At 35.1% G+C, this 115,343-nt stretch carries 116 protein-coding genes, 6 tRNA genes, 1 other RNA gene, 1 pseudogene and 2 other annotated features (1 of these 126 running past the window's edge); of the genes and pseudogenes, 24 read left to right on the top strand and 100 right to left on the bottom strand.

The genetic code is table 11. From position 1 onward, the window contains the following. Window positions 1-159: 159 nt before the first annotated feature. On the bottom strand, window positions 160-1,617 hold the full coding sequence (locus LD272_RS12255; protein ID WP_226036901.1) for a spore germination protein: 1,458 nt from the start codon (window positions 1,615-1,617) through the stop codon (window positions 160-162). 194 nt (window positions 1,618-1,811) lie between these two features. On the opposite strand from LD272_RS12255, the gene LD272_RS12260 reads away from it, so the two are divergent. Next, window positions 1,812-2,684: a hypothetical protein gene (locus tag LD272_RS12260; RefSeq protein ID WP_226036902.1), complete on the top strand. Its 873-nt coding sequence runs from the start codon at window positions 1,812-1,814 to the stop codon at window positions 2,682-2,684. Between the two features lie 62 nt (window positions 2,685-2,746). Here the strand turns inward: LD272_RS12260 and LD272_RS12265 are convergent, their stop codons facing one another. The 5 genes and pseudogenes from LD272_RS12265 to rpmG all read right to left on the bottom strand — a co-directional run bounded on the left by LD272_RS12265 (window position 2,747) and on the right by rpmG (window position 5,556). Continuing rightward, window positions 2,747-2,899, bottom strand: coding sequence for a hypothetical protein (locus tag LD272_RS12265; RefSeq protein WP_226036903.1), 153 nt, complete (start codon window positions 2,897-2,899; stop codon window positions 2,747-2,749). Window positions 2,900-2,967: 68 nt separating this feature from the next. Further along, window positions 2,968-4,211: pseudogene (locus LD272_RS21465) on the bottom strand (rhomboid family intramembrane serine protease). Between the two features lie 178 nt (window positions 4,212-4,389). Continuing rightward, window positions 4,390-4,578: a protein YqgO gene (yqgO, locus tag LD272_RS21780; RefSeq protein WP_500784466.1), complete on the bottom strand. Its 189-nt coding sequence runs from the start codon at window positions 4,576-4,578 to the stop codon at window positions 4,390-4,392. A gap of 136 nt (window positions 4,579-4,714) precedes the next feature. Continuing rightward, entirely contained in the window at window positions 4,715-5,272 is a 558-nt protein-coding gene (locus tag LD272_RS12275) for a 5-formyltetrahydrofolate cyclo-ligase (protein WP_226036904.1), read from the bottom strand. 134 nt (window positions 5,273-5,406) lie between these two features. Next, entirely contained in the window at window positions 5,407-5,556 is a 150-nt protein-coding gene (gene rpmG / locus LD272_RS12280) for a 50S ribosomal protein L33 (RefSeq protein WP_153736744.1), read from the bottom strand. A 315-nt stretch (window positions 5,557-5,871) separates the two neighbouring features. On the opposite strand from rpmG, the gene LD272_RS12285 reads away from it, so the two are divergent. Both LD272_RS12285 and LD272_RS12290 read left to right on the top strand, forming a co-directional pair. Next, window positions 5,872-6,225, top strand: coding sequence for a glycosyltransferase family protein (locus tag LD272_RS12285; RefSeq protein ID WP_226036905.1), 354 nt, complete (start codon window positions 5,872-5,874; stop codon window positions 6,223-6,225). Window positions 6,226-6,235: 10 nt separating this feature from the next. Next, window positions 6,236-6,715, top strand: coding sequence for a hypothetical protein (locus tag LD272_RS12290; protein WP_226036906.1), 480 nt, complete (start codon window positions 6,236-6,238; stop codon window positions 6,713-6,715). A gap of 50 nt (window positions 6,716-6,765) precedes the next feature. Here the strand turns inward: LD272_RS12290 and phoU are convergent, their stop codons facing one another. From phoU to LD272_RS12370, 16 genes are all read right to left on the bottom strand, one after another. Then, window positions 6,766-7,422: a phosphate signaling complex protein PhoU gene (gene phoU, locus LD272_RS12295; RefSeq protein WP_226036907.1), complete on the bottom strand. Its 657-nt coding sequence runs from the start codon at window positions 7,420-7,422 to the stop codon at window positions 6,766-6,768. 21 nt (window positions 7,423-7,443) lie between these two features. Next, the gene (gene pstB, locus LD272_RS12300; RefSeq protein WP_439647399.1) at window positions 7,444-8,256 is read right to left on the bottom strand and encodes a phosphate ABC transporter ATP-binding protein PstB; all 813 of its coding nucleotides are present in this window, start codon (window positions 8,254-8,256) and stop codon (window positions 7,444-7,446) included. Between the two features lie 12 nt (window positions 8,257-8,268). Next, window positions 8,269-9,120, bottom strand: coding sequence for a phosphate ABC transporter permease PstA (gene pstA / locus LD272_RS12305; RefSeq protein WP_226036909.1), 852 nt, complete (start codon window positions 9,118-9,120; stop codon window positions 8,269-8,271). Next, a complete protein-coding gene (gene pstC, locus LD272_RS12310) occupies window positions 9,120-10,019 on the bottom strand; it encodes a phosphate ABC transporter permease subunit PstC (RefSeq protein WP_226037034.1) in 900 nt (299 codons plus the stop codon). The genes pstA and pstC overlap by 1 nt, the downstream gene beginning before the upstream one ends. 120 nt (window positions 10,020-10,139) lie before the next feature. Beyond that, window positions 10,140-11,144 (bottom strand): PstS family phosphate ABC transporter substrate-binding protein, encoded by a 1,005-nt coding sequence (locus tag LD272_RS12315; RefSeq protein ID WP_226036910.1) that lies wholly within the window; start codon window positions 11,142-11,144, stop codon window positions 10,140-10,142. Between the two features lie 256 nt (window positions 11,145-11,400). Further along, window positions 11,401-13,536 carry a peptidoglycan D,D-transpeptidase FtsI family protein gene (locus LD272_RS12320; RefSeq protein WP_226036911.1) on the bottom strand — a complete coding sequence of 712 codons (2,136 nt, stop codon included), beginning with the start codon at window positions 13,534-13,536 and terminating at the stop codon, window positions 11,401-11,403. A 203-nt stretch (window positions 13,537-13,739) separates the two neighbouring features. Then, window positions 13,740-15,011 (bottom strand): MFS transporter, encoded by a 1,272-nt coding sequence (locus tag LD272_RS12325; RefSeq protein WP_226036912.1) that lies wholly within the window; start codon window positions 15,009-15,011, stop codon window positions 13,740-13,742. 137 nt (window positions 15,012-15,148) lie between these two features. Continuing rightward, complete coding sequence (locus tag LD272_RS12330; RefSeq protein WP_226036913.1) at window positions 15,149-15,760, bottom strand: superoxide dismutase; 612 nt, start codon at window positions 15,758-15,760, stop codon at window positions 15,149-15,151. 230 nt (window positions 15,761-15,990) lie between these two features. Next, window positions 15,991-16,063 (bottom strand) — tRNA-Phe (locus LD272_RS12335). Window positions 16,064-16,117: 54 nt separating this feature from the next. Beyond that, window positions 16,118-16,210 (bottom strand) — tRNA-Ser (locus LD272_RS12340). 18 nt (window positions 16,211-16,228) lie between these two features. Then, window positions 16,229-16,305: transfer RNA gene (locus LD272_RS12345), tRNA-Ile, on the bottom strand. Window positions 16,306-16,314: 9 nt separating this feature from the next. After that, window positions 16,315-16,390, bottom strand: a tRNA-His gene (locus tag LD272_RS12350). A 20-nt stretch (window positions 16,391-16,410) separates the two neighbouring features. After that, window positions 16,411-16,487, bottom strand: a tRNA-Met gene (locus tag LD272_RS12355). A gap of 4 nt (window positions 16,488-16,491) precedes the next feature. Then, window positions 16,492-16,566 (bottom strand) — tRNA-Asn (locus LD272_RS12360). Between the two features lie 259 nt (window positions 16,567-16,825). Further along, the gene (locus LD272_RS12365; RefSeq protein ID WP_226036914.1) at window positions 16,826-18,466 is read right to left on the bottom strand and encodes a Na/Pi cotransporter family protein; all 1,641 of its coding nucleotides are present in this window, start codon (window positions 18,464-18,466) and stop codon (window positions 16,826-16,828) included. 235 nt (window positions 18,467-18,701) lie between these two features. Next, entirely contained in the window at window positions 18,702-19,343 is a 642-nt protein-coding gene (locus tag LD272_RS12370) for an NfeD family protein (protein WP_226036915.1), read from the bottom strand. A gap of 131 nt (window positions 19,344-19,474) precedes the next feature. Between LD272_RS12370 and yqfZ the strand changes: the two genes are divergently transcribed. Both yqfZ and ispG read left to right on the top strand, forming a co-directional pair. After that, entirely contained in the window at window positions 19,475-19,864 is a 390-nt protein-coding gene (yqfZ, locus tag LD272_RS12375) for a protein YqfZ (RefSeq protein ID WP_226036916.1), read from the top strand. A 112-nt stretch (window positions 19,865-19,976) separates the two neighbouring features. Beyond that, complete coding sequence (ispG, locus tag LD272_RS12380; protein WP_226036917.1) at window positions 19,977-21,083, top strand: flavodoxin-dependent (E)-4-hydroxy-3-methylbut-2-enyl-diphosphate synthase; 1,107 nt, start codon at window positions 19,977-19,979, stop codon at window positions 21,081-21,083. Between the two features lie 34 nt (window positions 21,084-21,117). Here the strand turns inward: ispG and LD272_RS12385 are convergent, their stop codons facing one another. Next, the gene (locus LD272_RS12385) at window positions 21,118-21,567 is read right to left on the bottom strand and encodes a DUF4190 domain-containing protein (protein WP_226036918.1); all 450 of its coding nucleotides are present in this window, start codon (window positions 21,565-21,567) and stop codon (window positions 21,118-21,120) included. A 101-nt stretch (window positions 21,568-21,668) separates the two neighbouring features. Then, on the bottom strand, window positions 21,669-22,382 hold the full coding sequence (locus LD272_RS12390) for a transglycosylase SLT domain-containing protein (protein WP_226036919.1): 714 nt from the start codon (window positions 22,380-22,382) through the stop codon (window positions 21,669-21,671). A 228-nt stretch (window positions 22,383-22,610) separates the two neighbouring features. On the opposite strand from LD272_RS12390, the gene LD272_RS12395 reads away from it, so the two are divergent. Then, complete coding sequence (locus LD272_RS12395; RefSeq protein WP_226036920.1) at window positions 22,611-22,895, top strand: DUF2624 family protein; 285 nt, start codon at window positions 22,611-22,613, stop codon at window positions 22,893-22,895. Window positions 22,896-22,948: 53 nt separating this feature from the next. On the opposite strand, the gene LD272_RS12400 is transcribed toward LD272_RS12395, so the two are convergent. Together LD272_RS12400 and LD272_RS12405 are read right to left on the bottom strand one after the other, a co-directional pair. Then, the gene (locus tag LD272_RS12400) at window positions 22,949-23,845 is read right to left on the bottom strand and encodes a deoxyribonuclease IV (RefSeq protein ID WP_226036921.1); all 897 of its coding nucleotides are present in this window, start codon (window positions 23,843-23,845) and stop codon (window positions 22,949-22,951) included. Between the two features lie 112 nt (window positions 23,846-23,957). Continuing rightward, the gene (locus LD272_RS12405) at window positions 23,958-25,265 is read right to left on the bottom strand and encodes a DEAD/DEAH box helicase (protein WP_226036922.1); all 1,308 of its coding nucleotides are present in this window, start codon (window positions 25,263-25,265) and stop codon (window positions 23,958-23,960) included. Window positions 25,266-25,571: 306 nt separating this feature from the next. Between LD272_RS12405 and LD272_RS12410 the strand changes: the two genes are divergently transcribed. Continuing rightward, window positions 25,572-26,516, top strand: coding sequence for a 4-hydroxy-3-methylbut-2-enyl diphosphate reductase (locus LD272_RS12410; RefSeq protein WP_226036923.1), 945 nt, complete (start codon window positions 25,572-25,574; stop codon window positions 26,514-26,516). Between the two features lie 52 nt (window positions 26,517-26,568). Here the strand turns inward: LD272_RS12410 and LD272_RS12415 are convergent, their stop codons facing one another. From LD272_RS12415 to rpsU, 23 genes are all read right to left on the bottom strand, one after another. Further along, window positions 26,569-27,681, bottom strand: a complete 1,113-nt coding sequence (locus LD272_RS12415; protein ID WP_226036924.1) for a Nif3-like dinuclear metal center hexameric protein — start codon at window positions 27,679-27,681, stop codon at window positions 26,569-26,571. Beyond that, entirely contained in the window at window positions 27,674-28,384 is a 711-nt protein-coding gene (locus LD272_RS12420) for a tRNA (adenine(22)-N(1))-methyltransferase (protein ID WP_226036925.1), read from the bottom strand. The genes LD272_RS12415 and LD272_RS12420 overlap by 8 nt, the downstream gene beginning before the upstream one ends. A 245-nt stretch (window positions 28,385-28,629) precedes the next feature. Continuing rightward, window positions 28,630-29,001, bottom strand: coding sequence for a cytochrome c550 (gene cccA / locus LD272_RS12425; protein ID WP_226036926.1), 372 nt, complete (start codon window positions 28,999-29,001; stop codon window positions 28,630-28,632). 107 nt (window positions 29,002-29,108) lie between these two features. Continuing rightward, window positions 29,109-29,627 carry a hypothetical protein gene (locus tag LD272_RS12430; RefSeq protein ID WP_226036927.1) on the bottom strand — a complete coding sequence of 173 codons (519 nt, stop codon included), beginning with the start codon at window positions 29,625-29,627 and terminating at the stop codon, window positions 29,109-29,111. Between the two features lie 83 nt (window positions 29,628-29,710). After that, window positions 29,711-30,832 (bottom strand): RNA polymerase sigma factor RpoD, encoded by a 1,122-nt coding sequence (rpoD, locus tag LD272_RS12435; RefSeq protein ID WP_226036928.1) that lies wholly within the window; start codon window positions 30,830-30,832, stop codon window positions 29,711-29,713. Window positions 30,833-30,864: 32 nt separating this feature from the next. Next, on the bottom strand, window positions 30,865-32,691 hold the full coding sequence (gene dnaG / locus LD272_RS12440; RefSeq protein WP_226036929.1) for a DNA primase: 1,827 nt from the start codon (window positions 32,689-32,691) through the stop codon (window positions 30,865-30,867). A gap of 571 nt (window positions 32,692-33,262) precedes the next feature. Continuing rightward, window positions 33,263-34,072, bottom strand: a complete 810-nt coding sequence (locus tag LD272_RS12445; protein ID WP_226036930.1) for a pyruvate, water dikinase regulatory protein — start codon at window positions 34,070-34,072, stop codon at window positions 33,263-33,265. Between the two features lie 31 nt (window positions 34,073-34,103). Then, on the bottom strand, window positions 34,104-36,188 hold the full coding sequence (glyS, locus tag LD272_RS12450) for a glycine--tRNA ligase subunit beta (protein WP_226036931.1): 2,085 nt from the start codon (window positions 36,186-36,188) through the stop codon (window positions 34,104-34,106). Then, complete coding sequence (glyQ, locus tag LD272_RS12455) at window positions 36,172-37,068, bottom strand: glycine--tRNA ligase subunit alpha (protein WP_226036932.1); 897 nt, start codon at window positions 37,066-37,068, stop codon at window positions 36,172-36,174. The genes glyS and glyQ overlap by 17 nt, the downstream gene beginning before the upstream one ends. A gap of 419 nt (window positions 37,069-37,487) precedes the next feature. Then, window positions 37,488-38,231 (bottom strand): DNA repair protein RecO, encoded by a 744-nt coding sequence (gene recO, locus LD272_RS12460; RefSeq protein ID WP_226036933.1) that lies wholly within the window; start codon window positions 38,229-38,231, stop codon window positions 37,488-37,490. Window positions 38,232-38,259: 28 nt separating this feature from the next. Beyond that, window positions 38,260-38,403, bottom strand: a complete 144-nt coding sequence (locus tag LD272_RS12465; protein ID WP_226036934.1) for a YqzL family protein — start codon at window positions 38,401-38,403, stop codon at window positions 38,260-38,262. Between the two features lie 96 nt (window positions 38,404-38,499). Next, window positions 38,500-39,405 carry a GTPase Era gene (gene era / locus LD272_RS12470; protein WP_226036935.1) on the bottom strand — a complete coding sequence of 302 codons (906 nt, stop codon included), beginning with the start codon at window positions 39,403-39,405 and terminating at the stop codon, window positions 38,500-38,502. Window positions 39,406-39,683: 278 nt separating this feature from the next. Next, window positions 39,684-40,061 carry a diacylglycerol kinase family protein gene (locus LD272_RS12475; protein ID WP_226036936.1) on the bottom strand — a complete coding sequence of 126 codons (378 nt, stop codon included), beginning with the start codon at window positions 40,059-40,061 and terminating at the stop codon, window positions 39,684-39,686. Continuing rightward, entirely contained in the window at window positions 40,036-40,503 is a 468-nt protein-coding gene (gene ybeY / locus LD272_RS12480; RefSeq protein ID WP_226036937.1) for an rRNA maturation RNase YbeY, read from the bottom strand. Before ybeY ends, LD272_RS12475 begins: the two co-directional genes overlap by 26 nt. Continuing rightward, window positions 40,503-42,683, bottom strand: coding sequence for an HD family phosphohydrolase (locus LD272_RS12485; RefSeq protein ID WP_226036938.1), 2,181 nt, complete (start codon window positions 42,681-42,683; stop codon window positions 40,503-40,505). The genes ybeY and LD272_RS12485 overlap by 1 nt, the downstream gene beginning before the upstream one ends. A gap of 72 nt (window positions 42,684-42,755) precedes the next feature. Next, complete coding sequence (locus LD272_RS12490) at window positions 42,756-43,712, bottom strand: PhoH family protein (RefSeq protein ID WP_226036939.1); 957 nt, start codon at window positions 43,710-43,712, stop codon at window positions 42,756-42,758. A 2-nt stretch (window positions 43,713-43,714) separates the two neighbouring features. Further along, window positions 43,715-44,941 (bottom strand): sporulation protein YqfD, encoded by a 1,227-nt coding sequence (yqfD, locus tag LD272_RS12495; protein WP_226036940.1) that lies wholly within the window; start codon window positions 44,939-44,941, stop codon window positions 43,715-43,717. A gap of 12 nt (window positions 44,942-44,953) precedes the next feature. Then, a complete protein-coding gene (gene yqfC / locus LD272_RS12500; protein WP_226036941.1) occupies window positions 44,954-45,250 on the bottom strand; it encodes a sporulation protein YqfC in 297 nt (98 codons plus the stop codon). 259 nt (window positions 45,251-45,509) lie between these two features. Continuing rightward, complete coding sequence (locus tag LD272_RS12505; protein ID WP_226036942.1) at window positions 45,510-46,013, bottom strand: YqfB family membrane protein; 504 nt, start codon at window positions 46,011-46,013, stop codon at window positions 45,510-45,512. A 38-nt stretch (window positions 46,014-46,051) separates the two neighbouring features. Continuing rightward, window positions 46,052-47,041, bottom strand: coding sequence for a flotillin-like protein FloA (gene floA, locus LD272_RS12510; RefSeq protein ID WP_226036943.1), 990 nt, complete (start codon window positions 47,039-47,041; stop codon window positions 46,052-46,054). 25 nt (window positions 47,042-47,066) lie between these two features. After that, the gene (locus LD272_RS12515) at window positions 47,067-48,395 is read right to left on the bottom strand and encodes an NfeD family protein (RefSeq protein WP_439647398.1); all 1,329 of its coding nucleotides are present in this window, start codon (window positions 48,393-48,395) and stop codon (window positions 47,067-47,069) included. Between the two features lie 341 nt (window positions 48,396-48,736). Beyond that, a complete protein-coding gene (locus tag LD272_RS12520; protein ID WP_226036944.1) occupies window positions 48,737-49,183 on the bottom strand; it encodes a GatB/YqeY domain-containing protein in 447 nt (148 codons plus the stop codon). 21 nt (window positions 49,184-49,204) lie between these two features. Continuing rightward, window positions 49,205-49,378: a 30S ribosomal protein S21 gene (rpsU, locus tag LD272_RS12525; protein ID WP_153736711.1), complete on the bottom strand. Its 174-nt coding sequence runs from the start codon at window positions 49,376-49,378 to the stop codon at window positions 49,205-49,207. 204 nt (window positions 49,379-49,582) lie between these two features. On the opposite strand from rpsU, the gene LD272_RS12530 reads away from it, so the two are divergent. Beyond that, window positions 49,583-50,518, top strand: coding sequence for a Na/Pi symporter (locus LD272_RS12530; protein WP_226036945.1), 936 nt, complete (start codon window positions 49,583-49,585; stop codon window positions 50,516-50,518). 111 nt (window positions 50,519-50,629) lie between these two features. On the opposite strand, the gene deoC is transcribed toward LD272_RS12530, so the two are convergent. The 13 genes from deoC to gpr all read right to left on the bottom strand — a co-directional run bounded on the left by deoC (window position 50,630) and on the right by gpr (window position 65,970). Beyond that, complete coding sequence (gene deoC, locus LD272_RS12535; RefSeq protein ID WP_226036946.1) at window positions 50,630-51,301, bottom strand: deoxyribose-phosphate aldolase; 672 nt, start codon at window positions 51,299-51,301, stop codon at window positions 50,630-50,632. Between the two features lie 116 nt (window positions 51,302-51,417). Further along, window positions 51,418-52,770 carry a tRNA (N(6)-L-threonylcarbamoyladenosine(37)-C(2))-methylthiotransferase MtaB gene (gene mtaB, locus LD272_RS12540; protein ID WP_226036947.1) on the bottom strand — a complete coding sequence of 451 codons (1,353 nt, stop codon included), beginning with the start codon at window positions 52,768-52,770 and terminating at the stop codon, window positions 51,418-51,420. A gap of 5 nt (window positions 52,771-52,775) precedes the next feature. Then, on the bottom strand, window positions 52,776-53,540 hold the full coding sequence (locus tag LD272_RS12545; RefSeq protein ID WP_369413975.1) for a 16S rRNA (uracil(1498)-N(3))-methyltransferase: 765 nt from the start codon (window positions 53,538-53,540) through the stop codon (window positions 52,776-52,778). Window positions 53,541-53,552: 12 nt separating this feature from the next. Beyond that, window positions 53,553-54,488, bottom strand: coding sequence for a 50S ribosomal protein L11 methyltransferase (gene prmA / locus LD272_RS12550; RefSeq protein ID WP_226036949.1), 936 nt, complete (start codon window positions 54,486-54,488; stop codon window positions 53,553-53,555). 103 nt (window positions 54,489-54,591) lie between these two features. Next, window positions 54,592-55,713 (bottom strand): molecular chaperone DnaJ, encoded by a 1,122-nt coding sequence (gene dnaJ, locus LD272_RS12555; RefSeq protein ID WP_226036950.1) that lies wholly within the window; start codon window positions 55,711-55,713, stop codon window positions 54,592-54,594. A gap of 288 nt (window positions 55,714-56,001) precedes the next feature. Beyond that, window positions 56,002-57,864: a molecular chaperone DnaK gene (dnaK, locus tag LD272_RS12560; protein WP_226036951.1), complete on the bottom strand. Its 1,863-nt coding sequence runs from the start codon at window positions 57,862-57,864 to the stop codon at window positions 56,002-56,004. Between the two features lie 32 nt (window positions 57,865-57,896). Then, entirely contained in the window at window positions 57,897-58,460 is a 564-nt protein-coding gene (gene grpE, locus LD272_RS12565; protein WP_255639738.1) for a nucleotide exchange factor GrpE, read from the bottom strand. Between the two features lie 195 nt (window positions 58,461-58,655). Further along, a complete protein-coding gene (hrcA, locus tag LD272_RS12570) occupies window positions 58,656-59,678 on the bottom strand; it encodes a heat-inducible transcriptional repressor HrcA (RefSeq protein WP_226036952.1) in 1,023 nt (340 codons plus the stop codon). A 77-nt stretch (window positions 59,679-59,755) separates the two neighbouring features. After that, window positions 59,756-60,913, bottom strand: coding sequence for a radical SAM family heme chaperone HemW (gene hemW / locus LD272_RS12575; RefSeq protein WP_226036953.1), 1,158 nt, complete (start codon window positions 60,911-60,913; stop codon window positions 59,756-59,758). A gap of 75 nt (window positions 60,914-60,988) precedes the next feature. Continuing rightward, entirely contained in the window at window positions 60,989-62,806 is a 1,818-nt protein-coding gene (gene lepA, locus LD272_RS12580) for a translation elongation factor 4 (protein ID WP_226036954.1), read from the bottom strand. A gap of 386 nt (window positions 62,807-63,192) precedes the next feature. After that, window positions 63,193-63,528, bottom strand: coding sequence for a DUF3679 domain-containing protein (locus LD272_RS12585; protein WP_226037037.1), 336 nt, complete (start codon window positions 63,526-63,528; stop codon window positions 63,193-63,195). Between the two features lie 23 nt (window positions 63,529-63,551). Beyond that, a complete protein-coding gene (gene spoIIP, locus LD272_RS12590) occupies window positions 63,552-64,730 on the bottom strand; it encodes a stage II sporulation protein P (RefSeq protein WP_226036955.1) in 1,179 nt (392 codons plus the stop codon). Window positions 64,731-64,872: 142 nt separating this feature from the next. Beyond that, the gene (gene gpr / locus LD272_RS12595; protein ID WP_226036956.1) at window positions 64,873-65,970 is read right to left on the bottom strand and encodes a GPR endopeptidase; all 1,098 of its coding nucleotides are present in this window, start codon (window positions 65,968-65,970) and stop codon (window positions 64,873-64,875) included. A gap of 275 nt (window positions 65,971-66,245) precedes the next feature. On the opposite strand from gpr, the gene rpsT reads away from it, so the two are divergent. Further along, window positions 66,246-66,512, top strand: a complete 267-nt coding sequence (rpsT, locus tag LD272_RS12600) for a 30S ribosomal protein S20 (RefSeq protein WP_226036957.1) — start codon at window positions 66,246-66,248, stop codon at window positions 66,510-66,512. A gap of 84 nt (window positions 66,513-66,596) precedes the next feature. Here the strand turns inward: rpsT and holA are convergent, their stop codons facing one another. Further along, entirely contained in the window at window positions 66,597-67,649 is a 1,053-nt protein-coding gene (gene holA, locus LD272_RS12605) for a DNA polymerase III subunit delta (protein ID WP_226036958.1), read from the bottom strand. 352 nt (window positions 67,650-68,001) lie between these two features. Between holA and LD272_RS12610 the strand changes: the two genes are divergently transcribed. Further along, window positions 68,002-68,136 carry a YqzM family protein gene (locus LD272_RS12610; RefSeq protein WP_226036959.1) on the top strand — a complete coding sequence of 45 codons (135 nt, stop codon included), beginning with the start codon at window positions 68,002-68,004 and terminating at the stop codon, window positions 68,134-68,136. Window positions 68,137-68,210: 74 nt separating this feature from the next. On the opposite strand, the gene LD272_RS12615 is transcribed toward LD272_RS12610, so the two are convergent. From LD272_RS12615 to LD272_RS12625, 3 genes are all read right to left on the bottom strand, one after another. Further along, the gene (locus LD272_RS12615; RefSeq protein ID WP_226036960.1) at window positions 68,211-70,487 is read right to left on the bottom strand and encodes a DNA internalization-related competence protein ComEC/Rec2; all 2,277 of its coding nucleotides are present in this window, start codon (window positions 70,485-70,487) and stop codon (window positions 68,211-68,213) included. A 319-nt stretch (window positions 70,488-70,806) separates the two neighbouring features. After that, window positions 70,807-71,367, bottom strand: a complete 561-nt coding sequence (locus LD272_RS12620) for a ComE operon protein 2 (RefSeq protein ID WP_226037038.1) — start codon at window positions 71,365-71,367, stop codon at window positions 70,807-70,809. A gap of 117 nt (window positions 71,368-71,484) precedes the next feature. Beyond that, window positions 71,485-72,087 (bottom strand): helix-hairpin-helix domain-containing protein, encoded by a 603-nt coding sequence (locus LD272_RS12625; protein WP_226036961.1) that lies wholly within the window; start codon window positions 72,085-72,087, stop codon window positions 71,485-71,487. Between the two features lie 80 nt (window positions 72,088-72,167). On the opposite strand from LD272_RS12625, the gene comER reads away from it, so the two are divergent. Further along, window positions 72,168-72,992, top strand: coding sequence for a late competence protein ComER (comER, locus tag LD272_RS12630; RefSeq protein ID WP_226036962.1), 825 nt, complete (start codon window positions 72,168-72,170; stop codon window positions 72,990-72,992). Window positions 72,993-73,082: 90 nt separating this feature from the next. Here the strand turns inward: comER and LD272_RS12635 are convergent, their stop codons facing one another. From LD272_RS12635 to LD272_RS12670, 8 genes are read right to left on the bottom strand one after another with little or no spacing between them, the layout of a single operon-like run. Continuing rightward, on the bottom strand, window positions 73,083-73,829 hold the full coding sequence (locus tag LD272_RS12635; protein ID WP_226036963.1) for a class I SAM-dependent DNA methyltransferase: 747 nt from the start codon (window positions 73,827-73,829) through the stop codon (window positions 73,083-73,085). A 4-nt stretch (window positions 73,830-73,833) separates the two neighbouring features. Further along, window positions 73,834-74,190 (bottom strand): ribosome silencing factor, encoded by a 357-nt coding sequence (gene rsfS / locus LD272_RS12640; protein WP_226036964.1) that lies wholly within the window; start codon window positions 74,188-74,190, stop codon window positions 73,834-73,836. Window positions 74,191-74,205: 15 nt separating this feature from the next. Beyond that, window positions 74,206-74,775, bottom strand: a complete 570-nt coding sequence (gene yqeK / locus LD272_RS12645; RefSeq protein WP_226036965.1) for a bis(5'-nucleosyl)-tetraphosphatase (symmetrical) YqeK — start codon at window positions 74,773-74,775, stop codon at window positions 74,206-74,208. Continuing rightward, window positions 74,762-75,352, bottom strand: a complete 591-nt coding sequence (locus LD272_RS12650; RefSeq protein WP_369413976.1) for a nicotinate-nucleotide adenylyltransferase — start codon at window positions 75,350-75,352, stop codon at window positions 74,762-74,764. The genes yqeK and LD272_RS12650 overlap by 14 nt, the downstream gene beginning before the upstream one ends. A gap of 53 nt (window positions 75,353-75,405) precedes the next feature. After that, a complete protein-coding gene (gene yhbY, locus LD272_RS12655) occupies window positions 75,406-75,696 on the bottom strand; it encodes a ribosome assembly RNA-binding protein YhbY (RefSeq protein ID WP_226036966.1) in 291 nt (96 codons plus the stop codon). Window positions 75,697-75,700: 4 nt separating this feature from the next. Next, complete coding sequence (gene aroE / locus LD272_RS12660) at window positions 75,701-76,540, bottom strand: shikimate dehydrogenase (RefSeq protein WP_226036967.1); 840 nt, start codon at window positions 76,538-76,540, stop codon at window positions 75,701-75,703. Window positions 76,541-76,552: 12 nt separating this feature from the next. After that, window positions 76,553-77,656: a ribosome biogenesis GTPase YqeH gene (yqeH, locus tag LD272_RS12665; protein WP_226036968.1), complete on the bottom strand. Its 1,104-nt coding sequence runs from the start codon at window positions 77,654-77,656 to the stop codon at window positions 76,553-76,555. A 2-nt stretch (window positions 77,657-77,658) separates the two neighbouring features. Further along, on the bottom strand, window positions 77,659-78,174 hold the full coding sequence (locus LD272_RS12670; RefSeq protein WP_226036969.1) for a YqeG family HAD IIIA-type phosphatase: 516 nt from the start codon (window positions 78,172-78,174) through the stop codon (window positions 77,659-77,661). Between the two features lie 379 nt (window positions 78,175-78,553). Here LD272_RS12670 and LD272_RS12675 point away from each other — a divergent pair, with 379 nt between their 5' ends. The 9 genes from LD272_RS12675 (at window position 78,554) to LD272_RS12715 (ending at window position 85,576) form a co-directional block, all read left to right on the top strand. Continuing rightward, complete coding sequence (locus LD272_RS12675) at window positions 78,554-78,685, top strand: sporulation histidine kinase inhibitor Sda (protein ID WP_226036970.1); 132 nt, start codon at window positions 78,554-78,556, stop codon at window positions 78,683-78,685. A 395-nt stretch (window positions 78,686-79,080) separates the two neighbouring features. Beyond that, window positions 79,081-81,414, top strand: coding sequence for a Na+/H+ antiporter subunit A (locus LD272_RS12680; RefSeq protein WP_226036971.1), 2,334 nt, complete (start codon window positions 79,081-79,083; stop codon window positions 81,412-81,414). 1 nt (window position 81,415) lies between these two features. Continuing rightward, the gene (locus tag LD272_RS12685) at window positions 81,416-81,754 is read left to right on the top strand and encodes a Na(+)/H(+) antiporter subunit C (protein ID WP_226036972.1); all 339 of its coding nucleotides are present in this window, start codon (window positions 81,416-81,418) and stop codon (window positions 81,752-81,754) included. Beyond that, window positions 81,747-83,228, top strand: a complete 1,482-nt coding sequence (locus LD272_RS12690; protein ID WP_226036973.1) for a Na+/H+ antiporter subunit D — start codon at window positions 81,747-81,749, stop codon at window positions 83,226-83,228. Before LD272_RS12685 ends, LD272_RS12690 begins: the two co-directional genes overlap by 8 nt. Before the next feature lie 4 nt (window positions 83,229-83,232). Next, window positions 83,233-83,709 carry a Na+/H+ antiporter subunit E gene (locus tag LD272_RS12695; protein ID WP_226036974.1) on the top strand — a complete coding sequence of 159 codons (477 nt, stop codon included), beginning with the start codon at window positions 83,233-83,235 and terminating at the stop codon, window positions 83,707-83,709. Continuing rightward, complete coding sequence (locus LD272_RS12700) at window positions 83,706-84,017, top strand: Na(+)/H(+) antiporter subunit F1 (protein WP_226036975.1); 312 nt, start codon at window positions 83,706-83,708, stop codon at window positions 84,015-84,017. The genes LD272_RS12695 and LD272_RS12700 overlap by 4 nt, the downstream gene beginning before the upstream one ends. Next, entirely contained in the window at window positions 83,998-84,375 is a 378-nt protein-coding gene (gene mnhG, locus LD272_RS12705; RefSeq protein ID WP_226036976.1) for a monovalent cation/H(+) antiporter subunit G, read from the top strand. Before LD272_RS12700 ends, mnhG begins: the two co-directional genes overlap by 20 nt. 163 nt (window positions 84,376-84,538) lie before the next feature. Next, entirely contained in the window at window positions 84,539-85,240 is a 702-nt protein-coding gene (gene sigK, locus LD272_RS12710) for an RNA polymerase sporulation sigma factor SigK (protein WP_226036977.1), read from the top strand. Window positions 85,241-85,321: 81 nt separating this feature from the next. Next, entirely contained in the window at window positions 85,322-85,576 is a 255-nt protein-coding gene (locus LD272_RS12715) for a hypothetical protein (RefSeq protein WP_226036978.1), read from the top strand. A gap of 53 nt (window positions 85,577-85,629) precedes the next feature. Here LD272_RS12715 and LD272_RS12720 read toward each other — a convergent pair whose 3' ends face one another. From LD272_RS12720 to LD272_RS12730, 3 genes are all read right to left on the bottom strand, one after another. Next, the gene (locus LD272_RS12720; RefSeq protein ID WP_226036979.1) at window positions 85,630-85,869 is read right to left on the bottom strand and encodes a YrhC family protein; all 240 of its coding nucleotides are present in this window, start codon (window positions 85,867-85,869) and stop codon (window positions 85,630-85,632) included. Window positions 85,870-85,944: 75 nt separating this feature from the next. Next, the gene (mtnN, locus tag LD272_RS12725; protein WP_226036980.1) at window positions 85,945-86,646 is read right to left on the bottom strand and encodes a 5'-methylthioadenosine/S-adenosylhomocysteine nucleosidase; all 702 of its coding nucleotides are present in this window, start codon (window positions 86,644-86,646) and stop codon (window positions 85,945-85,947) included. A gap of 63 nt (window positions 86,647-86,709) precedes the next feature. Further along, window positions 86,710-87,402, bottom strand: coding sequence for a YrrS family protein (locus LD272_RS12730; protein ID WP_226036981.1), 693 nt, complete (start codon window positions 87,400-87,402; stop codon window positions 86,710-86,712). 228 nt (window positions 87,403-87,630) lie between these two features. On the opposite strand from LD272_RS12730, the gene LD272_RS12735 reads away from it, so the two are divergent. Next, window positions 87,631-87,879: a hypothetical protein gene (locus LD272_RS12735; RefSeq protein WP_226036982.1), complete on the top strand. Its 249-nt coding sequence runs from the start codon at window positions 87,631-87,633 to the stop codon at window positions 87,877-87,879. Between the two features lie 42 nt (window positions 87,880-87,921). Here the strand turns inward: LD272_RS12735 and LD272_RS12740 are convergent, their stop codons facing one another. From LD272_RS12740 to LD272_RS12820, 17 genes are all read right to left on the bottom strand, one after another. After that, window positions 87,922-89,646 carry a peptidoglycan D,D-transpeptidase FtsI family protein gene (locus LD272_RS12740; protein WP_226036983.1) on the bottom strand — a complete coding sequence of 575 codons (1,725 nt, stop codon included), beginning with the start codon at window positions 89,644-89,646 and terminating at the stop codon, window positions 87,922-87,924. Between the two features lie 101 nt (window positions 89,647-89,747). Continuing rightward, window positions 89,748-90,224 (bottom strand): transcription elongation factor GreA, encoded by a 477-nt coding sequence (gene greA, locus LD272_RS12745; protein ID WP_226036984.1) that lies wholly within the window; start codon window positions 90,222-90,224, stop codon window positions 89,748-89,750. Between the two features lie 191 nt (window positions 90,225-90,415). Beyond that, the gene (udk, locus tag LD272_RS12750; protein WP_226037040.1) at window positions 90,416-91,048 is read right to left on the bottom strand and encodes a uridine kinase; all 633 of its coding nucleotides are present in this window, start codon (window positions 91,046-91,048) and stop codon (window positions 90,416-90,418) included. Between the two features lie 30 nt (window positions 91,049-91,078). Then, window positions 91,079-91,714 carry an O-methyltransferase gene (locus LD272_RS12755; protein WP_226036985.1) on the bottom strand — a complete coding sequence of 212 codons (636 nt, stop codon included), beginning with the start codon at window positions 91,712-91,714 and terminating at the stop codon, window positions 91,079-91,081. A 132-nt stretch (window positions 91,715-91,846) separates the two neighbouring features. After that, window positions 91,847-93,007, bottom strand: a complete 1,161-nt coding sequence (mltG, locus tag LD272_RS12760) for an endolytic transglycosylase MltG (protein WP_226036986.1) — start codon at window positions 93,005-93,007, stop codon at window positions 91,847-91,849. Window positions 93,008-93,284: 277 nt separating this feature from the next. Further along, window positions 93,285-93,566 (bottom strand): DUF1292 domain-containing protein, encoded by a 282-nt coding sequence (locus tag LD272_RS12765; RefSeq protein WP_226036987.1) that lies wholly within the window; start codon window positions 93,564-93,566, stop codon window positions 93,285-93,287. 16 nt (window positions 93,567-93,582) lie between these two features. Then, a complete protein-coding gene (gene ruvX, locus LD272_RS12770) occupies window positions 93,583-93,999 on the bottom strand; it encodes a Holliday junction resolvase RuvX (protein ID WP_226036988.1) in 417 nt (138 codons plus the stop codon). Window positions 94,000-94,001: 2 nt separating this feature from the next. Next, window positions 94,002-94,268 carry an IreB family regulatory phosphoprotein gene (locus tag LD272_RS12775; protein WP_226036989.1) on the bottom strand — a complete coding sequence of 89 codons (267 nt, stop codon included), beginning with the start codon at window positions 94,266-94,268 and terminating at the stop codon, window positions 94,002-94,004. 93 nt (window positions 94,269-94,361) lie between these two features. Further along, window positions 94,362-96,998: an alanine--tRNA ligase gene (alaS, locus tag LD272_RS12780; protein WP_226036990.1), complete on the bottom strand. Its 2,637-nt coding sequence runs from the start codon at window positions 96,996-96,998 to the stop codon at window positions 94,362-94,364. A gap of 93 nt (window positions 96,999-97,091) precedes the next feature. Beyond that, window positions 97,092-97,298 (bottom strand) — a binding site (T-box leader). A 48-nt stretch (window positions 97,299-97,346) separates the two neighbouring features. Beyond that, entirely contained in the window at window positions 97,347-98,414 is a 1,068-nt protein-coding gene (locus LD272_RS12785; RefSeq protein ID WP_226036991.1) for an AI-2E family transporter, read from the bottom strand. 243 nt (window positions 98,415-98,657) lie between these two features. Continuing rightward, window positions 98,658-98,846 carry a YrzR-like zinc ribbon domain gene (locus LD272_RS12790; protein WP_226036992.1) on the bottom strand — a complete coding sequence of 63 codons (189 nt, stop codon included), beginning with the start codon at window positions 98,844-98,846 and terminating at the stop codon, window positions 98,658-98,660. Between the two features lie 116 nt (window positions 98,847-98,962). Next, window positions 98,963-101,278 carry an SF1B family DNA helicase RecD2 gene (recD2, locus tag LD272_RS12795; protein ID WP_226036993.1) on the bottom strand — a complete coding sequence of 772 codons (2,316 nt, stop codon included), beginning with the start codon at window positions 101,276-101,278 and terminating at the stop codon, window positions 98,963-98,965. Window positions 101,279-101,409: 131 nt separating this feature from the next. Further along, the gene (locus LD272_RS12800; RefSeq protein ID WP_226036994.1) at window positions 101,410-102,087 is read right to left on the bottom strand and encodes a tetratricopeptide repeat protein; all 678 of its coding nucleotides are present in this window, start codon (window positions 102,085-102,087) and stop codon (window positions 101,410-101,412) included. Window positions 102,088-102,206: 119 nt separating this feature from the next. Then, a complete protein-coding gene (gene mnmA, locus LD272_RS12805) occupies window positions 102,207-103,319 on the bottom strand; it encodes a tRNA 2-thiouridine(34) synthase MnmA (protein WP_226036995.1) in 1,113 nt (370 codons plus the stop codon). A gap of 47 nt (window positions 103,320-103,366) precedes the next feature. Beyond that, a complete protein-coding gene (locus LD272_RS12810; RefSeq protein ID WP_226036996.1) occupies window positions 103,367-104,515 on the bottom strand; it encodes a cysteine desulfurase family protein in 1,149 nt (382 codons plus the stop codon). Between the two features lie 17 nt (window positions 104,516-104,532). Next, the gene (gene cymR, locus LD272_RS12815; protein ID WP_226036997.1) at window positions 104,533-104,952 is read right to left on the bottom strand and encodes a cysteine metabolism transcriptional regulator CymR; all 420 of its coding nucleotides are present in this window, start codon (window positions 104,950-104,952) and stop codon (window positions 104,533-104,535) included. Beyond that, window positions 104,897-105,589 carry a YczE/YyaS/YitT family protein gene (locus LD272_RS12820; RefSeq protein ID WP_226036998.1) on the bottom strand — a complete coding sequence of 231 codons (693 nt, stop codon included), beginning with the start codon at window positions 105,587-105,589 and terminating at the stop codon, window positions 104,897-104,899. The genes cymR and LD272_RS12820 overlap by 56 nt, the downstream gene beginning before the upstream one ends. Before the next feature lie 213 nt (window positions 105,590-105,802). Between LD272_RS12820 and LD272_RS12825 the strand changes: the two genes are divergently transcribed. Both LD272_RS12825 and LD272_RS12830 read left to right on the top strand, forming a co-directional pair. Further along, on the top strand, window positions 105,803-107,092 hold the full coding sequence (locus LD272_RS12825) for a replication-associated recombination protein A (RefSeq protein ID WP_226036999.1): 1,290 nt from the start codon (window positions 105,803-105,805) through the stop codon (window positions 107,090-107,092). Between the two features lie 407 nt (window positions 107,093-107,499). After that, a complete protein-coding gene (locus LD272_RS12830; protein ID WP_226037000.1) occupies window positions 107,500-108,195 on the top strand; it encodes an RsfA family transcriptional regulator in 696 nt (231 codons plus the stop codon). 69 nt (window positions 108,196-108,264) lie between these two features. Here the strand turns inward: LD272_RS12830 and ssrS are convergent. The 4 genes from ssrS to LD272_RS12850 all read right to left on the bottom strand — a co-directional run bounded on the left by ssrS (window position 108,265) and on the right by LD272_RS12850 (window position 112,424). Then, window positions 108,265-108,454: non-coding RNA, 6S RNA (gene ssrS / locus LD272_RS12835), on the bottom strand. Window positions 108,455-108,554: 100 nt separating this feature from the next. Beyond that, on the bottom strand, window positions 108,555-110,348 hold the full coding sequence (aspS, locus tag LD272_RS12840) for an aspartate--tRNA ligase (RefSeq protein ID WP_226037001.1): 1,794 nt from the start codon (window positions 110,346-110,348) through the stop codon (window positions 108,555-108,557). Between the two features lies 1 nt (window position 110,349). Further along, entirely contained in the window at window positions 110,350-111,630 is a 1,281-nt protein-coding gene (gene hisS / locus LD272_RS12845) for a histidine--tRNA ligase (protein WP_226037002.1), read from the bottom strand. A gap of 286 nt (window positions 111,631-111,916) precedes the next feature. Continuing rightward, window positions 111,917-112,140, bottom strand: a binding site (T-box leader). Window positions 112,141-112,250: 110 nt separating this feature from the next. Further along, on the bottom strand, window positions 112,251-112,424 hold the full coding sequence (locus LD272_RS12850; RefSeq protein WP_226037003.1) for a hypothetical protein: 174 nt from the start codon (window positions 112,422-112,424) through the stop codon (window positions 112,251-112,253). 203 nt (window positions 112,425-112,627) lie between these two features. Here LD272_RS12850 and LD272_RS12855 point away from each other — a divergent pair, with 203 nt between their 5' ends. Then, window positions 112,628-113,704: an N-acetylmuramoyl-L-alanine amidase family protein gene (locus LD272_RS12855; RefSeq protein WP_226037004.1), complete on the top strand. Its 1,077-nt coding sequence runs from the start codon at window positions 112,628-112,630 to the stop codon at window positions 113,702-113,704. 52 nt (window positions 113,705-113,756) lie between these two features. Here the strand turns inward: LD272_RS12855 and dtd are convergent, their stop codons facing one another. Beyond that, window positions 113,757-114,203, bottom strand: coding sequence for a D-aminoacyl-tRNA deacylase (gene dtd / locus LD272_RS12860; RefSeq protein WP_226037005.1), 447 nt, complete (start codon window positions 114,201-114,203; stop codon window positions 113,757-113,759). Window positions 114,204-114,216: 13 nt separating this feature from the next. Further along, window positions 114,217-115,343, bottom strand: the 3' portion of a protein-coding gene (locus LD272_RS12865) for a RelA/SpoT family protein (RefSeq protein WP_226037006.1). 1,081 nt of this gene lie beyond the right edge of the window; only the last 1,127 of its 2,208 coding nucleotides appear in the window; the start codon falls outside the window, past its right edge; it ends in the stop codon at window positions 114,217-114,219.

Below are 115,343 nucleotides of genomic sequence, written 5' to 3' on the forward strand. Positions count from 1 at the left end.
TTCTTAGACCCCATTGTTCTTTTTTCTATTTTTCTCTCAAAAGATAAAAACTGAATATTAAAATAATATTTAAATTGAATATAATAAACTCTTGACTTTAATAAATATTTTTAATGCAACACTAGTGTAATTTCCTAGACAACAAAAGATCCAGGTCGTTTAACGATCTGGATCTTGAGGATTTAAAAATGTTGGCCTTCTTCTTTTTAGCGGAATCGGCGTTCTAATTAATACATCTATAAAAGCTTTAGGTGAAAATGGTATAAATGGCCATAGGTAGCCTGTTTGAAATGTTTTCATTCTCATCAAATAAAGAATCCAAGCTGTAACCCCTACAACGTATCCTTCTACTCCAAAACTTGCTGTAGCAAGTAACAGTAACATTCTAATCATCCTATTCGCTAAACTCAGCTCATAGCTTGGGGTTGCAAATGTTCCAATTGCCGCAAGAGCTAAGTATAGAACAACTTCGTTAGAAAATAACCCAACTTCTACCGCAACCTGTCCAATGAGAATTGCAGCTACAAGACCAAGCGCTGTTGCTAAAGCGGTTGGAGTGTGAATCGTTGCCAACCGCAACATATCTATCCCTATTTCAGCAATTAAAAACTGTGCTAGTAATGGGATTACTCCAAATTCACTTGGTCCAATATAATCGAGTGCACTTGGTAGAAGCTCAGGATTAACAGAAAATAAATAGTAGAGAGGTAATATAAAGATTGAAGCTATAACGGCAATATAACGAACAAATCTTAAATAGGCTCCAACTAATGGTTTCTGTCTATATTCTTCCGCGTGCTGGAGATGGTGCCAAAATGTTGCAGGTGTAATCATAACACTCGGTGACCCATCAATAATAATTATAATATGACCTTCAAACAGATGTGCAGCAGCTGTATCTGGTCTTTCAGTATAGCGGATAGTTGGGTACGGATTCCAGTGCCGACCACCAAGAAACTCTTCGATAGTTTTTTCTGCCATTGGTAACCCATCTGTATCGATGCTCTTTAAATGTTTTTTAAGCAATTTCACCTTCTCCGGGTCAGCAATATCCTCCAGATAGCAGATACAAGTATCTGTTTTTGACCTTCTTCCAACACTTTGGTACTCCATTCGAAGCGATCGGTCTCTAACTCTTCGCCTAGTTAAGGCCGTATTAAATACGATAGTTTCAACAAAACCATCCCTTGAGCCACGGACAACTCGTTCCAAATCAGGCTCTTGTGGACTTCTAGCAGGATAGGTTCTAGCATCAATCATAATAATTTGATCGACACCCTCGATTACAAGTGCTGTTGGACCTGCTAATACAGTATCTGTTGCAACATCTAAGTCATCGACTTTATCAAGTTCTACATACGGTAAATATGTTTTAAGCATCTTTTCTAATGGATCTGGTTCTAATTCACCTGGCTCTATCTTCGCTAAAAATTTCATTAGTAGATGCAAAATATCGTCTTTCACGAAGCCATCAATTAAAAATAAAGCCATTTTTCGATCTGCATATTCTAGATCTAATTGAATGACATCAAAACTTTTATCTACACCTAAACGTTCCCGCATATAGTCAATATTCTGTTGATAATTCCTATATACAGGTTTTGATTTATTTTCCATGCTCTCACCCTATACTAAATACTTATAATAGTAGGGTGTGCTGAAATCCACATTTACATTCATATTACTTCCGTTGCCAAATTATATATCACTTTCATATATATGAGACAAGCAACATATATAATTTATTATAGACTTTTATTAAATAATTCTTCATATTGTTGTCGCAAATTTATAAAAGGGGTTAAAAATAAATGAAGAAAAAATCAGTTGTCATAACGTTATCTATTATAGTTTGCTCTTTACTAGTTGCGTTATCAATTTTAAATAATAAGGAAGTGCCTGTTATCAAACACTTTCCAATTGATGAAGATGTTGATTTCACTTCCTTTGGCACCGCCTTACGATTACTTTCTGAAACTGGAAAGGATAAATATGATGTGAAGTGGACAGCTTCTTCAGAGTTAGATAAACCGATATACCTGCGTCAAGATGTGTCTTTGTTATATTCTGATGGTCGATTGAAGGGGATATTAAGTAAATGGAAAGAGAATGAACAAAACATTCAATTAGAATCATTGATTCATGGAGAAGACAGTAGTCACTTCCAAGCAATATCATTTCATCATGGTGAAATTCATTACGCAGACGATGAAATAAAAAGTATTCACTCTATGTCTTATGATGAATTGTATGTGATTGATTCCCCGCACAGTGCTTTAGAATCATTTGATCATCCGCTAAACTCAAACCAAGAAGAATGGAAAAAGACTTTAGATCATGCAACAAACCAGCAACTCAGATATCACTGGAAACAGCTTATTAACTACTTTGACATTCCGCAGGCTAAATATAATTTTGAACCACTAACAAACTTACACGTATATCAATCCAAGCCGATACCAACCTTAACCCAAGAAAGAACACAAATAGTAATTGGCCAGCTATGGGAAGGTCTTTATAAAAACTATATTTTAAACATTTCTAGAAATGAACAACCAGTCAAAAGCTTTGTGCCATTAATTTTATTTTCAAAACAAGGAGACCATCTAATGGTATTGTATCAAGACCAAGATGGTGAAAAGCAGCAATTAATTCAGTATTATTCTTCTAGAGATAATCTTTGATATAAACAGGAGAAGTTTTTCGTTATCTGGATTGAACTCACAAGCCATTCTCGCATTACCCCTTACTTTTTCTGAGAGCCTTCTTTTCCAGTAATAGCGCCAATTGGAAATGCGCTTCTATGAAGACCATTTCCAATTGGCGCTATTTCAAGGCCTTCTTCTATTATTTTAACACTGTTATTTAAGTTAATTAAAGCTACTAATCCATAATACAATAATTTAGCCCTTATATCTTGAGAAGTGAAGTTTCCATCTCTTCTGCAGTAATTTTGATAACTTCTTTTTATTTTTCTTCTTGCAGCCTTTCATGACTAATTTGTAATTTGATTGCTTCATCAGAATGGTTAGATGTATTAAACAATCCAACATATACTAAGAGTATTAAAATAGTTATATAGACGATCACTGATGTAGCTTGTAATAGCTTTTTTTTCTTTCTAGGAAAAAAGACTATTGCAGATGCAATAAAACCCCCAACTAAGCCACCTAAATGGGCTCCGTTATCAATCTGTGGCACAGAAAGTCCAAAAGCAATATTTAATCCTATAACAACCAGTAAATTCCAACCCATCGTTTGAAAAAAAATCTTTTATAATTAACACCAAAAAATAACAAAGAGCCCAAAAGACCGAAGATAGCACCTGATGCTCCTGCTGCAATTTGAGTATTGAATGCAAAACTTGCTACTCCTCCGATGATGCCAGCAAAAAAATAAATGATGATAAAGCGACTATTTCCATAAATCCGTTCAACTGCCGATCCGACATAGTATAAAGCCAACATGTTCATAAATAAATGTAAAAATCCAATATGAAGAAACATGGAAGAGATTATCATCCACCACTCCCCATTGACAATACCTATATTATACTTCGCTCCAAATTTAATAAGTGTGGACACTGACGTACTAGAACCGTTCATTTCAATAAATATAAATGCTAAAACATTTATCATTAACAATAGATAAGTGAAGAAAGGCTTGCCATTATTGAATAATTGATCAGATTCTTGCTTTTTTGTCTGGTGAGTCTTAGATAATCTTTTTTCAAAGTAATCCGTGACTTGTTCCATTTCCATCACTGATTCTGGAAATGAAATATCGAAACTTGGCAAAAACAAATCCTGGTATAGCCGGTTTTTCTCCTGCTCGATTGACTGACTATCCAAATAATAAACAGTCAATTCTATCTTCTTTCTATCTTTTACTTGGATTGTATTTTTCAATGTTTCCCATTGATCGACAGGCGGAAAAGTAGCAATATACACATTATGTACATGTATCTTTCTACCAATTAAGAAATTCTTCATTTTTTTAACTCGATTATTAACATCAGCTACATCTTTTTTCAGTTGGTTTCCCCAGTCAAAACTTTGATGAACTAAACGTATAACATGACTTGTGTTTTTAATCTTCTTTTCTAACCAAATTTCCTTGCTTACCTTATCGATATGTAAAATTGTAAAACGATGGTTGTTCGTCAATTGATAGGCCAAACGAAAGAAGAAATATCTCTCTTTAATGAACATGTACTCCCCCTCCTTACCATTATCATATCACTCTAAACCAATCCCATGATCATTGTTTTTTGCATAGCTAATTTTCTATCAATAATACTTTCGTCAGTATAAGTAAAGCGTAAGTGTTGGAACTTTACATTTGAGATCAATAGTACATACATTATTTCCCAAAAAATAAACGTCCGGCTTATGAAGCCGAACGTCCTAAAATACTTGGCATTATTTTTTCCCTGATATACGGCATATTCATTGTCACGCTAACAATAAGTTTTCTTAACATTTTAATTGCCAACAATGTATTAATAATCTTATATCTCGATTTAAAAATCACATTTACACCTATAAATAAAACACTTAAAAAGAGAAAAAACCTCAAGTCTCTTCACCCTTTCTACCTTTCTTCTAAATCATACTTTTAGTTTGCTACACTTTCCTTAAAATATGCTCAAAAGATTGGGGGAATTGATCGAAGACAACTTCCAAAAAATAAGTATTATGAATTGACTAAACTACTAAAACAATATTCCTGTTTCAGTAACGATATGTTTTACAGGAATATCATAAGAATTCGTAGGGATTACTGATGTGATTTGTTGATTACTAACGAAAGAAGCAGTTATCCCATTATAATTTTCAAGATAACGATCATAATATCCTCCACCATACCCTAACCTAAATCCTTTAGCGTCAAATAAAAGTCCAGGGACAATAATCATATCTAACTCACATTTTTGAATTTTCACAGATTGTTCTGGTTTAGGTTCTAACAAATTGTAATAAACAGATTCTAACTGATCGTATGTATTTAGTTGATAAAACTCCAATTGAGAAATTTCAGGGTAACATTTGGGTACACACATTTTCTTCCCCTGTAACCAGCCTGCTTCAATAATTCCAGTTGTATCCCATTCATGGCTCTTTGACATAGTTATCCCTATAGACTTGGCATTTTTCCACCAGTTTGATTGTAGTATATGCTCCTTCATTTCAAGTTCGACATTCTGTTTATCGATACTAGAAGTTGACTTCAGCATTTCTAAAGTTTGTTTTCTTAATTCTGACTTATTCAAGTTTACACCTCATCAAATTTAAAAATTAACAAACAAACGAAAATATAACAAATATAATAAAAACTCTTACCATTTTCAGGTAAGAGTTTTTGTTTAGCAAAACTCTAGCAGATAGTTTAAAAAACTAAACTATCTTACTTAGTCTCGCGATGTAAAGTTTGCTTTTTCAAACGTGGGCTGTATTTCTTAAGCTCTAAACGCTCTGGATGTTTACGTTTATTTTTAGTTGTAATATAATTACGGTCACCTGTTTCAGTACAAGCTAATGTGATATTTACGCGCATTTGTTATCCCTCCAAACCTTTATCAATAATAACTACGTTTATTGTTATCATTTTTCAGACTCAATAATAATATCAAAAAAACTTATTAATTTCAAGCAGTCTTTTAATACTTAAATCAATTTCATGATTACCTTATGCCGCTATTGATCTTCACCAATAGTTTGGAACGCTTTATCCCAACGATATGCGGATGACAAAATCAGTATTATGAAATTGACTAACTTAACAAATAATTACAAGTTTTTCACTCAATTGTTTTCAGGTATCATTAACTATGATATAACTAATATTGTAAAACCAAATGGAGGGAAATATGTGATCTACGTTATTATAACTATAATTACTATTGCGATACTTTTATTTATCTTATCGTTCTTCCTGACTGATCGATTTAAACAAATAGAAAATCAGATTGAGCAATTTTCTATTTCGACAATGCAGGAAACGTATCAAATGAAGAAAAAGCTAAAAATCCTAGAAGAAGAATTATTAACAAACGACCTAGGAGATTTGGGTTCGTTTGAAAAAACTAGCAATCAAACACCGCTACTTAGAAAAATTCAACATTTACACAACCAAGGCTTGGATGTCCAGACAATCGCAAAAGAAACTAGCTTAAGTGAGTATGATGTTCAGTCTGTTATTAAACAATTCTCAATACAGAAATAGAGGAGTTACCATGAAACAAACAATACGAGCTTTTTCCATAGGTTTACTATTCGCTACTATTCTCCTGTCTTTAACCTATTATACATTAGATAACCAAACCGAAGTAGTAGAAATATCCACTGAAGAAATGATAACAGAACTTGAAGGTGCAGGGTACTATGTTGATTTAAAGCCACCCTCATCCGCCGGTAAACAAGTTGAACAAGACCAAACAACTACTGCTATAGACGAATCTGTTCAAGAGCAAGAAACAAAAGAAATAGAAAAACCATCGTCCGAGAATATTACTCATTTACTAGTAATTGAATCGGGTATGGGTCTAGACTCTATTATTGAGGAATTATCTTCCCTGCAACTAATTGAAGATGAGGGAGATTTTCGAACAATGCTCGTTGAGAACGACTACAGTACAAAGATCCAAATTGGAGAATTCGAACTAAATTATAGTATGAGCGAAAAGGAAATTGCAGATACCATTACAAAGCAGTAAAAATCTATAGAATTGGCCACAAAAGGAGTTTTATCTTTTGTGGCCAATTCTTAATTTAAATCGAATGATTCACCTTTAACGAGATACATGATATTCTCACCGATGTTAGTAGCGTGGTCACCGAAGCGTTCAATATATCTGCCACTAAAAGCCATTTGCATAATATGTTGAATTTTTTGCGGATTAGTAGCAGTTTCTTCCAACAACTCAGTTAATATTTTTGAGTACATTCCATCCACTAAGTCATCTAATTGAGCTAATTTTTTTGCTAAGGTAATGTCTTCATTTTCATAAGCTTTTATCGATAAATCAATCATTTTTAATGCGACATCCCTCATATCTTTTAGTTCATTATGAATCTTTATGCCATGGTCCTCACCTAAATGAATCGTAGACTTCGCAATGTTTTTAGCATTATCCGCCATCCGTTCTAAATCAGAAGAAATCCGAATTGCAACAATAAGTCTTCTTAAGTCTGAAGCAACGGGCTGTTGTTTGGCAATTAGTAAAACTGCAGTTTCATTAATCTCAAAATCCTTTTTATCTAATTGCTTATCATAAGCAATTACTTGTTTTGCCAATTCTATATCTGAATTATATAGGGCATTCACGGCTTCAGTTAATAATTTTTCAGCACCATGTGCCAATTCAATAACCATTTTCTTTATTTCATCCAATTCTATTTGAAATTGTTCTCTAGCAACCATCTACATACCCCTTTTCTATAGTTAACCAAAGCGACCAGTTATATAATCCTCAGTTCTTTTGTCCTTTGGATTTGAAAATAATCTATCAGTATCTGTAAATTCAACTAATTCACCATTTAACATAAAGGCAGTCTTATCAGAAATTCTAGCTGCTTGTTGCATGTTATGAGTAACAATCACAATTGTATAATTATTCTTTAATTCTTTAATTAATTCTTCGATTTTTGACGTTGATATTGGATCTAAGGCAGAAGTTGGTTCATCCATTAAAATTACATCTGGTTCAATTGCTAAGCATCTAGCAATACACACTCGTTGTTGTTGACCACCAGACAAACTAAATGCATTTTGATTTAATCGGTCTTTGACCTCATCCCAGATTGCTGCACCTTTCAAGCTATTCTCAACAATTTCATCTAAAACTTTTTTCTTCTTAATACCATGAATTCTTGGCCCATAAGCAACATTATCATAGATTGATTTTGGAAATGGATTAGGTTTTTGAAAGACCATTCCAACTTGTGTACGCAGTTCTTCTACCATCTGTTTATTTCTAAAAATGTCTTGATTATTATACATTACTTGACCCGAAGTCCTGACACCAGGAATCATATCATTCATCCTGTTCAATGTTTTTAAAAGTGTTGACTTTCCACATCCAGAGGGACCTATGACAGCTGTAATTTTATTTTGTGGAATGGATAAGTTCACTCCATATATTGCTTGATTGGTTCCATACCACAAATTAAAGTCCTCAATTTTAAAAATACTTGAATTTTTTTCAACTATTTCACCTTCAACTTTTTCATCTATCATAGCAACTGACATTTCGATTCCCACTTTCTATTAATATCTACTTTGAAATTTATTTCTAATCCAAATAGCAATCGAGTTCATTAGTAATAAAATAACTAATAATACAATAATTCCTGCTCCCGCTATATATTGCCACTCTTCTTGCGGTCTAGATGTCCAGTTATAAATTTGAATAGGCATGGCTGTATATTTGGATGTTAACGAATCAGGTATTGTGTAAATAGCAGCTGCAGCACCAACAATGATGAGCGGAGCTGTTTCACCGATCGCACGTGACAATGCTAATATCGAACCTGTTAAAATTCCAGGGATAGCTGCTGGCAATACGATTCGCCAAATCGTCTGCCACTTTGTTGCACCCATTGCAATGGAAGCCTGTCTAATTTCGTTTGGTACAAACCGAATAGCCTCTTGTGATGCGACAACAATGACAGGTAGGATCAGCAAACTCATCGTTAAGGCTCCTGCAATTAACGTATATCCAAAGCTAAAGAGATAAACAAAAAATGTTAAACCTAATAAACCAAAAACAATTGACGGCACACCAGCTAAGTTTTGAACATTAGTTTGAATAAACCTTGTGAATTTATTTTTAGCTGCATATTCTTCTAGATACAATGCTGTAGAAACACCAATAGTAATGGAAATCGGTGCAATTAAGAGCATGAGATATAAAGACCCCATAATTCCTGCAAACAATCCTGCTTTATCAGGATATGGTGCTGGATATTGTCTTAAAAAATCTATATTTAAATGACCTAATCCTTGGCTTAATATACGATATATTAAAACCGATAGTGCAATTAAAGCTAGGGACATAGCAAAAATAAAAACATATTTAAAAGTTTGATTTAAAATTATTCTTCTTCTCATACGACTCATTAGTAATCCTCCCTAAACTTACGGGATATATATTGAGCAAATAAGTTCATTGCGAAAGTAAATACAAATAACGTAATACCAACTGCATAAATACTAAAATAAATATTTGACCCATATGAAGTATCCCCAGTTGCTCCTTGTACGATGAAAGCCGTTAGCGTTTGAATGGATTGCATTGGATCAAACGTTAAATTCGGGGTAGCACCAGCTGCAATTGTAACAATCATTGTTTCACCCAGCGCTCTAGAAACAGCCAAAACAATTGATGCGATAATCCCTGATAAAGCTGCCGGAATAATCACCTTTATGGTGACTTCCAATTTAGTTGAACCAAGAGCCATAGCACCTTCACGTAACCTGTTCGGCACTGAATTCATCGCGTCTTCAGAAAGTGAAGCAATCATTGGCGTTATCATGATGCCTACAACTATACCTGCACTTAAAGCATTAAAAATCTTTAGTTCTGGAAAAACACTTTGCAAAATAGGTGTTACAAAAGTTAGTGCGAAGAAACCATAAACAACAGTAGGAATTCCGGCTAAAATTTCTAAAATTGGTTTGATGATCTTTCTAGAACGATTACTTGCATATTCGCTAAGATATATTGCAGATGCTATTCCTATTGGTAATGCAACACAAGTCGCAATTGCAGTTATTAATAAAGTTCCTGTAATCAGTGGAAATACGCCAAACTTTCCGGACCAAGGGGACCACTGTGTTCCTAAATAAAATTCTGCTAATGATACCTCTGAGAAAAAGGTGATTGATTCTCTTAACAGCGTAAATAATATTCCAGCTGTAGTAAGGACAGAAATGACAGCACAGAGCAATAAAAACAACGGTACAATTTTTTCCGTAACATTAAATAGATTTTTTTTACTTTTTTTATCGCTTATCATTTCTTGAACAGAATACTTATGCTCCTGATGTGTATTCACAAAATGACCCCTCTTCCGTAAACTGGAGTTGGATCAACCCTAATAGTTGATCCATTCTCCTAAGTTAAATTTTGCTAATAGCTACTCAACTGCTAGTTCGTTTATTTCATCTTTTTGCTCTTGATACTTCTCGTCTGGCAATGCAACATATCCTACTTGTTCAGCAGCTGCACCCGCGTTTTCTAGAGCATAGATTGCAAAGTCAAGAACTTGAGGTTTTTCCTTCAAATAGTCAACATTAACATATGTGAACAACGGTCTAGAAAGTGGTGAGTATGAACCATCTTGAATTGTTTCCCCATTTGGTTTTACTGGATTTCCATCACCATTGTCGATTCCTAGTACTTTTAGCGAATCTTGGTTCGCAATATAGTAAGCATAACCGAAAAATCCGATAGCATATGGATCACTTGTAATACCTGTTACCAATGTGTTGTCATCCTCTGAGAGTGTTACACCTTCTCCTTCTCTCATTGGTTTATCTTCTAAAATCACTTCATTAAAGTAATCAAATGTACCTGAATCATGACCTGGGCTATAAATGACGATTTCTTCTTCAGGCCATTCAGAGTTAACCTCAGACCATTTCGTTTTACCACTATCAGCTAAAAAAATCTGTTTTAATTCATCAATTGTAATGTTTTCAATAAAATCATTTTCTTGACTTACTACAACAGATAAACCATCATAGGCTAATTCAAGCTCGTGAAGATCAATTCCATTTTCTTCAGCAATTGCTTGTTCTTCTTCCTTAATTGGACGTGATGCATTACTAAAGTCAATTTCTCCTACTGTAGACTTCTTAAATCCACCACCAGAACCAGATGAATTAAGTGCTGTTTCAACTTCAGGCAATACTTGATTATACTCATAAGTTAAATATTCCATTATCGGCAGAACAGTTGAAGAACCATCAATCGCTATTTCTCCGGAGAGTTCGTTGTTCGTCTCCGTATTATCAGAGGTATCTGAGTTTTGATCATTTGTCTCGTTCTCTTCTGTTGCCTCTTCTGTTCCACAAGCAACAAGTAATCCAATCGATACAATAAATAGACCTGCTAATACGAATACTTTCAAATTCTTCATTGTTTAGTCCCCCTAATTATTTGTTTTAAATGTAAAGCTTTTACTATCAAGCTACAATTACATCATAACTACTTAGTTTTAATTTACTGTTAAGAGAACGTAAAGAATTTGTAAATTCGAATAAAAAATTGTCTAAATGGGCAGTATTAAGTCTCTTCTGATAAAATTATAAAACCGAACCAATTGGTTACATTTTAAGCATACAAAAAACCCTTAGTAACATTAGTTACTAAGGGTTTAGCAAGTACAATTCTTATCACTCTTGTTCTTCGTCACTATCTTTTCGGTCTGATTCCTCAAGAAGATTTTCTTCAACACCATTTTCAATTCTGTTTTCCTTTAGTTCAAAGTACTTATCCAATATTCTTCTTCCAATTTTATGATTAACTGGGTACCTTCCACTCATCGTCCCATTATTAGGAACAATTACAGCAAATGCTACTTCTGGGTCTTCATAAGGAGCATAGCCTACTAAACTTAGATTCTCTACATGAGCAACTAGTTTGCCATCCACATATATTTCATTCTCGGCAGTACCTGTTTTCCCTGCAGGACTATAGGAAGCATCAGCAAAGTAATTAGCAGCTGTACCACGAGACTCTTGCATCACTCGTCTAAATCCCTCTTGAACACGGTCAATGTAGTCGTCATCCATCTCAACTTTATTTAACACATCTGTATTATACGACTTCGCTACTGGACCTAATTGATTTTTATCAGCTACTGGCTCCCTTACTTCGCTCACTATGTGTGGTCTAGTGCGATAGCCATCATTTGCAATCGTTGAAACATACTGGGCTAATTGCAGTGTTGTAAATGTGTCAAATTGGCCAATGTTAAAGTCCATCAACTTACCTGCAGTATTATCATCGATATTTCCTTTAAATCCAGTTCCTTCATATGGTAAATCTATCCCAGTTGATTGTCCTAACCCAAATTGACTGTAATAGTTTCGCATCTGTCTAAATCCTTCTTCATAATTACCACTTAAGGGTTTGTCATATTGATAGTTCCCTCCTCCAATTCTCATTGCAATATGAAACATATAAACGTTGGATGAGCGCTTGAGGGCGTCAATATCGTTAAGTGGTCCAAGAGTAGTATAGGAACATTTAGGCTCTGTTGCCGCTATTTTCACACATTTATCATTAATAGTTTCACCAGAATAGACAACACCAGAATCAAGTCCCGCTAGCACAGACGCACCCTTAACGGACGATCCGGGACGATGTGCATCATAGATAACTCGAAATGAATTATCCTTATATTCACCAGTGTCTTTATCATGTCTAACTCCTGACAAAGCGAGGATTTCACCTGTCTTTGGATCCATCATAGCAACTAAAGCGTCTTCTACATATCTATTTCCTGGATGACTCTCTATCGCGTTTTGCAATTCCTCTTGAACTATTTTATCGACATCTCGCTGTAATTCCATGTCAATAGTTAATACCAAATCATTCCCACGTTCGCCGTCAACAACTGGCTCTGAACCGACAACGTTCCCTGATTTGTCAGTCGTATATTGCACCTCTTCTTTTCTGCCTCGAAGAAAACTCTCGTATTGCTGTTCTAAACCACTGGTACCAACACGATCATTACGACTGTATCCTCTAGTTAAATAATAATCGGTGTTTTCACTTGGAATTCCTTCTGAGTTTGATGTTATTTTTCCAATATAACTGTCGAATGTACTTCCGTAAACTTTATGGCGATTCCAATCTATGGACGCATCAATACCAGGTAGTTCGTATAAATGTTCAGAAACCTTTGCATATTCCTCTTCTGTTACATCTCCACTCTTAATTACATGGGGAGAAAGTTCATATGCCTTATCAAGCTCTTTTTTAATTACTATTGTATTTAACAAATCATCTGACCACTCAATGTCAGATAAATCATCCTCTGTTATCTTCTCAAGCATTACCTGATACTGCTCAGCGTTCGATAATTCTAACTCTTCATCAGATAACCGTCCTTGAACTTCTTTTTCATTAAACAAGTACCAATACTCTTTCCTGTCTCTTTCATTAACCATATCATTTAAATCATCTGAATTTTCTCCCATATCGATAAATTCAGCTAGATTCTTTGCAATTTCTAAGCGATCATCAGCTTTATCGCCACCTTTAGGTGGTGTGTAGGTGATTGCTCGTAAAGGAATATTATCTAAGACAATTCTACCATAACGATCATACATCTTCCCTCTAGGTACCGATATCTTTGAGGTAGTATCAACTGTCCTGTTAATCTCTTCTTGTGCTTCTTCACCATTCAATATTTGAACTACTCCAAGCTGTAAAATCAATAAAGAAAATAATGCAAATACAAATAAAAATAATATATTTAAACGGAAGGGAAGTTGCGATGTTTTCTTTTTTTTCTTTCCCATTTCGTTCTCCCCCTTAAATTACATACTTTAACTTTAGTCAATTTCATAATACTTATCATTTAAAGTTATCATCCGCATATAGTTGGGATAGATCGTCCCCAAACTTTATCCGGATGACAATTGCTGCATAAGGTAACTATGGAATTGATTCACTTGCATAATTATATCATTTATCATTTGTTGCTACTATAGATAATTTCCATCTATTTTTTATTATCTACAAGCTCCTTTTTCATGGCTATTCTTTCTTCAGAAATAACTCCATGAAGTTTTATATCCTTTATAAAAAAATAAATGACAAAGTGACCTATACCCATAAACATTAACACGTATGGAATAGCAGTTTCTGCATCAAACAAGCTAACAGCTACTAAAAATATCGCAATCGAAAATACCCTACCTAAATTAACAAATAATTCCCTCACAACAATATATTCAATTCGCATTTCAGCAGCATTCCACGCTTTACCAATAACGTCGAATGTTAAGGATAGATATGGAACAAAGAGAATTGGATAGGAGAAACCAATTATTGCTGCATAGATTAGAAGTGTTGTATAACTCATGTGGATTAGTATTAGATAAACCGATAAGTACAGCGATAAACCACCAACAAAGATTGCCCACTTTCTCCTACTTGGTTTAATAAATTTCGATGCCAAAAAATAAAACACAAATGAAAAACCTGAGAATATTAGATTGAATGTACCTAACGCAAACTCACTTTGAGTAGTTATAAAAACCCAAATGGAAATAACAAATAAAAATACGCCTTCTCTTAAGCCTTGAAAGAAATGAGCATAGAGGATTCTTTTCCAGTCTGGGTTATATTTTCTTTCCTCAATAATTCTTCTAAAAGAAAAATTCCCTTTAGCAGATCTTCGTTTTAAAAACATCGTACAAACAACCGCTAAAGCAAATAAAGCAAAAGAAATGGTAAAAATAATGGTATAACCTTGAAATTCATCCATTCTTGAAATAATGAAACCAGCTAATATTGGACCTACCATCCCTCCAAACGATTGCATTAATCCTAAAAAACCATTGAAGAAGTCCCTTGTTTCCGGCTCTGTCACCTCAAATGTTAAGACATTAAATGCAAGCCAGTAGAAACCATAACCAATACCAAGTAAAGCACCAAGCAACATATTGTATGTTGCTGCATTTTCACCCACCATCAATACAGTCATAAAAAAAAGGGATAAAAAAATGACTCCTAAACGTAAAACAATTACTCGGTCAACTTTCTTCGCCCATCGCCCTGCTAATATAAATGTTAATGGCTGCATGATAAAAACTGAAATATTATATTGTGCAATAGCAATATATTCGCCAGATTGTTTCCACAAATAAATATTTACAAAGGTATTGGAGAGAAAAGTGGCCAGAGCATAAAGTCCACCAATTGTTAACAAAAGTTTTAAATCTTTATCTATTTCAATATCACCTAGGATTATATTTAAACGTCTTTTCATATCTCCTGTCTCCTTTAACTTTCTACAGTTTATTATTTTCAAATAAAAGAGAGATATTCAGGAGAACTGATTATATTTAATTCATCAAAGACAAAAAAATCCTTGGCTTTTATATAAGCCAAGGATTTTTAGTTTAATTATTTTGCAGCTTGGTAACGTTTTGTTACTTCTTCCCAGTTAACTACATTCCAAAATGCTGAAATATAGTCTGGGCGTTTATTTTGATATTTAAGGTAGTAAGCATGCTCCCATACATCAAGACCTAATACTGGAGTTTTACCATCCATTACTGGTGTATCTTGATTCGGAGTACTAGTGATTTCTAGTTCGCCGTTATTAACAATTAACCAAGCCCAACCAGAACCAAAACGTCCAGTAGCGGCAGCAGCAAATTCTTCTTTAAATTTATCGTAACTACCGAATTTTTCATTAATTTTAGTTGCTAGTTCACCTGATGGTTCGCCCCCACCATTTGGAGAAAGAATAGTCCAGAATAAACTGTGGTTTGCATGTCCACCACCATTATTACGAACCGCAGTACGGATTGATTCTGGTACACTGTTTAAATCTGATAATAAATCCTCAAGTGATTTACCTTCTAAGTTACCTTGCCCTTCCAAAGCACCATTTAACTTAGTTACATAAGTGTTGTGGTGTTTCGTATGATGAATGTTCATTGTTTCCTTATCGATATAAGGTTCTAATGCATCATATGCATAAGGCAATTCTGGTAGTTCAAATTTAGCCATTATAAATTCCTCCTTTATAGTATGTAAGAAATAACGTTAAAAAATGTTACGTTATTCCAATTAATCCAAGATTATCAAAGCAATTGTGTTCATGCAACATTTATGCTTTATTCATCAGATTATCTATATTATATCTACCCATTCTTAAGTAAGATTAAACTAAATTTATTATCTTTCAAAAAATTAAACAACAAAAAAACAAGCTATAATTGCTTGTTCGTTTAGAGTGATGGCTCGGGACGGAATCGAACCGCCGACACACGGATTTTCAGTCCGTTGCTCTACCGACTGAGCTACCAAGCCAGTCTATAAAATTGTTAATGTTCAAATCTTTATGCTTAAGTTTCCTATGTAATATGGAGGAGGAAGAGGGATTCGAACCCCCGCGGGCGATGAAGCCCCTGTCGGTTTTCAAGACCGATCCCTTCAGCCAAACTTGGGTATTCCTCCGTACATGAAAGATAAGAGTGGTGGACCCTGCAGGATTCGAACCTGCGACCGATCGGTTATGAGCCGATAGCTCTAACCAACTGAGCTAAGGGTCCACTAAGCAATGGGGCGACCGATGGGAATTGAACCCACGTATGCCGGAATCACAATCCGGTGCGTTAACCCCTTCGCCACGATCGCCATATATCTTTTTGTTTTTTTGGTAGCGGCGGAGGGAGTCGAACCCACGACCTCACGGGTATGAACCGTACGCTCTAGCCAGCTGAGCTACACCGCCATAATGGCTCCACAGGTAGGATTCGAACCTACGACCGATCGGTTAACAGCCGATAGCTCTACCACTGAGCTACTGTGGAATAATAAAATTTTGCTTAGCAACCTGTTTCCTATCACTGAGTGAAATTCAGTAACTCAGTAACAAAGCGACGAAATATAATATATCATTTGTTAAATAAATTGTCAACAGCTAATATGTAAGGTTTAAATTTAAGCAACAAAAATAATATAGCATGTCCCCGTTCAGCTTTCAAGAGATTTTTAAATATTTTTCAGAAACATATTTTTAAAAAAATTAAATTTTATTCTTTCAAAAGAAAAAAGAGCCCCTGGTGGGCTCTAATTTTCATCATTTTTTTCGCCAAGTACTTCATCTGCAATGTTAACAGAATGATCCCCAATCCGCTCTAGGTTACTGAGTATGTCCACAAATACTATCCCGGAAGTTCCAGAACATGCACCTTCATTTAATCTAATAATATGCTTTTTACGATAGGCGCGTTCCATTTGGTCAATTTTTTCTTCTTTTTTGACAACTTCTAGTGCCTCTTCACGGTTCATTTCGCCTAATGCTTTTATTGCTTGTTTAACAGTGTTTAACGTTAAGTCAAACATTTCATTTAAATCTGCTTGTGCTTGCTCAGTGATGATAACCTTATTTGATATTTTATAATCAACAAGTTCGATAATATTCTCAAAGTGGTCACCGATTCTTTCAATATCTCTAACAGAATCAATCAAAGCAGAGTGCTTAGCACTCTCGGCATCTGTAAAAGGTGTTCCTGATAATTGTACTAAATAATCGGTAATTTCTCTATCTAGGTTATTTAATGCACCCTCAACTTGTAAAGCCACTTCTGAGTGTTTAGGATTATGCGTATTTAGATAGAGGCCTGTTTCTTGAAGACCTTTATGAGCATACTCTCCCATTCGGATAACTTCTTCTTTTGCTTGATCTAAAGCTACCGAAGGTGATTGTTGGATAAATATAGGATCTAAATGCTTCGGCTTGTACTCAACAATTGCATCTTCACCTGGTATTAACTTCGTAACAATATAAGCTAAACCGGCTATAAATGGAAACTGTATCGCTGTATTTGAGATGTTAAAAATACCATGCGCGAACGCTAGAGTCATCTCAGCATTCAATCCTAGTTGAGCTTGTAGGTAGGCGATGAAATTCGTGTATAATCCGATTATAAACAACATCAAAATTGTACCAATTAAGTTAAAAATCACATGTGTCAGTGCTGCTCGTCTTGCAGCAATTGATGCACCAATTGATGCTAAAATTGCAGTAATCGTCGTTCCGATGTTGTCACCAAATAGAACTGGTAAGGCACCCGCGAGTTCTATTGCACCCTCCGCATATAAACTCTGCAAAATACCAATCGTTGCACTTGAACTTTGAACAATTATTGTAAATAACGTACCGACGACAACGCCCAAAATAGGGGTATCTGCCATACTTACCGTTAGATCGTGGAAAGCTTGTACATCCCTTAATGGTTTCAATCCCGTACCCATTAAATCTAAACCATAAAATAACGCACCAAATCCAAAAATCGTCTGACCAATATTAGAGATTTTGTTACTCTTAAAGAAAAATAACATCAGTGCTCCAATTGCTAGTATAGGTAACGCGTATTCTTTTATTTCAATACCAATAATAAATGCTGTTACTGTCGTTCCAATGTTTGCTCCCATAATAACACCTATCGATTGTCTAAGTGTCATGAAGCCAGCGTTAACTAATCCAACTGTAAGTACAGTTGTTCCTGTACTTGTTTGCAAAAGGACTGTAACTATTATACCCGCCAGAACTCCCATAAATGGATTACTTGTAAATCGATCTAGTATGTCTTTTAAGCGATCACCGGCAGATTTCTGTAGACCTTCTCCCATAAATTTAATACCAAGCAGGAAAATACCTAGTCCACCAATAAATTCAAAAATCAAAGTCTGTACATTAATATCCAATGGAGTTCATCCCTTCATCCTGAAAATTATGCATAAAACATTATGAATGCCTTTTTCATTATTAATGAAATGTGAAGCATTTGTAAAGAATTTTCGTTATAATTTACACTAAATTTACAAAACATTGTCGTAATTTGTTGTAAATTGGCGTTTTGTTATTATTTTCCATCAATACGTTTAAAAAAGTATTGCTTCATTCTGGTAGAAGCAATACTTTTTTAATTTTATTGTAGTTTTATTTTGCTTTACTTTCTAGTTTTGATACTAGTATTCTTGTACCATCTACTAGTGTAACTTTTATTTCTGTACCTTGCTTAATCCACTGTCCATTTGTTATCGCACTATAATCGGCACTATCAACCCTAATAGTACCAACAGGACGCATATCAGTTACAGTTACTCCCTCTTTGTTAATTAATTCCGAATGTGTTTTATTCATCGTATTGTATCCTCTATCACTAGTTAGTCTGTCTGTCAGTGTTAATTTCGTCCACATATTTCGGCTTTTAAATACTTTCAAAAAGAATAATGACGAAAATCCACCAATGATAACTCCAATTACCGCATATAGACCTGCAGTCCAGTTCGGTGAACTTAATCCAACTGAAATTATCATACAAAAAGCACCGATTGTAGCAAGCGTACCATCATTGACTATTTTTCCATCAACGATAATCAGTAACAACCCAATTAGATAAATAATCATCATTATGATGAACATGGCCGGGTCTAAATAAGAAAGGAAATAAATAGTTATAAAGCTTAGGCCTAGCAGTCCAAAAAAACCTCTCATATTTACTAAAAGTTCTCCAATTAAAAATAAGGTCCCAAGTCCAACAATTATAAAACTAATCCAATCACTTGAAAAAATCTCCATTTGACTCACACTCCCTTAAGTCGTCTATATATATTTACGATAAATATTCAAATTTAGTTTCAAAAAAAAGGAATTCTCCAAAAGTGTAGAACTAATATATAACATAACACTTTAGGAGGCAGTAATGAACAATGAATTTATTTAAAAAAATATGCCTTACTGTTTTACTTATATTATTTATTATAAGTATATTTAAAGATTTAACTGTAGGAACAATTATTCAGGACGTAATACCAAAAGAAGAGAAGCCTATACCTGCTCAGGAGGATAGTAGCAAGAATCCGGACTCCACGGTTAATTACAAGCACCCACAAGAGACAGATCGATATCAGGTGGAAAGTTATACAACTGCACCAGGCGACACGGTGCTAACGATTGTAGAGGCACTTAATAATGATCAACAGGCAATTCAAATGGATCAAATTATTCAAGATTTTCAAATCCTAAATCCTGAAGCTGACCCACATCAAATTAAACCAAATACGGATTATTTATTTCCTTTGTATAAAAACTTACCTTAAATTTGTATTAAATAAGATGTGACACTTCTATTTTCTTTCTATTAGCTTTATAATGAACTATGGTACTTACTTAACAATACCACTTTCGCGAAAATAAAGGAGCGATTCATTTATGGCTTTAACGCACAGAAAAAATACACGGCCTGTCAAAGTAGGAAATGTCATGATTGGCGGAAAAAATGAAGTAATCATCCAGTCGATGGCAACTACTAAAACACATGATGTTGAGGCGACAGTAAAAGAAATTCTTCGTCTTGAAGAAGCCGGTTGTCAAGTTGTACGTGTAGCTTGTCCAGATGAGCGTGCTGCTGATGCAATTCCAGAAATCAAAAAAAGAATTAATATTCCTTTGGTTGTAGACATTCACTTTAACTACAAACTTGCTCTTAAGGCTATTGAAGGTGGAGCAGATAAGATAAGAATTAATCCTGGCAACATCGGTAAACGCGATAAAGTAGAGGCTGTAGTAAATGCAGCTAAAGCAAAAGGAATACCAATTCGAATTGGAGTAAATGCCGGCTCTTTAGAAAGACATATTATAGAAAAGTATGGATATCCAACTGCTGACGGAATGGTAGAAAGTGCTCTTCATCACATTAAAATACTTGAAGAGTTAGATTTTCATGACATTATCGTTTCATTGAAAGCATCAGATGTTGATTTAGCAATTGAGGCATACGAAAAAGCTGCTGAAGCAATTGATTATCCACTCCACCTAGGTATCACAGAGTCTGGTACGTTATTTGCAGGCAGTATTAAGAGTGCTGCTGGAATGGGTGCGATACTAAGTAAGGGTATTGGTAATACAATGAGAATTTCACTTAGTGCTGATCCAGTTGAAGAGGTAAAAGTAGCTAGAGAATTATTAAAAACTTTCGGATTAGCATCTAATGCAGCGACATTAATCTCATGTCCTACTTGTGGAAGAATTGAAATTGATTTAATTAAAATCGCTAACGAGGTTGAAGAGTATATCTCCACTATTAAAGCACCAATAAAAGTAGCAGTTTTGGGGTGTGCTGTAAATGGACCTGGTGAAGCGAGAGAAGCAGACATTGGCATAGCAGGTGCAAGAGGTGAAGGATTACTTTTCCGACACGGTGAAATTATTAGAAAAGTGCCTGAGGATACAATGGTCGAAGAGCTTAAAATAGAAGTTGATAAGATTGCTGAAGAGTATTTAGCTAAAAAAGCAGAAGAAGAAAAACAAGAAGCATAAGAAAAGCTGGTCCAGATTGGACCAGCTTTTTTATTTATACAAAAGGCGCTACAAACAGTGTGATCACGATAGAAATTCCACCAGCAATTATTGCTGTATTACCAAGAGTATCTGCACCTCGACTTTTTGATACAAAACCAAATATAATCCCAGCAGCACCAAGTATAACCGGCATTATAAAGAATGAGATGACTGCCAAAATAACAGCAAGCCATCCAAAACCAGTTTTAACTTCAGATTTCATTTCAGTCTCTTGTTCACCTGAAGTAATTGGTCTGTTGAATTCATTGGCAGTTAACTCTTGTGCCATTTCTTCGTCCCTCTTGTAGGCTTCATCAAGGGAATAAAGCTCTTCGTCTTCAACAATTGGAGGGCGGTCTTGTGCCCCTTGTTGTCTTGCCGTTATGACATCAGGCTCTTCTTCCCCATGTTTTGGGGCTTCTTCGACTTCCTCGTTTCTTTGATTACGATACGATTCGTCCATTATAAAACCCTCACTTTCGTTGTCGAGGTGCCTTTATAGTGTATGGACAAATCAGTTTTTATTACGTGGAACATTTCACTACCTTAGGGAACATTTAACGGTTATTTTAGCGCCAATGATGCATGGTCTGCTGCACTTTCTTGTATCATTTCAGCATAGTTGCTTTTCGCGTGTCCATTATCTCGAATATATTGGTCCAAGCCTGCCATTCCTCTATGATAAGCGGTTAGTACCTCATTCCAATTTCCATATTCATGATGCAAGAAGTCTAAATAAACTAATGATATCTGCATCGAATAATAAGGATCAAACAATAGTTCATCCTCATAAGGTAGGTCTGCCATTTCCGCAATCCATGGAGCTGTATTTTTCATGAATTGCGCCAGACCATAGGCATGTCCATATTTTGTCTCAGGGCCCACTAATTTAGGATCGAACGTACCTCCAGTTTCAACTTTTAGTAGTTCATACGCAAGGTAAGGATCAATATCATATCGGTTCGCCTCTTTCACTAAATAAAGCGCCCACGACTTTTTAAAGTTATTATTGCTATCTTTAACAATAGCGTCCGCATTTTTTTCTATTTCTGGCCATGTATGATAACCATTTTCCGACTCGCTCTTCATCGAGCTCGTTGTTAGGTAATCTTGTTGGGCCATCAGCTTGTTATTTTCTTGTGTTAGTTGTTCATTTTCCTCAACCAATTCTCCATAATTATTTGAAGATATATGGTTAATAGAATACATAACAATACCACTAAGCATTATTACTGCAACCAAAAGGATTAGATATTTTCTTTTTATCCATTCCATCATTATATAAAACACCCTTTCATACTTCACGAGGTAATCAGTAAATTTTGACTTACAGCATCATATATTAACTAAGTTTCACTTCATTTGCAATGAATAAACATTTCCAACTATATATTACCTGTTTTTTTGGCACAAAATCTGTTGATTAAAACTACTATATAAATAGACACATCATTTTTACAAATTAGATCGGTAAAATGAATATATTTAGCGTAAGGGAGTTTTATGATGAATAATTTTTTTTACGACATGATTTCAAAGAAGTTAAAAAAAGTTAGTGCTAATGATTTACTCACTCACAGTAAAGAACACGGAATCAATTTGACAACAAATCAGGCGGAAGAAATAGCTGCTTATTTGTCTAAAACCAATTTAAATCCAATCAACGAAAAAGACAGAATGAAGATGTTTAAAAAGTTAGCTCTAATCACAGATATACAAACAGCTCAAAAAGCTCAGAAATTATTTAAAAAACTTATTAAAGACTATGGTGTCGAATCTTGGTTTAACTAATTATATAAAAAAGGAGATGCATATAAGTATATACTTATATGCATCTCCTTTTTTTAATTGTTTACTATTTTTTCTTTTAAATCCGGTATGAAATTTTCACCTTTAAGCATTTCTATTTCAAATTTGTATGGAGGTTTTTTGGATTTCTTATCTTCACCGACATAAGGTGTTTCTAAAATTTTAGGCAAATTAACTAATTGAGGGTGATGAACAACATAATGCAAAGCTTCAAAACCAATATGACCGAAACCAATATTTTCATGTCTATCTTTATGAGCACTTCGTTCATTCTTACTATCGTTTACGTGAATAACTTTCAGTTTATCCATTCCAATAATTCGATCAAATTCATTAAGGACGCCGTCAAAATCATTAACTATATCATATCCGGCATCATGAATGTGACATGTATCTAAACAAATAGATAATTTATCACTATACTTAACTCCGTCAATAATTCGGGCTAGTTCATCAAAAGTGCGACCCACCTCTGATCCTTTGCCAGCCATTGTTTCTAGAGCAATTTGAACTTTTTGATCCGAATGAAGCACTTCATTTAAACCCTCAATGATTTTTGCAATGCCAATGTCAACTCCTTCTCCTACATGAGAACCTGGATGAAGAACAATTTGACCTGCTCCAATTGCTTCCGTTCTTTCTATCTCACTTTTCAAAAAACGAACACCTAAGTCAAAAGTTTCCTTCTTGTTCGAATTTCCTAAGTTAATAATGTAAGGTGCATGGACAACTATATCTTCCATATTATTTTGTTTCATATGTTCAAGCCCTAATTCTATATTTAACTCCTCAATTGGACGTCTTCTTGTATTTTGTGGTGCACCAGTATAAATCATAAAAGTATTGGCACCATAAGAAGCTGCTTCCTCACTAGAGCCGAGCAGCATTTGCTTACCTTTCATAGATACATGAGACCCTATTTTCAAATTCATACACCTCTCTCTTTAGATTATCATAATTTTACCATAAATATTATTATTATTATATTAAACAAATAGTAAAATAGGCCCCCTCACTTCGAAAAAAGTGAAAGAGCCTTACACACTACTTCTTCTTATTTCGGTTTAATTTTTTCTTTACTTTTTCCTGTTCTCTCTTCATCTTTTTCTTATAACCAGGTTTTACTTTATTCGTTTTACGTACCTTTCTCCATGCTTCCGTTTCTTTTTCAGAAGTTTTCTTCTTTCTTATTTTACGTTCGTTCCACGCTTTTGTTTCAATCCATTCGCCATCTTTAACATCATAGCTTTCAAAGGTTAATCCCTTCTTTTCTAAGCGTTCAACTAATTGTATATCTTCATCTGTGTATAGAGTTATTGCAGTTCCTTCCATCCCAGCACGAGCTGTGCGACCGACCCTGTGAACATAGAATTCTTCTTCTTTAGGCATCTGTGCATTTATAACATGACTAACACCTTTGATGTCTATTCCCCTTGATGCAAGGTCAGTAGCCACAATATATTGATACCTTAGGCCTTGAATATCTTTAAGAACCCTTTTCCGTTCTCTTGGAGATAGTCCTCCATGGATAAGACCAACTTCCATTCCTTTTTCAGTTAGTTCTTTCGCTAATTGGTCTGCAAGGTCCTTACCATTTGTAAAAATAATTGCTAAATATGGCTGGATTGCTTCCGAAATTCGATACACCATCTTTGAAACTTCACGATGTCGCAAGGGAACTAAACGGTGTTCCATTGTCTCTGGTGAAAGTTGGTCCTCCATTTTAAAATGCGATGGATTTTGTAAATACTTCTTTAAAAAAGGTTGTAAGCGGACAGGAATTGTTGCTGAAAAGACCATTAATTGAATATTAGAGTTAGCACGAACAAGAATTTGATCTACTTCTTTGATAAAACCTAGATCTAGCATCAAATCTGCCTCATCAATTATAAATGATGTTGCAGGATAAATATTTAATGCTCCTTCTTCAATAAGATCCAATATTCTTCCCGGTGTACCAACTACGATTTGTGGCTGTTCTTTCAGTTTTTCTATCGTACGTTTTTTATCCGTTCCACCTATAAATAATTTAGCGGTCCAAACCTTTTCTTTATTTGAAGCACTAATTACTTTCTTAGCTTCATCATAAATTTGTGTTGCTAACTCCCTTGTAGGTGCTGTTACAACAAATTGAACCTCTTTCCTTGATTCGTCTAACTTGCTAAATAAAGGCAACAAATAAGCATGCGTTTTACCAGATCCAGTTTGAGATTGCCCAATAATGCTTTCTCCTCTTAAAACTGCTGGTATTACTTTCTGCTGAATTGGTGTTGGTTCATAAAAACCCAATTTATCAATCACTTCATTAATAATTGGTTGTAGTGAATATTGTTTAAATAAATGGTTGTCCATATTAAATACTCCTTTAGACTTCTAATCATTAGTTCCCTACCTATTATAAGTTAGAAAATGTAAAATTGCACACTGATTTAGTAAAGAACTCAATTTGATCTCGTTTTTTAACTACTCTAAGTCTTTTTTCTATCCTTTTCACTATAAAAACAGATTCCATCAGATAAATAAACACTCCATTTTATTAGCTCTCATTACCAATATACTTATTTATCTTTGTCTTCTTTTAGTTTTGCCTTTATAATAAAACTAATGCTCAATTTTATAAAATTAAGTACAGACATATTTATGTGAGGGGGAACTGAAATGGAAATAATAAAGATTGCTCCACGAGGTTATTGTTATGGAGTAGTAGATGCGATGGTTATTGCACAAAATGCAATAAAAGATCCAAATCTACCCCGACCGATTTATATACTAGGAATGATAGTTCATAACGCTCATGTTACACAGGCATTTGAGAGTGAAGGTGTTATAACTTTAGATGGTAAAAACAGAGCTGATTTACTTGAAGATATAGACGAAGGAACTGTCGTCTTTACGGCACATGGCGTATCACCTGAAGTTAAAACAAGAGCACATAATAAAGGGTTAACTGTTTTGGATGCAACTTGTCCTGACGTTACACGTACTCATGATTTAATTAGAGAAAAAGTGAAAGAAAATTACCAAGTTGTCTATATTGGCAAAAAAGGACATCCTGAGCCTGAAGGTGCAGTTGGCGTAGCCCCAGATCATGTCCACCTTATTGAGTCAGAAGACGATGTTGCTAGTTTAAATTTAGGTAATGAAAAAATAATCGTTACTAATCAGACTACAATGAGTCAGTGGGACGTTTATGATGTCATGCTGAAAGTGAAAGAAAAGTATCCTCAAACTGAATTAATACAAGAAATTTGTATGGCTACTCAAGTTCGACAAGAAGCAGTCGCAGAACAAGCTAAAGATGCTGACTTAACATTAGTAGTTGGCGACCCTAGAAGTAATAATTCTAATCGATTGGCTCAAGTATCAATGGAACATGCCGGTACAAAAGCTTACCGAATTGCAGACGTGTCAGAAATTGATTTAGAATGGTTAAAAGGTGTCAAGAAAGTTGCTATAACTGCTGGAGCCTCGACACCGACTCCTATTACTAAAGAGGTAATAAAGTTTATTGAACAATTTGAGATTGAAGATCAAGTTACATGGAACAACCAATCAACTGTAGAACAACATAAAATATTACCTAAAGTTAAAGCAAAGAAATAATTACTAAGCCAATAAGCCCCTAGATTACCTATGTAATCTAGGGGCTTATTTTTTAAAGAAATATAAACGGCTCCGTATCTGCTTTAGAAATAATTATTTCAACTTCACTATCATGACATTGGTTATCGAGATAAGACTTAACAGCTTGTTTCATTACTTTTTCAACATGATGGCCAGGATCAACCACATTCAAATTCATTTGCCAAGCATCCTGTGCATCATGAAAGGTGATGTCACCAGTCAAATACACATCTGCACCCTTTTGTTTAGCATCATTAATAAATTCCTTACCACTGCCTCCAAGGATAGCAATTTTAGTTACCTTTTGGTCAAGATCTCCTATTACACGAAGTGCAGGTACGTCTAAAACTTTTTTTACATGCTCACAGAACTCTCTTAATGTCATACTTGAATTTAAAGATCCTATCCTCCCAACGCCAATCGCTTCCCCTTTGTTCGCTAATGGAATTAAATCATAGGCTACCTCTTCATATGGATGTGTGACCCGAATTACTTCTAGCATTTTCTGAATTTCACTCTGATTTATAATTGTTTCTATTTTTTCTTCTTCAACTTTTTCAATTTCATCTTGTTTACCTAAAAATGGATTTGTACCCTCTAACGGTTTAAAAGAACCCTCACCAATCGTTTTAAACATACAATGACTGTAGTTGCCAATATGTCCTGCGTCAGCATCCCCCAAGGCTTCTTTTAATTGACTTGCATGCTCCTTTGGAACAAAAACAGCTAACTTATAAAGCTTTTCTGATTCTTCACTGACAAGAACGTCAGTATTTAAAATTGACAATTTTTCAGCTAATAGATCACTAACACCGCCAAAGGCAATGTCTAAGTTGGTATGGGCAGCATATACGGTAATATCATTTTTAATTAATTTTTCAATGATCCTACCTGATGGTTGACTAAGATTGATTTGTTTCAATGGTTTAAATAACAAAGGATGATGAGCAATAATTAAGTCCACCTTTTGTTCAATGGCCTCATCGACGACATTTTCCAATACATCTAGAGTTACCATAACTTTTCTAACAGGCTGTTGGAGTGAACCTACTTGAATACCTACATTATCCCAGTCATAGGCAAGATACTTTGGTGCCCATATTTCCAATCTGTCTATAATATCTCTTACCCTTGTTTCACCCACTAGTTAGAACCTCCTCTATCAACTTGATTTCGGACTCAAACCTTAGTATTTTCTCTTCATCTAAAACAGTTGCTTCTTTCATCTGTTTAACAGCTTTTTCTCTCTTTTCTTTTTCTGATAACCATCTTTGTATAAAAGGAGATGACCTTTTTTCAAGTAAATAAGGTCCAAATAAAAATTCCTTTTGGATATGAGACTCTGTATAGGGTTTCTTCGACGAACCTTTATCCGCAACTAATATCTCATAGATATGCCCGTCTTCCTCAATTATTTCTTCATTAACTAATCGGTAACCATTCATGAAGAACCACTTACGGATCGATATGGCATCAACGTTAGGCTGAACAACAATTCTTTGTACCTCGCTTAATTTACTCTTTCCATCTTCTAAAATAGTCGTAATTAAACTTCCACCCATTCCAGCAATTACTACCTGATTTACTTCACTCTGTTCAATTACTTCTAAACCATTTCCTTTTCTGACCTCTATTCTATCTGTTAGATTCAGTTCGTCAACTGTACGCTTTGCGGCTTGATATGGTCCTTCATTTATCTCACCCGCGATGGCTATTGCTTGTTGATCTCTCATACAAACAAAACAAGGTAAATAAGCATGATCCGATCCAATATCCGCAAATACAGCCTGTTCAGGCAGAAAGGAAGCAACTTGTTGTAATCGTTTAGACAATGTTTTTTTATTCATATGTACGGCCTCCTGAAGTATTATAAATAAGAACAAAAGCGCAGGCGCCTTGCTCACCCTAGGGCAAAAAGACAATCCCCTATGCCTGCATAGAGGATACACTTAAGGCCTTGGGCAGGGGTAGGCACCGCAGCTTGTCGTGGCACAATCCTATTATTGGTCATCCACATGGTAACCATTTTATAGTTTCCTTAACATTAAAAAGAGAAGCTTTCTGATTTTATCCAGAAAGCTCCTAAGAATAATTATTGTTTCTCTGCTAACCATGACGCTAATGCTTCAGCTTCTTCTCCACTGACTAAACCACCGGGCATAGCTGTTCCTTCAATACCATTAAGGATAATATCATGTATTTCTTCTTCAGAATACTTGCTTCCTACTTGTTGTAGACTCGGAGCAGATCCGCCACCCTCTAAATTTCCACCATGACATCCAATACAACTTTGTGCAATTTCTTCGGGATCACTTACTGCGCCTTCTTCTGATTGTTCTCCACCATTTTCAGCAGCTTGTTCTATTCCTTCTTGCTGATTCAGTCCTACAATTGACAGAACAATCATCGTTAAAATTCCCAGAACAGCTATAATGGCATAAGGGATAACCGGGTTTCTTTTCATTTTTATTCTTCCTCCTTATGTAATCCCTTTGTTTATTAGGATATTCAAAACTAACTTTATTTTACTTCAAAATGGTTTTAGATAAAAGGGATAAGTAAACTTTGATTTTATAGTACAAATATTATCAACAATAGTAAACCAATAAATCCTGGGATCGTTATGTAAATTAATTTTTTATACAAACCAATTCCTATCCATAAAAGACAATTGAGCGCTATCAAAAAATTGATAACTAGATAATTCCCAAATAAACTTGCCAAGTAAACTAATACTAAAAAAACAATTAACAATAGCACTGTCAATGTAAATTGAGATAATAACGTACTCTTCTGTTTAGAAAAATGAAAAATTAGATAGGAAGCAGTTACTAAAAATAATAAAATACTAATTTGCAATATCATTTCTAATTGAGTAAAATAAATAACAAGTAATGTAAGCGTTAAAAGTAACAGATTACTTATTAGTATTAACACAGGGATGATTTGTTGCTTTTTGGTTGGATTTGCGATTTCTTCTCCCTCTGTATATAACGCTAACAAAAAATCACAGTAAGCATTTGGTAACATGTTATGCTTTTTCCAATACTTAATTTCCTTGATTACAATGGTCTTTCTATCTTCAACCATTTCACTTCACTCCAAGTCAAAGTAAGAAAATAAAAATGCACAGTCATTGCGATTACAATGACTGAGCTTTAGTACCAATTAATTTATTCAAGGAAATCTTTCAGTCGTTTACTTCGACTTGGATGACGCAACTTCCGAAGAGCCTTGGCTTCAATCTGGCGAATTCTTTCTCGAGTTACACCAAACACTTTGCCAACTTCTTCTAAAGTGCGTGTTCGACCATCATCTAAACCAAAACGTAAACGAAGAACGTTTTCTTCTCGGTCTGTAAGTGTATCTAGAACATCTTCTAGTTGTTCCTTCAATAACTCATAAGCTGCATGATCAGAAGGAGATGTCGCTTCCTGGTCTTCAATAAAGTCTCCTAAGTGAGAATCATCTTCCTCACCGATTGGGGTCTCTAATGAAACTGGTTCTTGAGCAATTTTTAAAATCTCGCGTACCTTCTCAGGGGTAAGTTCCATTTCTTTTGCAATTTCTTCTGGAATCGGTTCTCTTCCAAGATCTTGAAGTAATTGCCTTTGAACTCTTATTAGCTTATTAATTGTTTCAACCATGTGAACTGGTATCCGTATCGTTCTAGCCTGATCTGCAATAGCTCTAGTAATAGCTTGTCGAATCCACCAGGTTGCATAGGTACTAAATTTGTAACCTTTACGGTAATCAAATTTCTCTACGGCCTTAATTAAGCCCATATTACCTTCTTGAATGAGGTCAAGAAACAACATACCCCGCCCAACATAACGTTTTGCAATACTTACTACCAGCCTTAAGTTAGCCTCGGCCAAACGACGTTTAGCTTCTTCATCACTTTCTTCAATCCTCTTTGCTAAATCGATCTCTTCTGCTGCAGATAATAAATTAACTCGTCCAATTTCTTTAAGATACATTCGAACCGGGTCATTTATCTTTATCCCTAGTGGAACACTTAAATCATTTAAGTTAAATTCCTCTTCTTTTGATAACTGTTGCATACTCGGATCACTGTCAGATTCACCGATTACTTCTATACCTTGCTCAGTTAGGTACTCATAATATTCGTCCATTTGTTCTGATTCTAACTCAAAATTTGAAAGACGTTCTGCAACTTCTTCATAAGCCAGAACACCGCGCTTTTTACCTAGCTCAAGTAATTGTTCTTTTGCTTGTTCTAGTGTTAGCTCGCTTTCATTCTCTTTTGAACGTGATGGCTTATTATTTGCCATGAGTCCCCCTCCTTCCAAACTTACTTTATATATCATGGATTTGAATTCTTTATTTGCCGTTGAATCTCAAGGATTTGCATTCCAATTTGTGCTGCCTTAACTGGATCATTTTGTTTTTCTGCATTTTTTTGTTCAGCTCTAAGTGATTTTATTTTTGCTTTATCACTTTGTTCTGAACTAATGATTCGAATATAATCGTTGATCTCTTTATCACTTATATCATTATTAACAGGCATCATAGCAATTTGAATAACCAAGTTTTGTATAGAAGAGTCGAATAATGTTTCGACAAAATGACTAATGTTGGGTTCATGGCCTTCTTCATAGTAAGCATATAAATACGTTACTAAAATCTTATGCTCATCTATAATAAAATTACCACCAAGTTCTTGTTTTACCTTTTCTGCTATAGCACCATCATTTAGCATATAAGCAATCAATTGATTCTCGGCATTATGAAATGCCGGTAACAATTTTTTAGTTCGATTTAGTCCTTTTGTCATATTAGTATGGCTACTTTGCCTTGGCTTATCCTGCTTTAAACCTATCTTTTCCCTGCGTGAATGTATTTCCTGAGATAATGTGTCAATCGTCAATTCAAATTCATTTGCTAGTTCTTTCAAGTAATGCTCTCTTTCAACAGGGCGTTCTATTTGTGCAATTTCATCAAGTACACTTTCAACATATTGTATGCGATCTCCTTCTAAATTTAGATTATAATCTTTTTTTATATACTTCATCATGAAAGTCATGTAAGTATCACTTGCAAGAATAACCTCATTTTTAAAACGTTCTTCGCCATATGTTTTGATGAAATCATCTGGATCGAACCCATCAGGCATAGATGCAACTTTAACGGAACATCCAACACTTCTTAACAACTTTGCAGCCTTATGGGAAGCCTGAATTCCAGCTTTATCAGAATCGTAGCAAATCACTACACTATCGACATACCTTCTAAGTAGTTTTGCTTGCGCATCCGTAATGGAAGTTCCTAAGGTTGCGATACCGTTATAAATACCAGCACCATGAGCAGCAATGACATCTAAATAACCTTCAAATAATATCGCTTCCTCTGATTTACGAATCTGATTTCTAGCCAAATCAAAATTATAAAGTAGCTTACCTTTTTGGAATAATTCTGTTTCAGGACTATTTAAATACTTTGGCTCTTGATCAGTAATTGTTCTACCACCAAATCCAACACTTTTTCCTAAGTGATTTCTAATCGGAAATACTACTCTGCCACGGAACCTGTCAGTAGTGTTGTTGTCTTGGTCATTTGATGTTAATATTCCAGCTTTTATCATCGCTTGTTTATGAAACCCTTTTTTTTCTAAAAATTGAACGATAAAATCTTTAGAGTTAGGGGAAAAACCTAGCTGGAATGTATCGATAACCTCATCCGAAAAGCCTCTATTTTTCAAATAGATGTGACCCTCTTTACCTTCCTTTGTATGTCGCAACAAATGGTGATATAATTTTGTTAGCCACTCATATGCTTTTAAGACATCTTGACTTTCTTTACTTAGGTGCTTATTTTTATCCCTTTTTTGCAACTCACTAGGCAACTCTGTACCGCTTTTATCTGCTAAATACTGAATTGCTTGGTAAAAGTTAAACCCCTCAATTTCCATGACAAAAGTAACAACATTTCCACCTTTACCACAACCAAAACAATGAAATATTTGCTTGTCCTGTGTTACAGAAAAGGACGGTGATTTCTCACCATGAAAGGGGCACAAACCAAAAAAATTCCGACCTTGTTTTTTTAATTGGACATAGTCTCCAATTATGTCGACAATATCATTCGATTTCCGAATTTCTTCTATTACTTCCTCTGGAATTTGACCCGACATTGATATCACCATGTTCTACTTTATTCTATAACCCATAAAGAAATCCCTTCAAAATTCGACAATTTTATTTAAAGGCAAAAAAATAATTAATAAATCGTCCAGATTTTCAATTTTCTCCTTTTACAATAATACCTCTTAAAGGTAGTTTATAAACCCTTCTATTGCCGAAAATTGGTAATACAAGTGCTTTTTAAAAAAAGAAGAATAACATGGGTTCTTTACTATACATCTATTTTCATTCGTTTTTTTCAAACAGTTATGTATAGATTATAGTCACTTATTCTACAATAAATAGTAGAATCCTGCCTTTTTTTCAAAGTTTAATTTTTCAGAATAATTATTCTCCTTCATTCTTAACCGTACTATTATAATTATTCCTAGGAACATTTTTTCACAAAAACTAATTATAATACAAAAAAAATAAAATTGCTAATATTTTTTCTCCATTTGTTGAAAAAATTGTAAGAATTACTCGTATTTTCCTGTACTTGTTCCTTATTTCCTGGTTAAACTCAATAGTAATTAGCAGAACCTATTAAAAATAGTCCTGCTAATTATAGTGTATTTCATACTATCTGTGTTTATTAATTAAATTGAGTATAACATTTGCTGTTTCTTCCACAGCTTTATTAGACACATCAATGACTGGACAGTTAATTCTGTTCACTACTTGTTCAAAATGTGTTAATTCCTGATGTATTCTATTCATATTAGCATAGCTTGCATGATCCCCTAGACCAAGTGCTCTCAAGCGCTCTCTTCTAATTTCATTTAGTTTTTCCGGACTGATTTTAAGACCAATACACTTAGACGGATTTACATAAAACAACTCATTTGGTGGTTCCACCTCTGGAACAATTGGGACATTTGCCACCTTTAAACGCTTATGTGCAAGATATTGAGATAATGGGGTTTTCGATGTTCTTGAAACTCCTATTAAAACAATATCCGCCTTAGTTATTCCGGCCGGGTCCCGACCATCATCATATCTAACAGCAAACTCAATCGCTTCAACTCGTTTGAAGTAATCTTGATCTAATTTGTGAACAAGTCCAGGTTCTCGTTTAGGTGCCTTGGTAAATACTCGCTCCATCGCCTCAATCATCGGTCCCATTATATCGATACACTCTATCCCTACTTTAACCGCTTCTTCTCTTAGCAAGTCTCGATACTCTGGGTTTACTAAGGTGAATCCAATAATGGCTCCTTGTTGACTTGCTTGATGAACAGCTTTTCTTAGTACATCAACACTTTGAACGTATGGAATACGTTTAAGTTCATATTCCCCGTCTTGGATAAACTGACTAAGTGCAGCCTTAACTACGAATTCTGCTGTTTCTCCAACAGAATCAGAAATTATATAGATAACGGGCCTTTTCATAAATTCCCCCATGTTCTCTTCATTCCAGATGTTAAAACTGTTGCTTCCACTGAATTTTAGTTAGGTCGGCATATTTTAAAATACTATCTGCAATTTTATTTAACAAAGAAAGACGATTATTTTTTAATTCTTCATTATCAGTCATAACCATTGTATGATCAAAGAAGTCATGGATTGGTTTCGCTAATTCTCCTAAAACTTCAAGTGCATTACGTGGCTCAAATTGTTTTAATTCCCTATCATACTTCTCAATTATATCAAGGTAAATGTGGAATAACTCTTTTTCCTGATCATTTTCAAATATTGCTTCATTAATCCCTGTATCAGAACCTTTTGTAGCTATATTTAATACACGAACTAAAGCTTCTTGTATATATTTAAATGATTCATCTGATCTTTTCTCAGATAAAACTTTTGCTTTTTCTAATGTGAACGAGAAGTTTCCAATTCCGGTGGATAAAGCCGCTTCAATAACATCTTGATCAACACCGGCTTCCCTTAGTATAAAAGTAGCTCTTAGTTTAAAGAAGTCATCTATACTTTGTTTAACTTCTTGTTTATCTCTAGTCGCCATATTGTCGTATAGCTCCTGTACCGTTTCAAACAATTCATCGAGGTTGATATCCCACTTATAACTGTTGATGATTTGCAAAATACCAAGTGCTTGCCTACGAAGTGCATATGGATCCTGAGAACCACTTGGAATAATACCAACAGATAAACACCCCACAATCGTATCAAGTTTATCTGCGATGCTTACAATAGCTCCCACAGTAGATGATGGAAGTGCATCTTTAGAATGCCTTGGCATATAATGCTCATTGATAGCTTTAGCTACTTGTTTATTCTCACCAAAAATGTTTGCATATTTTTCACCCATGATCCCTTGAAGCTCTGTAAACTCATTAACCATATTAGAGACTAAATCAAACTTACTAATCGCTGCCGCTCTAACTGCATCTTTTTTTGTTGTGTCATCAACTTTTAGTAAATCTGAAATAATACCTGTTAATTTAACAATTCTATCCATTTTATCTGCAAGTGTACCGAGGTTTTCTTGAAATACCATTCTCTTTAACTTTTCAAGGCTTGCCTCAATTGATTGCTTTTGATCTTCTTCAAAAAAGAATCGCGCATCAGAAAGACGAGCTTTTAAAACTTTTTCATTACCTTTTGCAACAGTTTCAATGAACTGATCATTACCGTTGCGAACTGCAACAAAATTAGGCTTTAACTTGCCCTCCTTAGACCTGACAGGAAAATATCTTTGATGCTCTTTCATTGAGGTAATTAGCGCCTCTTCTGGCACTGAAAGAAACTCTTCACTAAAAGTTCCACTGAAAACGGTCGGATATTCTACCAAATGCCTAACCTCATTTAACAGATCGTCATCGACAGATATCTTCCAATGTTTCTCGTTCTCAATGCTTTCTATTCCCTTTAAGATAAGACTCTTTCTTTCATTAGCACTAACTATGACAAATTCACTTCTTAATTTCTCCTTGTATTCTAAGGCGTTTTCCAGGTCAACAGCTTTTCCTAGAAAACGATGACCAAATGTTCGTCGTCCTGTATGAACACCTGCTATTTCAAAAGGAATAATATTTTTTCCATGGAGTCCAATAAGCCAACGAATTGGTCTAACATACCTTAAATTTAAATTACCCCAACGCATGTTTTTAGGAAAAGATAAACTTAAAATTACATCTTTAAAACTTGGAAGTAAATCTTCTGTGTGCTTACCTGCAATAAATTTATTAACATAAACATACTCTGTTCCTTTAACTTCTTTAAAATAGATATCTTCGACCGTTTTTCCCTGGCCTTTAGAGAAACCAATAGCAGCTTTTGACCAATTACCATCGCTATCTAGTGCAATTTTCTTTGCCGGTCCTTTAGCCTCTTCTTCAATGTCAATTTGTTTATCTGCAACTTCTTGAATTGAAACAGCCAATCTTCTAGGTGTTACATAAGTATTTATTTCTTTATATGGTAGATTTAGTTCTTCTAACCAATTTTTCGTCTTTTGTTCTAATTGTTGCTCGGCATCATTCAAAAATCTCGCTGGTACTTCTTCTAAACCAATCTCAAATAATACATTATTTGTTGCTACCATTGTCTGTTCCCTCCTCTTTTAGCATTGGAAATCCTAGTCTTTCTCTCTCTTCTACATATAGCCTTGCAATTTCTCTAGCTAGATTTCTAACTTTTGAAATATAACCAGTTCTCTCCGTTACTGAGATAACACCCTTGGCATCAAGCAAGTTAAATGTATGAGAACATTTAAGTACATAGTCATAAGCAGGAAATACTAATCCCTTTTCCATTGTTTGTTTTGCTTCTTTTTCATAAATAGAAAATAACTCAAATAACATATCCGTATCAGATTCTTCAAACGTATATTTAGAATGCTCATATTCTGGCTGATAAAAAATATCTCCCACCGTTACGCCATCAGTCCACTCTAGGTCAAACACATTTTCTTTATCTTGAATATACGATGCGAGTCGCTCAATACCATATGTTAATTCAACTGCAACAGGTTTAGCCTCTAAGCCACCAATTTGTTGAAAATATGTAAATTGAGTTATTTCCATACCATCCAACCAAACTTCCCAACCTAGTCCTGCAGCTCCAAGAGTAGGATTTTCCCAGTTATCCTCTACAAAGCGTATGTCATGTTTTAACGGATCGATTCCTAGTGCTTTCAATGATTCCAAATATAATTCTTGTATATTGTCTGGTGATGGTTTCATTATCACTTGGAATTGATGATGCTGATAAAGCCGATTAGGATTTTGTCCATATCTTCCATCAGCTGGTCTTCTAGATGGTTCTACATAAGCAACATTCCATGGTTCTGGTCCTAAACTTCTTAATAACGTCATTGGCGACATTGTACCAGCGCCTTTTTCTACATCATACGCTTGCATTAATATACAATTTTGGTCAGACCAATGCTTTTGCAGAGTTAAAATCATTTCTTGAATATTCATTGTACATCCTCCATTAGTTTATATTAATTTGGTCAGTGTAAAACAATTTCCATGCGCTAAGTTAAACTTACTGCGTAGGCGCCAGAGCTTTGACTTGGCTAACTTAGTAATTAATTATCCAGCAGACAATACTCTAATTTCCTAGACAAGGACAAAAAAATCCCATCCCTATGTATCCACGTAGGAAACATAGGGACGGGATTTCCGCGGTTCCACCCTATTTGCTATTCAAGAGATAAATAGCCACTTTCTTTTCTTGCTCAGGAGCGCCTTCCTTAAAGTTTCTATATCCAGTTCTCACTACTCTGGACTCCCTAAAATAGAATAAGTTAAGTACTATTCCCCATCACTGCAAGCCTGTCAAATTTGCTTTAAATATTACTTAAGTTTTAATGATTTGTCAACTCCAGATCAAAAATTCATCTTAATAAATCCAATTGTTTAAGAAATTTCTTCGATTTAATAAAGTATCCACCATACTGTTCATAATACTGCTCCATTAATTGCTGAATGAGTTTCTTGTTGTCAGGTTTAACTGATATGTTTCCTATTCTAGCTACATCTACTTTTGAAAAAACTCGCAATAGCTTAACCAAGCTATTGGAAAGGGGTATTGAGTGACTATCAAACCGGTCGCATTTTTGACATAGTATTCCGCCCTCGGAAACAGAAAAAGAGAAGCCTCCATTAGTTTCACCACAATCTACACACTGGTTTACAGTAGGAGCAAATCCTGCTTTTCTATACATTTTAAACTCATAAATAATCGCTAATATTTCTGCGTCTTTATCCTCAGCTATTGCTTCAAACGTATGTAGTAACTGTTGATACAAATAAGAATCTGGTATTTTCTGATCTAGCAGTTTATCAGTTAATTCTGCAATGTAAGATGCATATGCAGTTTTAACAATGTCTTCTCTTATAGGTCTAAATGATGATGAAACTTCTCCTTGTTGTACTGTACTTAAGCCCGAACCCATCTGTATTAGAAATTCACCATGGATAAATGGCTGCGATATCGCAGCCATTCTACTTTTTGGTTTTTTAGCACCTCTAGCTATGGCACCAATCTTTCCGCGTTGTTTTGTAAGCAATGTTATAATTTTATGTGTTTCCCCGTAATCCTGTGTTCGTAAAATAATGCCCTCAACCTTTTCAAACAAAGCCTTCACCATTCCCTTTGCCATTATTCTACAAGTGAGTATCTAATTCAGTTATATCTTCATCCATCCTTTTAGTAACATCCTTATCATAGACAGTTTCAAGTTCTTTCATTAGTAAATAGGTTTCAATGTTTCCTGTCTGACTGAAGATTTTCCACGAGAAGTCGATCACAAGAAACCCCGCCTTTCTAGTTCAGATTAACATCTTACTACTTATAGAATTTCCAAGACTGGTCTATAACATGAGTTAAAATATTTACCATGTATGTTAATACTCATCACTTGAGAAACCATACTCAGTCAACTGATGCTGACGGTTACGCCAATCTTTTTGAACTTTCACCCATAACTCCAAGAAAATTTTTGTACCTAATAAAGCTTCAATATCTTTTCTCGCTAATTGTCCAATTTCTTTTAACATTGATCCTTGTTTGCCGATAATTATTCCCTTTTGCGACTTCCGTTCAGTTATTACAGTGGCTTGGATAAAGACATTACCCGATTTTTCTCTTGTTTCTATGTTATCAATAACGACAGCAATTGAATGAGGAATTTCTTCTCTTGTTAGCTGTAATGCCTTTTCTCTAATTAACTCACTAATAATAAATCGCTCAGGATGATCCGTTATTTGGTCTTCCGGATAATACTGGGGTCCTTCAGGAAGCTCTTGTTTAATTACTTGAAGTAAATGGTCGACATTGTTACCTTCTAGAGCTGAAATCGGAATAATTTCTTTGAAATTGTACTTGTCCTTGTACTGAACAATTAATGGTAACAAATCATCCGGGTGTACTTGATCAATTTTATTTATGATTAAAAAAACAGGACTTTTTACGTTCTGTAGTCGGTCAATAATAAATTGATCTCCTCTACCATATCCTTCAGCAGCATTGATCATGAACATAATTACATCTACTTCATTCAGAGAATTTTCAGCCATTTTCACCATAAAATCACCTAATTTGTGTTTAGGCTTATGAATGCCGGGTGTATCAATGAAAATCAATTGGGCTTCATCTTCTGTCAAAACTCCCTGTATTTTGTTCCTTGTTGTTTGTGGCTTATCACTCATTATTGCAATTTTTTGACCTATTACTTTATTCATAAACGTTGATTTACCAACATTTGGTCTGCCAATTATTGATATGAATCCTGATTTATAAGTGTTTCCCATGTTGTTTGCCTCCATTGTATTGTCGATTCAACTAATTCATTTAACATCATTTTACTATAAAACCAATTTACTTTCATATTTTCGACAAAACATCTCTAAAAAAATAGAACATTATTATTCCGTTTGAGTTTTACTTTAATAAAAAATCCCTTAACACCAAACAAGGATTAAGGAATTTTTAGTTTAACATTTTATTAAATATATATTCTTTTAATAACTTATTTAATTAAAACGACAGTGTTTATCCTATTTTTTCAGAAATTCATCAAAATTAGTCACTAAAACAAATCAATTACTTTTGGTAAAAAGATAATCAAGCCATTAACCACTGAAACAAGAGCAGCAACAAATACAGCCCCAGCCGATATATCTTTAATAATGCCGACTAACGGGTGTATTTCTGGGGCCAAATAATTTAATACTCTTTCAATTGCAGTATTAATCATTTCAAAGGTTAAAACAAATCCAATCGTCAATAAAATAAGCACCCATTCTATCGAACTTAATTGGAAAATAAAACCAAATATAACAACTATTATTGTTAACACTAGATGTACTTTAAAGTTTATTTCAGTTCTTACTACCTCACTAATTCCATTAAGAGCACAACTGATACCAATTTGACGTTTTTTACTGTCTTGGGAGTCCAAAGGCATCTAAAATTTCCTCTTGTCTAGTAAACATTTTTTTTTCGTCCTCTTCGTTCATGTGATCGTAACCTATAAGATGGAGAAAACCATGTAATACAAGAAACCCTAGTTCTCTTTGGAATGAATGCTGATACTCCTCTGCTTGCTCCTTTATTTTATCTACAGATATTACAATATCACCTAAAACTACTGGCAATTCTTCTCCGATAATTTCAACCTCACCCTCGCCTCTTTCTAAAAGTGCAAATGATATGACGTCAGTTGGTTTATCTATTTGACGGTAGTTTCGATTAATTATTTGTATTTCGTTGTTATCAACAAAATTTATTGAAATCTCTGCTTCGCTGGCAACCTTTTCCTCTGTTCCTGCAAACGTAATTAATCGCTCAATCATATCAATCTGGTCATGGACAATAGAATTCGTCTCATCATGAAAATCAATTTGCATTAGTTTGCCTCCTTCACTTTTTCTTTAGGATACTGGATTCTAGAATGAAATATTCCATTCAATGCTTCACATATCGCCTTTTGAATTGACTCTAACTCCCTGAAAGTTAATGAACTATCATTCAGTTGACCATCCATAAGCCGGTCGTTAATAATTGAGTTTACTATCTCCTCGATTTTATCTTTGGTTGGATTTTCTAATGACCTTACCGCAGCTTCCACTGAATCACAAATACATACTATTGCCGCTTCCTTACTTCGAGGTTTTGGACCTGGATAACGGAAATCGTTCTCGTGAACATTTTTATATTTCTCCCTAGCCCCAAAATAGAAATATTTAAGCAAACTTGTACCATGGTGTTGCTCTGCTATATCGATAATCTCTTTAGGAAGACGATGTTTCCTTAATAGGCTTGCTCCGTCATAAGGGTGACTAATTATAATTTCTGCACTTTGTATAGGTTCTAATAAATCATGAGGGTTTTTAATTCCCATTTGATTCTCGATAAAATAGTGTGGGCGAACTGTCTTCCCAAGGTCATGATAATACGATGCCACACGTGCTAGCAACCCATTTGCACCGATAGATTCACATGAAGATTCACTAAGGTTTGCAACCATTATACTATGATGGTAAGTACCAGGTGCCTCTGTTAATATTTTTCTCAATATAGGATGATTAGGATTGGATAATGTCAATAACTTTGTATCAGACAGTATTCCAAGTCCTGTTTCGAAAAATGGTAACATCCCAATTGTTAATACTGCCGACAGAAAAGCTGCTGCTATTCCAAATCCCATCAGAAGTATCGAATCAGAAAAGGTATATTTTTCGTAGGACAGTAATAGAAATATTAGTACCGTAAACATATTAACTACCGTAATACCAAGCCCTGCTTTTAAAATAGCTGTTCGATCTTTTAAGTTTATTAAAAATATTATACCAGCAAGTTGAGTTAATAATAAGTATAGACAAGCTTCCATATTTAAAGAACCTGGAAGTTCTGAGTTGAAAATAACACTTCCTAATATAGCGTATATAAATGACATAACAATCGCCAATCGTTCGTGTAAGAGTATTTTAAGTAGCATTGCGCCAGTAGCAGCTGGTACAAGTAAAAAGAATTCATTGACAGGAGTCGTATATAAGCTAACTAGCTTCATTATTGTAACTGTTAATAAACTTATAATTAATATTGAAGCTATTTTTCCAATCTCTAGTGGATATTTCTTTGAATAGATATTTATTTCATAAGCTATTACACCACAAAGTAATAACACAAGAACAACTAAACCAATAACCGGATAAATATTTCTATCATTATTTAATAAACCTACTAAGGATAACTCTTCATAAATTTCATTAGTAATCGTCTGCCCATCTCTAACAATAACTTCTCCAGCCCTAATCATCACCGGCTCCACGTTAGTAATTGCCTGTTTTTGTGCCTCCATCGTTTTATCGACAGCATAAAATGAATTGGAAACTAACGCAAACTTGGTTAATGAAAAGAGGGCAGCTTGCATACTTTCGTCTAAACTGGAATATCGTAATTTTTGATTGACGTCTTCAATTGCAGACTGTAAATTTTCAGTTCTGACGCCTTCATTCATGACATCATAGATTGATGTTGTTAATAATTCTTTAGCCAGTGATCTCTCATAAGGAGTAGCTTCGACAATTGCTAATAATCCCTCCTGGTTAAAGGCTTCAGTCAACTCTGAACTTAATACTTGTTGCAAACGTTGAACAATCTCTTGGTTTGTTAGTGGGTGTGAATTATCCTCAACAGAGGAATTGCTTGATTCATCTGTTTCTTCTGTTTCATCTACTTCAGGTACTACATTCTCTTCATGTTGATTGTTTATCGCATCAAACAGCTCACTGATATAATCGATTCGTTCCTCGGTAATCTCAGTTGAAACTTCGAAACGATCCTCAATAGATTGAACTGCTTCTCTAGTCTTCCTATCTGTTTCCTTAACATTTTCAATTGTAATTGGTGAACGTATCGTGTCTTTTGCATTGCTAAATCGTTCGATGTCATAAGTCTGTGTATATACATTGCTTAATGTTACAAGAAAGAAAAGACAACCTAATAGCACGATAGGAAATATTATTTGAATCCATTTTCTTTTATTTTTAATATAATGAATACTTCGATTCCAAATATGCTTCATTAGGTTATCCCCTTTTTCTAAAGAGCAGTAAATACAGAAATAAGACCCGACCTGGGTCTTAAATCATATCGGTTATTCCTTTTCATAAGCATCGATGATTTTTTGAACAAGCGGATGACGAACAACATCAGATTGTTGTAAATAAATGAATGAAATCCCTTTAATATTAGCAAGCTTTGTCTCGATTACCTTTAAACCTGAATTGATACCTCTTGGTAAGTCAACTTGAGTTATGTCACCAGTAATTACCATTTTAGAACCAAATCCAAGTCGCGTTAAGAACATTTTCATTTGAGCTGGTGTGGTATTTTGCGCTTCATCTAAAATGACAAATGCATCATCAAGAGTTCGCCCTCTCATATATGCTAATGGGGCAATTTCAATTGTACCTCTTTCAATCAACCTTAGCGTATGTTCATTACCTAAAACATCATGTAGAGCATCATATAACGGTCGTAAGTATGGATCCACTTTTTCTTTCAAATCCCCAGGTAAAAAACCTAAACTCTCTCCCGCTTCTACTGCCGGCCTTGTTAAGATGATTTTTTTGACAGAACCTTTTTTCAAGGCATTTACCGCCATGACGACAGCTAAATATGTTTTCCCGGTACCTGCTGGTCCAATACCAAACACCAAATCATCGGATTTAATCGCCGAAACATAGCTTCTCTGGCCTAATGTTTTGACACGAATTGATTTACCTTTGGCATTTTTAGTTATTTCATCTTCAAACAATGCTTCAAACTGTTTTATTTTTCCTTTTTTTGCTAGTTCAACAGCATAAACAACATCCCTTTCGGATATTGATAGCCCTTTCCTAATAATACCAAGTAATGCCAAAAGAATTTCTTCAATAAGCTGGATATCTTCGTTAGTCCCAGAAGCTCTTACTTGCTCACCTCTAGTAACAATAGAAACCTTTAATTGTTCTTCGATTTGTTTTAAATTTCTATCCTCGATACCAAATAAGCTCAATGCCTCATTTGGGTTATCTAATTGTAAGTCAATTGTTTTTAGATCTTCAGGCATAATCAATCTCCTTGAGATATTGGTTGATTTTTTGCTATATTTTCATAAACTGTAAAATAAAGTGTTAATTTTACTTTACCACGCTCCATACGTTCGTGCAAAACTTTTTCAAAAGTAATCGTTGCGTTGTTGCCTAAAATATTTTGAAGATCTTTCTCAGCTTGTTTAATACCATCATTAACAGCTTCAGCTTTGGTTCTTTTCGTTGAGACAATATTTTTTTCCTGAACATTTTGCTTAACATAAGAAATAGGAATCTCCCACTTCAGAAAATTAAATGTACTTTCTTCCGCTTCAATTTGCACTTGATCATAATCGGGATTCTTAAAACCCCAAATTGGCAATAGATACTTTCCTAACCTTAAGTAATGTTTAACTTTATTTTCTCCAGTTAACACATCATAATTCACTTCTAATGGAATATTAACTTTAGATTCATACCAAGTTTTAGCAATTACTTCAGCTTCCGCAGTAACTAATTTCTTTGCTTGTTGTTTTTTCTCATCCTTCTTTTCTTCTTCCTTTACATTCTTCCTTCCTAGTTCACCTGAGACTAATAATTGACCCTTCTTGACTAGATCATTCACTTCAACCATAGGTTGTCCCTTTGAAACAAACATATCAACGATGACACCTTCTTTTGCAGCAATTATGTTCCTAGCACCAGCATCCTCTCTTTCTTCGACTACAGTCTTCTCTACACCTTCTAAGTGATAAGTTGTCCCTTTCTCAGTTACACCTACCCATAACAATTCAGGTATGTCAGTCAGAAGTTTTTGTTGAATTTCTCCAGGAGACCCAATGGTAAACTTTAATGCCCCGGGGTGAATTCCGTATTGATTCAGTTGATTGTCAATTCTTTTCTCAAGCTCTGGATGTACATTTTTAATCTTTACGTCCCATACAATGTTAGATAATAGAAAAACGAATAGCACACTCATTAATAAACTAACTATCAGTGGCTTTCTATAGAAAAACTGTTTAAATATAAAAGGAAGTCCTTTTTTTCTTAAAAAACGAACTTTATAAACCGTATTTCTTCGAATGGCTCTAATATGTGATATATCGTTTAAACGCACATTCCCCTGACATACAGTATCACTTGTTCTTTTTATATTCCAAGTGAAAATTCCGTTTCTAGCACATAAATCGAAAAACAATTCTGGATGATGCCCTTCTATCTTGATCGTAACATAACCAGTTAAAAAGATACTTTGTGTTTGTTTCATCATTGCCTCCTTTCATCGTTCCTTATTTTCATTGTCTATAAATTTAATTTCACTAATCGTACCTTCTAATAAAATCTCTTCGGGCAACATCATCTTTAAAACAAAGTCCTTTCCAGAAATTTTTAAATACCCATACTGCATATTTAACCTGAGTTCATTGTCAGAAAATAATAGTAGTCCTTTATGATTCTCTATGTATGCGTGCAATTGTCCGATTGTTGTAATTCTCGGTAGTTCGAGGATCACATCAGAAGGAAGTTCAAGATGATGTGCAAGCCAATTTCCGATGTGTTTTCGCCATATTTTCATCGATGTGTTGCCTCCTCTCACATACATAATATGAGTAAAACAACAGTATCAGAACAGTAAAATATCGACGCGATATCGGCTAGCAGTTCCTTTAGCTTACTCGTCGCAAAACACTTCGAGGTAATTTCACCTGATGTTATTTCGCCGGAGCTTGACGTAGCACAATCCTATCATTAGTTATTCACATGGCAACGATTATTTAATTCCAAAGCAAGCACTAAAAAAACCTTTGCCACACTAAGGTGGCAAAGGTTTCCTACTAATTTCTTCTATTGTTTATTACACTACGATATGGTTTTAACGACTTTGGAGAACCTAATACTTCTGCCATAACTACACTCTCTGCAAGGCCCTTTTTCGTTAAGTTCCTCTTAATAGAGATGTTTTTCTTCGGACCCAAATTTTGTTTATCTTGGTTAGTTTCATTAGGCGCAGAATTTTTAATGACATCATATATTTGCCGCTCTTGGACTAGTCGATTCGAACTATCGATAGCACCATCACTTCGAGCTTCTTTTTGTAGGTTCTCAATTTCTAATCGCTTATTCTCATAATACTTCTGAGATTCTGTCTGTCTACTCGTATCTACTTTTGTTGCACTCACTTCACCATCATCATTTCCAGAAGGAAACGGTGTTGGTGAAGGAGTTGGTCTTGGACTCTGATTCTTATTGGCTGGTTTTTCTTCTTTTTTCTTAAACAAACCAAGTATCCAGCCCGCTATTAAGATAAGAGGAAACAGCGCTCCAAACAGATCATCCACAAAAACCCTCCTTCCCGAGGATTTACTATTTAGTCTTTTTACTCTTCACTATCAGTTTCATCTTTGGAAACTTTTCCAATCGAATCACGCATATCAGTATCAGCGTTAATGTTCTTATAATTCATGTAATCCATAACACCCATGTTACCTGAACGTAAAGCTTCTGCTAAAGCAAGAGGTACATCAGCTTCTGCTTCAACAACTTTAGCGCGCATCTCTTGTACTTTTGCAAGCATTTCTTGTTCTTGTGCAACAGCCATCGCACGACGTTCTTCAGCTTTTGCTTGTGCAATGTTCTTATCAGCTTCCGCTTGATCTGTTTGTAACATAGCACCAATGTTTTTACCGATATCAATATCTGCAATATCAATCGATAGTATTTCAAATGCTGTACCTGCATCTAACCCTTTTGACAACACATTATGAGAAATTGAGTCCGGGTTTTCCAACACTTTACTATGACTAGTAGAACTACCAATTGTACTTACAATACCTTCACCAACACGGGCAATAACTGTTTCTTCACCAGCACCACCAACAAGTCGATCAATATTAGCTCGTACAGTTATTCTTGCTTTCGCTTTAACTTCAATACCATCCATAGAGATACCTGCAATAAATGGTGTCTCAATCACCTTAGGATTTACACTCATTTGTACTGCTTCTAATACATCACGGCCAGCCAGGTCAATCGCAGCAGCTCGTTCGAAGCCTAATTCAATATTAGCACGTTGCGCGGCAATCAACGCGTTCACTACGCGGTCTACATTACCACCTGCTAAGTAATGGCTTTCTAACTGGTTCGTATCTACATCAAGACCAGCTTTATGTGCCTTGATAAGTGGATTGATTACTCGTGCTGGTACAACCCTTCTTAAACGCATTCCAACAAGAGTGAAGATGCTAACACGAACACCAGCTGCTAATGCACTTATCCAAAGCATTACTGGAATGAAGGTAAATAAAACTGCAATTGCAATCAATATAATCCCGATTAAGATAATCGGCATAAGTTCCTGTATTTCCATATTAAATTCCTCCTATTTCTAAAATCTATTTTATTTCTCGAACTACAATTCGAGATCCTTCCGTTTTAACAATTTTAAGCTCAACATTTGCTTGAATAAAAGATCCCTCTGAAACCACATCAAGTCGTTCTTCATCAAAAATAGCCGTTCCAGCAGGTCTTAGCGGAGTTACCGACTTTCCTTCTAAGCCAATCAAGTCAAGACGATTTACTGATGATACATAGCCCTTTTCAGTCGACGTTGAGTCTTGAAGAATAAGGTGTCTAAAAATTCCTTTATTCAAGCCTATTCTCCTAAATAAAATTGCAGAAACGATAATCGATAAAAGAAGAGCAATACCAACACTCATTGCCATCTGTCCAATATCGTTACCGGAAAGTAGTAAAGAGCCTATTACTGCCCCAATTCCGACTATACCTAGGATTCCTCCTGGTACAAATATCTCAGCCACAATTGCTATTAGTCCTAATACTAACAAAATAACTGCTTCGTAGCCAGCAAGTCCTGCAACAATGTGCCCATAGAAAAACAGTACTAAGGACAATAAACCTATTGAACCTGGAATACCAAATCCTGGTGAATACAGTTCAACAATTAATCCAATACTAGCCATTGATAACAAGATAGGAACAACAACCGGGTTTGTTAAGAAACGTGCAATCTCCTCAGAAATTGTAGTTTCCATTTCTACAATAGTTGCCTTATCCAATTCCAGCTCGTTTAATAATTCAGTCCGGTGATTGACAATTGCCTCTGCATAGCCTATTTCAACTGCAGAATTTGGATCAAGTGTTAAAAATTCACCTTCAGGCGCCCCGTATTCAGGCATATCAATATCAGGATCTGACATAGCTAATGCATAAATGGGGTCTCTACCTTTTGACTCTGCTGCACTTTTCATAGAAGCAAACCATGCAGACTGCGCCTTCATATCTGCCGCATTTCCATCTCCCGTAATTACTCCACTAGCCCCCATCGTTGCTTGAGGCTTCATAAAAATATTGTCCGTATTTAGAGCAATATAAGAACCTGCAGATAGTGCTCGGTTAGTGACAAATGAAGTAGTCGTAATATCTAAATCCTGCAGTATTTCAGCAATATTTCCAGCCGCATCCACTCTGCCACCAGGTGTGTTAATTTCAAAAATAATATGGTCAGCATTTTCTGTTGTAGCTTCGTTGGTCGTTCTTCTTAAAAACGCTTCTAATCCTCTTTCAACTTCTTTTTCAATTGGAATAACATAAACTAATTTCCCTTCCCCAGTCTCTTCTGCCTCTGAGGTCCCAGGCTGGATTGAAAGAAGAGATATAATACCAATTAACGCTACTAAAAGAGCAAAATATTTTTTATTCACTACTATCCTCCTTTCACAATAGTTTATATACGTATAAACTGTTTAGCAGGTTTCATAATGATTAAAATTCCCAATATTAATAAATAAATCCGGAATTTTCTCGTATGTATTGATGTAGTAAACTAATAAACTTAGGAAGCAAAACTTTAAAATAAGACAGAAGGTAAACCTCTTTAATACGTATTCATTGCTCATTTTACTAGTTAATCGACTAAGAAAAGACCTGTAACAAAATAAATAATCCCTTGTCACACATGTGACAAGGGATCCTCTTGTTATTAACATATATTAACTCATTATATGTTAATAATATAATAGATTTTAGTCATTTAGTATAGGGTTTAAGACAAATGTTTCAGTACTAACTGATTTACTTTTGAGCCGTCTGCTTTTCCTTTTACTTTAGGCATTAGAGCGCTCATTACTTTACCCATATCTTTTTTAGATGACACATCTACTTCTTTAATTGTTTCTAAAACAATTTCTTCAAGCTCTTCTTGAGAAAGCTGCTTTGGCATATATGCTTGTAAAACTTTTATCTCATCATCAAGTTTCTCTACAAGATCATTGCGTCCAGCTTCTTTAAATTCATGGAGGGAATCTTTTCGCTGTTTTAACTCTCGAGTCAAAACAGTGAGTTCTTCTTCTTCAGATAATTCGTCCTTACCCAGTTTTATAGCATCATTCTGTAAAGATGCTTTAACCATGCGAATGACATTTAAGGTTTGTTTATCCTTATTCCTCATCGCTTGCTTCATATCCCGGTTTAGACGTTCAACTAATGACATTATACCTTACACCCTCTTCAATTACTTACGCTTTCTAGCCGCCTCAGATTTCTTCTTACGGCGCACACTTGGTTTTTCATAAAATTCTTTCTTACGATAGTCAGCCAATGTACCAGATTTAGATACACTGCGTTTAAAGCGACGAAGAGCATCTTCAAGAGACTCGTTTTTACGAACGCGAGTTGTGTTTGACATGCTAATTTCCCTCCCTCCGAAGCATACAACAAGATTGTAACGACATATGTAATAGTACATATGCCTCCGTACAATTATAATATAATGATTTTTATTGGTCAACTTTTTTCGATATCAATTTTTCAAAAAAATTATTCCATTGTTAATCTCCTAAATAATCATGTTTGTCATCCTTGTCCATATAATGGTATAGAGGTGAACAACGTGGCAGATTTACTATCATTAGCGGCAGTATTTATTATGCTGTTCTTTTTAGGAATGAGTATTTTGAGAGTTGGGTTATATCAACTCTCATATCAAAAGATGGAAATTTTACTTACTAAATTTACCAAAAATATTTATTTAGGTGTTTTTACTGGTACTGTAACTACAGCCGTTTTACAAAGTAGCTCCTTAATAATGGTTTTAACAATTGGATTTGTTAGTATTGGTTTTTTAACGTTCAAACAATCGCTAGGTATTATTCTTGGTGCTAATATTGGAACAACAATGACAGGCGAACTAATGACATTATCCTTTATTCCGGAAATTACTTTTGTTGTTATTGGTGCATTTATGCTTTTCATTAACAATCGAGTAGTGTTCGGTGCAGGCGCTATCTTATTTGGCCTTGGTACAATTTTTGTTTCATTAGAAGGATTTGAGTCATTATCACTTTACATTAATCAAATGCCTATCCTGTCCCAGACTATCATTTATACATCAACACAACCTGAGTTTGGAGCACTATTAGGTACTGTTATTAGTGCGATCATTCAGTCATCAAGCGCCACAATTGGTATTACTATGAGTTTCTTAAACGAAGGTATATTGCACTTAGCACCTTCGATTGCCATCGTGTTAGGTGCCAATATTGGTACATGCTTCACTTCATTATTAGCAATGGTTGGTTCAAAAAAAGAAGCAAAATTAGTTGGTATGGCACATATTTGGTTTAACATCATAGGTGTACTTCTATTTTTGCCTTTTTTAGGGTGGTTATCACAGATTGCGGAGTTACTTTCGTCTGATCCAAAGCAACAATTAGCTCATATCTCTGTCTTGTTTAATATTGCCACTGTATTGTTATTCTTACCTTTCATCAATTTATTTGAATCCTTCATCAGAAGGTTACATAGTACAGACAGGAGAGAAAGTTGAATACTATTTGTGGTCAAATAAACTAGTTAGGGTAGTTACTATTAGCTAAAGCATTATTGATAATACAAATGGAACACCTTCACTGCTAGAGAAGGTGTTCCATTTCGCTCATTAATAATCCGAAGTTCCTGATTCTCCTGCAATAATTTGAACCCCTGCACTTGCACCAATTCGAGTAGCGCCCGCTTTGATCATTGCATCTGTTGCCTGTCGATCCCGTACTCCTCCAGAAGCTTTCACTCCCATTTCAGGACCTACTGTCTTTCTCATTAACGCAATATCTTCAATGGTTGCTCCTCCACCAGAAAAACCCGTAGAGGTTTTGACATAATCCGCGCCTACTTTTTTGGCAAGCTCACAAGCTTTAACTTTTTCAGCATCTGTTAAAAGAGATGTCTCAATAATAACCTTAGTTAGCGCCTTTTTCTTGGCAGCCTTAACAACAGCTTTAATATCTTCTTCAACAGTATCGTAGTCATTTGATTTTAAAGCCCCAACATTAATGACCATATCTACTTCAGTTGCACCATTTCTAATTGCATTTTCAGTCTCAAACACTTTCGTTTCTGTAGTTGTGGAACCTAATGGGAAACCAATAACAGTACAAACTTTAACCTCGGTATCCTTTAAACGCTCATAACAATAACTCACCCAATACGGATTTACACAAACAGAAGCAAATCCGCTTTCCCTAGCCTCTGCAATTATTATATCGATTTTTTCTTTGTCAGTATCTGGTTTTAATTGGGTGTGATCAATCATTTTCGCTAATTCTTTACTCATAGTGAACACTTCCTTCCATGTTTACAATATGTACATGAACTCATGATAGCATGTTGCATTTAAATCAACAAATTCATCTTTATTTTGAACTTAAATAAACCCAGCATAAGCTGGGTCTATGATAAAAGCTCTATTCTATTATTGGTATTATCTTCGTCCATTATACGAACAAATTGTCCTTCATTATATGGGTAGCCTGCTAGTGTTATCTTCACTCGTACAATTTTCCCAATTAAGTCCTCTGAACCTTGAAATTTAACTTTCAAATAATTATCCGTATAACCTATTAATAGATTTTCATCGTCATTAGAGTGTTCTTCAGGTATAACCTCAAGCACTTCTCCTTCAAATGAAGAAGCATACTCCTTCGCTTGCTGGTCAGATAGTTCGATTAACTTGTGAACTCGATCATTTTTCAGGTTAACATCCACTTGATCTTGCATTCGTGCAGCAGGTGTACCAGTCCGTTTAGAGAAAGGAAAAACATGAAGTTCTGAGTACCCTATTTCTCTGATAAAATTGTAAGTTTCCATAAACTCTTCATCTGTCTCTCCAGGAAACCCAACAATTACATCTGATGTGATTGCGAGGCGCGGTAATGCCAGTTTAATTTTATCTACCTTTTCTTTATAAAATTCCGGAGAATATTTACGTCTCATGCGTTCCAAAACAGATTTCGATCCAGACTGCAGCGGGATATGCAAATGACGTACAATTTTCTCGGATTGATTTAAGACCTCAATTACTTCATCAGTAATCTGACTAGCTTCAATAGAAGAGATACGTATTCGCTTCAATCCATTAACTTTTGTTTCTAATTCTCTTAGAAGATGAGCAAAATTATAATCTTTCAAATCTTCGCCATATCCTGCTGTATGAATACCCGTTAGCACTATTTCTTTATAACCTGCATCTACTAACTGTTGCGCCTGCGTTAATACATGTACGGGCTCTCTAGACCTTAGTAGTCCACGTGACCATGGAATAATGCAGAAAGTACAGAAATTATTACACCCCTCTTGAATCTTCAAAGAAGCGCGTGTTCTATCCGTAAATGCAGGTACATCCATTTCTTCAAATACGCGATTTTTCATAATATTGGAGACACCATTAATTGGCAAACGATCTTTTTTGTGTTCTTCTATGTATTCAATCATTTTACCGCGATTTTGTGTTCCTACGACTACATCAACTCCAGGAATTTCCATGACTTCCCCTGGTGATGTTTGAGCATAACATCCTGTAACACAGACTACCGCTTCTGGATTTTTTCTTATCGCACGTCGAATCACTTGTCTACTCTTTTTGTCTCCAGTGTTCGTTACAGTACAAGTATTAATAACATAGACATCAGATTGACGATCAAATTCTACTCGTTCGTAGCCTTCAGCCTTGAATTTTTGCCAAATTCCTTCTGTCTCGTAATGGTTTACTTTACAGCCTAATGTATGAAAAGCAACAGTTGTCATTTTCATCACCTCAATTCTTCAAAATGATAAGAAATACTCGCTAACAAATATAAAGAAGCTGTTTCCGTCCGCAGAATTCTAGGACCTAGTCTTACAGAATGAAAGCCTGCTTGTTTAAGTGCATTAACTTCCTCTATTGTATATCCGCCTTCAGGTCCTATACAAGCTATCACCTTATGGTTTATTTGTATCTGATTAAGTACATCACTAAGTTTCTGAAAATTATCTGAACGAGCTTCTTCTTCATAGGCAAATAGCTTCACGTCATAATTTTGACTGTCCTCTAACAATTGTTTAAAACTATAAATTGATTCAACTGTTGGAATAAAGCTACGATGGGATTGTTCACTTGCTTCTTTAACTATTTTTTTAAATCTGTCTAATTTCTTTACTATTTTCTTTTGATCCCATTTTACTACTGATCGATCTGCTTGAAAAGGAATAAAAGCTGATGCTCCAAGTTCTGTTCCCTTTTGTAAAATAAGATCCAGTTTATCACTCTTAGGAAGTCCTTGAGCTATCGTTACATGTACAGGTAATTCGACTTTCTCATCACGCCACTCAACTACATTTGCAATCACAAAATCGCTTGATACCTGTTCAATCGTACACGTTGCTGACCTTCCATCAAGGTGATTGCAAATAATTTCGTCTCCCTTATCCATTCGCATGACACGAGTGATATGGTGAACATCATTACCAGTGATTGTAACCACATCATCAGTTGACCAATTTGATTCAGAAACAAAATAACGTTGCAAAAGGAGCACCTGCTTTCCTCACTATTTCTTCGCGATAATTGCTATCCAGTCTTCCATTTGGTTTACTTCCACAATCTCAAATCCTGCATTAATAAGTGCATCTTTCACTTGCTGTTTTTTCCCCTGAATAATTCCAGATGTAATAAATAAGCCACCGGGCTTCAAACAATCATAGGCAGTCTTCTCAAATTGCATAATAATCTCCGCCAAGATGTTGGATACAATCACATCAGCTTGTTGATTCACATTATCAAGTAGACTATTCTGCTTAGCGTGTATTTTGTTATCAACTTTATTTAACTTTGCATTCGAGATTGTACTTTCCACTGCTATTTCGTCTAGGTCAAAAGCATAAACTTCTTTCGCACCTAGTAGAGCAGAAGCTATGCTTAAAACGCCAGAACCAGAACCTACATCGATAATTGTTTGATCCTTACTAATAAATCGTTCTAGAGCTTGAATACTTAAGACGGTCGTTGGGTGTGTACCTGTACCAAATGCCATCCCTGGATCAAGTTCTATGATAATTTCATCACTAGAAACAGGCTTATACTCCTCCCAAGTTGGGGTGATTGTTACTTTTTCTGAAATTTTAACTGGCTTATAATATTTTTTCCAAGCTGTTGCCCAATCTTCCTCATTAATTTCATTTAATGTTAATTGATTGGTACCAAGGTCAATATCATATAATAGTAAGTTGTTAACAGCCTGTTTGATCTCATCAACTGATTCAGCTAAAAAACTATTGGCAGGTAAATATGCTTTTACAAAGACACCTTCCTCTGGATAATCATTAGGATTCAAATCATAAATTTCTCCATAAAAAGACTCTCGTTCCTTGACCAAATCACTTGGATCTTCAATCACAACCCCACTCGCTCCAGCTTCATGTAGGATGTTCGAAATCGGCTCAATTGCTTCATTGGTCGTATGGATACACAACTCAGACCACTTCAAAATGATCACTCATTTCATCAGTTATTTTCCTATATTAAAACAGCAATCCAAAATTAACCTTAATCACTTATAGAGTAAGTGTTTATCGGACTTAGAGTTTCTATTACCCTTTAAAGGCTCTTTTCACACGTTGAAAGAAAGTATCTTCTTGTTCGTCTGCAGGCTGTTTTCCACTGATATCATTAAATTCACGCAACAGTTCTTTTTGTCTATCTGACAAGTTCGTTGGAGTTATCACTCTTATTTTGACATGTTGATCACCTTGTCCATAGCCCCGTACATTAGGCGCACCTTTACCTTTTAGGCGGAAGGTTTTACCTGTTTGCGTTCCTGCTGGTATCTTCAATTTCACTCGACCATGTACTGTCGGGATTTCAACTTCATCTCCTAAACCGGCTTGAGTGAATGTAACAGGCATTTCACAGAAAATATGATCTCCTTCGCGCTGATAAAACTCATGTGACCGAATTTGCACAACAACATACAAGTCACCTGCTGGTCCACCGTTCACACCAGGTTCACCTTGACCAGGCATTCTTATTTGTTGTCCTTCGTCAATTCCAGCTGGAATATCAATATGGATTTTCTTACGTTTTTTAACCTTACCTGCTCCACCGCACGTATTACATTTGTCTGGAATAATTTTTCCTGAACCTTGACAATGATGACATACTCGTTTGTTTACAACTCTGCCAAACGGTGTATTCTGTTCCATGTTTAATTGACCAGATCCATTACAATGTGTACATGTTTTTGGCTGGGTTCCTGGTTTTGCACCCGAACCATCACATGTTTCACAAGTTTCCTCTTTCGGTATTTCTATATCCGTCTCTTTTCCGAAAATAGCTTCTTCAAAATTTAATGTCATTGTGTACTGTAAGTCAGCGCCTTGTCTTGGGGCGTTAGGATCACGACGTCTTCCTCCACCACCAAAGAACATGTCAAATATGTCACCAAAGCCACCCATATCTTCAGCTCCACCAAAGCCACCAAACCCTTGACTTTGAGGACCTGCATGACCAAATTGGTCATACTGCGCACGTTTTTGTTCATCACCAAGCACTTCATAAGCTTCCTTAGCTTCTTTAAATTTATCGGCAGCATCATCTTCTTTATTAACATCTGGATGATATTTTCTAGCTAATTTCCGATATGCTTTTTTCATTTCATCTTTTGATGCATCCTTAGAGACACCAAGTATTTCATAATAGTCTCGTTTACTCACTTGAAATCACTCTCCCGACTCTCTTATTGCATAAGCATAGAGTTTATATTAACATTTATCACATTTATTGAGCAAATGTTAATAATTTTGTTATTTAGTTCACTCTAAGCATTCTGCTACACTGAAATCTACTTTTGTCTTTTGCTTTATACACTCTTTTCACAGATTATCTTGGTCATTAAAAAAGCCAAAGCCAAGAAGATCCTGACTTTGACTTTTTTAAATCTTTATTTATCTATATGCAGGTTAGCTACTTAGTTTAAAATAACTCATTGTTCCTACATCAATTTACTTTTTTTCGTCTTCTTCATTCTTATCTTCTGTTTCTTTATTCTCTTCATTTACTTCTTCATAGTCTGCATCAACGACATCCTCTTGGTTCTCTCCACCTTCAGCACCCGCTTCTGCTTGTGCATCAGCTGCAGCTTGCTCATAAAGCTTGACAGAAAGAGCTTGAACTTGTTCTTCAAGGGCTTCTTTCTTCTCCTTGATTTGATCGAAGTCTTCTGTTTCTAAAGCTTTTTGAAGTTCATCTTTTGCAGTTTCTGCTTTTTCCTTTTCTTCATCAGAAACTTTATCACCAAGATCTTTTATTGTTTTATCTGTTGTAAAGATCATTTGATCTGCTTCATTACGAAGTTCGATCTGTTCGCGACGCTTTTTGTCTTCTTCTGCATTTTCCTCTGCGTCTTTTACCATTTGTTCTACTTCTTCATCTGAAAGACCAGAAGAAGATTTAATAGTAATCGATTGCTCTTTATTTGTTCCCATATCTTTAGCACGAACATTAACGATACCATTAGAGTCAATATCGAAAGAAACTTCGATTTGAGGTACACCACGTGGTGCTGGTGGGATATCGGTCAATTGGAAACGACCCAAGGTCTTGTTATCAGACGCCATTTCACGTTCCCCTTGAAGCACGTGAATATCAACAGCTGTTTGATTGTCAGCTGCAGTTGAGAATGTTTGTGAGTGACTAGTTGGAATTGTTGTATTACGCTCAATCAACTTTGTTGTTACACTTCCCATTGTTTCAATACCTAAAGAAAGTGGAGTAACGTCAAGAAGAACAACATCCTTTACATCACCTTGAAGAACACCAGCTTGAATAGCAGCACCAAGTGCAACTACCTCATCAGGGTTAACCCCTTTAGAAGGATCTTTTCCAACTTCTTTTTTAATTGCCTCTTGAACAGCAGGAATACGAGTAGAACCACCTACTAGAAGTACTTTATCAATATCTTTAGCAGCCATTTTAGCATCTTTTAAAGCTTGGCGAGTAGGACCCATAGTACGCTCTACTAACCCAGATGAAAGCTCATCAAATTTTGCTCTAGTTAAGTTCATCTCTAAGTGTAGTGGACCTGCATCACCAGCTGTAATAAATGGTAGTGAAAGTTGAGTTTGTGCAACACCTGAAAGATCTTTTTTCGCTTTTTCAGCGGCATCCTTCAAGCGTTGAAGCGCCATTTTGTCTTTTGAAAGGTCAATCCCATTTTCTTTTTTAAATTCAGCAACCATGTGATCGATGACTACCTGATCAAAATCGTCACCGCCTAATCGATTGTCTCCAGCAGTAGATACAACTTCGAATGCACCATCACCGATATCTAGGATAGATACGTCGAATGTACCGCCACCAAGGTCATAAACTAGAATTGTTTGATCCTGATCTCCTTTATCAATACCATACGCAAGTGCTGCAGCAGTTGGTTCGTTAATAATACGTTCTACTTCAAGACCAGCTATTTTACCAGCATCTTTTGTAGCTTGACGTTCTGCATCGTTAAAGTATGCAGGTACAGTGATAACTGCTTTATCAACAGTTTCACCTAGATAATCTTCCGCATATGATTTGATGTGTTGTAAGATGATTGCAGAAATCTCTTGTGGTGTATGCTCTTTTCCTTCAATTTCCACTTTATAATCTGTACCCATATGACGCTTGACTGATTGAATTGTATTTGGGTTAGTAATCGCTTGACGTTTTGCTACTTCCCCTACTTGACGCTCACCATTTTTAAAAGCTACAACAGAAGGCGTTGTGCGATTTCCTTCCGGATTAGGAATAACTTTTGATTCCCCACCTTCCATAACTGCAACACATGAATTTGTTGTACCTAAGTCAATTCCAATAATTTTTCCCATGACTTATTTCCTCCCTTACTAACTATGTATTTTTATTGATTTACTTTTACCATTGCCGGACGAATTACCCGGTCATTTAATTTGTAACCTTTTTGTAGTTCTTCTACAACAACATTAGATTCGTACTGATCGTCTTCTACCTGCATAACTGCTTGATGTACTTGCGGATCAAATACTTCTCCTTCTGTTTTAACTACCTCAATACCTTCTTTTTCTAAGGCAGCTGTTAATTGGCGATATACCATCTTAACTCCTTCTATAAAACTTGCAGTAGATTCGTCTTTCACCTCTGTGTTTAGAGCTCTTTCAAAGTTATCTACAACAGGAAGAAGTTCAGTTGCTAGCGATTGCGACTTATATTTACGGTCCGCTTCTTTTTCTCTTTGTGTACGTTTGCGGAAATTATCGAATTCAGCTTGCACCCTTAACATTCGTTGATATACCTCTTCTTTTTCTTGTTTTACTGATTCCAATTCTGAATTAACTGTATCAATTACTTCTGCTTCTTCTGTTTCTTCTGTTTCTTCCCTATTTTCATCAACCAATTCTTGTTCCTCAATAATCTCTTGGTCCTTTACTTGTTCCTTTTTGTCCATGATGGTCACCTCCTAAAATATCCGTTATTCAAACCATTGTTGAATATATCATGATTAGTAATTAAAATAAATTAATTCAATTTTTCATTACGTCTAAATAAATAGAAATTGACTACACTTAGTATATCCAAATCGAAAAAAGAAGGCGTGGGAATGTTTCCCACCATCCAACATCTATACCCCAAACCAGCTATTTTAATACCAAGAATGAAAAGTGTTCGTCAACCTTTTTGAAAGCACATTTAATAGTGTAATCACTCTAGAATATTCCATTCTCGTGGGTCCTAACAACGCAATTGTACCCATTTGGCGATCTCCTAAAGAATAAGTTGCCGTAATAATGCTACAATCTTGCATTGCATCTATCTTATTTTCTTGACCGATAGACACGATAATACCATCTTTGTCAGAACGTAACATATCAGCCATTTTTTCTTCTTGTTCAATCATAGAAAATAGTGACCGAATCTTATTTACATCTTTAAATTCTGGTTGCATTAAAATATTAGTCTTGCCACCAACATAAAGCTTTACTGGCTGCTCATCAAATAATGCAGCTTTTAAATATTGAAATGCTGTCTCAAAATCACTTGTATATGTTTTTAACAAATACGTAATTTCAGTGTACAACTTCTCATGTAGCTGAATGATGGGTACTCCAGCAAGTCGTTCATTTAAAATGTTTACCAGCTTCTCTAAATCACCTGACTTTATTTCGGCAGGTACATTAAATGATCTATGCTCCACATGTCCAGTATTAGTTACTAAAATAGCTACTGCTGTTTGTGAAGATAAACTAATTATCTGTAATTGCTTCAGCTTGGTTTCAAACACTTCTGGACCTAGTATAATTGAGGTGTAGTTTGTTAAATCAGAAAGTATCTTTGCCGATTTTTGGACAACTTGTTCAAATTCTACCATTCCCTTTTCAAACGTATGTGTAATAACATTTCTATCTGCGCTTGAAAGGTGAAAAGGAGATAATAAATGATCAACATAGAAACGATATCCCTTTTCAGACGGAACTCTACCTGATGATGAGTGTGTCTTTTCAATAAAACCCAACTCTTCCAAATCAGCCATTTCATTACGTATGGTTGCCGGACTAAAAGACATTCCGTCTTTCTTTGAAATAGCACGGGAACCAATCGGCTGTGCTGTTTGGATGAATTCATCAATAATAACTTGCAGAACGAGTATTTGTCTTTTTGATAACATCGATGATCACCTCTGTTAGCACTCTTACCTAACGAGTGCTAAATCTATTATTAAATTATCAAAAGCAGTTCGGAATGTCAATCGGAAAGCTTAAAAGTTTTTTCATCAATTAGAAATTCTTGAAAAACTTCATTACCAAATAGCATTCCATTATCGGTCAACCGAACATGTTGATCCGTTTCTATAAGCCAACCCCTTTGTTTTAGAGTTACTAACGAATCATGGTAAATATCATTGATATCTACTTTAAATTTATTTATAAATTCCTGTTTGGATACACCTTTTGTTTTCCTTAATCCGAGGAACATTTCCTCTTCTATTCGTTCCTTTTCGCCTACTTTTTCTATATGCAAAATTGGTTGACCATCTTCATTTGCCTTCTTTAGGTAGGCAGGAAATGGTCGTAAATTTATAATCCTTTTTCCTGGTAAGTATCCATGGGCCCCTGCACCAAACCCATAATAATATTCATTATTCCAGTAAGTTAAATTATGCTGACTTTCAAAACCTTTTTCAGCAAAGTTACTTATTTCATACTGAAATTTGCCATGCTTATTCATTTCAGTGCGAAGTAACTCATACATGTCTGCTTCCGTTTCTTCTTGTGGTTTACGTAATTTACCTTTCATGTAACGCTGGTAAAATACTGTTTTTGGTTCTATCTGTAATGAATAAGCAGAATAGTGCGGAAGATTAAAAGATAAAGCCTCATCAATTGTCCTGTGAAGATTGTCAATTGATTGATTAGGGAGACTGTAAATTAAATCAATACTAATATTAGTTAGACCGTGCTTTGTTAATGTATTGATATTTTCATATACATCCTTAATACGATGTAATCTACCTAATTGCTCAAGCATCGTATCATCAAAAACTTGGACGCCCATAGATATTCGTTTCACTCCATATTCTTTTAACAGCTTAATTTTCTCCTCATCCAAATCTCCAGGATTGGCTTCGAAAGAGTACTCTTCACATTGGTCCACGTCAAAGTGATGTGAAATAATTTTGAGCAAGCTTTCTAGTTGACGATAATTTAGTGCTGTTGGAGTCCCACCGCCAACAAAAATTGTTTTCACTTGTTGTTTTGGGTTTGTAATATATGCTGATACTTCTTTTTTTAGTGCATCTATATAATCATCAGCCATTTTTTCTTCATAAAAAAACTTAGTGAAATCACAATAATGACAAATTTTTTCACAGAATGGTATATGGATATAAACGGATGAAACCATAACGAACTCTCCTTATTAGTGCATTAATAACTACTAGCGAAACCCCTGTCAGTTAGTTGACAAGGGTTTCTTTTTTTACTTATCATCGTCCATTCGAAGAACAGCCATAAAGGCTTCTTGTGGTACTTCCACGGATCCAACCATTTTCATCCGCTTTTTACCTTCTTTTTGTTTTTCGAGTAATTTTCTCTTTCTCGAGATATCTCCACCATAACATTTCGAAAGTACATTTTTACGCATTGCCTTTATAGTCGAACGAGCAACAATTTTGTTCCCGGTGGCAGCTTGAATTGGCACTTCAAACTGTTGTCTAGGTATTAATGTTTTCAATTTCTCAACGATTTGTTTCCCACGCTCAAAAGCGAAATCTTTATGTACAATAAAGGAAAGCGCATCAATCGTTTCACCATTCAACCAAATATCCATCTTGACTAGACTGGACGTTTTATACCCAATCATTTCATAATCAAAAGATGCATACCCTTTGGTTTGTGATTTCAACTGATCAAAGAAATCATAAACTATTTCAGCCAAGGGAATTTCATAAACAACGTTTACCCGGTTATCATCCATATATTTCATGTCAATAAAATCGCCACGTTTTCTCTGGCACAGTTCCATAACAGGTCCAACATAATCATTTGGAACCATCACCGTTGCTTTCACATATGGTTCACGAACTTCCTTAATTTGTTGAGGATCTGGCATAAAGGATGGATTATCTATTGTTATTTCCGTATCATTTGAATGAATAACTTGATAAATAACACTTGGCGCTGTCGTGATTAAATCAATATTAAATTCCCTTTCAACACGTTCTTGAATAATCTCCATGTGTAGAAGACCTAGGAAACCACAACGAAAGCCAAATCCAAGCGCTTGAGACGTCTCCGCTTCATACTGCAAAGAGGAATCATTTAATTCGAGTCGTTCAAGTGCTTCTCTTAAATCATTATAATTACTTGCATCAACAGGGTATAATCCACAAAACACCATTGGATTCAACCTGCGATATCCTGGTAATGCTTCCTCAGTAGGATTGTTTGCTAACGTAATCGTATCCCCGACTTGAGTATCCCCGACATTTTTTATCGATGCAGTCAAGTAACCAACATCACCAACCGACAATTCATTTTGCGGGACTGGTTTTGGTTTAAATACACCAATTTCGTTCACTTCAAACTCTTTTCCTGTTGCCATCATTTTTATTTTATCGCCTATTTTTACTGAACCCTCTTTAATACAGACATACGCAACAACGCCTCGATAGGAATCGTATAACGAATCAAATATTAGGGCCTTTAGTGGTTCATCTGGATTACCAGCAGGAGCAGGGATTTTCTCCACAATTCTTTCTAGAATTTCATCAATTCCAATTCCAGATTTAGCACTTGCTAAAATTGCTTCATCTCCATCAATTCCGATAACGTCTGTAATTTCCTGTTTAACACGTTCTGGATCTGCACTTGGTAAGTCTATTTTATTAATAACAGGGATAATTTCCAGATCATTATCAAGCGCTAAATAAACGTTAGCCAGTGTTTGCGCTTCAATCCCTTGAGCAGCATCTACGACTAAAATAGCTCCCTCACAAGCGGCGAGACTTCTCGACACTTCATATGTAAAATCCACGTGTCCAGGGGTGTCAATTAAATGAAACAAATATTCATCGCCATTTTCCTGTTGATATTTCAGTTGGACTGCATTTAGTTTTATTGTGATTCCACGCTCACGCTCTAAATCCATTCCATCCAAAAACTGTTCTTTCATTTCTCTAGAAGTCAGCGCTTTGGTTTTTTCTAATATACGGTCTGCAAGTGTTGATTTCCCATGGTCTATATGTGCTATGATTGAAAAATTACGTACTCTACTCTGATTTCTTCCTTTACTCACTGGTGATCACTCCTATTTTCGAGCAACAATACTAGGATTGATTATAGCAGTCTATGTCGACAGATTCAATACAGAAAGTTTCTGGTTGCTAAACAGAGCCTAGTTCTTTAAAATAAGTCCTCTATTTATAGGACAAAAAAGATACTATTCTATTATTTTGTATATATTATTATTGTTTAGGAACTACAAAATCGTTGCCATGAGAATAATTAAGGATAGGATTGCGCTGAGTAATCTAAAGGTGCACCTACTCTGGCCACAAAGAACTCAGGGGCGCGGTGGCTTTTCTTAAGCTTGTCGGGGGTGAGCACAAAGGAAGGCAACTTAGAATAATTCACGCAGAAATAAGTGTTTTTCTTATTTCGAAGGCGCCTGCACTTTTGTCCTTAGAAAAAAGCCTGCACTAGTTGATAAGCAGTGTGAATCAATTGATTATAAAACCATTTCACTCCCCTTTCCAAGTTTCCCGCAACTTTTTGAGTGAGATGAGTTGATTGCACTTCTTGGTATTCTTCTTGTTTATTTTCTAAATTAATTTGTTGTAAATTTTCACCCATTACATTTACTTCCGCTTTACCATTTTCATCGACCTGCGACCCAATTGCATCATCATCTGAAACGGAATATCCCCTAGTTTCAATAATACCTTCACTTGCTTTATCAATACCTACTAGTATTCCTCCAAAAAACAAGACTAACATTAGCAAAAAAACTGCCACCATTTTCAAAGTTAATCACCTCTACTCTACTGATTCCCCTGGACTTTTTCAGCATCCCAATAATAGTCACTAAATACTTCAGCAAACAGGTCAGCTGTTCGATACAGTTCTTCCATCGTGTTATCAATACCACCAAATTCGATAACGATTGAATTGCTCGACAAATCTTGGTTGTACACACCATTTTTCCCAGAACCGCCCTGAGTAATAACCGTCCTACTTAACTCAGGATATTTCTCATTAATTTTATTGTGTAATTCTGTAGCAAGCTTTAAATTTTCGTCATTGCTGTAATCCTCACCGACCACAAAAGCAAGCCTTGCATGATCTTTTCCGTCTATCTTCATTGTAGTTACATCTCGACGTTGACTATCACGGTGTAAGTCAAAAACATAATTTAAATCTTTATTACTCGCTAACGCTTGTTCGACAATCGGCCTTGAAGCACTATACGAACGCCAATACTCCCAATTATTTTCATTCAATACAGTACCTATATCTGTATCATCCACACTTACTCCAACACCGTTAGCCTCTAAACTTTTCCCAAGTCGGTCACTGACTTTAGTAATGTTTGCTTCTGAATGATAAACTTTATTTGCACTTGTATTATCTGGCAAATGCGGTAAAAAAGACTCTCGGTTATGCGTGTTATAAATGAATACTACATTTTTATCACCTGTTGTAGGTTGACCCTCTTTTGGTTTTTCAACTGGTGTACCTTCTTCATCGGGAACACCGGTAGCTTCTCTTTCTTCTAACACTGATTCCAAAGGAGCAGATGACTCAATTGGAAGGTTCGTATAGTCTGTGCCTTCACCCGCAACAATTATTTTACTGTCATAAGCTTCAAAACCAGGTAATTCTCGCCCCAACAAACTTCTTGGATCATTTGGCTTTATACTAGTAGCCATTTGAAAAGTAAGATCTGATAAATCGATTGATTCATTATCTTCAGGATAAGCTAACTCAAATGACTTACTTTCCATCCTCATTAAATATAAAAAAGAGGACCCTTCAATTTGTCTCGTCCATTCATTAATCGTATTAGAAGAAATTCGGTATGCTGGTTGAATAGTAGTTAATAATCCAATGAAGAAAAATAAAATAAATAAACTAACAATTAATATTGTTACATTTTTATACCATGGTTTTGTTTTATTAAGTAATTCACTAATTGAAGATAATTTTCGGTTATAGTTCATTGTTCCATCCTTCCTGAACCTTTCTATCATGTCTAATAGAATCTATGATAGTGATTCAGAAAGTAGAACAAATAGTTAATCGTATTTTTTACAAATTAACCTTTCTTAGATAGGTAATAATTTCCTGCCTCAGAAACCTCGATTACCTTGTATAAGACCCAAAATTTTCAACACTAACTGTTTCATGCAATGCTGCATTTAAACCAGAAGCAATTAAATGTGCCATATCTTTCATGTATCCATCAACCTCTTTAGGTGTCACCATTAAATTATGTCCAAGTGGTGTCAAAACTTCTTTTATTAACCCTCTTTTTTCATCTTCGGACATTTCTCCTACCATGCCAAGTACCATTTTTCTTTTTTCAGGATCTGGTAGATCATCTTCTGTTAATTTTCTATTTCCAAAAGTCATTCCTCCAGGGGTCAGCGCCTTTGATGGTTTATCTTTTTCACTCCATTCTCTACCAAAGTGTTTAAGTACATAGTCAATCGTATCACTTGTAATCGTAACTGCATCAACTACTGTTGGTACGCCAAGCGCGATGACTGGTATTCCTAAAGTATTCATACTAATTTCCTTGCGTTTATTCCCAACACCTGAGCCGGGATGAATTCCTGAATCAGAAAGTTGGATTGTTGCATTTACTCGTTCTACTGAACGAGAGGCTAGAGCATCAACAGCTATAACAAAATCCGGTTTTGTCTTTTCAATAATCCCATGAATAATATCACTTGTTTCAATACCGGTAACACCCATTACACCTGGAGTTACTGCTGTAACAGGACGATAACCTTCATTGACATACTCTGGGTGATGGTTGAACAAATGATTTGTTACTAGAATCTTCTCTGCAGCCATCGGTCCCAACGCATCTGGAGTAACATTCGAATTTCCTAGACCAACAATTAAGCAGGTTGCATCAGCTGGCACTTTACTATTTTTCAATAGTTCAATAAGTTCTTTAGCAAGTACTTTTGCAGTTTGTTCTTGTGATTTCGTATCTTGTTTTTTTACTGCTTCAGAATGAATTGTTACATAAGAGCCTGCTTTTTTATCTAGTGATTTGGCTCCTGTTTCATCTATTTGAACATACGTAACTTTTACATCACCATCTTGTCTTTCTTTAATTGTCACACCTTTAATTTTTCTTTCATCCGTTTCTTCTTTTTCTACATACATATCTTTTGCTTCTACAGCCAAGTCAGTACGAACTTGGAATTGCTCATTTTCTTCTTTCATTTGTAAAAGCCTCCCTTTTTCTATATAGGATTGCCTGTTTAGCTTTAAATCATACAATTATACTGTTTACTTCAGATAGATACTTGAAAAATTGCTCGCTATTTGGTACAATGACTTTTGTTCTACTATCAAAATTTATCTTAAAATAACTGATAGTATTAAGTAATTAGAACTTTGTCTGTTCAACTTTACAAAGTTCTCTTTATACTATTATCTAATGAGATAATAAAGCACATACTAAAGTGTTCAAGCGCTCTACTTATGGAGGTGAAAAAATGGCTAATATTAAATCTGCAATCAAACGTGTAAGAACTAGCGGTGAAAGTCGCGCAAAAAACTTATCAGTTAAAACTGACATGCGTAGTCAGATCAAACGCGTGGAAAATTTTGTGAACAGCAATGATGTAGAAAACGCAACATCTGCTCTAAAATCAGCAAACCACAAAATCGACAAAGCTGTACAAAAAGGCATTATCCATAAAAATAAAGGTAATCGCCAAAAGTCGCGCCTAGCAACTAAGGTAAAAAACCTTAGCGCATAATTTAAAGTTATGTACTTATGACCAACAACAAACGATCCTTACAGCAGGATCGTTTATTTATTTTAAAAACAAGAGGTAGGAGCTTTAATAAGCTCCTACCTCTTGTTTTTCCTTTTTAAGATTGATCATTTTGTAAAGTAGTAGTTCAAAAGCTAAGCTCTTATCCATTTTACCTTGTTTTATTTGAGCATCTGTTTCTGTGCAAAATTCAATTATTGATTGGAGTTGTTTTACACTAAAGTTTTTTTCTCTTGTCAATGACATTTTAATTACATATGGATGTGCTTTTAACTGTTGTACCATTTGGTTTTGACCGTAGCCTTTTTGTTTTAACGTTTTTGTATGTAAAATCGTCCTGAATTGAGAAGCTAATAATGCAACAAGTGCTATAGGATCTTCCTTTACCTTTTCTAAGTCCTTATAGATTTGAATAGCCTTACCTATGTCCTGATCTATTATTGCATCTACAAGCTTCAAACCAGAAGAATTTGGATTATGCGAAATAAGTTCCTCCGCTATCACCTTATCAATCGTTCCTCCCTTTCCCACATACAAGGCCATCTTCTCAATTTCATTCTGAAGCATTAACAAATTATTGCCCGTTTCTCGGACAATCGTATCAAATGCTTTATCATCTATTGACACATTTGAAGCAATTGCCATATCCTTAATCCATTTCCCAAGTTCCCACTCTTTAATTGGATGACATTCAATTGTTTGACAGTTTTTCTTTAACAATTTCGTTATTTTCTTTCGCTCGTCCAATTTCTCATAAGCCGCAATAAACACGATAATTGAATAATCAACAGGTTGGTTAATATATGACTGTAGTATATCCAATTCGTGCTCAATTGAGATTTTGTCAGGCTTTGTTTTTAAAAATACTGGATTTTGAGCAAAGATAATTTTTCGTTCACCAAAGAACGGGTATGTTTCCGCATCTGCGATAACATCTTGTATAGGGGTTTCTTCAAGATCATAACTAGATATATTTGTATCCCGGTCTTCTTCTGCTAGTCCATTTCTAATTAATTGTTGCTTTACATCTTGAATTAGAAACGACTCTGTTCCATAGAGTAAATACATGGAAGTAAATTGTTTTTTTCTGATTTTCTTCAAAGAATCAAAATATGTCATTTTAGTTCACTCCAATTTTATATAAACCAATGGTAAAGTGAAAAAGGATTTCTGGCAACAATTTATCTTGAAAAGTTGATTTGCAGCTCAAAATAATTTATTGTAATAAATAAAGAGGGAAGTAGCCGTCACTACCTCCCCTGCAATCTATATCAACGTTTAGATAACAGCCCCAGGAAACTGCTGGCTAAACGATATTTGCTTTCTCTTATAGATTGACCAATTCACTCGATTATATGGATGTTAACTCTTGCTAACAAAGGTAACTACATAATTGCTGTATAATTTTGACTGATAAGTGGATTTTTTATTGCTAATAACTTATACTAAAAATTGAATTAGGAGGGATATTGTGAACGAATTCGAAAAAGATGTCCAATCGAAAAATCATGATATTATTGATTCTGGTAAAGGGTTTATATTTTCATTCGTCTTCTTTATGGTTATTTTCTTCATCGGTGTAGTTGTAGAAGTAATTGCTTCATAAATATTAAGTACGCCGTAACTTAGAGACTGTTAATTAACAGTCTCTTTTTCTTTATCTGTGGCTTCATGATTATCTTATGGCAAAAATGAATGAAATGTTCCACCTTGACCCTTAAATTTATATTGTATCGCACCTTTTTCATCTGTCCTCATGATTACGATGTTATATTTTTCTAATCGTTCGATAACTTCTTGATTAGGGTGACCATAACGATTATTTTCACCCACTGATATCCAAGCAAACCGTGGTTGTGTATGACTAAGAAATTCTTCAGATGTTGACGTATTACTACCATGATGCGCGACTTTTAGAACATCAATTCCAATTTCCGGATAGGTGCGAATCATCTCATTTTCAATTTCCGAATTAATATCTCCGGTAAAAAGCCATCTGATACCTCCAATTTCACTATAAAGCACAAGAGAGTTTTCATTCGTTGCTCCCTTGTCATCCTTTGGAAATAAAACTTGAATGGTTTGTTTATCAATCTTGATTCGATCGCCTGCTTCCACTGTTTGGATCGAAGTATTATTTTGAGCTAACATACTTGCCATACTATCAGTGAATTGAAAGTATCGACTAATTACTAGTTGATCTACTCTAAATTGATCCACGATAAATGGCACGCTCCCAACGTGATCATGATCATTATGTGTAAGAACTATTGAATCAATTTTTAAAATTCCCCTCGAATATAAGTATGGCTTAATAACCTGCTTAAAGATTTTATCAGACGGTGTTACAAAATCTGTTGATACCGTTCCAGCAGCGTCAATAAAGATAATACTTTTTCGGTATGGCAATTCAATAATAAAGCTGTCACCTTGTCCTATATCTAACATTGTTACTGTGCCATATGGATTCAAATAAGGTTTTACAGTTAGAAATAAAAGCAGAAATATTAAAACACCACCATATTTCAACGCTTGATTCTGTTGTTTTTGTTGAATATGTTTCATAAGTAAATAAAACAAAAGGTAATAAATCAGCCAATAAAATACTTCTGTTTTTCCAATTACTAATGGATAATAAAGAAAATGGTCAACTATAGACAATAGTTTTAAAGCGGGCTGATGGATACTTATGAAAATCCAATCCAAAACAAATGCTACAGGTGGCATTAAGTAAAGAGAGAGGAAGGTAAAGAACATTAACGGAATGACAATTAATGAAAAATAAGGAACGTAGAGGAGATTGATAAAAATAGACATAGGATTAAAGAAATAAAACTGATTGATTTGCAATGGAAGAATGGATAACTGACTGATGACACTTATAAAAAAAATAGTAAACCATTTAGGATAAGGTTGGGCTAGTATATTTCTAGAAATCAATAACCCAAATGTAACGATAAATGAAAATTGAAAGCCTAATTGATACAGTATATTAGCGTCATAAATAACAAATACTAGAAAAACAAAGCTTATCACATCTGTAACACTTAACCTTGATTTTAACTTGATTAATAATAAAAAAGCTACTGTCATTAAGGATGATCTCCATACCGAAGGAGCACCACCAGCTAAGATAGCATAAATAGGAAGCAAAATAATTAAAAGACCTTGCGCTTTTTCTTTTGTTAATAGTTGGAACTTCACTAATATAAAATAGATAATACCAACAATTAAACCCACATGAAGTCCAGAAATTGCTAGTAAATGTGATAAGCTCCATCTTTGAAAAATCTCTTCTGATTCTAAACTAATTCCACCATCATCCCCGAGTACTAAAGCTCGTAGCCAGCCTGATGTGAAAGAACTCAACCTTTGAACAGGATCACTTAAAAGTTTATCTCGCAGCATATGAACGCTATTTAGTTTAGATGACCCAAAACACTTTAGATTTTCCGGATTATTAATAGTGATTATAAAGTTAACACCATTCTGTTTTAAATACTTCTGATAATCAAATTGACCTGGATTTTTACTTTGAGGAGGGTATTCTCGTTCACCAAACACTTTACAACTAGCACCTAGATTTACATTAAGATCCGTATAATTGTATTGATCATTTGGATTTTTAAAAAGTGTGACCAAAGTTTTTTGATTACTTTTATCTTCGATCATTTTAAATTCAACCTTATTTTTCGTATTAGTAACTGAAGAAACGATTTTCCCAGTAATTTCGGTTGATTGGAGAGATTCAAATTTTGAAGTGGCAGGGGACTGTTCATCACCTACTATAAAGAAAATAACGAGGGTAGATAAAATAAACAACAATTGAAGCTTCAATAACCTGCGTTTTTGGTACAACCAGATAATAAATAAACAATAAAATAATAGTAGATAATAAGAAGTTGTAAGGCTTACAGCTAAATAAGAAATTGCAATGAGATGCCAATGACCTTTCACTGCTATACACACCTCATTTCCAATATGTTGTTCGACAATATACATTTCTAACACATACAAGATACCAAATATATGTGTAACTGAAGGTAACTACATTAGTGAACAAAAGCTCAGGGGCGCCTTGCTCAACCCCGACAAGCTTAAGATAAGCCTCCGCGCCTGCGTTCTTTCAACATAGAGTGTCTTAAGACCTAAGGCGCGGAGGAGGTGCCGGAGCTGGATATGGCTATCTTAGGAGATAATTATACACAGCAGTCCATTTTATAGTTTCCTAACACAACAAGATAACCATCAGTGATTCCAATGAAGGATGTTTAGTTTATTTGAAAAGACGTTCCACTTCCAACTTAGCCTTTTCTATCTCTTCTTTATTCATCGAGGTTGTTTCTAACTTTTCTAAAAGAGTATCAACATAGTCTTTCTTTTCTTGTTTATGTAAATCAACTGCGACTTGATCAAGAATTACTTTCTCGACTTTTATACCGGCATCTGAAAATAATTCTTTAGCATAAGGGTTATTTTTATAATCATTTGCGTAATATACGGTTTGGATTCCAGCTTGTATTATAGACTTACAGCACTGCAGACAAGGAAAATGCGTAACATACATTTCAGCGCCATCTGTTGCTACACCAAACTTTGCACATTGAAGTAGTGAATTCATTTCAGCATGAATCGTTCGAACGCAGTGCCCATCAATTACATAGCATCCCTCATCAATACAGTGGATACTACCAGAAACACTTCCATTATAGCCCCCTGCAATTATTCTTTTATCTCGCACTATTGTTGCTCCAACCATCAGCCGCTCACATGTACTTCTCAAAGCTAAAAGATGGCTTTGAGCCATATAATATTGATCCCATGAGATGCGTTCCATCATTGTTTCCCCACCTTTAATCCGTTTAAGTAAACCATTCATAGATTTTAATTACTTAAACAAAAGTTCACTTTATTTACACCAGTTTACCCTCGTCCAAACCATTTAGTCAACTTACTAAGGAACCAAAATTTCACCCTTTATTTTCTCAAGTGTTTTATCTCCAATACCGGTAACCTGAACTAAATCTTCAACAACTTTAAAATGACCATATTGCTCGCGATACTGTATAATTGCCTCCGCTTTTACACTTCCAATTCCGGGTAATGTTAAGAGCTCTTCCATTGTTGCATAATTAATTCGCACTTTACTATCTGAAGGTTGATCTGAAACACCTTGTTCATTAATTTCCTCTCCTTGAATAGGAACGAGAATTACCATTTCATCAAATACTTTTTGAGCAAGATTAACATATTCTACATTAGCATTTTCGGTAAAACCTCCTGCTAAATCAATTAAATCGCTCACTCTTTTATCTGCCTCAACCTGATACACACCGGGTGATTCTACCTCACCTTTTATATCAATATACATAAGTTGTTTTTCTTTTGTAACCTCTATCTCTTCTACGTTTTCATTAGTTGCGATTGTTGTAACTATTTCTTGCTCTTTTTTAAATTCAGCATCGTTATTTCTTTGGTTAATAGAATCATAAATGAAGAAAAGGGCAATCATTGAAAGAATTAATAGAAGTAACCAATTATTTTTGATAAAGAGCATAAAAATGACACTCCTTTTCATAAGTTATTAAATTGAAACATAGAATGTAGTTATATATGCGTAAAAAAGGAGGGAGCACTATGAAATGGGGAGTCATCGGAACGGGAAATATGGGTGAAATTCTGATTGATTCGTGGATGTCATCCCATGTAATCGAAGAAAATAATTTATATATTACTAATAGAACAATTAACAAAGCATACTCCATTAAAGAAAGGTATCCAAGCGTCCATGTGTGCGAAGATGTTTATCACCTTGTTGAAAAAGTAGATATTATTTATATTTGTGTAAAACCCCTAGAGATTCACCCTCTTTTAGTTGGTTTATATGGATCTTTAAGAAAAGACCAGTGTATTGTTTCAATAACTAGCCCATATTCAGTTGCACGCTTAGAGTCATTAGTACCCTGTCAAGTTGCTCGTATGATTCCTAGTATCACCAATCGTGCTTTATCGGGAGTTACTCTAGCCTCTTTCGGAGAACAAATTACTAAGGAAATGAAAGCTTACTTACTGCAAAGCAGTCGTATTTACTCAACACCAAAAATCATCGAAGATAATATAACTCGTATGGCTTCTGATATTGTCTCCTGTGGTCCTGCATTTTTCGGATATCTTGCTGAACAATTTATCGAAGCCGCTACCTATGAAACAGATATTAATAAAAAAATGGCCACAAATTTAACAGAAAAAATGTTTATCGGGTTTGGAAAGTTATTAGAGGATGGACATTATACATTGCCAGAATTAATAGAGAAGGTTTGTGTTAAAGGTGGCGTTACTGGAGAAGGAATTAAGGCAATGGATCAGGATATAGGCGAATTATTTCACAATTTAATACAGGCGACACACGCTAAATACCAAGAAGATATTGATAAGGTTAATAACCAAATGTTAGGAGGTTAGTTTAATAAATTCGACAAAACATTGCAAAACCCTTTTTGTCTTAATTAAAAATTATTTAGAAAAAACGCGAGGTAGCTTTTTTGGGCTGCCTCACGTTTTTTTACACACAAAAAAAAGTCGTTGGTCATCTTCTTTCAAATCATTTGATTCAGTATCAAAGTCCGCATATACCCCTTTAACCTCAAAACCTTGTTGCTTTAATAGGTTGGTATAAGATTCTACTGGAAACGTTCGTTGATGATGACTTTCATCGAAACGGTCATAATAGTCTCCATCTTGAACGAAGAAGGTTAAATCATGGAAGATCTCTCCAATATTCTCGCCACTTTGACATAACCAAACATAGGATATGTCATCATATATTTCAGCAAATGTTTGATCCTTAAGGTCTTTTTCGACGTGATCAATGGAATGCACATCGAAAATAAAAACACCATTTGCCTTTAACATTTGATAAACATTTTTAAACACTAGTTCAACATCTGATTTATCAACAATATAATTAATTACATCACAAAAACTTACTACTGCGTCTAATTCATTGAAGCCTTGCAGCTCACGTAAATCCTGATTAATCCACTGAATGGATAGCCGTTCATTTGTTGCAGCTTGTTGAGCATAGGTTAACATATCATTCGAATTATCAACACCAACCACATTCAAACCACTATGAGCTAATCTTCTAGTTACTTGACCTGTTCCGCAGCCTAAATCAGCTACATTAATTACCTTTTCGCCATGTCTATCAAACATTACCTTGGCAAACTCTAACCAGCTGTCATAAGGTGCATCTTGCATCAGAACGTCGTACACTTGGGCCATTTTTGCATAGGACATATAATTAACCCTCTTGTTGCATGTTTAATTCGATTAATGGAGCATCTCCCCATAATCGTTCAAGATTATAGTAATTTCTTTCTTCTTTATGAAAAACGTGGCAGACTACATCACCTAAATCTACAAGAATCCAGCGCGCTTGTTCAAATCCTTCTAATCGTTTCACATCCATATCAATCTCAGCAGCCATTTCTTTAATTCCTCGCGCAATTGATTGAACTTGACGTTCATTCGTTCCCTCACATATTAAGAAATAATCAGCGATTAAAGAAACATCTTTCATATCTAATACAACAATATCTTCTGCTCGTTTGTCATCACAAGCTTTAGCTGCATATTCAGCAAGTTGTTTACTATCCATTATCTTTCCCTCCAATTAGTTTTGATTCCTTTGGTGCAACAAATCATTATAGGCATGAAACGTATCCGGATAAATTGGTTGATTTTTCTTCATTAGAAATTCAATTGTATTTCTAGATGCCATCCAGCACGCTACATTCAAATTCTTGTCAGCTTGTTCTCTTACTTCATCGACACCAGGGAACTGTCTACCTGGTTCTATATAGTCAGCAAGGAAGATTATTTTATCTAGTTTAGACATACCCGCTTTCCCTGTTGTGTGCCAATGAATTGCACTAAGCACCTGTTCATTTTCAACTCCAAGTTCTCGTTTAACAAGTATTGCTCCAACTGGACCATGCCACAATTCGTGGTGGTAAGATAACAAGTCCTTTGGTAAAGATTCAGTTAAAATCCATCGCTTAAGCTCCTCTTTATCACGATACTTGGCATAATCATGAAAGATGGCTGCAAGATCCGTATCCTTAATATCCTCACCAAACAATCTTGCTAAATTTATAGCAGTGTCAGCAACTCGTTTTGTATGTTCAAAACGAGGCTTTTTTAAATGCGGCTCAACTAGCGATAATGCCTCATTTCGATCCATATAAATTATGCTCCTCTATCTTTTCTAACACTTGAGGTGGAACTAAGTATCTAATTGTTTTCCCTTCGCGCAATCGTTCCCTAACCATTGTTGAAGAAACATCCATACCTGGGATTTCAACTTCAATGATTGGATAAATAGTATCTAATTGATATTTATTCCGTTTAACCCCAACGAATTGAATGATTTTAATAAGTTCATCTATTTTAAACCATTTCGATAAGTATTCCACCATATCCGCCCCAATGATAAAATAAAATTGTATATCGGGATATGACTCTTGTAGTTTTTTTACTGTATCAATAGTATAGGACTTGCCTAAACGTTCCACTTCAATAGTATTAAGTAGAAAATGATTGTTATCAATTATTGCCTCTTGTATCATACTTATTCTGTGTTCAGCACAAGTAGTAGACTTTTCTTTATGAGGTGGTTCATATGAAGGAATAAACCATACCTCATTTAAATCTAAAGCCTGATAGACTTCCTCTGCAATCATCAGATGTCCATAGTGTGGAGGGTCAAACGTCCCCCCTAACAAACCAACCTTTTTCATATTCGACTCCTTTTTGTTCAAACTTAAGACTCCTAACTACTAAAAAAGGAAAATTGTTCATGTTCGGAAACTATTTATGGTAATCTCAACTGTTTATTTTCCACAGATTCCTTATACAAAACAATGATATTACCAATTATTTGTACAACTTCAGCATTTGTACCATCAGCTAACTGTTCTGCTACTTCACCTTTATCCTCCATACAATTTTGGAGAATAGATACTTTTATTATTTCTCTTTTTTCTAAAGCTTCATCGATTTGAATGATCATATTTTCATTCACACCAGTTTTTCCGACTTGAAAAATCGGATTTAAATGATGAGCTTTTGAACGTAAAAATCTTTTTTGTTTTCCTGTTAACATAGTTTTAAATTCCTCGCAATCTTTGTTCAAGTTTTAAAAGGGTTGTATCTAATGGAACCTGTTTTCCGGTCCAAATCTGAAAAGCTAATTGAGCTTGATATAACAACATGGAATGACCTAGATGTATTCGTCCTTGTTGTTTTTCTGCATTGTTTAAGAATGTTGTTGCTATTGGTTGATAAATGATATCACTTGCCACAGTTCCAGCACGTAAATTTTCGAGAGAAATTATTTGATCATTTATATAAGGTTTCATACCAACCGATGTTGTCTGAATAATTAAGTCATAATTGGCTAAAGTATCTTCAGCTTGATCAAAAGATAGAATTTTTGTTTCAATTCCTGTTTGATTAACTTCAAGAAGACTTTTAGCTTTTTCAGTTGTACGGTTCGCAATATCAATTTCTTTAAATGATTCATTTGTTAGTGCTCGATAAATCCCTCGAGCCGCACCACCAGCACCTAGTAATAACACTCTTTTACTTGATTCAACTAGGTCTGGGAATGATTGTTTTATTGAACGCACATAGCCCTGACCATCCGTGTTATAGCCCTTTAACTTTCCATTCTCCATTACAACTGTATTTACCGCACCGATTTTTTCAGCATCAGGATGCAGCGAATCCAAAAAGGGAATAATTGCCTCCTTGTATGGAACCGTAACATTAAATCCATCCATTCCCTTTTCTTTGAACTGATTTATAGTTGTTTCTAACTCACTTTTTGTTATCTCATATAATACATATTCCCCGTCCATTCCTAACTTTTCCATGAATTGATCATGTATCCATGGCGAAAGGGAGTGGCTTATAGGATAACCAATTAATCCTAATTTTAACGGCATGTCTTTCTCCCCTTAAATTAAAGATGTTCTTATGGAAACTGAAACTCCCTCTGGACTGTGAGTCGTAACAGTCGTATTACCTTCTAAAATAGTAACCCAACCTAGACCCGGAAAAACAATATCGGTTTTGCTGTCTTTCAAACGGAAGGATTGTTTCTTTAAGGGTGGTAATTTCTCCATTGTTTCACTGTTGGGTGGTGATAGCAATTCACCTAAATGATTTTCATATAGACTGTCAGCTTTTTCTAGCTTCGTACGATGAATAGTGAGTTGGTTAGAAAAATAACAAACAAAAGATTGTTTTTCGCCTTTTTCAAAATCCAATCTCGCTAACCCGCCGAAGTATAATGTTTGTTTCTCGTTCAATTGAAAAACCCTTGGTTTAATTTCTTTACTAGGTGTGACAACTTTTAAATCCTGCTCTGAAATATAATGGGCCATTTGATTACGGTTGATTACACCCGGTGTATCATATAATGAAGTTTTATCATCTAAAGGAATGTCAATAAAACCTAAGGTTGTACCAGGAAAATAAGAAGTTGTAATAGCATCATCAACACCTGTTGTTCTGTCTATTAATCGATTAATAAACGTCGATTTACCAACATTTGTACTTCCAACCACATACACATCTTTTTCAGAGCGGTAATCCTCTATTGCTGATTCTAATTCATCCATTCCCTGGCCTTTAACAGCAGAGATTAGATAGACCTCCTGAACAGTTAATCCTAAATCTTTTGCAGATTTTTTCATCCAATGTCTTAATTTGTTCTTATTCGTAGATTTCGGCAGTAAATCAACTTTATTACCGACAAGTATTATTGGATTTTTCCCAGTAAGTCGTTGCAAACTATTTATGAAGCTCCCATTAAAGTCAAAAATATCTACTATATTAACGATAAGTGCGTCTGTATTTCTAATTTGACTTATCATAGTTAAATAATCATCATCAGTAAAAGATACGTCCTGAACTTCATTATAATGTTTCAATCTGAAACATCGTTTACAGATAATATTTTCGTTATTCATTGCAGAATTCGGTACAAATCCCGGTTCATTTTGATCCTCGGATTGAATCGATATTCCACATCCCTGGCATTTTATTTCCTCTTGCATAGTTATTCCTCCCAAGTAATCATTCCTTTTTTCCTCATCCAGCTTAATATCCTCCGTTCAATTTGACGGTTAATTCTCGTCATTTTTCCATCTGTTTGAACGATAGGGACAACTAAAATTGTATAAAACCCAGAGCTGTTTCCACCGAGAACATCCGTCATTAGCTGATCACCAATCACAACTACCTCTTTTTTATCTAGCTTCATTGCCTTAGCAGCCTTTTTAAACGCTTGTCCTAAGGGTTTTCTTGCACTATACACAAAAGGTGTATTTAGGGGTTCTGAAAAAAGCCTTACACGCTCTTCCTTATTATTCGAAATTATCGTTACTTTAATATTGTGCTCATTCATTAAATTAAACCACTTGATAATCTCTGGTGTTGCATCCCTTACATCCCATGCAACAAGTGTGTTATCTAAATCTGTAATAATTCCATTTATTCCTTTACTTTTTAAATCTTCCGGCTTTATCTCGAAAATACTCTTTACATGTTCATTTGGTAAAAACCTTTTAATCAATGAACCTTCACCTCAATTTACTTAGCATTTCTATTATTGCTCCTTATTCATAATATACAATTTAGCTGCTTCTTTCAAAAAAAAGTTGGTAAACTTACCATATTTATGCGAAAACATGAAAATTTATCAAATAATCCTTCGACAAATTATTACATCCCTCTCATTGTGGATAACTTTATTCACAAATCAACTATTGATATGACAAGCTTTATTTAAGAGAAATTCATGTTATTAACAAGTTATATACAGGCGCCTGTAGATAACTTATAACTTGTACCACTTCTCCTTTCATGATAAAGTTATAATAACTTATAAGACATGCTTCAATTCCCTAAAAGGGTATCAGAAGTAGACTTCCAATACGGGAGGGACTATTAATTTGGAACATTTATCAGACGAGTTATTAATTGAATCTTATCACAAAGCAAATGAGTTAAAGTTAAGTCATGATTTTATTTACCTTATTGAGAAAGAAATCCAAAGAAGATCGTTGATTCACAAGATCAGTTAACTGACTTTAGGAAAATATGGTTAGAAATCGTTTTTTATAGAGAATAATCTAAAATTGTCGAACTCTTGTCATTATTTATAATGGCAAGAGTTTTTTATTTTCGGTACAATAGGTATTGTATGTCTTTTTTCACTTGCTATCAATTGTATAATGATTCATTTTCTGCTTACAATGAATGAAGAACTATGAAATTCTTTGGTTCTAATTAAAATGGTGGAATTTCATCAAAAATCAATTTCGAATCATTTTTGCCACAAAAGTCTCGTTCAACCCAAAAGTAATAAATAATTAAATACACGTGGCCTTTCTTGTACTTAGAATAAAATACTTGTTAGTCAGTTAAATTAATAGTATTATTGCTCCCTGTTTCACTATTTTAAAGGAGGACCCTGTAGATGTTATTCGCTGTATTTATTCCACTACTAATCGCTTGTTTCATCCCATATCTAAGTAAATTTAAAGATAAGATACATACAGGCATATTTGTATTATTTGTTCCATTAGCTATATTTATTTATTTCTTGCAATTTATAGGCAATAATTTTGCTCCATTCTCTCATAATTACTCTTGGATTCCATCGCTAAATATTTCATTGGACTTTTATCTAGATGGACTTAGTTTATTATTTGTTTTACTTATTAGTGGAATAGGAACTCTAGTTACACTCTATTCTATTTTTTACTTACACAAATCAGAGAGGTTAGGTCACTTCTATGTGTACCTTCTGATGTTTATGACAGCAATGCTTGGCGTTGTTCTATCAGACAATGTGTTTGTCCTATATTCTTTTTGGGAATTAACTTCTATTTCATCTTTCTTATTAATTGGTTACTGGCATTACCGAGAAAGATCAAGGTACGGAGCTTTAAAATCAATGCTTATTACCGTCTTTGGTGGATTAAGTATGCTTGGCGGATTCGTTTTACTAACGATAATAACCGGTTCAACAAGTATACAAGTAATGATTTCTCAGACAGATGTTATTTTACATAGTCCCTACCTACCATTAATAATGGCATTAATTCTGTTAGGGGCATTTACCAAATCCGCACAATTCCCATTCCATATTTGGCTTCCAGATGCAATGGAAGCACCTACACCTGTAAGTGCTTATCTCCATTCAGCAACAATGGTTAAGGCTGGAATTTATTTAGTTGCAAGATTTTCACCCATTTTCACCACCTATGAATGGTTCTTTATTATCGTTAGTGGAATTGGTATTGTCACCTTGGTTTGGGGTTCTTATATGGCTGTAAGACAAACCGATTTAAAAGGAATATTAGCCTTTTCAACCATTAGTCAGCTAGGTATGATTATGACTATGCTCGGCTTTGGTACAAAGGCAGCGGCATTTGCTGCAGTATTCCATATTTTAAATCATGCAACATTTAAAGGTAGTTTGTTTATGGTTGCAGGTATTATTGATCACGAAACTGGCTCAAGGGATATTCGTAAGCTTGGTGGTCTCATGACCTTTATGCCTATTTCTGCAACATTAGCTTTGTTCGGGACATTTTCTATGGCCGGCGTTCCACTTCCGTTTCTCAACGGCTTTTACAGTAAAGAAATGTTCTTTGAGACTTCTTTGCACTTAAATGATGCAACACTGCTAATTGCTGAAATTATGAGAACCGGCATTCCTTACCTGGCTGTTTTTGGTAGTATCTTTACCTTTGTTTATTCAATGTATTTATTCTTTGGTACATTCACAGGTAAAAATCATATTGACGAACTTCCCAAAAAGCCACACGAAGCGCCACTTGGAATGTTAATATCACCTGCTCTTTTAATTATTGGCGTCATTATTATTGGATTAATCCCAAACATAGTCAATGAATCATTATTAGCACATGCAGCACAAGCAATAAGTGGGGAAGAGGTACATCAACACATTGCGTTTTGGCATGGATTTAAAGCACCGCTCTTTATGTCCTTAATTGTTGTTATCGTTGGGTCGATATTGTACGTGTTAAGAAATAAATGGAAAAACACTTATCTGCTTATTCCGGGTAAGCTTAGCCTAAATAAAGCATACAACGCAATTTTGGACGGCTCAGAAAAGTATTCTCGTAAAATTACCAACAGTTATATGAATGGTTCCATCCGAAGATACATTGCATTAATTATCGTAGCTATACTGATTGTTACTTTTACGACTATGTTTACTACAAATGGTTTTACGATAAAGATGGATGATTTAGCTGAAGTAACAGCTGCTGAAATATTGATAGCAATTGTCATGGTTGTTGCCGCTCTAGGAACCGTCTTTGCTAGAAATAATGTTGCAGCTATTCTTATACTTGGGGTAGTTGGTTACGGTCTAGCTGTATTATTCGTATTTTACCGTGCACCAGACCTTGCCCTAACGCAACTCGTGGTTGAAACAATTACAGTAGCATTATTCTTATTATGTTTTTATCACTTACCTAACTTAAGACCTAGAACTGAATCGGTTAAAACTAAATTAGTTAATGCTACCATTGCAATTGGATTTGGAGCGCTAATGACCATGGTTGCAATCTCGGCACACAGTAGCAAGTGGTTCACAACCATTTCAGATTATTTTGTTGAAAACTCACACGATCTTGGTGGCGGAGACAACATTGTTAACGTTATTCTTGTAGATTTTCGTGGGATAGATACTTTATTTGAAATAGTAGTATTAGGGATTGCAGCACTAGCTATCTATGGAATGACTAAGTTACGTGACGATAAGGGGGTAGAGTAAAATGGAAATAATCATGTCTATCCTGGCAGGTATTTTATTTACAATTGGAATATACAACTTATTACAGAAACAGTTACTTAGGATTGTTATCGGTACAGCGCTTATATCTCATGGTGCTCACCTCTTCATCTTAACGATGGGGAAATTAAAAAGAGGTGCACCACCAATATTGGAATATGGGATTAGTGAATACTCTGATCCTCTTCCACAGGCATTAATACTAACTTCAATCGTGATAAGTTTTGGTGTGACAAGTTTACTCTTAGTCCTAGCATATAGGGCATCTAAGGAGAATAATACAGATAATATGGATCAATTGAGAGGTAACGAAAATGAGTAATTTAGCAGTTTTGCCAATTGTAATACCACTAATCTCTGGGATTTTATTAGCATTAATTCACAAGAAAATACACCTAGTTAGAATATTAGCGAAAATTTTTACTGGACTTAATTTAATTGTTTCGTTGTACATCATGTACGATGTACAACAGAATGGTTCGATAGTCCTTGAATCTGGAGGATGGAACTCACCCTTTGGTATTGTATTAGTTGCTGACTTATTAGCAATTGTTCTAGTTGTTACAACTAATATAGTCGCTCTCGCTTGTGTTTTCTATGCACCAAAATCATTGAGTAAACAACAAGAAGAATTTTACTTTTATACATTTTTCTTTATGCTTATTACTGGTGTATCAGGAGCATTCTTAACAGGTGACTTGTTTAACTTATTCGTATTTTTCGAAGTGCTATTAATGGCATCTTATGCATTAATCGTACTTGGAGGCGGCAAAGTACAATTACGCGAGTCAATCAAATATGTATTAATTAACCTATTTTCATCGATGCTGTTTGTTACTACCATTGCCTTTTTATATTCTGTTGTAGGTACAGTTAACATGGCCCAAATAGCAGAAAGAGTACAAGAAGTAGACCAAAAAGGAATTCTAACAACAATCGCCATTATGTTGTTTTTCGTATTTGGAACCAAGGCTGCACTATTTCCACTCTATTATTGGCTTCCAAAGCCCTATATTGTTCCAAATCCAGTTGTGTCCGCGCTTTTTGGTGCATTACTAACCAAAGTAGGGATTTACTCAATTCTAAGAGTTTTCACATTAATTTTCGTACATGATCCAGCCTTTACTCATAACTTCTTTATATGGATTGCTGGATTCACGTTGATATTTGGAGCAGTTGGAGCATTGTCAACCAACAACATTAAGCTAGTTGTAGCGTATAACATTATTCCAGCTGTAGGGTTTATGATTATGGGTATTGGTATCTATAATGAGGCAGCCCTTAGTGGTGCAATCTATTACCTTATCCATGATATGATTATTAAAGCAGCATTATTTCTTTTAGTCGGAGCAATCGCATACTTAGCTGGAACCTCGGACTTAAGAAAAATCAGAGGATTAATCCATCAATATCCGTTACTAGGATGGCTTTTCTTTCTATCGGCATTTGTTTTAGCCGGAATTCCACCGTTTAGTGGTTTCATTGGGAAATTACTACTACTACAAGGTGGTCTAGAATCAGGAGAGGTAGTCATTGTAATCATTGCTCTTTTGTCTAGCTTATTAATTCTGTTATCGCTAATGCGAATATTTGTAAGAGGATTCTGGGGTGAAAAGGATGATAGCATCCAAGTGAACAAAAAAGCGGCTCAGAGCTTTACTATACCCGTCGTATTCCTATTATTCTTTTCTGTATTGCTCGGAGTAGGTGCAGAGCTTTTCTATCCGATGATTGAAAGTATCTCATCTTACTTATTAAACCCTGAAATCTATATTGAATCTGTTCTGAAGGAGTAAAATTATGCCACTTCAAATTGTTCTAAATATTATCATTGCTGTGATGTGGATGTTCTTGAGTGAAAGCTATACGTTCTCAGCGTTTATCTCGGGATACTTAATAGGTATTCTACTTCTGTTAGTATTACAGCGATTTATACCTGACTCTTTTTACATGAAGCGTGTATTCAACGTATTAAAATTAGTCCTGTTGTTCTTAAAGGAGCTTATCCTATCTAATTTAGAAATCGTCAAACATGTCTATTCACCCAAACTAGAGATTGAGCCTGGGATTTTTGCTCTTCCTACCGAGTTAAAAAGCAATTGGGAAATCACGATGTTAGCTAACCTAATTACATTAACACCAGGAACACTTGCGGTTGCCATCTCTGATGATAATTCAATTATTTATATTCATGCAATGGATTTAGCCGACACAGAGGAATCCATTCGATCTATTAAAGATACATTTGAAAAAGCAATTATGGAGGTTACACGATGAATACTGTGGCAGAAACAACACACCGGCTAATCGAACTGACAACGATAGTTTGTATTGTAGTTATCGCCATATCGATTATTTTCCTGCTATACAGAATTATTAAAGGTCCAACTAATCCCGACAGAGCTGTAGCTTTAGATGCTATTGGTCTTAATTTAATGGCATTAGCAGGATTAGCTGCTATATTATTAGTTACCACAAACCTAAATGATGTAATTCTATTAATCGGGATTTTGTTATTTATCGGGACAATAGCCATTGCTAAATATTTAGAAAAGGGTGTTATCATTGACAGAGACTTTGATTAATATAGTGTTCGATATTCTAGTAGTATTAAGTTTATTGATAGGCACCTTTTTTATATTTTCAAGTTCAATCGGTTTACTTCGCTTCCCAGATGTCTACACGAGGTTGCATGCCACAACAAAAGCAGCAACGCTTGGTGTTTCTGGTATTATGATAGGAGCATTTATATTTTTATATATTGAACATGGATTAGTAAGTGGTAAGTTAATCTTAGGTATTATCTTTGTTTTACTTACTGCGCCAGTTTCTGCACATATGATTTCACGTGCTGCCCACCGAATCGGTGTAAAGCCTTGGAGTAACACGCAGGTCAAAGATGCTTATCAGGAGGCAATAGACCAAAGAGAAAAGCAAAATTAAATAAGTACTAATCTTTTACTTAGCATTTACCCACTTCGGGTAGATGCTTTTTTATTTAATAAAATCGTCTATAGTTTTTTTCATGGGAGACAGGCACAATTAGTCACTTTTCTACATAAGGTGAATTATAGGCAATAGCCCAATATATAGGAGGTGCATGTGGTTGTCTACCATTCTGAGCGCACTTGCTTTACTAATTAAAGAGGCATTATTTTTCGTATCCTATGTAAAAAATCATGCCTTCCCCCAACCATTATCATCAGAAGAAGAGGCAAAGTACATCGAGAAAATGCAAGATGGTGATGAGCATGCAAGAAATATGTTAATTGAACATAACTTACGATTAGTAGCTCATATTGTCAAAAAATTTGAAAATACGGGGGAAGATACTGAGGACTTAATATCTATCGGAACAATTGGTTTAATCAAAGGGATTGAGAGCTTTTCTAGTGGTAAAGGAACAAAATTAGCCACTTACGCAGCCCGTTGTATTGAAAATGAAATCTTAATGCATTTACGAGCTTTAAAAAAAACAAAGAAAGATGTATCACTCCATGATCCAATTGGGCAAGACAAAGAGGGTAATGAAATTAGCCTTATCGATATTTTACAAGCAGAAAACGAAGATTTAATTGAATATATTCAATTAAATATGGAAGTGGCTAAAATCAGAGAGTATTTAGGCATATTAGATGAACGGGAAAAAGAGGTTATTATCTGTAGGTATGGATTAACTAATGAGAAAGATTTGACACAAAGAGAAATTGCGAAAAAGTTAAATATTTCCAGGAGTTATGTTTCGCGAATTGAAAAACGCGCGCTTATGAAAGTATTCCATGAATATTACCGAAAAGAAAAGCGTTAATTTAAGTTTCCATGGCATTCACCTATACAAAGTCCATTTCTCACGCATATATTGTTAACAAAACCTAAAGGCGGTGAGTTAATGCCATATAGGGGGTATGAACCACAGTATTATCCTTATTCACCTTATGACAATTATGGTGCGGATTACGGATATGAGCACGGACCTGGTTATGGGTATGGTTATGAATACGGACCTGGCTATGGTTATGGGTATGGCCCTGGAGGTGCTGGTTACGGAACCGGTGGCACCGGGATTGGATTCGGTCTTTTAATTGTAGGTATTGTATTGCTTCTAATTCTAGGTGGCGGTTACTATTATTATAATTATTTATAATAATAATTATCATTAAAAAATAAGACCTCTGATTCACTGCGAATCAGAGGTTACTAGTGTTCTAACTGTTCATTTAACTGTATTTGCCATTTTCGTAGTAACAGTGCAAACCAGCCTGAGATTGATAAACTAACAAGTAGCAAACCGATTAGAATGCTTTCTTTTCCTGTTGGAGAAAGAAAAACATTTATAATCATACCTAAATAAAAGTATATACTTAGAATTAATAGAGTAACTAAAAAACGACTATAATCCTCTATTTTATTTTTTATTTTCATTGTTTCTAAATCCATAATATTTCTCCTCCCCTAGTTGCATAATAACACAACAATTGGGGAATGAAGAGATGTAAATGATGGTAAAAACAATTAATCAGAAGGTTGGTTTTTAATTAGATTCATAATTAGATTTGCCGAATTTGTAGCTGCTTGCGTGAGAAATGAGTCAAAAGAAATAGACGATTCTTTCCCAGCAATATCTGAGAGTGCTCTTATGATAACAAAAGGGGTTTCATATCTGTGACACACTTGTGCGATTGCCGCGGCTTCCATTTCAGCTGCCAGCATATCAGGGAACTTCGTGCGAACAAAGTTTACTCGGTCCCTATCTTCCATAAAAGAGTCTCCTGTGGCGATAATTCCTTTTACAGCTTTTATTGAATCCAATATTTTAGTAGATTGCATTGCCTGATCAATTAAAACAGGATCTGCTTCATACATTGCAGGCATACCAGGTACTTGTCCATAAGCATAATTGAATGCAGTAACATCAACATCATGATGTGTGACTCTTGTTGATATCACAAGGTCTCCTACTGTTAAATCTTCAGCAAAACCACCTGCTGATCCGGTATTAATAATTTGAGTAGGTTGGTATCTTTCATGGAGAATAGTCGTTGCCATCGCAGCATTTACCTTACCAATTCCCGATTTAAGCAAAACTACACTTTTCCCATACAAACTACCCTCTATAAATAAACAACCGGCTATTTCTTCTTTTTCATCGATTTTCATATTATTTTCTAACAATTGAACTTCTTCATCCATTGCTCCAATGATTCCTGTTGTCATGATTATTGTCCTCCTGGTTTATTCGCATCATTTCTTTTATCCATTTCACTTGCTATAATTAAATTACTTTTTGTCATTTTCCTTCAATATTTCTACTTTAGTAGGCTGCCAACCTTGATTAGTTACCCAGCTCAGGTAGACGCGATAATTTTCTTCTTGAGCTTTATTAGTAACAGTTCCTATCACAGATTGAGGACCTACTCCATCTACCCACCAAGTAATCATATCACCTTCAACTAATCCTGTTGCATGCCTGAATGCTTTCAATATTTCTTCCCACTCTTGAGTTTCCTTTTTAATTTTGGTTACATGAGGCTCCTCTTGTTCTGTGCCAATCGGACTCCAGTTCCCAGTATAAGCTTCGATTACATTTTCATCATCAGATGACACTGTCTCTGTTTCAAATTGTTCAGATTCTTCAGTTTCTTCTTCATTAGCAGACTCATTATTCTGATTTGAACTAGTCTCTTCTTCAGAATCTACTTTTACATCCTCAGTTTCTTTTTCTTCTAAAGTTTCATCCTCACTACTCACACTTTCCTTGTCACTTTCTGATTCTACTTGTTGATCCTCACTATTATCTTCCTTATCCACGTCAGTTGCTTGGTTATCATCATCATTCCCACCAAAGATAAACAGTGCTATTAATACAACAACTAAGATACCCCCAGCAACAAACAGCCATGATATCCAAAGTGTATTCTTTCTTTTTTTCTCAAATCGGTCAACTCTTGTATTATCAAATTCGTCAGACATCTATGTACCTCCTCTATCTTCTATTTTTATTATACTATGTTCCTTCTATTGAACCAATGCTAGATAATCGAAACTTACTAAAATGAATATTTGTTCCCCTTAGAATATGCCTAATATCGGAATATTGTTATTTTGTCGAACTTTTTCTAGTTTTGGCATATGTGCAGGACTTTTTCCATATATATGTAATTAGAAACATTAGAGATAATTTAAGGAGCGTGTTAGGATTTGAACGTCACAACTTTCGATTGTAATTTGTGGGATTTAACCTTGTTTGAAAAAGTAGGCTATGATAAAAATAACAATGTATTTGTCATTTACTATTTTGATGGTGTTCAAATTGAATTTTCAGAAATAGAAGAACTAACTGTGTATCAATTTATTATTTCTACGAGTAAAGAAGAATTTATAAAGACTGTTCTTCTTCCTAATTATCCATATATACAGCATGTTGGACACATCTCCAAATTTAACTAATATAACTACTTTGTTAAAAACTTCAAAGAGCCACTAATTTTATTATTTATTTTTTTCTAAATTAGTGGCAATTTCTTGAAAAACCTGGTAGTTCTTTGATTCGCCACTTATCTGATCTAGATCTACGACAACTAAAGCATATTTAGGTTTTTCACTTGGGAAAAATCCAGCAAACCAATAATGATTTTCACCATTTCTCCCGGTCTCAGCCGTTCCAGATTTTCCAGCTACTCTTGCTCCCTTTAAACTTTGGCCTGTGCCATTTTCTACTACATCAATTAGCATCCTTTTTAGTTGAAGAGCTGTTTCCTTATTTATTAAATTTTCCTGTTTAATCATAGGTTTGAATTCCATCATTGTTGTCCCGTTATTATATAGAATTTTTTTTGCGATACGTACTTGTCCTTTTACACCATTATTTGCAATAGTCGCCATCATGTTCGCTATTGCTAGCGGAGTAATCTTGACTTCTTTTTGACCAATTGCTGTCTGTAAAATTGCTCGTTCGACAAATTTATCTTCATTATTTCCCCAAATCGTCCCTTGTTCTTCCTCAGGAAATTGGCTAAATTGCTCAAAGTGATACAGATCCCCACTCCAACCGACTGGCTCTAACAGGCCCATTTTATCAGCGTATTTTTCTAGAATCTCCTTATCCGCGTGCATTAACACTTTGGCAATTTCACCAAATGCAAAATTACAACTCAAAGCAAAACTCTCCTGAAAATTCAAGATACCGAGTGTTCGGGCTGCTGTATCATCACCATACAGGTTATTATCACAATCATATGTTCTCTCTAGACTTAATGGACTTTGTTCTATCGCAGCTGCTGCTACCACTGTTTTAAATATGGATCCTGGAAATTCAGCTGTGAGCATTTGGTTCTGTAGTGTATTATCACTATATGGATTACTTTCGTCAATTTTTGGCCTTGATACCATTGCTAAAACATCTCTAGTCTCAATGTCTAAAAGTACTAATCCACCCTTAGTTATTTGATGCTGGTCAATTACTTGTTCAGTCATATACTGGATGTCTGAATCAATCGTTGTTTGAACCTTTACTGGATAAAAGTAATCACCTGTGCCTTGATATCTTAAATTCAACCCTAAGAGTGGATTACCTCTAGCATCTACATGGTATTTTAACGTTTCATCACTGGTTGATACTAAGAATGAATCAAATGTCTTTTCTAGTCCTGAAATACCAATAGGTGTAGAGTCAGCACCATTACCCGATGCTTCGTATCTAGATTTATACTCTTCACTATTTTCACGCACAATACCCAATGTATGACTAGCAATCAAGGGATCTAAAAAAATAGTTCGTTCCACTGCAACAATTCCAGTAATATTTGCTTGTTTCGCTTCTTCATATAAGGATGTACTAACGTCCGTACTTATTATATCGGATAAATAAACCGGTTTTTTCTCTCGTTCGATATGTGTTCTCCAATCAGGGATTAATATATCTAATTTTGCTCGTAATGACTCTGGTAAATCAAGTGAATGTACAAAAGGAAACAAAACAATGTCCTTTTTCGATTCGTTATTCAACCGCTTATTAGCTCTATCTAAAAAAACACCCCTGCCGTTCGATAAAGAAATTTCACTAGAACGTTGCTTTACACTTTCCTCCAATAAATTAACTTGTTCTGGTCCATAGCTTTCTGTTGATAGTAACTGTATATCAGCTAGTTTATAAATAACAAAACAAATGAATAAAGTTATAGTAAGAGCACAAATATATACTCGTGACTTTTTCATTATTTCACCCCTCTCTTAGTTTTCATTATCGACTAAGAGAAAGTTACTTAAACTAAATAAAAAAGATGTTCCATGAGAATCCATGAAACACCTTCTTTAACTTAGCTTACTTTTATAATTTTAACACTCATATCTCCGTCTGGTGTATATACGGTTACTTCTTCACCAATCTCTTTACCCAAAAGGCTTTTAGCAATTGGCGAATCATTAGATATTTTCCCCTCAAATGGATCAGCTTCTGCACTACCTACAATTGTATAAGTTTCCTCATCACCATTAGGTAATTCTTTGAAGGTTACTGTTTTGCCTAATGAAACTACATTAGGATTTTGGTTATCATTTTCGATTATAACTGCGTTACGCAACATATTTTCCACTTGAGCGATTCTTGATTCAACGAAAGCTTGTTCGTCTTTTGCTGCATCATACTCAGAGTTCTCGGATAAGTCACCAAAGTCGCGAGCAATTTTAATTCTTTCAACAACTTCTTGGCGTTTTTCCGTCTTTAAGTAATTCAATTCATTTTCGATTTTCTCTTTTCCCTCTTGGGTCATGTAGTAGCTTTTTTCTACAGCCATTTCAAACACTCCTTTGATCCCAACAATTTCTAATACCGATATTTAGTCCAATAATACCTTTAATAGCTAGCTTAAAATTTATTGATATTCCAAATGATAACATATTTACCGTATATATTGGAATTAAAAACTACTAACAAATATTATGGCTGATTTTCAAAAGATTTTCAACACTTTTCTAAATATTTCCATTAAATCTTATTATCCAATATAGTCTTTATTTTGGTAGCCATTAAATCAATCGCTACATGATTTTGCCCACCTTCTGGAATGATTATATCTGCATACCTCTTTGTGGGTTCAACAAATTGTAGATGCATTGGTCGTACCTCATTAGTGTATTGATCTATAACAGAATCAATCGTACGTCCTCTCTCTTTGATATCCCTTAGCATCCGTCTAATGATTCTCAAATCAGAATCTGTATCAACAAATACCTTGATATCCATCAAATCCAAAAGTCTCGGATCCTCTAATATTAAAATACCCTCTAAAATAATGACCTCTTTTGGTTCAACTTCAATTACCTGTTCAGACCTGGTATGCACTTTATAGTCATAAACGGGTTTTTCAATAGAATTATTATTTAATAACTCATTTACATGTTGTATTAACAAATCATTATCAAAAGCAAGCGGATGATCATAATTCGTATGTAAACGTTCCTGAAAAGGCAAGTGTGACTGGTCTTTATAATAGTAATCCTGTTCAATTACAAGAATAGTTTTATCAGCAAAGCGTTGACAAATAGATCTAGTTACCGAAGTCTTTCCGGATCCACTACCTCCAGCTACTCCTATAACTATTGGTTTTTTCTGTGACATCATTCTTTTAGCTCTCCTTCATTTCTCGCTTCATCTTTTCACGCTAATGGCGACACCATCTCCGATAGGAATGATTGATGTCGTGTACGATGGATGGTTAATTAACCACTCGTTGTATTTATAAACTTTTTTCGCTATGCTGTTTGACCGCTCATTTTCAATAGAACTATCAGTAACCAATCCTTTAAATAGAACGTTATCTGAAATAATTACTGCGTCTTCAGTTAAATATTTACTATATAATTCGAAAAAACGTTGATATTGCCCTTTTGCCGCATCAATAAACAATAAATCATAAGGAGCTTGTTCCTTAATCCGATTAGTCTCTTCTAATGCATCACCAAATATAACAGTTATTTTGTTTTTCTTATCTATTTTTTTTATATTTGATAGGGCTTCTTCGTAACGATTTTTATCCCTTTCAATTGTTACAATAGAAGTTTCTGGAAATGCCTCTACCATACGAAGTGCAGAGTAACCAATAGCAGTACCTATTTCTAGAATTTTATTTGGTTTTTTCAAACGAATTAACTGCATCAGAAAATCTATACCTAGTGGTTCCATAATCGGTACATTATTTTTAAGAGCGTATTCTTCTAATTCATTGACCCATTCAGGTTTTGTATCAATTGTGTCTATTAAATATTGCTCTAGTCGTTTGTCCAATCTTCCTACTCCCTTCGGACAAATTCTTACCTTCATTATATCCATAATATGCTCTAATTATAGGTTAGAGTGATTTTCTAACCGTAAAAAAGCAGGGACAGGACAGACCCCTGCAACCCCTGGAAGGTTAAATTAATCTCTGTCTAAATATTCGTTTACTTTTTGATTATGCTCATCAAGAGTTTTAGAATAGTAAACTTCTCCATCAGCAGCTACAAAGTAAATAAAATCACTTTCTTTAGGTTCCAATACAGCAAGTAATGAGTTTTCTGCGAAATTGGAAATTGGTCCAATAGGTAATCCAACAACTTGATAAGTATTATATGGAGAATCAATTTCCAAATGCTCATACAGCGTTCTGTCCAAATGTTCACCTCGTGCATATGCTACGGTTGGATCTGTTTGTAACATCATATCTGCATCCAAACGGTTGTAAAAGACTCCAGCAATTTTTTTTCGATGTTCCGTAGATCTTGCCTCATTTTCGACTAAAGATGTCAGTGTTAGCACCTCATGTACAGTCCAGTCTGGGTCCATTAAATCAAGATGTTCTGAAACTACATCTTTCGTTTTTTGCAGCATAGAATTAACAATCGTTTCAGTACTAGGGTTTTCTTCAAAAAACTGATAAGTTGCAGCAAACAGATACCCTTCTAAAGGTGTTTTTATGTCTTTATCAAGAATCTCTTCTGACAGAATAGTTGGGTATGTATCTATAAGTTGCTCAATGTACTCAGGGTCTTCCACAGTCTTTAAGAATTCATCTTTATCAACATTAGCTCTCTCCGCATATATTTCAGCTATTTGCTCAATCGTTTTACCTTCTGGAATTGTCACTGTTAAAACCGGTTCTTCTAAGACTCTACCAGTTTGAAGAGTATCAGTAATCTCATTTAATGTCATAGCAGGAGATAGTTGATATTCACCAGCCTGAAAATCAGAAGCATTTTTAAATTTAATATAAAGACGATATACTATACTGTTACTAATAATTCCATTTTCTTCTAGAATTGATGCAATTTGTGATGAGGACGATCCCATTGGTATCTCAACATCTATAGTAGAGTCATCCTCAGGATTTACAGGCTCCAATGCAGACTTAATATATGAATAACCATAATTTGCTCCTACAGCTATTATTATTGTTATAACAATTAACACTATGGCTACAATTCTTCTTGTTATCTTAGCTTCGTTACTCCGTTGGTAAAGTTGATCTTTTTTACTCTTATTTTCCTGTTTGGCTACTTGCTTATTTTTATTTTTGTTATTGTTTTTATTCGACGGTGTCATAGAGTCTCCCCCTTTCATCCGATATATTATACTACAAAAAACATCATAATTTCTAATAATATAATAAATTTCTATTATTATTTAAATAAATAAGTAATAGGTTAATTCATTCATTTACACAAGGGAGAGCTATTTGGTTGTATTGTGAACATCTTTTAACAAGTAACAGGTTTAGGATAATTATTGCCACGCTAACTAATTAATTAGGTGTTAAAAACAAATATCATGCAAAAACCAACCCTTCACAGACTAAGGGAAGGGTTGGTTTTTGAATGATTTAATTTGTTTCTTCATCTGTTAAAGTATTAAGCATTTCTTCAACCATTTCCCATTCTTCCTCGGATTCAATTTGAAATAGGGATAAATCGTCCTCATTATTTTGATCTTCATAACGAAAAGCGAAAACTTCAACTTCTTCATCATCTTTTTGATCCACCGGCACTACTGCAATGTAAGAGTTACCTGTTTGATCAACGTCAAAATTAAACAGTACCTCAAACAGATGTTCTTCACCATTTTCGTCTGGTATGATGATTCTTTCTTTTTCTTCTAATGACATCCTAAAAACCTCCATTTTATTGCTTAGAATCTAAATAGCCTTGCAAAATCATTACAGCTGCCATCTTATCAATGACTTTTTTTCTTTTTTTTCTACTAACATCCGCTTCTATTAACACTCTTTCTGCAGCCATTGTAGTTAGTCGTTCATCCCAAAGGACAGTTGGTAATCCGAACTTTCTTTCAAAGTATTTTGCGAATCGCTGAGATGCCTCTGCACGTTCACCAATCGTTCCATTCATATTTTTTGGTAAACCAACCACAGCTTCTCCAATTTCATGCTCTTTTATAATGGATTCTAATTCTTTTTCGGCAGTTTGATAATCATTTTCATTCCAAAGTATGGTTGTCAAACCTTGCGCAGTCCAACCAAAGGCATCACTTATGGCAACACCAATGGTCTTTTGCCCTACGTCTAATCCTATCTTCTTCATTCTTATGCCTCTTTATTCTGATCGAGATAAAATTTTACCAATTCTTCTATTAGCTCATCCCGCTCAATTCTCCGCATTAAATTCCTTGCATCTTTATGTCTAGGAATATAAGCAGGATCACCTGATAACAAGTAGCCTACTATTTGATTAATTGGATTGTATCCTTTTTCCCTTAATGCTTCATGAACTGTCAACAATATTTCTTTGACATTTTCATCAAAGGGTTCTTCCGAAAAATTGAATTTCATCGTCTTATCCATTGATCCCATAGAAACACCCCACTTTTAATTTACCGTATCGTTCCATTTTATTAATCTAATACATCTATTATAATATATAGTTTTTTGGAATGAAATGGCAAACTATGAATTTGACTTTACATAGCTTTCTGCGTAGTTTAAAGCACTAGCTAATTGCTCTGGTAGTTTACCACCAGCTTGAGCCATGTCAGGTCGTCCACCACCGCCGCCACCACAAATCTTAGCGGTTTCTTTGATTAAATTACCAGCATGATAGCCTTTATCAATAAGATCTTTAGATACACCAGCCGCAAGTTGTACTTTGCCATTGTTTACTGAGCCAAGCAAAATTATACCTGATCCTAGCTTTTGCTTTAACTCATCAACCATATTCCTAAGTTGGTTCATATCCTGAACATCTACTTGTTGAGAAAGCAGTTTGACATCATCTATTGTTTGAACATGATCAAGAATTGATGAAGCTTCTAAATTGGAAATCTTAGCACTTAAAGAATCCCTTTCTCGTTGTAAATCTTTTAAATCTTGAAATAAAGATTCAACTCGTGACGGCACTTTTTCTTCATTGGATTTAAGGAGTGTAGCAGCTTGTTGTAATACTACTTGTTTGCCAGTCATAAAATTATATGCGCCTTTTCCAGTGGTTGCTTCGATTCTTCTCGTTCCAGCTCCAATTCCTGATTCAGAAACAATCTTAAATAAACCAATTTCAGCTGTATTTTGAACATGGCAGCCACCACAAAGTTCAATACTATAATCACCTGCTTTTACAACTCGAACGACATCACCGTATTTTTCGCCAAATAATGCCATTGCACCCATTTCTTTTGCTTCTTCGATATTATGATAATTAATATCTACTTGAATAGATTCCCAAATCTTCTCGTTAACTATTGTTTCTATTTCATTTAACTCCTCACTACTAATACCTCCAAAATGCGAGAAGTCAAAACGCAATCGATCAGGACCTACAAATGAACCAGCTTGATTTACATGTTCCCCGAGTACATCTTTTAAAGCTTGATGAAGCAAGTGTGTTGCCGTGTGATTTTTGATAATCAATGAGCGTGACTTATCGTTCACTACTGCTCTCACTTTTTCACCCTTATGTAATGTACCTTCTTTAACGATTACACGATGTAAGTTTTGCCCTTTAGGTGCTTTCCTGACATCTTCTACATAAGCGGTCGCATCTTTTGTATATATCCAACCTTTGTCAGCAACTTGTCCTCCACTCTCTGCATAAAAAGGTGTCTCTTCAAGGATAACATATAACTCATCTTGTTTATTTGCGGAGTCAGCAAATGATTTATCTTTAATCATTTCAGTTATTACTGTATTAGATTCGACAGTATTATAACCTATAAATTCACTCCTTACATCTACTTCACTAAGAACTCCCTCTTGTATTTGCATCGAATCAGTTTTTTGACGCGCTTGACGAGCTCGATTTCGTTGTTTGTTCATCTCAATTTTGTAGCCTTCTTCGTCTATTGTAAAGCCAGCTTCTTGAACGTATTCCTCTGTTAATTCCTTTGGAAATCCGTACGTATCATATAATCTGAAAACTTCCGTACCTGGAAAGACGTTACTACCATTCTTTTTTTCTTCTTCCATTATTTCTGAGAGAATAGTTAACCCTTCACTAAGTGTTTCATGAAACCTATCTTCTTCTGTTTTAATAACGTTTTGGATAAACGCTTGTTTATCTTTAACTTCAGGATAAAAGTCTTCCATTATTTCTCCAACGACTGGAACAAGTTGGAACATGAAAGGTTTTTCAATTCCTATCAATTTAGCATAACGAACTGCTCTTCTAAGTAATCTTCTTAATACATAGCCCCTGCCTTCGTTAGATGGGACCGCACCATCACCTATTGCGAAAGTAACCGTACGAATATGATCTGCAATTACTTTAAATGCTACATCCAATTCTTTCTTTTCCCCATATCCTACTGTTGATATCTGCTCTAAGCTGTTAATGAGCGGTAGAAACAAATCTGTCTCAAAATTAGTTGGTGTATCTTGGATTACACATACCATTCTTTCTAACCCCAAGCCAGTATCTATGTTTTTCTTAGGTAGCGGCGTATAGGTGTCATCAGGGTTGTGATTAAATTGAGAGAACACCACATTCCAGATTTCTAAGTAACGTTCGTTTTCTCCACCAGGATATAACTCTGAATCATTTGGGTCATTGCCATACTTTTCTCCACGATCATAGAAAATTTCCGTATTTGGTCCACTCGGTCCTTCACCAATATCCCAGAAGTTCTCCTCTAAACGAATAATTCTTTCCTCTGGCAATTTGATCTTGTCTTTCCACAAATAAAAAGCCTCATCATCTTCTGGATGTACTGTTACAGATAGTTTATCCTTATCAAAACCAATCCACTTATCACTTGTTAGAAATTCCCAAGCCCATAAGATTGCTTCTTCTTTAAAGTAATCACCAATCGAGAAGTTTCCAAGCATTTCGAAAAATGTATGATGTCTCGCTGTGTATCCTACGTTTTCTATGTCATTTGTACGGATTGACTTCTGCGCATTTACTAGCCTTGGGTTGTCTGGAATTACTCTACCATCAAAATATTTTTTAACTGTAGCAACCCCACTGTTTATCCAAAGCAGTGTTGGGTCTTCATGCGGAACAAGTGACGCACTTGGTTCTATCCTGTGACCTTTTTCCTTGAAAAAGTCCAGATACATTTGTCGAACTTGTGCTGAAGATAATGTTTTCATGATTGTAACCTCCATTTTATAATTCTGTACTCACTTCAACTAATCATTAACTAAGGTAATTTCTAATACAAAAAACTCCCGTGCCTGCTAAAAAGCAGGGACGAGAGTTATTCGCGGTACCACCCTGATTATGAACACACTTTCTTGTTCATCACCTTGATCGCAATAACGGTGCGAACCGGTGGAGTTAACCACACTCAGAACTAGCTTCCATGACCCTTCATCTAGAATTTCTTTCAGCCTAGGAAATTCTTCTCTTAAGATGGTCTGTCGTGTACTCGTGATCTTCATCGTTTTACATGTATTATACTATGCTATCGGGTATTATAGAGAACATTTTCACTTCTGTCAATTACTAGACTTAAAAGATTTGGTATGAACCAATACTACCTTAACAATCGATAACAACGGAACGGCTATAATCATCCCAATCACTCCCCCTAGTTCACCGCCTACTAAGAGTGCAAAAATAATCAGGATTGGATGAATATTAATACTTTTTCCTACAATAAAAGGGGATAGTAGATTGCCTTCAATAATTTGAACAATAAAGACAGTAATAATGACTAACAAAACCATTTTCATCGAAATTGTAAATGCAATGACAATCGTTGGTATTGCTCCTAGAATTGGTCCAAAGTAGGGAATAATATTAGTTATTCCCATAACAATCGCTAATAATAACGGATACTTCATATCAATAAATAAAAGAATACCATAAGTTGTTAAACTTACAAAAAAGCACACAAGTAACTGACCCCTAATATAATTACCTAAGCTTTTATCTATTTCAATAAATAACTCTTTACCTTCATTCCTATACTTTTTGGGTGTTAGCTTCCATAATGTTCTTTTAATTAAGTGAAAGTCTTTCAGCATATAGAATACTAAAACCGGAATCACTGCTAAAATGATGACAACATCCATAATTTTCGTTAATTGTTTAACTATACCTGTTAAAAGGTTACTTATAAATCCCTCCATTTCGTGGAGAAATTCATCCATCTTATCATGGACAGTTTCCGGTAAAAAAGATGTTTTTTCATAGATACCGTAAATTGTCTTACGATAGGAATCGATAAAATCTGGCAGGTTTTCATTCAAGTCCTTTAGTTGATCAATAAAAGCAGGGTATGCTTTATATATGATGTAGCCAATGACTCCAAAAAATAAAAAATAGATAGAAATGATTGCTAACCATCTTGGGAATTTGTATTCATGTAATTTCTCTATCACTGGATGTAGCAAAAACGCAATTAAACCTGCAATCAAAAACGGAGTAAGAATTCTAAATAAAACCGAGAAAAAACTACGGTAAAAAGGAAATAAAATCGTTAGTAGATAGATAAAAAGAAATCCTAGAATACCAATTAAAATCCAATATAAGAATTGTATTGACTTATTTTGGTTAAACATAGTGAAATGCTCCTTACAACTGGTTTTTAAAATTAGTATTCGTTGACAACAAGCTGTCTAAACATTAGATATCGTTTAAAAATGAAAAAACCTTTAACAGCAAGGGTCGCTGATAAAGGTTTTTTCATTACTCATTTACGATGAATCTACTTTTAGTGTATTAAAAACAATTCTTTTCCTCGAAGTTACCATTTTATTGATGTATGGTTAACAAATATTCTCCTATAATTAAAATTACGGAGTTTACCATTGAGATTTTCTTTCATCTTCGGAGAATAGGTCATTTAATGAACTTAAAGAGCCATCTGGTTCTACTTGATGTAAATCTAATACACCATCAAGAACAGAAAGTTCAATAAAACAATTCCAACAATAATATTGCTGACTTCCTATTTTCCCAATATCCTTTCCCTTGCAATTAGGGCAGTGCATACTTCTAGTCACTCCTTGACGTTTCATACGTTTCATAAAGTTTACTAGCAAGTATGCCCAAGACAGATATTTTTATACAATTTTAAAAAACAGTTAATTTTCACTAGTAGCTTTAATTACTCCAAAAAGTCATAAGGAGTAAGTTGCTCCTCCTCTTTTTCTTCAACTATTGGTTCACTTGCTATTAGAGAAATTCTTTCAGACAATGAAGTATATCGTTTATTCGTATCTTCTTCTTTTACACCAAATAAAAATGCTCGTTTATCTCCACATATAACTAAAGATTTCTTACCTCTTGTTATAGCTGTATACAGCAGATTCTTCCTCAACATTCTTCGATAACCAGAGACAACTGGTAGTACTACAATTGGAAATTCACTACCTTGTGATTTATGGATAGATATACAATACGCATGCATTAAATTGTTTAAATCTTTTCGCTCGTAGTTCACCTCTTTTTCATCAAAAAGAACTACTACTTGCTCAGCTTGTTCACTACCTTCATCTTCTTCCATTATAGCTGTTATTTCACCAATATCACCGTTAAAAACCCCATCTTCAGGCTGGTTTACTAGTTGAATAACCTTATCTCCAGTCCGGAATGTAGTGTCTTTTGTTTGCATTTCTCTTCGTTGATCACTTTTTGGATTAACCAACTTTTGAATTTCTGCATTTATCCTGTGAATTCCCGATTGTGTTCTGTACATCGGAGCTAGCACTTGTATATCTCTAAGGTCGACACCTTTATCATAAGCCTTTTTCACAATTTGGATAACTACATCAACAACTTGTTGTTCTTTGCAGGGAATAAAATTAAAATCAGTTTCTTTTTCGAGTGAATCAATCGAGCATTGATTGTTTTTAATTTGATGTGCGAGTTGGATGATTTTAGAACCTTCTTTTTGTCGATAAACCTCTTGTAGATTTACTGATGTAATAACACCACTTGCTAATAAATCTGCTAGTACTTGTCCAGGTCCAACAGATGGAAGTTGGTCTTCATCACCAACAATTAATACTTGCATATCGTCAGGAATAGCTTTAAACAATTGATTTGCTAGCCAAATATCTACCATAGAAAACTCATCGACAACTAACAACTTACCAGAGAGAGGATTTTCATCATCCTTTTCAAACTTCTCATGACCATTCCAACCTAGTAACCTATGAATAGTCAAAGCGGGTAAGCCTGTCGATTCATTTATTCTTTTTGCAGCTCTACCGGTTGGTGCCGTTAATATAAATGGATAAGAAGTCTTATCGTCATAATCTTCAGGATCGAGTGATAGTCCATGAATCTGGGCATATGCTCTTATAATACCTTTTATAACTGTTGTCTTCCCTGTACCAGGGCCACCGGTTAAAATCATCAGTTTTGACGAGAGTGCCTGTTCAATTGCCTCAAATTGTTCAGTCCCATAACTTAATGATTCCTCATCCTCAATCTCACCTACTATTTTCATTAGCTCTGCTGGTGCCACATGCTCCTCTACTTCTTGCTGATAGATTCTCCTCAGTTGCGAACAGAAACCACTCTCAGCGTAATATAAATGTGGCAAATATACATTTTCTTCTTCAATAATCACTTTTTTTTGTTCATGCAATTCAATTATTTCTCGGGAAATATCCTTAGAAGATATATTCGAAGCTTGTCCGTTTAATAGAGTATCAATTGTTTGTAAATGCTCACTTAATGGTTTGTAAACATGTCCATCTTGAACACTTCTATGAAGAGTATATATACATGCAGCTTGAATTCGGCTCGGGTGATTGAGTGGTATATTATTGAGTTTGGCAACCTCGTCTGCCCTTTGAAAACCAAAACCATCTATATCGAAAACATATTGATACGGATTTGTTTGTAGAACTTCAATGGCGTTTTCTTTATACACTTGATAAACTTTTTGTGCCATTTTCAGTCCGAATCCGTAGGAGGATAAATTTACGACGATGTGTTCAAATCCCTGATGTTCTTGAATTTCTTTAGATAACCGATTAGCTTTTTCTTTAGATAAGCCTGGGACTTCGTTCAATACACCTGGATCATTGAGAATTTTATTAACAGCACTTTCCCCTAACTTACCGACAATTTTTTCAGCCGTTCTCTTCCCAATTCCAAAAAATAAATCACTAGATAGATATGCGACTATCCCGTCCTTCGTTGTCGGTAAATATCTCTTATAATGTTCAACTTGATATTGCTTACCAAACTTCTTATGCTGTTGGAAATAACCATGGAACAAATATGTTTCACCAGGCTCTAGTTGTGAGAAATATCCCTTGATAACGACTTCCTTTTCGTCCAGAGATTCATTTGTTTCAGAAATAATAATTTTGGCAATGGAAAAATGCTCATCGGCATTTTCAAAGATCGTATGCATGAGTTCACCTTGAATATAGCTTTCCATTGTAGTACTACTGTTATTTTCCATTGCCGCTAAATCTCCTTTTAGGGTTGTTAAGTACTTTACTAGATACCCAGCAAGCACCTTTTTGAGGCTTTGCTCTAGCTATATCTTCATGCCTATACTTATTGTTTTTGTGAATTATCGACGCAAAAAAATTATTCGTCAGTGTTTTTTTGTTCGTTTAACATTTCCTCTATTTTTTCTTTTCCATTTGCTGCTAGCATATGGTCTGGTTGAATATCTAACGCTTTACTAAAGCTTTCCAATGCTTTAGTTACATCCTCTTGATAAAGATAAGTCACGCCTATATTATAATGCCCATCACTATGATCTGGGTTAATTTCTAAAAGACGCGTAAATTTCTCATGTGCTAACTCGACTTGGTTCGTTTGAGCTAATGATAATCCATATTGAAATAGAACTCCTTCATCATCTGGACTAAGCTCTTCTGCGCGTTGAAAATAAGGAAGTGCAAGTTTTTGATGATCTTGACTCTGAAGAGTTAACCCAAGCATTAAATAAGCATCGCCCTCATCTAATCCTAAATCAATTGCACGTTGAAAGTTATCTTGAGCTTTTTGAAAACTAGATTGTTCAAAGTAGACTGTGCCAAGCCCATAATATGCAGTAGCGACATTAGGGTCTAATTCTATACCTTTTTGATAAAATCGTTCTGCTCTCTCGAAATCATTCATATGCGCTAATAAATTTCCGAAGTTTATATAACCCAAACTATCGGTAGGATTTTCTTCAATCGATTCAGTAAATACCCTTGCTGCTTCCTTGAAATTCTGTTGTTTCATAAGTTCAATACCTTTATTAATCTTGTCCATACATACACCCCACTGAATTAAATATCTTTTATTAGTCTCATGAAAGACGGGACAGACTTACTCGGAACTTTATGTCCTTTAGTCTGTCCCAAGTCCTACTTATAGAGAAGTGCTATCTTTTAACCAACGTAGTCTAAATATTTCTCGTTTTTGATAATCTCGTCAATAGTTCCCCCACCTAAACAAACTTCATTTTGGTAGAATACGACAGCTTGACCAGGTGTAATCGCACGTTCTGCTTCCGCAAAATCCACCTGTACTTTACCATCACCCATTGGAACTACCGTAACTTTACTATCATTTTGACGATAACGGAATTTCGCTGTACATTCAATTTTTTCTGTTGGAGACTCTCCACTTATCCAGTTAAGCTGCGATGCTATTAATCCATCTGAATATAGAAGATCATTGTGAAAGCCTTGTTCCACATATAAGACATTATCTTTTAAGTTTTTACCGACTACAAACCACGGATCACCAGGGCCACCAATGCCTAGTCCCTGACGTTGGCCAATTGTATAATACATTAAGCCTTGATGCTGACCTTGTTCAACTCCACTTAGTGTTGTCATTTTTCCTGGCTGCGCTGGTAAATACTCGCTAAGGAATTCTTTGAAATTTCTCTCGCCTATAAAACATATCCCAGTACTATCTTTTTTATTTGCGGTAGCAAGATCATGTTCAGCCGCAATCTTTCTAACTTCCTTTTTCGGTAAGTGTCCAAGAGGAAACATTACTTTAGCTAAAACATCTTGAGATAATTGATTCAAAAAATACGTTTGATCCTTATTATCATCTACACCACGAATCATTTGATATTGATCATTTACTTTTTCAACCTGAGCATAGTGTCCAGTAGCAAGATAATCTGCTCCAAGCGAAATAGCATGCTCTAAGAATGCCTTAAACTTAATTTCCTTATTACACATCACATCTGGATTCGGTGTTCGTCCTGCTTTATACTCATCTAAGAAATAAGTAAATACTTTATCCCAATATTGCTTCTCAAAATTAACTGCATAATAGGGAATATCTATTTGGTTGCAAACTCGAACAACATCGTCGAAGTCTTCTGTTGCCGTACATACACCATTCTCATCGGTATCATCCCAGTTCTTCATGAAAATTCCTACTACATCATACCCTTGTTGCTTTAATAGTAATGCAGTAACCGATGAGTCAACTCCACCACTCATTCCAACTACAACACGTATGTCTTTCCTATCTTCCATGTTGCTCACCACCTTTTTAGCTAGTTCAGTTTATTTAGCCCGATTGGTCAATTATTCCTAGTCAACCGTTTCACTATCGATGCCACTTTTTTTGCTGCCTCTTCAACGTTTTCTATAGAATTCGCGAGTCCAAAACTAAAACGAATTGAATTCACTGTTTTCTCGCTTTTTGAACCATACATCGCAGATAATACATGAGATGGCTCAACTGATCCGGCAGTACAGGCACTACCACTTGATGCAGCTATTCCCGACAAGTCAAAATTGGTTAACAGCGCTTCTACATTCGCGCCTGGAAAACTAATGTTAACAATTGTATCTACTGTTTTCTTACTATCACCATTGACAGTAAATTTCACTTCTTCGTCTTCTAAAAGCTGAAGGAAAGATGTTTTATACTGTTTATATAAGTTTAACCTTTGTTCCATCTCATTATCAACTAACTGAACAGCAGTTTGAAATCCTTTTATTCCAGCCACATTTTCTGTGCCTGGACGACGTTTTCTTTCCTGTTGTCCCCCATATTGAAGCGACTCAATTTGAACACCGTCTTTTATAAACAAAAAACCTACACCTTTAGGTCCATTTATTTTATGAGAAGATGCAGTTAACAAGTCAACACCAAGTTCATTAACATTTAAATTCATCATTCCATATGCTTGTACAGCATCGGTATGGAAGTATGCTTGATGATTTTTAAGCATTTCTCCAATTTCTGTAATTGGTTGAATAACACCCGTTTCATTATTGACTGCCATAATAGAAACAAGTATCGTCTCATCTGTTAATGCATTTTTTAATTCAGAAACATCTACTTGTCCATTTTCTAATGTAGACAAATAAGTAACTTTGAATCCCTTTTTCTCTAGATATTCAGCAGCATGTAATGTCGCATGATGTTCCATTTTAGTCGTTATAATGTGGCTTCCCTTCTGTTTATTCGCAAATGCTGTACCTATAATAGCTAGATTGTCAGCTTCAGTTCCACCACTAGTAAATGTAATTTCCTTCTCACTAGCATGTATGCTAGCAGCTATTACTCGTCTTGATTCATCGATTATTTGTCGTGCTTTACGACCGAAATGATGAATGCTGGAAGGATTACCATATACTTCATTAAAAACTGGTACCATTGCTTGGATCACCTCTGGATGCATCGGTGTAGTAGCTGCGTGATCTAAGTAAATTGGGTTCATCTTTATCCTTCCTTCCACTAAATGTAAAACATATATGGCTCCTGACTATCATCATCACCATGATTTTTCAAATCTTCTAAGGTCGTCGTATCTAATACATCTTTCACTGCGTCTCTTACTCTCATCCACAGCGCTTGTTTCGCAGGCTCTTCGTCCTCAATACCCTCAACTGGAGTTATTGGGCCCTCAAGAACTCTAATAATATCTCCAGCCGTTATCTCACTTGCAGCTTTAGCTAAAATATATCCGCCATAAGCTCCACGAACACTTTTTACTAGAGAAGCATTTCGTAATGGCGCCACTAATTGCTCCAAATAATGCTCTGATAAATCATTATCTTTGGCAATTGTTTTTAAAGAGACCGGACCATTACCATAATTTTTAGCTAACTCTATCATTATGGTTAATCCGTAGCGACCTTTGGTTGAAATTTTCATCCCCTTCACCTCTCCTTATCACAAAATCCATTAATTTCTTTGCCATTGGAATAGTGTACCCTACCACCGTTCCTAAGAATAATACAATAGCAACTGTTCCTAACCCAACAGGTCCTCCTAATAGCCAACCTAGTAAGAATACAATTAATTCAATTCCACTTCGAACGTGTGAAACCTTCCAACCTGTTTGATTACTTAGGTTTATCATAACACTATCTCTAGGACCAGCACCAAAGTCAGGAGCTACATATAAACCTACACCAATAGCAGTGAATACAATTCCAACTATCAATAGTACTATTTCCAACCACAATAAATGAATATCTGGAATCATCCAATTAAACAAATCAATAAATAGTCCTATTAAAATCATATTGATATAAGTACCCATCTTAGGAAATGATTTTGTTATACAAGCTGTAATGAAGACAATTGAAAAACCTGCAATTATTGACCAGGTTCCTACAGTAAGTCCAAATTGAAGATACAACCCATAGTGAAATACATCCCAAGGACTTATACCTAAATCTTTTGCTTTAATTGTTAAAGTAATGCCCAAAGAAAGAATTAGTAATCCGAGCATGAAAAATGTCAATCGTGTAAAAAACTCTTTTTTTGTTCTACTCTTATTTCCCAATTGTCTATACCTCAACTATCCTAATTATAATTAGCCCTTACTTTCTTTAACAAACGTAATTATAGCACGAATAACAAGGTTATTGCATTTACCAACTACGCACAAAGACAAATTACGACACAGTTAAAAAAGTTATCACTCCAATTGATTTAAATTTAATGATATCCTTTAAATAGGAATACTAAAGATTTTAAATAACTCGGAGGTTTTATCTTGAATAAAGAACCTTTAGCATACAGAATGCGACCAAAAACAATTGATGACATTGTTGGACAAGAAGAAGTAATAGGAAGAAACACAAAACTATTTCAAATGATTGCTAATGGTTATGTTCCATCCTTGCTACTGTACGGAGAGCCTGGCATTGGTAAAACAGCAATAGCAAATGCAATTGCTGGTACTGTTAAATTTCCTTTTTCATCTCTTAATGCAACAACTTCTGGCAAAAAAGATATTGAAATTGTGATTGAAAAAGCAAAAATGGAAGGTAACACAATATTATTTTTAGACGAGATTCACCGTTTTAATAAAGCCCAACAAGATTATTTACTACCCCATGTTGAAAAAGGACTGATTATTCTTATTGGAGCAACAACTGAAAATCCATACCATGATGTAAATCCTGCGATTAGAAGTAGATGTGGGCAAATTAAACAACTTCAAAGGCTAGAGCCTGATGATATAAAAAATTTGCTTCATAAGGCTCTAGCTGACGAGGAAAGAGGATTAGGATTTCTATCTATTAAGCCAAATGAAAAAGTTATTGAGCTTATAGCAACAGGTACAAACGGAGACGCTAGAAAGGCTTTAAATCTATTAGAATCAGTTGTATATGCCTCTGTTAAAAAAGATGGTCAAATCATCCTTGAGGAAAAAACAGTAGAAGAATTTATTGATAAAGTAGGGGTATTCGGGGATAAAAAAGGTTCGAACTTCTATAATTTATTATCCTGTTTGCAAAAAAGTATACGAGGTAGTGATGTCGATGCATCCTTATATTATTTAGCCCATTTATTAGAAAGTGGTGACTTAACTGCCGTAAATCGTCGTTTAGTAGTGATTGCCTATGAGGACATTGGATTATCTAATAAGTCAGTAGGAGCACATGTATTATCTGCTGTAGAGGCCAGTGAACGATTAGGAATGCCTGAAGCTAGAATTCCCTTATCTGTTGCTGTCGTAGAAATGTGTTTATCATCAAAATCTAACTCCGCCTATAAGGCTTTGGATTTAGCTATTAGTGATATAAGAAAAGGTAAAGTAGGTAAAATCCCACTTCATTTAAGGGACACCCATTACAATGGAGCTAAAGAATTAGGGCACGTCGGATATAAATATCCTCATGATTATCCCCTTGGAACGTTTGGTGGTTGGGTTAATCAAAATTATTTACCTGAAACTTTAGTAGGCAGAAGTTACTATAAGCCCATCGAATCTGGTGAAGAAAAACGTATGGCTGACATTCACAAAAAGCTTAAAGAATTTAAAAAGAAATCAAACTAATTCAGTAGAAAAAGTCGAGCATTTTATCATACAGATAAGTGCTTGATTTTTTTGTCTTAATCTAGGTGGTTTTTTCCTTATAATAGCCTGCAAAATATCGAACTTTTCAAAAGCCCAAGTTAAAACTTAAACTCTATCCATGTTCAAATATATCTAACTAGCTCTTTACATGTAGATGAATTGTTAAGATTAATAACTTGTGTATAAATACTATTTATTTCGGCAAAACTAAAGACAAAAATACCAAACTATTCTATGAATTATTAGACAACTTGTATTTTCGTCAGGTAAAGATCTGGGTAAAAGCCCAAGTTCTCCTTTATACTATCATCCACATGATTTTTGATAGTATAATAATCAATTTTATAGATAAGTATTAATCAAAAAATATAAAGGAGTGAAGTTTCTTGGTAAAAGTTAGACAGGACGCTTGGTCACATGAAGATGACCTACTATTGGCAGAAACGGTTTTGCGTCACATAAGAGAAGGAAGTACGCAACTAAATGCTTTTGAGGAAGTAGGAGATAAATTAAATAGAACCTCAGCAGCTTGCGGGTTTCGCTGGAATGCAGAAGTAAGGCAAAGGTACGATCAGGCAGTTTCAATTGCAAAACGACAACGTAAAGAAAAGAAGCGAGCATTAGCTAGACATCAAAGACCAGTCCACCAAAACCATTTAGCTACAGAAGTAGTTCAGGATAATCCGATAGACTATGAAGAAGTGATGACAACTACAACTTCAGTAGAAGATGAGCAATCTCTACCCGTTGAAATGACAGAAAACACAAGCCCTATTAATTTAGATTATGTAATAGATTATTTGAAAACATTAAAAAAAGATTACTATGAATCAACACGTTCAAAAAACAGTATAGAAAAACTACAAAAAGAAAATGTAATCCTACGTCAGGAAAAAGATTCATTGGAACAGAAAATGCTTCAATTAAACGAGCAACTTAATACTATCCAAGAAGACTATCAAGTTTTAATTCAAATTATGGATCGGGCTAGGAAGATGGTTGTTTTTGACGAGGATGATAGTGTTTCTACACCTGCATTCAGAATGGAGAAAAATGGGAATTTAGAACAAGTTGCCAAATAAAATCTATTGCACTAAAAGAAAAAGCCATAAGAGGATTATCCTCTTATGGCTTTAAAAATTATGTATTATATCAATCCCAATTGTGCCGTCATTTCGATGAGTTTTGATCCCGCTACTAGCAGGTGGGTGCCTTGTTCCAAATATTATGCTTCCTCTCATTATAATAATGAGGCTTGCACGCCAAATGAAAACGTCAGGCTCCCGTATTTATTGATGTTCGGTCAAAACGTCAATAATAGGACGAACACATCAGGATTGATATAGTAAATTGTTAATTTGTATAGATAAAGAATAGCACATCTGATTTTTGTTTTCAAGTCAGTTAATATGACTATTAGGTAACAAATATTACAACCATTCTACAATTGGTTTGAACTTGTTTTTCCTTCTTTACTTTTTAAGGATAGGTGCAATTCATCTAACTGACTTTTACTAACACCACCAGGAGCTTCTGTAAGAAGACAAGATGCTGATGCTGTTTTCGGGAAAAGAATAGTATCTCTCAAATTATTCTTTCCGGCCAGTAACATGATGAATCGGTCGAATCCTAGTGCTATACCTCCATGAGGTGGCGCACCATATTCCAAGGCTTCAAGCAGAAAACCAAACTGAGCTTCTGCCTCATCTTTAGTAAAACCTAAAACCTCAAACATCTCATTTTGTAAATCACTTTGATAAATACGTAGTGAACCGCCACCTAACTCATATCCGTTTAAAACAAGGTCATAGGCTTGTGCTTTCACTTCACCAGGGTTTGTTGTTAATTTCTCCATGTCACTAGCAGCAGGCATCGTAAATGGATGATGAGCAGCAGAATAACTGCTTTGTTCCTCGTCATATTCAAATAATGGCCAGTCTGTTACCCAAAGATAATTAAATAGTGACTCGTCAATTAGTTGTAGTTCTTTCGCTAATTTCAGTCTAAGTGCACCTAAACTATCGTAGACTACACTTGTTTTATCAGCAACAAATAACAGAAGATCTCCACTTTCTGTTTTTAATGATGACTTTAAACCTGCTACTTCTTGTTCTGACAAAAATTTTGAAATAGGCCCTTTTAACTCATCTTCTTCTACTTTAAGCCAAGCTAATCCCTTAGCGCCATAAATCTTAACAAAGTCCGTTAAATGGTCAATATCTTTTCTGGAAAAGTTAGTTGCTTGCCCTTTAACATTAATAGCACTTACTTTTCCACCACCAGAAACAGCACTACTAAATACTTTGAATCCAGAATCCTTAACGACTTCGGACACACTTACAAGTTCCATTTCAAATCTAGTATCTGGCTTGTCAGATCCGTAACGCTCCATTGACTCGTCATACTCAATTCTTTCAAATGGAATTTGCACATCAATTCCCTTAACTTCTTTCATTACCTTTTGCATCATTCGTTCAGTCATTGCCATGATATCATCACTCGTCATAAATGATGTCTCAATATCTATTTGAGTAAATTCCGGCTGTCGGTCTGCACGTAAATCCTCGTCACGAAAACAACGGGCAAACTGAAAATATCTTTCAAATCCGCTTACCATCAATAATTGCTTAAACAATTGCGGGGACTGTGGTAAAGCGTAGAAATGTCCAGAGTGAACACGACTTGGCACTAAATAATCTCTCGCACCTTCTGGTGTGCTTTTTGTTAACATCGGCGTTTCCATCTCTAAATACTCTTCATCATTCAAGAAATTTCGAATCACCTGACTTGTTTTGTGTCTTAATTTAAATGTTTCTTGCATTGATTCTCGGCGTAAATCTAAATAGCGATATTTTAAACGAAGGTCCTCAGCAACATCAGTATTATCTTGTATTTGAAAAGGGGGATTTTTAGCCTGATTTAAAATTGTAATTTCCTCAACAAACACTTCAATTTCACCAGTACCCATCTTTGGATTTACTGTGGATTCTTCTCTTTCAACTACCTTACCACTAACCTCTATTACGAATTCACTTCTAACTTTGTCGGCAATTTGTAATGCTGACTCTGATACTTCAGGGTTGAAAACAATTTGAACCAAACCAGAACGATCTCTTAAGTCAATAAAAATCAATCCGCCCAGGTCCCGTCTTTTTTGGACCCACCCTTTTAAGTTTACTTTTTGCTCTACATGTTGTTTGCGAAGCTCACCAACTAATTGTCTTTTTGTTTGCATATTACTTTCCCCCTTGCAGATTACTTTGTAAATAACTGACTAAGTTATTAATTGAAACCTCTTCTTGTTCACCAGAATGCATATCCTTCACATTCACAATATTATTTTCTAGTTCAGTTTCACCAAGTACGATTACATATTTCGCATTTAATCGATCAGCCGCTTTAAATTGGGCCTTGAATTTCCTACTTTGATAATCTTTATCGACTTGAATACCCGCTTTTCTTAGTGTGTAAGTCAGACGTATTGCTTCAGCATCTGCTTTCTCACCTAATGTTACAAAATAACAATCAAGGTTATCGTCGACTGGTAGATGAACCTGTTCCGCTTCAAGAGCCATCAGTAGACGTTCAACACTTAAAGCAAAACCAATCCCGGGAGTCGTTGGGCCTCCTAAATCTTCAACAAGGCCATTATAACGACCTCCACCTGAAAGTGTAGTAATTGCACCAAATCCATCAGCATCGCTCATAATCTCAAATGCTGTATGATTATAGTAGTCAAGACCACGAACAAGATTTTTATCAACTACATAATCAATTTCCATCTTATCTAAATGACCTTTAACTTTTTCAAAATATTGATTTGAATCTTCATTCAAAAATTCTAAAATGGATGGAGCTGTTTCCATTGCTGGATGATTTTGATCCTTCTTACAATCAAGAATACGCAATGGGTTTTTATCAAGTCGTAAATTACAATCATGACAAAGCTCATTTTTATGAGGTTCAAAGTGGTTGATCAGAGCATTCCGATGATTTTGACGACTCTCCCCATCACCAAGACTATTGATTACTAATCTTAACGATCGTAACCCTAATTCTTGATAGGCGCTCATTGCAAGTGAAATCACCTCAGCATCGACAGCTGGATCTGCACTACCAAGTGCCTCGACTCCAAATTGGACGAATTGTCTCATTCTACCTTGTTGTGGTCGCTCATAACGAAACATTGGTCCTATATAAAATACTTTAGTTGGCTGGTTTGGCAGGCCAAATAGTTTGTTTTGAACAAACGCTCGTACAACCGAAGCAGTTCCTTCTGGACGTAATGTAATATTTCTATCCCCTCGGTCCTTAAATGTGTACATTTCCTTTTGAACGATATCTGTTGTATCACCAACACCTCTTTGAAATAACTCCGTATGTTCAAAAATTGGTGTACGAATCTCCTTATAATTAAATCGATGACAAATATCAGTTAGCGTATTCTCAACATACTGCCACTTCTCAGTCGTACCCGGCAATAAATCCTGGGTGCCTCTTGGCGCTTTCATATTCATTGATTGTCCCCTCCAAAATAAATCCAAATTTTATATATCACATATGTATTATTACACTCGAGAGATTAACTATTTGTATAATGAACGAGTGTTAGTATCTTTATCTCCCTAAAAAATTAAAAATCTTTCTAAAACAATTAATTTTGCAATTACCTTATGCAGCCATTGTCATCCATTTATAGTTTAGGAACGGCCTATCCAACTATATGTCTGATGAAAACTTTTTTAAAAAATCAATAGTATGAAATGTTTAAAAAGTAAAAAAAATAAACTCTCATCCCCTTAAAAAAGGGACGAGAGTTTACCCGCGTTGCCACCCTAGTTGAAGCAATAGAAAAAAGCCTCCACCTTACACAGTTAACGCCTGCAAAACGTCTGAATTTACTTATTTCAACACAGAACCTCCGGAGTGTCTTTCATTAGTTCATAATATGAGGATACTTTCAGCCCGTGGTATCCTTTCTCTTTCCATATAAGTCCACTAATTACTTTTTCCATCAACAGTTGTTTAATTAATTTTTGGTAATATAAAACTACTTAATTTTACTATTTAAGTATATTAATATCAATAGTTTCTTTTTTTGAATTGTTTATAATCATAATGTTTGCTTGGAAACTTGTCAAGAACGATTGAGCTTTTCTTTTAATTTTTTTACATCTCGCAAGGATACACCAAGCTCCTCTGCAATTTCAATGCTATTTGCGCTATTTTCTAGTTCCATAAATCTGTGGAGATTCGCACCATAAATGTCCTTCATTGTATGAGTTCCTGCTTGTTTATGATTTATTCTCATGTTTATCTCTCCTTGAATTTTTGACTTTTACACTCATTTTTTATTACTATTAAAAGGGTTAGTATCGGAAGTGAATTTATTAAGGTATAATGTGATTTTACAAGTACTTTTTTAAACAGACTGAATGTCAATAGCGAACTACTAACATTTAGGTTTTAATAACTGTTAAAGTAAGATACTGAGACTTTTCCTGGAGGAATAAAATGTTAAGAAATAAAAAACATCTAATTGTCCTAATAAGCAGTGTACTGATAGTATTATCCATTTCATCTGTGGTTTATGCGAATGAAGCATGGATAGAAGCAGATAATTTAAATGTAAGAAATGGGCCTGGTACTGATTATGAACAAATTAGCCAAGTAAACAGTAACGAACAATATACGATCATTCAAGAACAAGGCAATTGGGTAGAAATAGAATTTCAACAAGGTACAACAGGATGGGTTACAAAAGATTATATTTCAATTCAAGAAGAACCAGATTCTACAGAAGCAGATGAAGGAAAAGAAAATATAGAAACAACTATTGATTCATTGACTATTGTCCACGACCAAACAAATATCCGTGGAGGTCCATCAACGGACGACGACATAATTGGAATGACTAATCGGGGGACTGTCCTTGACATTGTTAACAGTGTTGAAGGGTGGTACGAGATTAAATGGGAAAAAAAGACGGGATTCGTGCCTGAACGATTGGTAGATTTGACTGGAGCGTTAACAAATACGGCATCTCCTTCTGTGAAAAACAAAACGATTGTCGTTGATGCAGGTCATGGCGGAAGAGATGTCGGAGCTATTGGGGCAAGCGGAAACTATGAGAAAGACTATACATTGCAAACGGCAAAAAAAATTAAATTTCATTTAGAAATTTTAGGTGCAGAGGTAATTTTAACTAGAAACCATGATAATTATTTAAGATTAAGTGGACGACCTAGCGTGGCGAATCTAGCCGACGCTGATGCCTTCTTAAGTATTCATTACAACAGTACACCTCAATACCCATCAGCTAAAGGTGTTAGCACGTATCACTATTCTGATCGTGACAAGCAACTCGCAACAATAATACAAGCTGAATTGTTAAAAGCAACAACAATGGACGACCGTGGAATTCATAAAGAAAGTTTTCAAGTAACAAGGGAAAGTCATCGTCCATCCGTCTTGTTAGAGCTAGGGTTCTTATCGAATGTTTCAGAAGAAGAGAACATACAATCAGCGGCATTTCAAGAAAAAATTGCACAAGGAATTATAAGCGGCTTAAGTACCTATTTTTCCTATTAAACGCTAAAATACCCATCTTACCTAAGGTAAGATGGGTATTTATTATATTACATTACTTATCTGCACTATCAACGATGATTGTGACAGGTCCAACGTTAGTTAATTGAACATTCATCATTTCTCCAAATTCACCAGTTTCAACAGGGATTCCACAAGCAGCAGCTAAAGAGTTAAATTTTGTGTATAGTTCCTTCGCTGGTTCAGGCTTGGCGGCATTCATGAAGTTTGGTCTTCTTCCTTTTCTCGTATCACCGTATAGTGTAAATTGAGAAATAGATAAAATACTTCCCCCTACATCTTTAATAGACAAGTTCATTTTTTGCTGTTGATCCTCAAATATTCTCATATTGACAATTTTATTCACTAAATACTCCGCGTCTTCTACTGAGTCTTCGTGGGTGACACCAATTAGTACTACTAGTCCGTAATCAATCTGCCCCTTTGTTATCCCATCTACACTGACGCTAGCATTTTCAGCTCGTTGAACTACTGCTTTCATTGCTATAATGCTCCTAACTATTCAGCATTCTTTTTACTGTATAAACATCTTTTATTTGTTTTAAACGGTCAACCATTTTACGTAAATGATTCGTATTATGAATTAGAATAGTAATATGAATTAAGGCCATTTTATTACGATCTGATTTTCCGTTTACAGCGATAATATTGGTCTTGGTTTCATTAACTGCTTGTAGTACATCATTTAATAAACCTCTACGGTCAAATCCTGAAATTTCGAGGTCTACGTGATATTGTTTTGTTTGTGTCTTTGAGTTTTCCCATTCCACATGAAGAATTCTATCTTTCGCTTCTTCCGTTTTAATATTCGGACAGTCCTCACGATGAACAGAAACACCTCTACCCTTGGTAATATAACCTACAATAGTATCACCAGGTACTGGATTACAGCATTTTGATAGTCTTACTAGTAAGTTGTCTATCCCTTCAACTCTAACGCCTGAATCCTTCTTATGTGATGAAGGAGCTTTTAGATTAGTACTTTTAACTGATTCTATTGTTTGTTCAAGGTCTTGTTCTTTAAGATTCTTTTTGCGAATTTTTTCTGTTAATCTTGTTGCTATTTGCGCTGCTGTAATTCCTTGATATCCAACAGCGGCATACATATCTTCTTCACTGGTGAAATTGAATTTTTCCGCAACCATTTTTAAATTGTCGGAAACTAATACATCTTTGGGTTCGAATCCATAAGCTTTAATTTCTTTATCTATTAGCTCTTTACCCTTAGTGATATTCTCGTCGCGACGCTGCTTTTTGAAGAATTGTTTTATTTTATTTTTCGCTTGAGATGTCTGGGTAATCTTTAACCAATCTTGAGAAGGACCGTAAGAATGTTTAGAAGTCATCACTTCCACTATATCACCATTTTTCAATTGGTAATCTAATGGCTCCATTTTCCCATTAATTCTTGATCCTATCGTCTGATTTCCTATTTCAGTATGAATTTTATATGCAAAATCGAGTGGAACAGAGCCAGCAGGTAATTCAATTACATCACCTTTAGGTGTGAAAACATAAACCATATCAGAAAATAAATCTACTTTTAGTGACTCCATAAATTCTTCGGCATCATTTGTTTCATTTTGCCATTCAATAATTTCACGGAACCAAGTTAATTTTT

The sequence above is a fragment of the Aquibacillus saliphilus genome (assembly GCF_020404745.1).
Taxonomy (GTDB): Bacteria; Bacillota; Bacilli; order Bacillales; family Amphibacillaceae; genus Aquibacillus; species Aquibacillus saliphilus.

Excerpts from the sequence above, each read along its gene's own strand:
- LD272_RS12255 (WP_226036901.1), bottom strand. The coding sequence starts at position 1,617 with ATGGAAAATAAATCAAAACCTGTATATAGGAATTATCAACAGAATATT.
- LD272_RS12260 (WP_226036902.1), top strand. The coding sequence starts at position 1,812 with ATGAAGAAAAAATCAGTTGTCATAACGTTATCTATTATAGTTTGCTCT.
- rpmG (WP_153736744.1), bottom strand. The coding sequence starts at position 5,556 with ATGCGCGTAAATATCACATTAGCTTGTACTGAAACAGGTGACCGTAAT.
- LD272_RS12290 (WP_226036906.1), top strand. The coding sequence starts at position 6,236 with ATGAAACAAACAATACGAGCTTTTTCCATAGGTTTACTATTCGCTACT.
- phoU (WP_226036907.1), bottom strand. The coding sequence starts at position 7,422 with ATGGTTGCTAGAGAACAATTTCAAATAGAATTGGATGAAATAAAGAAA.
- pstA (WP_226036909.1), bottom strand. The coding sequence starts at position 9,120 with ATGAGTCGTATGAGAAGAAGAATAATTTTAAATCAAACTTTTAAATAT.
- pstC (WP_226037034.1), bottom strand. The coding sequence starts at position 10,019 with ATGATAAGCGATAAAAAAAGTAAAAAAAATCTATTTAATGTTACGGAA.
- LD272_RS12315 (WP_226036910.1), bottom strand. The coding sequence starts at position 11,144 with ATGAAGAATTTGAAAGTATTCGTATTAGCAGGTCTATTTATTGTATCG.
- LD272_RS12320 (WP_226036911.1), bottom strand. The coding sequence starts at position 13,536 with ATGGGAAAGAAAAAAAAGAAAACATCGCAACTTCCCTTCCGTTTAAAT.
- LD272_RS12325 (WP_226036912.1), bottom strand. The coding sequence starts at position 15,011 with ATGAAAAGACGTTTAAATATAATCCTAGGTGATATTGAAATAGATAAA.
- LD272_RS12330 (WP_226036913.1), bottom strand. The coding sequence starts at position 15,760 with ATGGCTAAATTTGAACTACCAGAATTGCCTTATGCATATGATGCATTA.
- LD272_RS12370 (WP_226036915.1), bottom strand. The coding sequence starts at position 19,343 with ATGGAGATTTTTTCAAGTGATTGGATTAGTTTTATAATTGTTGGACTT.
- yqfZ (WP_226036916.1), top strand. The coding sequence starts at position 19,475 with ATGAATTTATTTAAAAAAATATGCCTTACTGTTTTACTTATATTATTT.
- ispG (WP_226036917.1), top strand. The coding sequence starts at position 19,977 with ATGGCTTTAACGCACAGAAAAAATACACGGCCTGTCAAAGTAGGAAAT.
- LD272_RS12385 (WP_226036918.1), bottom strand. The coding sequence starts at position 21,567 with ATGGACGAATCGTATCGTAATCAAAGAAACGAGGAAGTCGAAGAAGCC.
- LD272_RS12390 (WP_226036919.1), bottom strand. The coding sequence starts at position 22,382 with ATGATGGAATGGATAAAAAGAAAATATCTAATCCTTTTGGTTGCAGTA.
- LD272_RS12395 (WP_226036920.1), top strand. The coding sequence starts at position 22,611 with ATGAATAATTTTTTTTACGACATGATTTCAAAGAAGTTAAAAAAAGTT.
- LD272_RS12400 (WP_226036921.1), bottom strand. The coding sequence starts at position 23,845 with ATGAATTTGAAAATAGGGTCTCATGTATCTATGAAAGGTAAGCAAATG.
- LD272_RS12405 (WP_226036922.1), bottom strand. The coding sequence starts at position 25,265 with ATGGACAACCATTTATTTAAACAATATTCACTACAACCAATTATTAAT.
- LD272_RS12410 (WP_226036923.1), top strand. The coding sequence starts at position 25,572 with ATGGAAATAATAAAGATTGCTCCACGAGGTTATTGTTATGGAGTAGTA.
- LD272_RS12420 (WP_226036925.1), bottom strand. The coding sequence starts at position 28,384 with ATGAATAAAAAAACATTGTCTAAACGATTACAACAAGTTGCTTCCTTT.
- cccA (WP_226036926.1), bottom strand. The coding sequence starts at position 29,001 with ATGAAAAGAAACCCGGTTATCCCTTATGCCATTATAGCTGTTCTGGGA.
- LD272_RS12430 (WP_226036927.1), bottom strand. The coding sequence starts at position 29,627 with ATGGTTGAAGATAGAAAGACCATTGTAATCAAGGAAATTAAGTATTGG.
- rpoD (WP_226036928.1), bottom strand. The coding sequence starts at position 30,832 with ATGGCAAATAATAAGCCATCACGTTCAAAAGAGAATGAAAGCGAGCTA.
- dnaG (WP_226036929.1), bottom strand. The coding sequence starts at position 32,691 with ATGTCGGGTCAAATTCCAGAGGAAGTAATAGAAGAAATTCGGAAATCG.
- LD272_RS12445 (WP_226036930.1), bottom strand. The coding sequence starts at position 34,072 with ATGAAAAGGCCCGTTATCTATATAATTTCTGATTCTGTTGGAGAAACA.
- glyS (WP_226036931.1), bottom strand. The coding sequence starts at position 36,188 with ATGGTAGCAACAAATAATGTATTATTTGAGATTGGTTTAGAAGAAGTA.
- glyQ (WP_226036932.1), bottom strand. The coding sequence starts at position 37,068 with ATGAATATTCAAGAAATGATTTTAACTCTGCAAAAGCATTGGTCTGAC.
- era (WP_226036935.1), bottom strand. The coding sequence starts at position 39,405 with ATGGGAAACACTTATAAATCAGGATTCATATCAATAATTGGCAGACCA.
- LD272_RS12475 (WP_226036936.1), bottom strand. The coding sequence starts at position 40,061 with ATGCCTTTGGACTCCCAAGACAGTAAAAAACGTCAAATTGGTATCAGT.
- ybeY (WP_226036937.1), bottom strand. The coding sequence starts at position 40,503 with ATGCAAATTGATTTTCATGATGAGACGAATTCTATTGTCCATGACCAG.
- LD272_RS12485 (WP_226036938.1), bottom strand. The coding sequence starts at position 42,683 with ATGAAGCATATTTGGAATCGAAGTATTCATTATATTAAAAATAAAAGA.
- LD272_RS12490 (WP_226036939.1), bottom strand. The coding sequence starts at position 43,712 with ATGCCTGAAGATCTAAAAACAATTGACTTACAATTAGATAACCCAAAT.
- yqfD (WP_226036940.1), bottom strand. The coding sequence starts at position 44,941 with ATGAAACAAACACAAAGTATCTTTTTAACTGGTTATGTTACGATCAAG.
- yqfC (WP_226036941.1), bottom strand. The coding sequence starts at position 45,250 with ATGAAAATATGGCGAAAACACATCGGAAATTGGCTTGCACATCATCTT.
- floA (WP_226036943.1), bottom strand. The coding sequence starts at position 47,041 with ATGGAAATACAGGAACTTATGCCGATTATCTTAATCGGGATTATATTG.
- LD272_RS12520 (WP_226036944.1), bottom strand. The coding sequence starts at position 49,183 with ATGTCATTAGTTGAACGTCTAAACCGGGATATGAAGCAAGCGATGAGG.
- rpsU (WP_153736711.1), bottom strand. The coding sequence starts at position 49,378 with ATGTCAAACACAACTCGCGTTCGTAAAAACGAGTCTCTTGAAGATGCT.
- deoC (WP_226036946.1), bottom strand. The coding sequence starts at position 51,301 with ATGAGTAAAGAATTAGCGAAAATGATTGATCACACCCAATTAAAACCA.
- mtaB (WP_226036947.1), bottom strand. The coding sequence starts at position 52,770 with ATGACAACTGTTGCTTTTCATACATTAGGCTGTAAAGTAAACCATTAC.
- dnaK (WP_226036951.1), bottom strand. The coding sequence starts at position 57,864 with ATGGGAAAAATTATTGGAATTGACTTAGGTACAACAAATTCATGTGTT.
- grpE (WP_255639738.1), bottom strand. The coding sequence starts at position 58,460 with ATGGACAAAAAGGAACAAGTAAAGGACCAAGAGATTATTGAGGAACAA.
- hrcA (WP_226036952.1), bottom strand. The coding sequence starts at position 59,678 with ATGTTATCAAAAAGACAAATACTCGTTCTGCAAGTTATTATTGATGAA.
- hemW (WP_226036953.1), bottom strand. The coding sequence starts at position 60,913 with ATGGTTTCATCCGTTTATATCCATATACCATTCTGTGAAAAAATTTGT.
- LD272_RS12585 (WP_226037037.1), bottom strand. The coding sequence starts at position 63,528 with ATGGTGGCAGTTTTTTTGCTAATGTTAGTCTTGTTTTTTGGAGGAATA.
- spoIIP (WP_226036955.1), bottom strand. The coding sequence starts at position 64,730 with ATGAACTATAACCGAAAATTATCTTCAATTAGTGAATTACTTAATAAA.
- gpr (WP_226036956.1), bottom strand. The coding sequence starts at position 65,970 with ATGAAAGAAGAAAATGAGCAATTCCAAGTTCGTACTGACTTGGCTGTA.
- rpsT (WP_226036957.1), top strand. The coding sequence starts at position 66,246 with ATGGCTAATATTAAATCTGCAATCAAACGTGTAAGAACTAGCGGTGAA.
- holA (WP_226036958.1), bottom strand. The coding sequence starts at position 67,649 with ATGACATATTTTGATTCTTTGAAGAAAATCAGAAAAAAACAATTTACT.
- LD272_RS12620 (WP_226037038.1), bottom strand. The coding sequence starts at position 71,367 with ATGGAACGCATCTCATGGGATCAATATTATATGGCTCAAAGCCATCTT.
- LD272_RS12625 (WP_226036961.1), bottom strand. The coding sequence starts at position 72,087 with ATGCTCTTTATCAAAAATAATTGGTTACTTCTATTAATTCTTTCAATG.
- comER (WP_226036962.1), top strand. The coding sequence starts at position 72,168 with ATGAAATGGGGAGTCATCGGAACGGGAAATATGGGTGAAATTCTGATT.
- LD272_RS12635 (WP_226036963.1), bottom strand. The coding sequence starts at position 73,829 with ATGTCCTATGCAAAAATGGCCCAAGTGTACGACGTTCTGATGCAAGAT.
- rsfS (WP_226036964.1), bottom strand. The coding sequence starts at position 74,190 with ATGGATAGTAAACAACTTGCTGAATATGCAGCTAAAGCTTGTGATGAC.
- yqeK (WP_226036965.1), bottom strand. The coding sequence starts at position 74,775 with ATGGATCGAAATGAGGCATTATCGCTAGTTGAGCCGCATTTAAAAAAG.
- yhbY (WP_226036966.1), bottom strand. The coding sequence starts at position 75,696 with ATGTTAACAGGAAAACAAAAAAGATTTTTACGTTCAAAAGCTCATCAT.
- aroE (WP_226036967.1), bottom strand. The coding sequence starts at position 76,540 with ATGCCGTTAAAATTAGGATTAATTGGTTATCCTATAAGCCACTCCCTT.
- yqeH (WP_226036968.1), bottom strand. The coding sequence starts at position 77,656 with ATGCAAGAGGAAATAAAATGCCAGGGATGTGGAATATCGATTCAATCC.
- LD272_RS12680 (WP_226036971.1), top strand. The coding sequence starts at position 79,081 with ATGTTATTCGCTGTATTTATTCCACTACTAATCGCTTGTTTCATCCCA.
- LD272_RS12685 (WP_226036972.1), top strand. The coding sequence starts at position 81,416 with ATGGAAATAATCATGTCTATCCTGGCAGGTATTTTATTTACAATTGGA.
- LD272_RS12690 (WP_226036973.1), top strand. The coding sequence starts at position 81,747 with ATGAGTAATTTAGCAGTTTTGCCAATTGTAATACCACTAATCTCTGGG.
- LD272_RS12695 (WP_226036974.1), top strand. The coding sequence starts at position 83,233 with ATGCCACTTCAAATTGTTCTAAATATTATCATTGCTGTGATGTGGATG.
- LD272_RS12700 (WP_226036975.1), top strand. The coding sequence starts at position 83,706 with ATGAATACTGTGGCAGAAACAACACACCGGCTAATCGAACTGACAACG.
- LD272_RS12715 (WP_226036978.1), top strand. The coding sequence starts at position 85,322 with ATGCCATATAGGGGGTATGAACCACAGTATTATCCTTATTCACCTTAT.
- LD272_RS12720 (WP_226036979.1), bottom strand. The coding sequence starts at position 85,869 with ATGGATTTAGAAACAATGAAAATAAAAAATAAAATAGAGGATTATAGT.
- mtnN (WP_226036980.1), bottom strand. The coding sequence starts at position 86,646 with ATGACAACAGGAATCATTGGAGCAATGGATGAAGAAGTTCAATTGTTA.
- LD272_RS12730 (WP_226036981.1), bottom strand. The coding sequence starts at position 87,402 with ATGTCTGACGAATTTGATAATACAAGAGTTGACCGATTTGAGAAAAAA.
- LD272_RS12740 (WP_226036983.1), bottom strand. The coding sequence starts at position 89,646 with ATGAAAAAGTCACGAGTATATATTTGTGCTCTTACTATAACTTTATTC.
- greA (WP_226036984.1), bottom strand. The coding sequence starts at position 90,224 with ATGGCTGTAGAAAAAAGCTACTACATGACCCAAGAGGGAAAAGAGAAA.
- udk (WP_226037040.1), bottom strand. The coding sequence starts at position 91,048 with ATGTCACAGAAAAAACCAATAGTTATAGGAGTAGCTGGAGGTAGTGGA.
- mltG (WP_226036986.1), bottom strand. The coding sequence starts at position 93,007 with ATGACACCGTCGAATAAAAACAATAACAAAAATAAAAATAAGCAAGTA.
- LD272_RS12765 (WP_226036987.1), bottom strand. The coding sequence starts at position 93,566 with ATGTCATTAGAAGAAAAAGAAAGAATCATCATACCAGACGAAAATGGT.
- ruvX (WP_226036988.1), bottom strand. The coding sequence starts at position 93,999 with ATGAAGAAGATAGGATTAGACGTAGGGCAAAAGACCATTGGTGTTGCC.
- LD272_RS12775 (WP_226036989.1), bottom strand. The coding sequence starts at position 94,268 with ATGGGATCAATGGATAAGACGATGAAATTCAATTTTTCGGAAGAACCC.
- alaS (WP_226036990.1), bottom strand. The coding sequence starts at position 96,998 with ATGAAAACATTATCTTCAGCACAAGTTCGACAAATGTATCTGGACTTT.
- LD272_RS12785 (WP_226036991.1), bottom strand. The coding sequence starts at position 98,414 with ATGTTTAACCAAAATAAGTCAATACAATTCTTATATTGGATTTTAATT.
- LD272_RS12790 (WP_226036992.1), bottom strand. The coding sequence starts at position 98,846 with ATGCACTGCCCTAATTGCAAGGGAAAGGATATTGGGAAAATAGGAAGT.
- recD2 (WP_226036993.1), bottom strand. The coding sequence starts at position 101,278 with ATGGAAAATAACAGTAGTACTACAATGGAAAGCTATATTCAAGGTGAA.
- LD272_RS12800 (WP_226036994.1), bottom strand. The coding sequence starts at position 102,087 with ATGGACAAGATTAATAAAGGTATTGAACTTATGAAACAACAGAATTTC.
- mnmA (WP_226036995.1), bottom strand. The coding sequence starts at position 103,319 with ATGGAAGATAGGAAAGACATACGTGTTGTAGTTGGAATGAGTGGTGGA.
- LD272_RS12810 (WP_226036996.1), bottom strand. The coding sequence starts at position 104,515 with ATGAACCCAATTTACTTAGATCACGCAGCTACTACACCGATGCATCCA.
- cymR (WP_226036997.1), bottom strand. The coding sequence starts at position 104,952 with ATGAAAATTTCAACCAAAGGTCGCTACGGATTAACCATAATGATAGAG.
- aspS (WP_226037001.1), bottom strand. The coding sequence starts at position 110,348 with ATGCAAACAAAAAGACAATTAGTTGGTGAGCTTCGCAAACAACATGTA.
- hisS (WP_226037002.1), bottom strand. The coding sequence starts at position 111,630 with ATGAATATGAAAGCGCCAAGAGGCACCCAGGATTTATTGCCGGGTACG.
- LD272_RS12850 (WP_226037003.1), bottom strand. The coding sequence starts at position 112,424 with ATGAGAATAAATCATAAACAAGCAGGAACTCATACAATGAAGGACATT.
- LD272_RS12855 (WP_226037004.1), top strand. The coding sequence starts at position 112,628 with ATGTTAAGAAATAAAAAACATCTAATTGTCCTAATAAGCAGTGTACTG.
- dtd (WP_226037005.1), bottom strand. The coding sequence starts at position 114,203 with ATGAAAGCAGTAGTTCAACGAGCTGAAAATGCTAGCGTCAGTGTAGAT.